At 39.3% G+C, this 115,343-nt stretch carries 107 protein-coding genes and 5 tRNA genes (2 of these 112 cut by a window edge); 54 read left to right on the top strand and 58 right to left on the bottom strand.

Going from position 1 to position 115,343, the window contains the following annotated elements; translation table 11 throughout:
- The 4 genes from yjiR to abeS all read left to right on the top strand — a co-directional run.
- Window positions 1-285, top strand: the 3' end of a protein-coding gene (gene yjiR / locus SOI76_RS05800; RefSeq protein WP_104079027.1) for a PLP-dependent aminotransferase family protein. It extends 1,182 nt beyond the left edge of the window; 285 of the gene's 1,467 nt are visible here — the last part of the coding sequence; the start codon falls outside the window, past its left edge; its stop codon occupies window positions 283-285.
- Window positions 286-341: 56 nt separating this feature from the next.
- Window positions 342-1,712 (top strand): tRNA 5-hydroxyuridine modification protein YegQ, encoded by a 1,371-nt coding sequence (gene yegQ / locus SOI76_RS05795; protein WP_104079028.1) that lies wholly within the window; start codon window positions 342-344, stop codon window positions 1,710-1,712.
- Between the two features lie 2 nt (window positions 1,713-1,714).
- Window positions 1,715-1,978, top strand: a complete 264-nt coding sequence (locus tag SOI76_RS05790) for a YfhL family 4Fe-4S dicluster ferredoxin (RefSeq protein WP_104079029.1) — start codon at window positions 1,715-1,717, stop codon at window positions 1,976-1,978.
- Window positions 1,979-2,215: 237 nt separating this feature from the next.
- Window positions 2,216-2,545 carry a multidrug efflux SMR transporter AbeS gene (abeS, locus tag SOI76_RS05785; RefSeq protein WP_104079030.1) on the top strand — a complete coding sequence of 110 codons (330 nt, stop codon included), beginning with the start codon at window positions 2,216-2,218 and terminating at the stop codon, window positions 2,543-2,545.
- A 73-nt stretch (window positions 2,546-2,618) separates the two neighbouring features.
- Here the strand turns inward: abeS and hisP are convergent, their stop codons facing one another.
- The 5 genes from hisP to SOI76_RS05760 all read right to left on the bottom strand — a co-directional run bounded on the left by hisP (window position 2,619) and on the right by SOI76_RS05760 (window position 6,886).
- A complete protein-coding gene (gene hisP, locus SOI76_RS05780; protein WP_016145905.1) occupies window positions 2,619-3,395 on the bottom strand; it encodes an ABC transporter ATP-binding protein in 777 nt (258 codons plus the stop codon).
- 9 nt (window positions 3,396-3,404) lie between these two features.
- Complete coding sequence (gene hisM, locus SOI76_RS05775; protein ID WP_032053378.1) at window positions 3,405-4,118, bottom strand: ABC transporter permease; 714 nt, start codon at window positions 4,116-4,118, stop codon at window positions 3,405-3,407.
- Window positions 4,115-4,804 carry an ABC transporter permease gene (gene hisQ, locus SOI76_RS05770; RefSeq protein WP_032053377.1) on the bottom strand — a complete coding sequence of 230 codons (690 nt, stop codon included), beginning with the start codon at window positions 4,802-4,804 and terminating at the stop codon, window positions 4,115-4,117. The genes hisM and hisQ overlap by 4 nt, the downstream gene beginning before the upstream one ends.
- 91 nt (window positions 4,805-4,895) lie before the next feature.
- Window positions 4,896-5,681, bottom strand: a complete 786-nt coding sequence (gene argT / locus SOI76_RS05765) for an ABC transporter substrate-binding protein (RefSeq protein WP_032053376.1) — start codon at window positions 5,679-5,681, stop codon at window positions 4,896-4,898.
- A gap of 176 nt (window positions 5,682-5,857) precedes the next feature.
- Window positions 5,858-6,886, bottom strand: coding sequence for a LysR family transcriptional regulator (locus tag SOI76_RS05760; RefSeq protein WP_104079031.1), 1,029 nt, complete (start codon window positions 6,884-6,886; stop codon window positions 5,858-5,860).
- 199 nt (window positions 6,887-7,085) lie between these two features.
- Here SOI76_RS05760 and adeF point away from each other — a divergent pair, with 199 nt between their 5' ends.
- The 3 genes from adeF to oprM are packed head-to-tail and all read left to right on the top strand — an operon-like array spanning window position 7,086 to window position 12,980.
- Window positions 7,086-8,306 (top strand): multidrug efflux RND transporter periplasmic adaptor subunit AdeF, encoded by a 1,221-nt coding sequence (gene adeF, locus SOI76_RS05755; protein WP_104079032.1) that lies wholly within the window; start codon window positions 7,086-7,088, stop codon window positions 8,304-8,306.
- Window positions 8,307-8,312: 6 nt separating this feature from the next.
- The gene (gene adeG / locus SOI76_RS05750; protein ID WP_057074421.1) at window positions 8,313-11,492 is read left to right on the top strand and encodes a multidrug efflux RND transporter permease subunit AdeG; all 3,180 of its coding nucleotides are present in this window, start codon (window positions 8,313-8,315) and stop codon (window positions 11,490-11,492) included.
- Window positions 11,493-11,504: 12 nt separating this feature from the next.
- Window positions 11,505-12,980: an efflux transporter outer membrane subunit gene (gene oprM, locus SOI76_RS05745; protein WP_104079033.1), complete on the top strand. Its 1,476-nt coding sequence runs from the start codon at window positions 11,505-11,507 to the stop codon at window positions 12,978-12,980.
- Between the two features lie 62 nt (window positions 12,981-13,042).
- Here the strand turns inward: oprM and glyA are convergent, their stop codons facing one another.
- Window positions 13,043-14,296 carry a serine hydroxymethyltransferase gene (glyA, locus tag SOI76_RS05740; protein WP_104079034.1) on the bottom strand — a complete coding sequence of 418 codons (1,254 nt, stop codon included), beginning with the start codon at window positions 14,294-14,296 and terminating at the stop codon, window positions 13,043-13,045.
- Between the two features lie 60 nt (window positions 14,297-14,356).
- Between glyA and SOI76_RS05735 the strand changes: the two genes are divergently transcribed.
- Entirely contained in the window at window positions 14,357-14,518 is a 162-nt protein-coding gene (locus tag SOI76_RS05735; protein WP_104079035.1) for a hypothetical protein, read from the top strand.
- A gap of 23 nt (window positions 14,519-14,541) precedes the next feature.
- Here SOI76_RS05735 and SOI76_RS05730 read toward each other — a convergent pair whose 3' ends face one another.
- A complete protein-coding gene (locus tag SOI76_RS05730) occupies window positions 14,542-15,771 on the bottom strand; it encodes an alpha/beta hydrolase (RefSeq protein WP_104079036.1) in 1,230 nt (409 codons plus the stop codon).
- Window positions 15,772-16,020: 249 nt separating this feature from the next.
- Here SOI76_RS05730 and exoX point away from each other — a divergent pair, with 249 nt between their 5' ends.
- From exoX to SOI76_RS05675, 11 genes are all read left to right on the top strand, one after another.
- On the top strand, window positions 16,021-16,707 hold the full coding sequence (exoX, locus tag SOI76_RS05725; protein WP_104079037.1) for a putative quorum-sensing-regulated virulence factor: 687 nt from the start codon (window positions 16,021-16,023) through the stop codon (window positions 16,705-16,707).
- A 144-nt stretch (window positions 16,708-16,851) separates the two neighbouring features.
- A complete protein-coding gene (locus SOI76_RS05720) occupies window positions 16,852-17,481 on the top strand; it encodes a hypothetical protein (protein ID WP_104079038.1) in 630 nt (209 codons plus the stop codon).
- Window positions 17,482-17,583: 102 nt separating this feature from the next.
- Window positions 17,584-17,660, top strand: a tRNA-Arg gene (locus SOI76_RS05715).
- Window positions 17,661-17,777: 117 nt separating this feature from the next.
- Window positions 17,778-18,713 carry an ABC transporter ATP-binding protein gene (gene yadG, locus SOI76_RS05710; protein ID WP_002118101.1) on the top strand — a complete coding sequence of 312 codons (936 nt, stop codon included), beginning with the start codon at window positions 17,778-17,780 and terminating at the stop codon, window positions 18,711-18,713.
- Complete coding sequence (gene yadH / locus SOI76_RS05705; RefSeq protein ID WP_016145917.1) at window positions 18,710-19,483, top strand: ABC transporter permease; 774 nt, start codon at window positions 18,710-18,712, stop codon at window positions 19,481-19,483. The genes yadG and yadH overlap by 4 nt, the downstream gene beginning before the upstream one ends.
- Window positions 19,480-20,292: an NADPH-dependent 7-cyano-7-deazaguanine reductase QueF gene (gene queF, locus SOI76_RS05700; RefSeq protein WP_104079039.1), complete on the top strand. Its 813-nt coding sequence runs from the start codon at window positions 19,480-19,482 to the stop codon at window positions 20,290-20,292. Before yadH ends, queF begins: the two co-directional genes overlap by 4 nt.
- Before the next feature lie 23 nt (window positions 20,293-20,315).
- The gene (locus SOI76_RS05695; protein WP_016140464.1) at window positions 20,316-20,966 is read left to right on the top strand and encodes a hypothetical protein; all 651 of its coding nucleotides are present in this window, start codon (window positions 20,316-20,318) and stop codon (window positions 20,964-20,966) included.
- Window positions 20,967-21,092: 126 nt separating this feature from the next.
- Complete coding sequence (gene rodA / locus SOI76_RS05690) at window positions 21,093-22,235, top strand: rod shape-determining protein RodA (protein ID WP_057074415.1); 1,143 nt, start codon at window positions 21,093-21,095, stop codon at window positions 22,233-22,235.
- Window positions 22,236-22,254: 19 nt separating this feature from the next.
- Window positions 22,255-23,256, top strand: coding sequence for a lytic murein transglycosylase B (gene mltB / locus SOI76_RS05685; protein ID WP_016140462.1), 1,002 nt, complete (start codon window positions 22,255-22,257; stop codon window positions 23,254-23,256).
- A gap of 289 nt (window positions 23,257-23,545) precedes the next feature.
- Window positions 23,546-24,157 (top strand): septal ring lytic transglycosylase RlpA family protein, encoded by a 612-nt coding sequence (locus SOI76_RS05680; RefSeq protein ID WP_002118141.1) that lies wholly within the window; start codon window positions 23,546-23,548, stop codon window positions 24,155-24,157.
- A gap of 574 nt (window positions 24,158-24,731) precedes the next feature.
- Window positions 24,732-25,181, top strand: a complete 450-nt coding sequence (locus SOI76_RS05675) for a DUF962 domain-containing protein (protein ID WP_032053355.1) — start codon at window positions 24,732-24,734, stop codon at window positions 25,179-25,181.
- Between the two features lie 43 nt (window positions 25,182-25,224).
- Here the strand turns inward: SOI76_RS05675 and SOI76_RS05670 are convergent, their stop codons facing one another.
- The 6 genes from SOI76_RS05670 to rpsB all read right to left on the bottom strand — a co-directional run bounded on the left by SOI76_RS05670 (window position 25,225) and on the right by rpsB (window position 29,600).
- Entirely contained in the window at window positions 25,225-25,542 is a 318-nt protein-coding gene (locus SOI76_RS05670) for an AzlD domain-containing protein (RefSeq protein WP_104079040.1), read from the bottom strand.
- Between the two features lies 1 nt (window position 25,543).
- Window positions 25,544-26,260, bottom strand: coding sequence for an AzlC family ABC transporter permease (locus SOI76_RS05665; RefSeq protein WP_104079041.1), 717 nt, complete (start codon window positions 26,258-26,260; stop codon window positions 25,544-25,546).
- Window positions 26,261-26,354: 94 nt separating this feature from the next.
- Complete coding sequence (locus SOI76_RS05660; RefSeq protein ID WP_049837122.1) at window positions 26,355-27,179, bottom strand: AraC family transcriptional regulator; 825 nt, start codon at window positions 27,177-27,179, stop codon at window positions 26,355-26,357.
- 104 nt (window positions 27,180-27,283) lie between these two features.
- Window positions 27,284-27,769 (bottom strand): DUF3465 domain-containing protein, encoded by a 486-nt coding sequence (locus tag SOI76_RS05655; RefSeq protein ID WP_104079042.1) that lies wholly within the window; start codon window positions 27,767-27,769, stop codon window positions 27,284-27,286.
- Window positions 27,770-27,834: 65 nt separating this feature from the next.
- Window positions 27,835-28,710 carry a translation elongation factor Ts gene (gene tsf, locus SOI76_RS05650; RefSeq protein ID WP_004791001.1) on the bottom strand — a complete coding sequence of 292 codons (876 nt, stop codon included), beginning with the start codon at window positions 28,708-28,710 and terminating at the stop codon, window positions 27,835-27,837.
- A gap of 137 nt (window positions 28,711-28,847) precedes the next feature.
- On the bottom strand, window positions 28,848-29,600 hold the full coding sequence (gene rpsB, locus SOI76_RS05645; RefSeq protein ID WP_002118204.1) for a 30S ribosomal protein S2: 753 nt from the start codon (window positions 29,598-29,600) through the stop codon (window positions 28,848-28,850).
- 210 nt (window positions 29,601-29,810) lie between these two features.
- Here rpsB and map point away from each other — a divergent pair, with 210 nt between their 5' ends.
- From map to SOI76_RS05625, 4 genes are all read left to right on the top strand, one after another.
- Complete coding sequence (map, locus tag SOI76_RS05640) at window positions 29,811-30,638, top strand: type I methionyl aminopeptidase (RefSeq protein WP_002118165.1); 828 nt, start codon at window positions 29,811-29,813, stop codon at window positions 30,636-30,638.
- A 204-nt stretch (window positions 30,639-30,842) separates the two neighbouring features.
- Window positions 30,843-31,961 (top strand): OmpW/AlkL family protein, encoded by a 1,119-nt coding sequence (locus SOI76_RS05635; protein WP_104079043.1) that lies wholly within the window; start codon window positions 30,843-30,845, stop codon window positions 31,959-31,961.
- A 404-nt stretch (window positions 31,962-32,365) separates the two neighbouring features.
- The gene (gene crnA, locus SOI76_RS05630) at window positions 32,366-33,712 is read left to right on the top strand and encodes an MFS transporter (protein ID WP_104079044.1); all 1,347 of its coding nucleotides are present in this window, start codon (window positions 32,366-32,368) and stop codon (window positions 33,710-33,712) included.
- A gap of 169 nt (window positions 33,713-33,881) precedes the next feature.
- The gene (locus SOI76_RS05625) at window positions 33,882-35,096 is read left to right on the top strand and encodes an MFS transporter (RefSeq protein WP_104079045.1); all 1,215 of its coding nucleotides are present in this window, start codon (window positions 33,882-33,884) and stop codon (window positions 35,094-35,096) included.
- Between the two features lie 243 nt (window positions 35,097-35,339).
- Here SOI76_RS05625 and sthA read toward each other — a convergent pair whose 3' ends face one another.
- Window positions 35,340-36,752 carry a Si-specific NAD(P)(+) transhydrogenase gene (gene sthA / locus SOI76_RS05620; RefSeq protein WP_002118117.1) on the bottom strand — a complete coding sequence of 471 codons (1,413 nt, stop codon included), beginning with the start codon at window positions 36,750-36,752 and terminating at the stop codon, window positions 35,340-35,342.
- A 196-nt stretch (window positions 36,753-36,948) separates the two neighbouring features.
- On the opposite strand from sthA, the gene lipA reads away from it, so the two are divergent.
- The 3 genes from lipA to SOI76_RS05605 all read left to right on the top strand — a co-directional run bounded on the left by lipA (window position 36,949) and on the right by SOI76_RS05605 (window position 41,193).
- Window positions 36,949-37,962, top strand: a complete 1,014-nt coding sequence (gene lipA, locus SOI76_RS05615) for a lipoyl synthase (protein ID WP_002118167.1) — start codon at window positions 36,949-36,951, stop codon at window positions 37,960-37,962.
- A gap of 278 nt (window positions 37,963-38,240) precedes the next feature.
- Window positions 38,241-40,703, top strand: coding sequence for an acyl-CoA dehydrogenase (locus SOI76_RS05610; RefSeq protein WP_104079046.1), 2,463 nt, complete (start codon window positions 38,241-38,243; stop codon window positions 40,701-40,703).
- A 106-nt stretch (window positions 40,704-40,809) separates the two neighbouring features.
- Window positions 40,810-41,193: a carboxymuconolactone decarboxylase family protein gene (locus tag SOI76_RS05605; protein WP_000043120.1), complete on the top strand. Its 384-nt coding sequence runs from the start codon at window positions 40,810-40,812 to the stop codon at window positions 41,191-41,193.
- A 37-nt stretch (window positions 41,194-41,230) separates the two neighbouring features.
- Here the strand turns inward: SOI76_RS05605 and SOI76_RS05600 are convergent, their stop codons facing one another.
- Entirely contained in the window at window positions 41,231-41,767 is a 537-nt protein-coding gene (locus SOI76_RS05600; RefSeq protein ID WP_104079047.1) for a cysteine peptidase family C39 domain-containing protein, read from the bottom strand.
- Window positions 41,768-41,988: 221 nt separating this feature from the next.
- Between SOI76_RS05600 and ahcY the strand changes: the two genes are divergently transcribed.
- From ahcY to cca, 6 genes are all read left to right on the top strand, one after another.
- Window positions 41,989-43,371 carry an adenosylhomocysteinase gene (gene ahcY / locus SOI76_RS05595; protein WP_057074401.1) on the top strand — a complete coding sequence of 461 codons (1,383 nt, stop codon included), beginning with the start codon at window positions 41,989-41,991 and terminating at the stop codon, window positions 43,369-43,371.
- Window positions 43,372-43,441: 70 nt separating this feature from the next.
- The gene (gene metF, locus SOI76_RS05590) at window positions 43,442-44,278 is read left to right on the top strand and encodes a methylenetetrahydrofolate reductase [NAD(P)H] (RefSeq protein WP_104079048.1); all 837 of its coding nucleotides are present in this window, start codon (window positions 43,442-43,444) and stop codon (window positions 44,276-44,278) included.
- An 18-nt stretch (window positions 44,279-44,296) separates the two neighbouring features.
- Window positions 44,297-45,019, top strand: coding sequence for a 16S rRNA (uracil(1498)-N(3))-methyltransferase (locus SOI76_RS05585; protein ID WP_057074399.1), 723 nt, complete (start codon window positions 44,297-44,299; stop codon window positions 45,017-45,019).
- A 134-nt stretch (window positions 45,020-45,153) separates the two neighbouring features.
- The gene (locus SOI76_RS05580) at window positions 45,154-48,006 is read left to right on the top strand and encodes an EAL domain-containing protein (RefSeq protein ID WP_104079049.1); all 2,853 of its coding nucleotides are present in this window, start codon (window positions 45,154-45,156) and stop codon (window positions 48,004-48,006) included.
- Window positions 48,007-48,242: 236 nt separating this feature from the next.
- Window positions 48,243-50,513, top strand: coding sequence for an NADP-dependent malic enzyme (gene maeB, locus SOI76_RS05575; RefSeq protein WP_104079050.1), 2,271 nt, complete (start codon window positions 48,243-48,245; stop codon window positions 50,511-50,513).
- A gap of 91 nt (window positions 50,514-50,604) precedes the next feature.
- On the top strand, window positions 50,605-51,843 hold the full coding sequence (gene cca / locus SOI76_RS05570; RefSeq protein WP_104079051.1) for a multifunctional CCA addition/repair protein: 1,239 nt from the start codon (window positions 50,605-50,607) through the stop codon (window positions 51,841-51,843).
- A 42-nt stretch (window positions 51,844-51,885) separates the two neighbouring features.
- Here the strand turns inward: cca and algW are convergent, their stop codons facing one another.
- Complete coding sequence (gene algW / locus SOI76_RS05565) at window positions 51,886-53,061, bottom strand: S1C family serine protease (RefSeq protein ID WP_104079052.1); 1,176 nt, start codon at window positions 53,059-53,061, stop codon at window positions 51,886-51,888.
- Window positions 53,062-53,255: 194 nt separating this feature from the next.
- Between algW and SOI76_RS05560 the strand changes: the two genes are divergently transcribed.
- From SOI76_RS05560 to SOI76_RS05535, 6 genes are all read left to right on the top strand, one after another.
- On the top strand, window positions 53,256-54,014 hold the full coding sequence (locus SOI76_RS05560) for a Nif3-like dinuclear metal center hexameric protein (RefSeq protein ID WP_104079053.1): 759 nt from the start codon (window positions 53,256-53,258) through the stop codon (window positions 54,012-54,014).
- Between the two features lie 145 nt (window positions 54,015-54,159).
- Window positions 54,160-54,786 (top strand): superoxide dismutase, encoded by a 627-nt coding sequence (gene sodB, locus SOI76_RS05555; protein ID WP_000208083.1) that lies wholly within the window; start codon window positions 54,160-54,162, stop codon window positions 54,784-54,786.
- 145 nt (window positions 54,787-54,931) lie between these two features.
- Window positions 54,932-55,007: transfer RNA gene (locus tag SOI76_RS05550), tRNA-Asn, on the top strand.
- Between the two features lie 8 nt (window positions 55,008-55,015).
- Window positions 55,016-55,091: transfer RNA gene (locus SOI76_RS05545), tRNA-Asn, on the top strand.
- A 181-nt stretch (window positions 55,092-55,272) separates the two neighbouring features.
- A tRNA-Asn gene (locus SOI76_RS05540) sits at window positions 55,273-55,348 on the top strand.
- Window positions 55,349-55,404: 56 nt separating this feature from the next.
- Complete coding sequence (locus SOI76_RS05535; protein ID WP_104079054.1) at window positions 55,405-55,848, top strand: DUF2726 domain-containing protein; 444 nt, start codon at window positions 55,405-55,407, stop codon at window positions 55,846-55,848.
- Window positions 55,849-55,852: 4 nt separating this feature from the next.
- Here the strand turns inward: SOI76_RS05535 and SOI76_RS05530 are convergent, their stop codons facing one another.
- From SOI76_RS05530 to glnA, 5 genes are all read right to left on the bottom strand, one after another.
- On the bottom strand, window positions 55,853-56,053 hold the full coding sequence (locus SOI76_RS05530) for a hypothetical protein (protein ID WP_057074394.1): 201 nt from the start codon (window positions 56,051-56,053) through the stop codon (window positions 55,853-55,855).
- Window positions 56,054-56,165: 112 nt separating this feature from the next.
- Window positions 56,166-57,623: a lipase family protein gene (locus tag SOI76_RS05525; protein WP_104079055.1), complete on the bottom strand. Its 1,458-nt coding sequence runs from the start codon at window positions 57,621-57,623 to the stop codon at window positions 56,166-56,168.
- A 110-nt stretch (window positions 57,624-57,733) separates the two neighbouring features.
- Entirely contained in the window at window positions 57,734-58,612 is an 879-nt protein-coding gene (gene ubiA / locus SOI76_RS05520) for a 4-hydroxybenzoate octaprenyltransferase (protein WP_032053326.1), read from the bottom strand.
- Entirely contained in the window at window positions 58,609-59,118 is a 510-nt protein-coding gene (ubiC, locus tag SOI76_RS05515; protein WP_032053324.1) for a chorismate--pyruvate lyase family protein, read from the bottom strand. Before ubiC ends, ubiA begins: the two co-directional genes overlap by 4 nt.
- A gap of 126 nt (window positions 59,119-59,244) precedes the next feature.
- Window positions 59,245-60,660 (bottom strand): type I glutamate--ammonia ligase, encoded by a 1,416-nt coding sequence (gene glnA, locus SOI76_RS05510; protein ID WP_002052696.1) that lies wholly within the window; start codon window positions 60,658-60,660, stop codon window positions 59,245-59,247.
- Window positions 60,661-61,434: 774 nt separating this feature from the next.
- Here glnA and SOI76_RS05505 point away from each other — a divergent pair.
- The 8 genes from SOI76_RS05505 (at window position 61,435) to blaADC (ending at window position 70,167) form a co-directional block, all read left to right on the top strand.
- Window positions 61,435-62,976, top strand: coding sequence for a peptide MFS transporter (locus SOI76_RS05505; RefSeq protein ID WP_104079056.1), 1,542 nt, complete (start codon window positions 61,435-61,437; stop codon window positions 62,974-62,976).
- Window positions 62,973-64,775 carry an aminopeptidase P family protein gene (locus tag SOI76_RS05500; RefSeq protein ID WP_104079057.1) on the top strand — a complete coding sequence of 601 codons (1,803 nt, stop codon included), beginning with the start codon at window positions 62,973-62,975 and terminating at the stop codon, window positions 64,773-64,775. Before SOI76_RS05505 ends, SOI76_RS05500 begins: the two co-directional genes overlap by 4 nt.
- Before the next feature lie 292 nt (window positions 64,776-65,067).
- Window positions 65,068-65,652, top strand: a complete 585-nt coding sequence (gene trpG / locus SOI76_RS05495) for an anthranilate synthase component II (RefSeq protein ID WP_039250772.1) — start codon at window positions 65,068-65,070, stop codon at window positions 65,650-65,652.
- A gap of 9 nt (window positions 65,653-65,661) precedes the next feature.
- Window positions 65,662-66,711 carry an anthranilate phosphoribosyltransferase gene (gene trpD / locus SOI76_RS05490; RefSeq protein WP_032053318.1) on the top strand — a complete coding sequence of 350 codons (1,050 nt, stop codon included), beginning with the start codon at window positions 65,662-65,664 and terminating at the stop codon, window positions 66,709-66,711.
- 9 nt (window positions 66,712-66,720) lie between these two features.
- Window positions 66,721-67,527 (top strand): indole-3-glycerol phosphate synthase TrpC, encoded by an 807-nt coding sequence (gene trpC, locus SOI76_RS05485; protein WP_104079058.1) that lies wholly within the window; start codon window positions 66,721-66,723, stop codon window positions 67,525-67,527.
- Between the two features lie 10 nt (window positions 67,528-67,537).
- Window positions 67,538-68,227 (top strand): Smr/MutS family protein, encoded by a 690-nt coding sequence (locus SOI76_RS05480; RefSeq protein ID WP_032053316.1) that lies wholly within the window; start codon window positions 67,538-67,540, stop codon window positions 68,225-68,227.
- An 89-nt stretch (window positions 68,228-68,316) separates the two neighbouring features.
- Window positions 68,317-68,865 carry a GTP cyclohydrolase I FolE gene (folE, locus tag SOI76_RS05475; protein WP_171067934.1) on the top strand — a complete coding sequence of 183 codons (549 nt, stop codon included), beginning with the start codon at window positions 68,317-68,319 and terminating at the stop codon, window positions 68,863-68,865.
- 150 nt (window positions 68,866-69,015) lie between these two features.
- Window positions 69,016-70,167 carry an ADC family extended-spectrum class C beta-lactamase gene (blaADC, locus tag SOI76_RS05470; RefSeq protein ID WP_104079059.1) on the top strand — a complete coding sequence of 384 codons (1,152 nt, stop codon included), beginning with the start codon at window positions 69,016-69,018 and terminating at the stop codon, window positions 70,165-70,167.
- 66 nt (window positions 70,168-70,233) lie between these two features.
- Here blaADC and SOI76_RS05465 read toward each other — a convergent pair whose 3' ends face one another.
- The 4 genes from SOI76_RS05465 to hemE form a co-directional block, all read right to left on the bottom strand.
- Entirely contained in the window at window positions 70,234-72,126 is a 1,893-nt protein-coding gene (locus tag SOI76_RS05465; protein WP_104079060.1) for a DUF4105 domain-containing protein, read from the bottom strand.
- 61 nt (window positions 72,127-72,187) lie between these two features.
- A complete protein-coding gene (locus tag SOI76_RS05460) occupies window positions 72,188-72,658 on the bottom strand; it encodes a DUF3015 family protein (RefSeq protein WP_003650547.1) in 471 nt (156 codons plus the stop codon).
- 149 nt (window positions 72,659-72,807) lie between these two features.
- Window positions 72,808-73,602, bottom strand: coding sequence for a DUF817 domain-containing protein (locus SOI76_RS05455; RefSeq protein WP_104079061.1), 795 nt, complete (start codon window positions 73,600-73,602; stop codon window positions 72,808-72,810).
- Window positions 73,603-73,608: 6 nt separating this feature from the next.
- Window positions 73,609-74,682: a uroporphyrinogen decarboxylase gene (gene hemE, locus SOI76_RS05450; protein ID WP_104079062.1), complete on the bottom strand. Its 1,074-nt coding sequence runs from the start codon at window positions 74,680-74,682 to the stop codon at window positions 73,609-73,611.
- 302 nt (window positions 74,683-74,984) lie between these two features.
- Between hemE and SOI76_RS05445 the strand changes: the two genes are divergently transcribed.
- The gene (locus SOI76_RS05445; protein WP_057074386.1) at window positions 74,985-76,223 is read left to right on the top strand and encodes a L,D-transpeptidase family protein; all 1,239 of its coding nucleotides are present in this window, start codon (window positions 74,985-74,987) and stop codon (window positions 76,221-76,223) included.
- 187 nt (window positions 76,224-76,410) lie between these two features.
- Complete coding sequence (locus SOI76_RS05440; RefSeq protein ID WP_005068005.1) at window positions 76,411-77,097, top strand: pirin family protein; 687 nt, start codon at window positions 76,411-76,413, stop codon at window positions 77,095-77,097.
- 35 nt (window positions 77,098-77,132) lie between these two features.
- Here SOI76_RS05440 and SOI76_RS05435 read toward each other — a convergent pair whose 3' ends face one another.
- The 6 genes from SOI76_RS05435 to efp all read right to left on the bottom strand — a co-directional run bounded on the left by SOI76_RS05435 (window position 77,133) and on the right by efp (window position 82,185).
- Complete coding sequence (locus tag SOI76_RS05435) at window positions 77,133-77,378, bottom strand: hypothetical protein (RefSeq protein ID WP_104079249.1); 246 nt, start codon at window positions 77,376-77,378, stop codon at window positions 77,133-77,135.
- 105 nt (window positions 77,379-77,483) lie between these two features.
- On the bottom strand, window positions 77,484-78,038 hold the full coding sequence (locus tag SOI76_RS05430) for a TetR/AcrR family transcriptional regulator (RefSeq protein ID WP_104079064.1): 555 nt from the start codon (window positions 78,036-78,038) through the stop codon (window positions 77,484-77,486).
- A 765-nt stretch (window positions 78,039-78,803) separates the two neighbouring features.
- A tRNA-Val gene (locus SOI76_RS05425) sits at window positions 78,804-78,880 on the bottom strand.
- A gap of 167 nt (window positions 78,881-79,047) precedes the next feature.
- A complete protein-coding gene (locus tag SOI76_RS05420; protein WP_000980869.1) occupies window positions 79,048-79,353 on the bottom strand; it encodes a YbdD/YjiX family protein in 306 nt (101 codons plus the stop codon).
- The gene (gene cstA, locus SOI76_RS05415; RefSeq protein ID WP_016140378.1) at window positions 79,353-81,449 is read right to left on the bottom strand and encodes a carbon starvation CstA family protein; all 2,097 of its coding nucleotides are present in this window, start codon (window positions 81,447-81,449) and stop codon (window positions 79,353-79,355) included. The genes SOI76_RS05420 and cstA overlap by 1 nt, the downstream gene beginning before the upstream one ends.
- Before the next feature lie 166 nt (window positions 81,450-81,615).
- A complete protein-coding gene (gene efp / locus SOI76_RS05410) occupies window positions 81,616-82,185 on the bottom strand; it encodes an elongation factor P (protein WP_002118666.1) in 570 nt (189 codons plus the stop codon).
- Between the two features lie 73 nt (window positions 82,186-82,258).
- Between efp and epmB the strand changes: the two genes are divergently transcribed.
- From epmB to SOI76_RS05395, 3 genes are read left to right on the top strand one after another with little or no spacing between them, the layout of a single operon-like run.
- Window positions 82,259-83,275: an EF-P beta-lysylation protein EpmB gene (gene epmB / locus SOI76_RS05405; protein WP_017387258.1), complete on the top strand. Its 1,017-nt coding sequence runs from the start codon at window positions 82,259-82,261 to the stop codon at window positions 83,273-83,275.
- Window positions 83,276-83,290: 15 nt separating this feature from the next.
- Window positions 83,291-85,036 (top strand): hypothetical protein, encoded by a 1,746-nt coding sequence (locus SOI76_RS05400; protein WP_032053291.1) that lies wholly within the window; start codon window positions 83,291-83,293, stop codon window positions 85,034-85,036.
- On the top strand, window positions 85,033-87,144 hold the full coding sequence (locus SOI76_RS05395; RefSeq protein WP_104079250.1) for an EAL domain-containing protein: 2,112 nt from the start codon (window positions 85,033-85,035) through the stop codon (window positions 87,142-87,144). The genes SOI76_RS05400 and SOI76_RS05395 overlap by 4 nt, the downstream gene beginning before the upstream one ends.
- A gap of 62 nt (window positions 87,145-87,206) precedes the next feature.
- On the opposite strand, the gene rpmE is transcribed toward SOI76_RS05395, so the two are convergent.
- The 4 genes from rpmE to SOI76_RS05375 form a co-directional block, all read right to left on the bottom strand.
- Entirely contained in the window at window positions 87,207-87,431 is a 225-nt protein-coding gene (gene rpmE / locus SOI76_RS05390) for a 50S ribosomal protein L31 (protein ID WP_001200845.1), read from the bottom strand.
- A gap of 197 nt (window positions 87,432-87,628) precedes the next feature.
- The gene (locus SOI76_RS05385; RefSeq protein ID WP_080612819.1) at window positions 87,629-88,600 is read right to left on the bottom strand and encodes a bile acid:sodium symporter family protein; all 972 of its coding nucleotides are present in this window, start codon (window positions 88,598-88,600) and stop codon (window positions 87,629-87,631) included.
- A 133-nt stretch (window positions 88,601-88,733) separates the two neighbouring features.
- Window positions 88,734-89,135: a lactoylglutathione lyase gene (gene gloA / locus SOI76_RS05380; protein WP_005067992.1), complete on the bottom strand. Its 402-nt coding sequence runs from the start codon at window positions 89,133-89,135 to the stop codon at window positions 88,734-88,736.
- Between the two features lie 2 nt (window positions 89,136-89,137).
- Complete coding sequence (locus SOI76_RS05375) at window positions 89,138-91,321, bottom strand: AmpG family muropeptide MFS transporter (RefSeq protein WP_104079065.1); 2,184 nt, start codon at window positions 91,319-91,321, stop codon at window positions 89,138-89,140.
- Window positions 91,322-91,486: 165 nt separating this feature from the next.
- Here SOI76_RS05375 and ycbZ point away from each other — a divergent pair, with 165 nt between their 5' ends.
- Window positions 91,487-94,105 carry a Lon protease family protein gene (gene ycbZ / locus SOI76_RS05370; RefSeq protein WP_104079066.1) on the top strand — a complete coding sequence of 873 codons (2,619 nt, stop codon included), beginning with the start codon at window positions 91,487-91,489 and terminating at the stop codon, window positions 94,103-94,105.
- 50 nt (window positions 94,106-94,155) lie between these two features.
- Here ycbZ and aaeR read toward each other — a convergent pair whose 3' ends face one another.
- The 3 genes from aaeR to surE form a co-directional block, all read right to left on the bottom strand.
- Complete coding sequence (aaeR, locus tag SOI76_RS05365; protein WP_016140370.1) at window positions 94,156-95,085, bottom strand: LysR family transcriptional regulator; 930 nt, start codon at window positions 95,083-95,085, stop codon at window positions 94,156-94,158.
- A gap of 101 nt (window positions 95,086-95,186) precedes the next feature.
- Complete coding sequence (gene nlpD, locus SOI76_RS05360) at window positions 95,187-96,014, bottom strand: peptidoglycan DD-metalloendopeptidase family protein (RefSeq protein WP_016140369.1); 828 nt, start codon at window positions 96,012-96,014, stop codon at window positions 95,187-95,189.
- Between the two features lie 111 nt (window positions 96,015-96,125).
- Window positions 96,126-96,896, bottom strand: a complete 771-nt coding sequence (gene surE, locus SOI76_RS05355) for a 5'/3'-nucleotidase SurE (protein ID WP_057074376.1) — start codon at window positions 96,894-96,896, stop codon at window positions 96,126-96,128.
- Window positions 96,897-97,051: 155 nt separating this feature from the next.
- Here surE and SOI76_RS05350 point away from each other — a divergent pair, with 155 nt between their 5' ends.
- Entirely contained in the window at window positions 97,052-98,269 is a 1,218-nt protein-coding gene (locus tag SOI76_RS05350; RefSeq protein ID WP_104079067.1) for a tyrosine-type recombinase/integrase, read from the top strand.
- Here the strand turns inward: SOI76_RS05350 and SOI76_RS05345 are convergent.
- The 3 genes from SOI76_RS05345 to SOI76_RS05335 form a co-directional block, all read right to left on the bottom strand.
- A complete protein-coding gene (locus SOI76_RS05345; protein ID WP_104079068.1) occupies window positions 98,266-98,460 on the bottom strand; it encodes a hypothetical protein in 195 nt (64 codons plus the stop codon). The genes SOI76_RS05350 and SOI76_RS05345 overlap by 4 nt on opposite strands.
- 124 nt (window positions 98,461-98,584) lie before the next feature.
- Window positions 98,585-99,139, bottom strand: a complete 555-nt coding sequence (locus SOI76_RS05340) for a lysozyme (protein ID WP_104079069.1) — start codon at window positions 99,137-99,139, stop codon at window positions 98,585-98,587.
- Window positions 99,139-99,417: a holin gene (locus SOI76_RS05335; protein WP_057690141.1), complete on the bottom strand. Its 279-nt coding sequence runs from the start codon at window positions 99,415-99,417 to the stop codon at window positions 99,139-99,141. The genes SOI76_RS05340 and SOI76_RS05335 overlap by 1 nt, the downstream gene beginning before the upstream one ends.
- 162 nt (window positions 99,418-99,579) lie before the next feature.
- Here SOI76_RS05335 and SOI76_RS05330 point away from each other — a divergent pair, with 162 nt between their 5' ends.
- Entirely contained in the window at window positions 99,580-99,990 is a 411-nt protein-coding gene (locus SOI76_RS05330) for a hypothetical protein (RefSeq protein ID WP_104079070.1), read from the top strand.
- A gap of 25 nt (window positions 99,991-100,015) precedes the next feature.
- On the opposite strand, the gene SOI76_RS05325 is transcribed toward SOI76_RS05330, so the two are convergent.
- The 17 genes in view from SOI76_RS05325 to SOI76_RS05245 are tightly spaced (at most 60 nt apart) and all read right to left on the bottom strand, a layout consistent with a single transcriptional unit that may run on beyond the window.
- The gene (locus SOI76_RS05325) at window positions 100,016-100,765 is read right to left on the bottom strand and encodes a hypothetical protein (RefSeq protein ID WP_104079071.1); all 750 of its coding nucleotides are present in this window, start codon (window positions 100,763-100,765) and stop codon (window positions 100,016-100,018) included.
- A gap of 1 nt (window position 100,766) precedes the next feature.
- Window positions 100,767-102,884 carry an SGNH/GDSL hydrolase family protein gene (locus SOI76_RS05320; protein WP_104079072.1) on the bottom strand — a complete coding sequence of 706 codons (2,118 nt, stop codon included), beginning with the start codon at window positions 102,882-102,884 and terminating at the stop codon, window positions 100,767-100,769.
- 38 nt (window positions 102,885-102,922) lie between these two features.
- Window positions 102,923-103,876 (bottom strand): hypothetical protein, encoded by a 954-nt coding sequence (locus tag SOI76_RS05315; RefSeq protein ID WP_250621794.1) that lies wholly within the window; start codon window positions 103,874-103,876, stop codon window positions 102,923-102,925.
- Entirely contained in the window at window positions 103,851-106,100 is a 2,250-nt protein-coding gene (locus SOI76_RS05310; protein ID WP_104079074.1) for a hypothetical protein, read from the bottom strand. Before SOI76_RS05310 ends, SOI76_RS05315 begins: the two co-directional genes overlap by 26 nt.
- 1 nt (window position 106,101) lies before the next feature.
- Window positions 106,102-106,719: a glycoside hydrolase family 104 protein gene (locus tag SOI76_RS05305; protein ID WP_017725048.1), complete on the bottom strand. Its 618-nt coding sequence runs from the start codon at window positions 106,717-106,719 to the stop codon at window positions 106,102-106,104.
- A 60-nt stretch (window positions 106,720-106,779) separates the two neighbouring features.
- Complete coding sequence (locus SOI76_RS05300) at window positions 106,780-107,133, bottom strand: hypothetical protein (RefSeq protein ID WP_017725047.1); 354 nt, start codon at window positions 107,131-107,133, stop codon at window positions 106,780-106,782.
- Window positions 107,133-107,393: a hypothetical protein gene (locus SOI76_RS05295; protein WP_017725046.1), complete on the bottom strand. Its 261-nt coding sequence runs from the start codon at window positions 107,391-107,393 to the stop codon at window positions 107,133-107,135. Before SOI76_RS05295 ends, SOI76_RS05300 begins: the two co-directional genes overlap by 1 nt.
- 37 nt (window positions 107,394-107,430) lie before the next feature.
- Window positions 107,431-108,756 carry a hypothetical protein gene (locus tag SOI76_RS05290; RefSeq protein ID WP_104079075.1) on the bottom strand — a complete coding sequence of 442 codons (1,326 nt, stop codon included), beginning with the start codon at window positions 108,754-108,756 and terminating at the stop codon, window positions 107,431-107,433.
- On the bottom strand, window positions 108,757-109,425 hold the full coding sequence (locus SOI76_RS05285) for a DNA transfer protein p32 (protein ID WP_104079076.1): 669 nt from the start codon (window positions 109,423-109,425) through the stop codon (window positions 108,757-108,759).
- A complete protein-coding gene (locus SOI76_RS05280) occupies window positions 109,407-109,928 on the bottom strand; it encodes a hypothetical protein (protein WP_104079077.1) in 522 nt (173 codons plus the stop codon). Before SOI76_RS05280 ends, SOI76_RS05285 begins: the two co-directional genes overlap by 19 nt.
- Window positions 109,918-110,046: a TetR family transcriptional regulator gene (locus SOI76_RS05275; protein ID WP_104079078.1), complete on the bottom strand. Its 129-nt coding sequence runs from the start codon at window positions 110,044-110,046 to the stop codon at window positions 109,918-109,920. The genes SOI76_RS05280 and SOI76_RS05275 overlap by 11 nt, the downstream gene beginning before the upstream one ends.
- Complete coding sequence (locus SOI76_RS05270) at window positions 110,043-111,449, bottom strand: packaged DNA stabilization protein (protein ID WP_104079079.1); 1,407 nt, start codon at window positions 111,447-111,449, stop codon at window positions 110,043-110,045. The genes SOI76_RS05275 and SOI76_RS05270 overlap by 4 nt, the downstream gene beginning before the upstream one ends.
- Window positions 111,430-112,185: a hypothetical protein gene (locus tag SOI76_RS05265; RefSeq protein ID WP_104079080.1), complete on the bottom strand. Its 756-nt coding sequence runs from the start codon at window positions 112,183-112,185 to the stop codon at window positions 111,430-111,432. Before SOI76_RS05265 ends, SOI76_RS05270 begins: the two co-directional genes overlap by 20 nt.
- 19 nt (window positions 112,186-112,204) lie before the next feature.
- Window positions 112,205-112,747: a hypothetical protein gene (locus SOI76_RS05260; RefSeq protein WP_104079081.1), complete on the bottom strand. Its 543-nt coding sequence runs from the start codon at window positions 112,745-112,747 to the stop codon at window positions 112,205-112,207.
- 58 nt (window positions 112,748-112,805) lie between these two features.
- Window positions 112,806-114,035 carry a P22 phage major capsid protein family protein gene (locus SOI76_RS05255; RefSeq protein WP_104079082.1) on the bottom strand — a complete coding sequence of 410 codons (1,230 nt, stop codon included), beginning with the start codon at window positions 114,033-114,035 and terminating at the stop codon, window positions 112,806-112,808.
- Window positions 114,036-114,046: 11 nt separating this feature from the next.
- Window positions 114,047-114,886, bottom strand: coding sequence for a hypothetical protein (locus SOI76_RS05250; protein ID WP_104079083.1), 840 nt, complete (start codon window positions 114,884-114,886; stop codon window positions 114,047-114,049).
- Window positions 114,870-115,343 carry the 3' end of a portal protein gene (locus tag SOI76_RS05245; RefSeq protein WP_104079084.1) on the bottom strand. It continues 1,794 nt past the right edge of the window, so the window shows 474 of its 2,268 coding nt (coding positions 1,795-2,268); its start codon lies beyond the right edge, outside the window; the stop codon is at window positions 114,870-114,872. Before SOI76_RS05245 ends, SOI76_RS05250 begins: the two co-directional genes overlap by 17 nt.

The raw sequence follows: 115,343 nt of genomic DNA, 5'->3' as shown, positions 1-115,343 counted from the left end.
ACTCGAGTCAGTCGTCCACAAGCGGGATTTATCCTATGGTTAGAGTTACCCGAATCAATTGATACTCTAGAACTGTTTCATCAGGCCATGGATGAAAAAATCTTATGTATGCCGGGAATTTTATGTTCGGCTGATAAACGTTTTAGTCATTGTTTACGTATTGCAGCTTGTTTTGAGTTAAATCCCAAAATGTTAAATGCTTTGATGCGTTTAGGAGAGCTAGCAAAAAATACGCTCCCCGTACAAAAAGATAGTGGTCAAATCCCTACTAATTCAGTAGGTTGAATCGAAAATGTAGAGTCAATAAAATAAACCCATATATTTTTTATGCCTTTTATTTTATGAAAACTGAGCTTCTCTCTCCCGCAGGTTCACTTAAAAACATGCGCTATGCTTTTGCCTATGGTGCAGATGCCGTATATGCAGGACAACCACGTTATAGCTTACGTGTTCGTAATAATGCTTTTGATCATGACAACTTAAAAATCGGAATTGATGAAGCCCATGCTTTGGGTAAAAAGTTTTATGTTGTGGTGAATATTCAGCCACATAACAGCAAATTAAAAAACTTTATTCGTGATCTTGAACCAATTATAGCGATGCAACCAGATGCACTGATTATGTCTGATCCAGGCTTAATCATGATGGTGAGAGAGCATTTTCCAGAAGTGCAAATTCATCTATCGGTTCAAGCCAACGCTATTAACTGGGCCACTGTTAAATTTTGGAAAGACTACGGCCTAAGCCGTGTGATTTTATCTCGTGAATTATCTTTAGAAGAAATAGAAGAAATCCAGCGACATGTGCCAGATATTGAACTCGAAGTTTTTGTACATGGCGCACTATGCATGGCCTACTCAGGCCGCTGTTTACTTTCTGGATATATGAACAAGCGTGATGCCAACCAAGGTGCTTGTACCAATGCTTGCCGTTGGGACTATAAGTTGCATCAAGCCCAAGAAGATGCAAACGGCGATGTAATTCCAGTTACTCAGCTCAATGAGTCAGAAAAGTCTTGCTGCTCATCAGGACAATCAGAAACAACCTCGGTTCAAACTTTACTCGTACAACGTAATGATGAAGAAATGTTTGCGGCTGAAGAAGATGAACACGGCACCTATTTTATGAACTCTAAAGATTTACGTGCGGTACAACATGTAGATCGTTTAACCAAAATGGGGATTGCCTCACTGAAAATTGAAGGCCGTACTAAATCCTATTTTTACTGTGCCCGTACAGCACAAATTTATCGAAAAGCTATTGACGATGCTTTAGCAGGTAAACCATTTGACTCAAGTTTAATGACCCAACTTGAAGGGCTGGCAAACCGTGGTTATACCGAAGGCTTTTTAAGACGTCATGTACATAGTGAATATCAAAACTATGCTGATGGTTCATCACATTTTGACTACCAACAATTTTGTGGAGAGGTTTTAGAGCGTCACGGTGATTATATTCGCATTGAAGTTAAAAACCGTTTTGTGGTGGGCGACTCACTTGAGCTGATGACCCCTCAAGGCAATATTACCTTTACCTTAACCGAAATGCGCGATTTAAAAGGTAACATAATTACAGATGCTAAAGGTTCGGGGCATTTCGTTGAAATTCCACTCTCACAAGATGTTGATATCAGTTATGCCTTACTCATACGCAATTTGCCTCATGCCAAGGAAAATATTACTGCTTCTACATTAGCTTATTCAGCGAGTTAAATATGGCACTTTTGATTACGAGTGACTGCATCAATTGTGATATGTGCTTACCAGAATGCCCCAATACAGCTATTTTTGAAGGCAACAAAGTTTATGAAATTGATCCACACCGTTGTACCGAATGTGTAGGCTTTTACGATGCACCAACATGTAAGGCGGTTTGCCCTATTGATTGCATAAAACCAGACCCTGCGCATATTGAGAATGAAGAGCAACTATTAGAGAAATTTAAAGGGTTAAATTTACTCGGCGAATCTATTTTTTAAAATAGTCTATAGAGGGTCAAGCTAAAGTCGCTGATCCTCTTTTTATGACTATGCAGATCAATGATTAAATAAATGAATAAATAGCTGAGAACACTTTGCTAGTGATAAAATCAATTTATCAGTTCAGTTTGATTTACTGGTAATTTTGTACCAAAAAAATTAAACAATCGTTAAAACTGCCAATCCATTTCAACATTTCATGTAGATTGATTAAAACTCATTCTGGCGCAGCTCCCCATGTCTTATCTTTATTTAGCAATTGCGATTGCTTGTGAAGTCATTGCAACTTCAGCTTTAAAAGCATCTCAAGGTTTTACTGTTCCTATTCCATCCATCATTACGGTGGTGGGCTATGCAATTGCTTTTTATTTATTGTCCCTGACTTTAAAAACAATTCCGATGGGGATTGCATATGCCATTTGGTCAGGTGCAGGTATTATTTTAATTTCCGCAATCGGCTGGATATTTTACAAACAGCATTTAGACTTAGCTGCCTGCATTGGTCTTACTTTAATGATCGCGGGTATTATCATTATTAATGTGTTTTCTAAAAATACTCATCTTTAAACTATAACTAAAACAACCGAGTAAGATGTAAACCCTTGTTTTAAAAAATTTCACCTTAGTCGGTATGAACAACTTATTTTAAACTGCCTGTTAAAAATTGCTTTAAACGCTCACTTTTCGGGTTATTGAGTACTTCATCAGGATGGCCCTGTTCCTCAATTTTCCCTTGATGCAAAAAAATCACTTGATTAGATACATGACGTGCAAAGCCCATTTCATGTGTGACCACAATCATGGTACGCCCTTCTTCAGCCAAGCCCTGCATTACTTTTAGTACTTCACCCACCAGCTCTGGATCAAGCGCGCTGGTTGGTTCGTCAAACAACATAACTTCTGGTTCCATAGCCAAAGCACGAGCAATCGCTACACGTTGCTGCTGACCACCAGATAAAAATGCCGGATATTTACTTTCAACACTTTCAGGTAATCCAACTTTACGTAGATATTTGCGTGCACGCTCCTCAGCTTCAGCACGCTTTACTCCAAGTACATGGATTGGCCCTTCAATGACATTTTCCAGTACTGTCATGTGAGACCATAAATTAAAGTGCTGAAACACCATCATCAGTTGGGTACGCATTTTTTGTAGTTGCTTTGGTTCAACCACTTTCAAATTGCCTTTTTTATCAAAGACCGTGCGTAATTTTTCACCATTGAGCTTAATCGTGCCATTGCTCGGTTGTTCTAAAAAGTTGATACAACGCAGCAAGGTACTTTTACCTGAACCAGATGAACCAATAATACTAATTACATCACCGGCATTTGCATCAAGTGATATTCCTTTAAGTACCTCATGATCGCCGAATGTCTTATGTAAATCGCGAATCACTAGTTTTGCAACGTGTTCCATTTATGTCTCCTAATGATTCGATGGCTTTAAAAATGCCAACCAACGTTTTTCCAACTTACGAAATATCCAAATCAAAATAAATGCCAGCATTGCATACAACACCGCGGCAATTCCAAAAGCATTGAAAGTGTCATAGGTTGCCGCATTCACATCACGCGCAATTTTTAAAATGTCAGGAACTGTTGCTGTAAATGCAATGGTTGTCGCGTGCAACATCAAAATGACTTCGTTACCGTAAAATGGCAAAGCACGGCGTAACATAGATGGGATGATAATACGTGTGTAGAGTTTCCATTTTGACATACCGAAAGCTTGAGCAGCTTCAATCTCACCATGTGGAATAGAACGAATCGCTCCTGCAAAGATTTCAGTCGTATATGCACTAGTATTGAGCGCGAATGCCAAAATGGTGCAATTTATGCCTTCTCTAAAAAATGCATCAAGCGTCTGATGTTCATGAATGTAATCAAAGCTGTAAATACCTGAATAAATAATCAGCAATTGGATGTATAACGGAGTCCCACGAAAAACATAAGTAAACAACCAAACTGGGCTACGCAACCAAAGATTTTCTGATACTCGTGCAAGTGATAAAGGCACAGCAAGCACAAACCCAATACCAATCGATAGCACCAATAACCAAGCAGTCATCGCGACACCGGTCATTTGTAGGCCATCGGTCCAAAGGTATGCCTGCCAATATTGTTGAAGGATTTCAATCATAATTGTCCCTTCCTCACACCAGCAGAATAACGACGTTCAAGCCACATTAAGATCAGGTTCGACACGGTGGTAATTGCCAAATAAATCGCAGCAGCCACGACACTAAAAAAGAACAATTGCATGGTATTTCTACCCGCATCTTGCGTAATTTTTACAATATCAGTTAGGCCAATAATTGAAACTAGTGCGGTTGCCTTAATTAAAACTTGCCAGTTGTTACCAATACCCGGTAACGCAAAACGCATCATTTGAGGGAATAATACACGGTGAAAAACCTGCCAAGGGGTCATACCATAGGCCATTGCTGCTTCAATTTGTCCTCTTGGAACCGATTGGAATGCGCCACGAAAGGTCTCGGTAAAATATGCACCATAAATGAACGCTAAAGTAATCACACCAGCCACAAATGGGTTGATATCAATTTGGTCCATTTGCAATGCTTCAGTAATTTGGTTGAGACCCAACTGCAAGCTATAAAATAACAACAGCATAATAACCAAATCAGGCACACTACGGATGAGTGTGGTATAGGCTGTCGCGATATAACGTAAAATTTTAATACTAGAGAGTTTTGAGCTCGCACCAATTAAGCCAATAATCACAGAAAGTAAAAGTGACAACAACGCAAGCTGTATGGTCATCCATGTACCGCTGAGAAGGAGTGGCCCATAGCCAGAAAAAAACATGACTCCTCTTCTCCTTAAAAACAATATCTAATATTGATAAGATGAGAATAGATCTAAAAATGTCGGCTTAAAGCCGACATTTTTCACATCCTTAGTAAATGCTAAAGGAGAAATATTTTTTCTCGAGTTTCTTGTATGTGCCATCTGCAATGATTGCAGCTATTGCTTTATTAATGTTAGCTTTCAAGTCTGCATCTTCTTTGCGTAAGCCAATCGCCGCGCCCACCCCAAGTGTTTTTGCATCAACCACGTTCCCACCAACAAAACCAAAGTTTTTGCCTTTTGGTTGTTTTAAGAAAGCACCATCAACCATAATTGCATCTTGTAAGGTTGCATCCAAACGTCCTGACATCATGTCTTGGTAAATCAAATCTTGGACTGGATAAGGTACAACAGTTACGCCTTTTGGTGCCCAATAGGTTTTAGCATAAGTTTCTTGAATTGTGCCCTGTTGTACGCCCACACGTTTACCCTTCAATGATGCAGCAGTCGGTAATAACGGTGAACCTTTTTTTGCAACCATACGTGTTGGCGTGTTGTAGATTTTGCTAGTAAATGCAATTTGTTTTGCACGTTCATCAGTGACTGTCATTGATGAAAGAATACCATCAAACTTTTTCGCTTTAAGTGCCGGAATCATCCCGTCAAAAGAGTTCTCAACCCAAACACATTTGGCTTTAAGTTTTGCACAAATAGCATTCCCTAAATCAACATCAAAACCAGTTAACTTGCCATCTGGTGTTTTATATTCAAATGGTGCATAAGACGACTCAGTACCAAAACGAATCACCTTCCAATCCTTTGCTTGAACATTCGTTGCAACAGCAGCCAAAACTAAGGTTGTTGAAACGAACATTTTTTTCATAAAGCTTGCCATCTTGAAGCTTCTCCTTAAAATCCTAATAAGGTGATAAAAACTTGAGCAATTGCTAAATTACTCTTCTGCCGAAATAATTGCAATTTCTATACCAGTAAATTAAGGATTTATGAAGATGACTAAACAGTGGATTGTATTAACTGATTAAATGTTGAAAAATCACTCAAAATATGAAGCTAATTTTTGAGTGCATAGGCTTCTGCCATATTTTCATTTTCGACCAAGGTTCGAATGGTATATTCATGGTTATGTTCTTTGGCAGTGGCAAATTCACATTTCTGATCCCATAACATTGAGCAACCACTCAGCAATGGACAACCTGCAAATAATTCGGCTACCCAATCAACAAACACTCGAACTTTAGGCGATAAATGACGGTTTTGTAGATACACAACTGATATTGGCATAGGTGCGGGCAACCATTCCGTCAGTACCTCCTTGAGCGTACCTTCTTCTAGATGTTTGGCTACCATGTAATATGGGCATTGAATTAAGCCAAAACCTTGTACTGCCAAATCAACATATGAATCGCCATCGTTGACAGAAACACGCCCTTTCACACCAACGCTATGAATCTCACCATCGACCATAAAATCCCAGTCGATATTGCGTCCGGTACGACTATTAAAGTAATGCACGACTTGATGTTTTTTTAAGTCATCAATAGTTTTTGGTTCGCCATGCTCTGCCAAGTAACGTGGTGCAGCAACCGTCACACACTGAATTGTTCCGATACGACGTGCAACCAAACTTGAATCTTTCAACTGACCAATACGGATGACACAGTCCACCGCATCTTGTACCAAATCGACCGGACGATCACTCATTCCAATCACCAAATCAATATCAGGATAACGTTTATGAAAATCACACAGCATCGGAATTAAGATCATTCTCCCAATCGAAGCTTTAACATCAATACGCAGTCGGCCCCTTGGTCCACGTTCCGAATCATGAAAAGTTGACTCTACGTCTTCGACATCAGCTAAAATTCGTGAAGTACGTTCATAATAAACTGCGCCATCTGGTGTCAAACTAAGTTTACGAGTCGTTCGGTTAAGCAACCTAACTTGTAAATGTTTCTCTAAACCCTGAATGGTTGTCGTCACAGAAGCACGCGGTAAACCCAAACTATCAGCTGCTAAACTGAAACTATTTGTTTCGACAACTTTATTGAATACTCTCATGGCATGAAATAGATCCACACGCACACTCCTATTAATGCGTTTTATTTAACTCAAACACATCAATTATTATAAAAATACGAATAGTGTTATCAAATTTAATATATTTATTCATGATTGACAAACTTTTATGCTCCGTTCATCCCATAAACCCTGTTTCTCCCATACGGACCAAAACTAAAAGTCTGAAAACAGGTATCCAAATAACTAGGAGCACCTCATGTCATTTTCCCGCAAACAGTTCACACTGTCTGCCATCTTTGTTGCCATTTTAGCAACAGGAGGCAGTTTTATGTTTTTACATGAAAATGCCGATGCAAAAGCTGCACCGACCGCTGCCCAACAAGCTGCTACTGTTGATGTCGCCCCTGTAGTGAGTAAAACCATTACCGACTGGCAAGAATACTCCGGTCGTTTAGAAGCAATTGATCAAGTCGATATTCGACCCCAAGTTTCCGGCAAACTCATTGCCGTACATTTCAAAGATGGCAGTCTCGTAAAAAAAGGCGACTTACTTTTTACCATTGATCCACGGCCTTTCGAGGCAGAACTGAATCGTGCCCAAGCTCAACTCGCTTCAGCTGAAGCACAAGTCACTTATACAGGTTCTAATCTTTCCCGTATTCAACGTTTAATTCAAAGTAATGCTGTCTCACGTCAAGAGCTAGATTTAGCTCAAAATGATGCACGCTCAGCCAGTGCCAACCTACAAGCCGCTAGAGCAGCAGTTCAATCTGCCCGCTTAAATCTTGAGTACACCCGTATTACTGCGCCTGTTAGCGGTCGAATTTCCCGTGCTGAAGTCACCGTCGGCAATGTAGTTTCTGCAGGTAACGGAGCACAGGTTTTAACAAGTTTAGTATCTGTATCTCGCCTTTATGCATCTTTCGATGTTGATGAACAAACCTACCTGAAATACATCAGTAACCAGCGTAATTCTGCACAAGTTCCTGTTTATATGGGACTTGCCAATGAAACAGGCTTTACTCGTGAAGGTATGATCAATTCAATCGACAATAACCTAGATGCAACCTCCGGAACAATCCGTGTTCGCGCGACCTTTGACAATCCAAATGGAGTTTTATTACCAGGCTTATATGCGCGAATCCGTTTAGGCGGAGGTCAACCTCGTTCAGCAATTTTAATTAGCCCAACTGCGATCGGAGTCGATCAAGATAAACGCTTTGTCGTAGTAGTTGATGCTAAAAATCAGACCGCTTACCGTGAAATAAAAATCGGTGCGCAACAGGATGGTTTGCAAATCGTGAATAGCGGATTAAAAGCGGGTGACCGTATTGTTGTGAATGGTTTACAGCGGATTCGTCCGGGTGACCCTGTTACACCACATCTCGTTCCTATGCCTAACGCACAAATCACAGTTAACAGTACTACTCCTCAACCTCAGCCAACAGATAAAACATCAACTCCGGCAAAAGGTTAAGCCCATATGAATATCTCTAAATTTTTTATTGATCGGCCGATCTTTGCTGGTGTCTTATCAGTATTGATTTTACTCGCCGGTCTGCTTTCGGTGTTTAAACTACCGATTTCTGAATATCCGGAAGTTGTTCCCCCATCTGTGGTGGTACGTGCTCAATATCCGGGTGCAAACCCGAAAGTAATTGCTGAAACTGTTGCTTCTCCGCTTGAAGAATCAATCAACGGCGTTGAAGACATGCTGTATATGCAATCTCAAGCAAACAGCGACGGTAACCTAACCATTACGGTGAACTTTAAGCTCGGTATTGATCCAGACAAAGCGCAACAACTGGTTCAAAACCGTGTGTCTCAGGCTATGCCTCGTTTACCTGAAGACGTACAGCGTTTAGGTGTCACGACTTTAAAAAGCTCACCGACTTTAACCATGGTGGTGCATCTGACCTCACCAGATAGTCGCTATGACATGACCTACTTACGTAACTATGCGGTACTCAACGTAAAAGACCGTTTAGCACGTTTACAAGGGGTTGGTGAAGTCGGATTATTTGGTTCTGGGGACTACGCGATGCGCGTATGGCTCGACCCGCAAAAAGTAGCGCAGCGTAACCTCACCGCGACCGAAATTGTGAATGCAATTCGTGAACAAAATATTCAAGTTGCAGCTGGTACAATCGGTGCATCACCAAGTAATTCACCCTTACAGCTCTCAGTCAATGCTCAAGGTCGTTTAACGACTGAGCAAGAATTTGCCGATATTATTTTAAAAACTGCTCCAGATGGTGCGGTTACCCGATTGGGTGATGTGGCTCGTGTTGAACTTGCAGCTTCACAATACGGCTTGCGTTCATTACTCGATAATAAACAAGCAGTCGCGATTCCAATTTTCCAAGCTCCGGGTGCTAATGCTTTACAAGTTTCCGATCAAGTGCGTAGCACGATGAAGGAGCTTTCAAAAGATTTCCCATCTTCAATTAAATACGACATTGTTTATGACCCGACTCAATTCGTACGTGCCAGTATTAAAGCAGTAGTTCACACCTTACTTGAAGCAATTGCACTGGTTGTTATTGTTGTAATTTTATTCTTGCAAACATGGCGTGCCTCAATCATTCCATTGCTTGCTGTACCGGTTTCGATTATTGGTACATTCGCGCTCATGCTCGCTTTTGGTTACTCGATCAATGCGCTTTCACTGTTCGGGATGGTACTTGCCATCGGCATTGTGGTCGATGACGCGATTGTCGTCGTTGAAAATGTCGAGAGGAATATTGAAGCAGGTTTAAGCCCAAGAGATGCAACTTATCGCGCCATGCGAGAAGTGAGCGGACCGATTATTGCGATTGCTTTAACCCTGGTTGCCGTGTTCGTTCCTCTTGCTTTTATGACGGGCTTAACAGGGCAATTTTATAAACAATTTGCCATGACCATCGCCATTTCAACAGTCATTTCGGCATTTAACTCGCTTACTCTATCTCCTGCTTTGGCTGCCATGTTACTAAAAGGACATGATGCTAAACCTGATGCATTAACACGCCTTATGAACCGTGTATTTGGGCGTTTCTTTGCATTGTTTAACCGCGTATTTACACGTGCGTCAGACAACTATGGTAAAGGCGTAAGTCGTGTTATCTCCCATAAAGCATCAGCAATGGGTGTCTATGCAGCACTGTTAGGCTTAACCGTTGGGATTTCTTATATTGTTCCAGGTGGCTTCGTTCCTGCTCAAGACAAACAATATTTAATTAGCTTTGCTCAATTACCAAACGGCGCTTCATTAGATCGTACCGAAGCAGTCATCCGTAAAATGAGTGACACCGCACTTAAACAGCCTGGTGTAGAAAGTGCTGTTGCCTTCCCTGGCCTCTCAATTAATGGTTTCACCAACAGCTCTAGCGCTGGTATTGTCTTTGTAACCTTAAAGCCATTCGATGAACGTAAGGCTAAAGACTTATCTGCCAATGCAATTGCTGGTGCTCTCAACCAAAAATATTCAGCTATTCAAGATGCCTATATTGCGGTTTTCCCACCACCACCAGTGATGGGCTTAGGTACCATGGGCGGCTTTAAACTCCAACTTGAAGACCGAGGTGCCTTAGGCTATTCAGCTTTGAATGATGCTGCACAAAACTTTATGAAAGCAGCACAATCAGCCCCTGAACTTGGTCCAATGTTCTCAAGTTATCAAATTAACGTACCTCAACTAAATGTAGATCTGGACCGTGTGAAAGCCAAGCAACAAGGTGTTGCCGTGACAGATGTTTTCAACACCATGCAGATTTATTTAGGTTCTCAGTACGTTAATGACTTTAACCGCTTTGGACGTGTTTATCAGGTTCGAGCACAAGCCGATGCCCCTTTCCGTGCTAACCCTGAAGATATTTTGCAGCTTAAAACCCGAAACAGTGCCGGACAAATGGTGCCATTGTCATCACTGGTCAATGTGACACAAACTTACGGTCCAGAAATGGTCGTTCGTTATAACGGCTATACCTCAGCGGACATTAACGGCGGCCCTGCACCGGGTTATTCATCTAGTCAAGCAGAAGCTGCAGTTGAACGTATTGCCGCACAAACTCTGCCGCGTGGTATCAAGTTTGAATGGACAGATTTAACTTACCAAAAAATCTTGGCTGGTAATGCAGGACTTTGGGTATTCCCAATTAGTGTATTACTCGTGTTCTTGGTATTAGCTGCTCAATATGAAAGTCTAACTTTGCCTTTAGCTGTAATTTTAATTGTACCAATGGGAATCTTGGCGGCTCTAACAGGTGTTTGGCTGACAGGTGGAGATAACAACATCTTTACCCAAATTGGTCTGATGGTGCTGGTCGGGCTGGCCTGTAAAAATGCCATCTTAATTGTCGAGTTTGCACGAGAACTCGAAATGCAAGGTGCAACTGCTTTTAAAGCGGCGGTTGAAGCAAGCCGTCTACGTTTACGCCCAATTTTAATGACTTCTATTGCATTCATTATGGGTGTCGTACCACTGGTTACCTCAACAGGTGCAGGTTCTGAAATGCGTCATGCGATGGGTATTGCAGTGTTCTTCGGCATGATCGGTGTAACGCTGTTTGGTTTGTTCCTGACCCCTGCCTTTTATGTGCTGATTCGCACACTGAACAGCAAACATAAATTGCATTCGGCGGCAGTTCATGAAGCACCTTTATCTACCCCACACGATCATTAAGGAGGACATTTGATGACATCATCAAAACAAAAATGGTTAGTGTCCTCACTCATGGGAAGCCTGCTCCTTGCAGGCTGCTCTTTGGCTCCTGAATATCAACCTGCAAAGGTCATAGTTCCCGTCAAATTTAAAGAGTCTGACCCTAAACTTGAGGATAATAACTGGAAAATTGCCCAACCTGCTGATCAGCAGATTCGAGGTGAATGGTGGCGTGTTTTTAATGATGCTCAATTGAATGAGCTCGAACGACAAGCCATTTCTGGCAACCAGAGTCTTAAAGCGGCAGCGGCTAATATTCAAGCTTCCCGCGCATTACGTTCAGCAGCACAAGCTGAACGCTTGCCAAGTATTGGTGCTGGCTTTGGCCCAACTCGTCAAAAGCCATCTCCAGCTTCACTCGGTTTAGATGATAACGCTCATACATCTGCACAAACCTTATGGCGTGCTCAAGCGAATGTCTCATATGAGCTCGATTTATTTGGCCGTATTGCCAGTAGTGTCAATGCAGCAACAGCTGATGTACAGCAACAAGAAGCTTTATATCAGTCAGCACTTTTAGCTTTGCAAGCAGATGTTGCCCAAGGTTACTTTCTCATTCGTCAGCTTGACGCTGAACAAGCAATTTATAATCGCACTATTAAACTGCTTGGCGAGACAAGAGACTTAGTTCAAACACGTTTTAGAAATGGTTTGGTCAGTGAATTAGATGTTTCTCGCGCACAGACCGAACTTGCTACAGCACAAACCAATGCACTGAACATTGCGCGCAACAGAGCTAATGCAGAGCATGCACTTGCAGTATTGTTAGGCAAAACACCTGCTGAGTTTAACTTGGCAATTGAACCTTTAACTGCAAACAGCCTCCGTCTGCCAGCAGGTTTACCTTCAGCTTTACTGGAAAGACGACCGGACATTGCTGCGGCTGAACGTGCTATGGCAGCAGATAATGCGCGTATTGGAATTGCGCGTGCTGCCTTCTTCCCAAAACTGGACCTGACAGGTGCACTCGGTTATGAATCATCAAGTTTAGGTGAGTTGGGTAAATGGTCGAGCCGTACATTCTTGCTTGGTCCTGTGGCAGGTACTATTTTGTCTTTGCCATTATTTGACGGCGGGCAACGTAAAGCTGGAGTCGCTCAAGCGCGAGCTGCCTATGAAGAAAGCGTTGCAAACTATCGCCAAACTGTATTGAATGCATTTCGCGAAGTTGAAAATGGTTTATCAGATCAAAGAATTCTTGATCAGCAAATTCAGGCTCAAAACCAAGCACTTTCTTCTTCTCGTCATGCAAATCAATTGTCTCATTTACGTTATCGAGAAGGTGCGATTAGCTATCTTGATGTGATTGACTCAGATCGGACTATTTTGCAACAAGAGCAACTTTCTGCACAGCTAAACGGCAATAGAATGATGGCTAGTGTAGATTTAATCCGCGCATTAGGTGGTGGCTGGCATAATGCCGAGTCATCGGTAAAATCTAAAAGTTAATTCTTATCTAATTAACTTGACATAAAAAAAGCGCCATATGGCGCTTTTTTTATGTTTACAACTTATTGTGCGTATACAGGGAATTTTGCACAAAGAGCTTCAACTTTTGCTTTTACTTCAGCAATAACTTTTTCGTCACCTTTGCTGTCAATCACGTCAGCGATCCAACCTGCAAGTTCACGAACTTCAGCTTCACCGAAACCACGAGTTGTTACCGCTGGAGTACCGATACGGATACCAGAAGTCACGAATGGAGAACGTGGGTCATTTGGAACTGAGTTTTTGTTCACAGTAATGTGAGCAGCACCTAACCAAGCATCTGCATCTTTACCAGTTACATCTTGCTTGATTAAAGATAACAAGAACAAGTGGTTGTCTGTACCGCCAGAAACAACATCATAACCACGAGCGATGAATACTTCAGCCATAGCTTGAGCATTTTTCACAACTTGTTGTTGGTAAGCTTTGAAGTCATCAGACATAGCTTCTTTGAAGCAGATTGCTTTAGCAGCAATCGCATGCATTAATGGACCACCTTGGTTACCAGGGAATACAGCTGATTGAAGTTTTTTCTCAATTTCTTCATTCGCTTTCGCAAGGATTAAACCAGAACGTGGACCACGAAGTGTTTTGTGAGTCGTCGTTGTCGTTACGTCAGCAATTTGAACTGGGTTTGGATATACACCAGCAGCAACAAGACCTGCAACGTGAGCCATATCAACAAAAAGGTAAGCGCCAACTTTGTCCGCGATTTCACGGAAACGTTGCCAATCTACAACACGGCTGTAAGCAGAGAAACCAGCAACGATCATACGTGGCTTGTGCTCTAATGCTAAACGTTCAACTTCTTCGTAATCGATCTCGCCAGTTTCAGCGTTTAGACCGTATTGAACTGCATTATAAGTTTTACCAGAGAAGCTTACTTTTGCACCGTGAGTCAAATGACCACCGTGAGCCAAGCTCATACCTAAAACTGTATCGCCCGGGTTAAGAAGCGCTAGATAAACAGCAGAGTTAGCTTGTGAGCCAGCGTGTGGTTGAACGTTTGCGTAATCTGCACCAAAAAGTTCTTTAGCACGATCAATCGCCATTTGCTCGATGATATCCACATACTCGCAACCGCCATAATAGCGTTTGCCTGGATAACCTTCTGCATATTTGTTCGTAAGTTTTGATCCTTGCGCTTCCATCACAGCAGGAGAGCAATAGTTTTCAGATGCAATTAACTCGATATGTGCTTCTTGACGCTCACCTTCAGAAGCAATTGCTTGAGCTAATTCTGGATCAAATTCAGAAATGGAAATATTGGCAAACATTAGCGGGGGTCCTATAAATTAGGGCTTTTAAGCCGTGCTAAGATTGCGGCATATTGTAGCATGAACTTTATAATTAAACAGAATGAAGTTAGCTCAGTTTTAAATAAAAATGGCTCAAGTTTTATAAAAAATGAGCCATTGTTTATAAATCAAATAAAAAGCTGCTTTAAAGCTTATATTTTAAATTTTTCTATTGCTTATTCCAGCTTAGAAAAACATTAAAAATCCTTTAAATATCAATAACTCTATTGAGCCATCAGTAAAGTCTGAACATTTCCAACAATATTATCTACGTTACTGCTCATCACCGTGCCATGGTCCCAGTTACCAGTCACATAACTATTAATTTTAGTGCCTACAGCAGTGGCATTAAATATCAATAGATCAGTTGCTAATTTAGGTACTGTAGGATCAGCTATCCCTTGATAAATGATGATTGGTGTAGCGACTTTTACTTGTAACGGCTGTGAATCTTTTTCCAAAAATGTCTTAACTAGCGGCACTGCCATAAAATTAGGTTGTGTACGTGTAAAGCTATCTAGTGTGCCATTATGGTCTTTAGCATAATTACTCATACCCTCATAAAAGGCTCCATACAATGGTCCTGAACAAAGGTTTTCTGCTTGTGCGGCTATACTTGAAATTTGTGAAGTAAATACTTGTGAATAATTAAAGGCAGGTTGTGTGTTGCGAATGCCAGCTGTAACCAAAGCTGTATATGTATCAAGCTGTGCATAGGTTGCAATTTTAATATCTATCGGTGCATTCGCAACTTGCGCCTCTCCATCTACTAAAATACCCCCTAGATTAGAAGCAGGTGCTACCGCTACTGTACCTTTATAGTCTAGTTGTGCACGACTCGCATATTGCGCAGCACCTAATGCAGCATGCCCCCCTTGCGAATGTCCTATTGTTAACCATTTTTTTGAAGTTAATAAGTTACGCTGTAATAAATAATTGCGTGTTGCAACCACCGCATCTGTAATTGAAAAAGCCTCACTTTTAACATTTAAAAAAGGATGTATGCCTGGTGTACCTAAACCCTCATAGTCAGGTGCGACCACAACATAACCAGCTGCTAATAATTTACTAATTAAATCTTTTGTACTATCTGCTAAAGCTGCTTTACTTGGTGCACAAGCATCTGCCACACCCGTAGTACCATGCGCCCAGACTACAATTGGCCAACCGCCTACTGGTGGTGGAGTGTTTGGTGTAAATACCAAACTGGTTGCCTGCACTTCTTGACCACTTTGACCCAGCATTTTATAAGTCAAAATACTACTTTCTGCGGCAACTGATCCTAAGTTGGTGCTTGTGTAAGCCTCGACCTTAACCACTGGATTTTGAATATTATTGGTTGGAGTCCCAGATGGATTCGTAGGAGCTGAGTCATCATCACTACTCCCTCCTCCACAAGCGACTAAAAATAAACTCGTGCTAAGAACGCTCGTCATTAATAGGTTCATTTTCATTGATATATCTTCCCTTAAATTCCATTTTTGTTTTGCTTTAGTTTTTTAATCAACATTTCCTAATGTCTTAAAAATATTTACGCCTAATCTTTATTTTCCGCAAGTTCTATTGGATGAAATTAATCTCAGAAAACTCTATTTTTAATATAAATTAACGTTCTCGCTGCTCTCAGGCCTCACTTCATGTTTTAAAGTGGGTAGCCAACTGTTAACATTCTTGATTACTCGTGATTGATTAAAGGGCCAGTTATGCAAACCATTATTTTAGATACAGAAACACATACACTAAATGGTTTGCCTATTGAAATTGCGTATGCCCCAATTGAAATTAATGAAGGCAAATTGACTTTAGATAAGAGCAAATTGTTTGATCAACTTTATCAGGTTGGTGCACCTATCTCATACGCGGCTATGGCAGTACACCATATATTAGAGTCAGATTTAGAAAACCAGCCCCACTATAAAACTTTTAAATTGCCAGAGACTACAACTTATATTATTGGTCACAATATTGATTACGATATTGCCGCGATTGCTCGTTGTGGCGTGGATGTCTCTCATATCAAACCGATTTGTACTCTAGCTTTAGCGCGTAAAACTTGGCCTGATGCAGAAGCGCATAATATTTCTGCACTCATCTATATGATTTCTCAAGGCAGCGGTAAAGCGCGAGAATTGCTCAAAGGCGCGCACCGAGCCGATGCGGATATTATTTTGACTGCTAATATTTTGATGCATATTGTCTATCATTTAAATATTCAAGACATTGAAGAGCTTTACCGAGTTTCTGAAGAAGCACGTATCCCTACGACTATTAATTTTGGTAAGCATAAAGGCACAGCAATTGCTGAACTTCCTAAAGACTATATTCAATGGTTATTACGTCAAGATGAACTTGACATCTATTTACGTAAAGCATTAGAAGGCGCATTTTAAAGTCTTAAATAGATGATATTCATCAATTCTTCATCATATTGTCATTTTTGAGTTTTATCGTTAACCCCATTTATATTTTATTAAAAACAGTACTGTTCAACCGAGAAAATTGGACAGTCTGATTTATTTTTTATTTGGGGAAAAATGATGGCTGGTTTTTATCGAACCAATTTAGGAAGAGTCGCGCTTCAACAACGCAACATTACTTTAAATGCAAAACAAAGACGTTTACTACTATTAATAGATCACGAAGATTTTCAAAATTTAAATAGCGAATTTAAAAAACGTATTGCATCACCAGAGCTTATTCAACAGCTTATTGACTTAAAACTTATTGCTCCTTCTGGTGAAAGTTATTCAGAATTAAATGAACAAATATATTTCCCACCCTCATCCGTAACTACAATAGAAGCTCATCAAAAAAATATTATAGATGAGAATAAAAGTGACAATATAGTTAGTGAAATTCAGGTTACTCAATTACCATCTTTGCAATCTACAAATACTGAAAATAGCCAGCCACCAATTCGAGTTCAACAGCTCTCTTTTGAAGAAATACAACAGTTGATGAAGCAAAGCTTGAGTCAATATTGTGGGCTTATGGCGAAACCACTTATTCACAAAATAGAGCAAATAAAAACACTTCAAGAGCTTAAAATATGCCAAATGCAATGGATTACCAGCTTACAGGAGTCACGTATCCCGCCTCATGAGCTAGCACATACGCTTCATTCTATTAATTATTCAATTCAACTTATTCAACAACGCATCTAAAAAAACAACAAGCTGCTGTTTAATTAAGCATTAAACTCACTTGTTACCTATTTCGTGCTTTACCTATGGGTGTTTTTTTCCTATGATGTGGCCCACACATGTGCGCTCGTAGCTCAGTTGGATAGAGTACAGGTTTCCGAAGCCTGGGGTCGTGGGTTCGATCCCCGCCGGGCGCACCAGTTTATATATAATAACTTCATAAATTTATCTCAATTTTATAAAATTCCGACTATTTTACTTGGTTTATTAATCATTATCGCTCAAAATATACCCCTCTTTCATAATGTGAGAATTTCATGACTGATGCTTTGGTTTTAAGAGATTTGTCCAAAACATATCGTAATGGTTTTCAGGCGTTAAAAGGTATTAACCTCACTGTGCCTGAAGGTGAATTTTATGCGTTGTTAGGCCCAAATGGTGCCGGCAAATCAACAACCATTGGTATTATCAGTTCCCTCACGAAAAAAACCGAAGGAACAGTTGAGATTTTTGGACACAATCTCGACACTCATCCATCCTTGGCAAAACAACAACTTGGCGTTGTCCCTCAAGAATTTAACTTTGGACAGTTTGAAAAAGCGTTCGATATTTTAGTCACCCAAGCGGGCTATTACGGCATTCATAAAAAGATTGCAGAAAAACGTGCCGAACATTATTTAGAAAAACTAGGTTTATGGGAAAAGCGTAATATACAAGCACGCATGTTATCTGGTGGTATGAAGCGCCGCCTCATGATTGCCCGTGCCATGATGCATGAGCCTAAACTTCTTATTTTAGATGAGCCTACCGCAGGTGTAGATATTGAGTTACGCCGTTCTATGTGGGATTTTCTGACCGAAATGAACGAAAGCGGTACTTCTATTATTTTGACTACACATTATCTCGAAGAAGCAGAAATGTTATGTCGTCAAATTGCTATCATTGACCGCGGTGTCATTAAAGAAGACACCAGCATGAAAAGTTTCTTAAACCAGCTCAGTGAAGAATCTTTTATTTTCGATTTGGCAGAACCTATTGCCCCACTCCAGTTAAATATTATTGGTGTGAAGTTCAACTTAATTGATAGCAGCACTTTAGAAGTGACAATGGATAAGGCCCATACATTAAATGACTTATTCCAGCTTTTAGAATCACAAGGTATTCGTGTTCGTAGTATGCGAAACAAATCGAACCGTCTAGAAGAGCTATTCGTCAAAATGGTCGAGAAAAATCTTGAAGGAGAGGCAAAATGAATTTTAGCCAACTGCAAATTGCCCTCTGGACTCTAGTTCGTAAAGAAGTACGCCGATTTCTACGTATTTGGCCACAAACCTTGTTACCCCCTGCGATTACGATGAGTTTGTACTTTGTCATTTTTGGTAATTTGGTTGGTTCGCGCATTGGACAAATGGGTGGCGTGAGCTATATGCAATTTATCGTACCCGGCCTCATCATGATGGCGGTTATTACCAACAGTTATGCTAACGTATCTTCAAGTTTCTTTAGTGTGAAATTCCAAAAAAGCATTGAAGAACTGATTATGAGTCCCGTACCACTACATATTATTTTGTGGGGCTATGTCATTGGTGGGATTTGCCGTGGTGTATTGGTCGGGGCAATTGTGACGACAATGAGTATGTTCTTTACAGACCTTTTTATACATAACTGGTTTGTGACTATATATACAGTCTTAATTACCTCGGTTCTTTTCTCATTAGGTGGTTTTATTAATGCAGTTTATGCAAAATCATTTGATGATATTTCTATTATTCCAACATTTGTCCTTACACCTTTAACCTATTTAGGTGGTGTGTTCTATGCCATTAGTGCACTTGGCCCTTTTTGGCAAAAACTTTCTTTAATTAATCCTATTGTGTATATGGTTAACGCTTTCCGTTTCGGCATTTTAGGTCATAGTGACGTGAATGTTACGTTCTCTTTAATCATTGTGACATTATGCTGTGTTGTACTTTACGGAATTGCTTACTATTTACTAGCTCGTGGTTCAGGAATGCGTGAATGAGTGTCGAACAGTCTTTATTGGGTAAAGAAACTCAATATCCAACTAACTATCAACCTGATATTTTATTTCCAATTGCTCGTGCTCAGTCTCGTGAAGCCTACTCGCACATTGAAGGTATTACGCAAGGTAAAGATTGGTGGCATGTTTTTGAAATTTCATGGTTAAACGCTCATGCTATCCCGCAAGTTGCCATTGGCAGAATTACGCTACCAGCTTCTTCACCAAATTTGATTGAATCAAAGTCACTAAAGCTTTACTTCAATAGCCTTAACTTCACTCAGTTTGACTCTAAACAGTCATTTATTGAAACAGTTGAAAAAGACTTATCGGCTGCGGCAGGCGCAAAAGTTGAGTTAACCCTATTTCAGGTAGATGATTTAGAGATTTCTAAGCCTCAAGGCATTTGTATTGATGACTTAGATCCAGAGCGTTTAGAGCAACATCCAGATGCGACTCTTTTAAAACAAGATGAGTCTGATGAAGAAGTAGAAATTGAACTGTATTCTCACCTTTTGAGAAGTAACTGCCCAGTCACGGGACAACCGGATTGGGGTACAGTTTTTATCCGTTTTAAGGGCAAAAAACCTTGTTATCGTAGTATTTTAGCTTATATTATCTCGTACCGTCAGCATAACGGTTTTCACGAACAATGTGTTGAGCAAATCTTTGCTGATATTTGGCAAAATTTGCAGCCTGAAAAGCTGATGGTTTATGCAACTTATACTCGTCGCGGCGGACTTGATATTAACCCTTGCCGAGTATCGGATCTTTCATGGATGCCAAAACCGATTCGATTGGCACGACAATAAAACGAATAATTTGAGGATATACCATGCCGTTTTTTGGTTTTACCCCTTCTGAAGGCTTATTGAACGATATACAAACTGGAATTGCGAACAAAAATTCTAGTGAACCTTTATATCCACTTCGCGATAAGATTGCTTTACAACTCAATGAAGAGATTATTGATAATGTCTTAATTCAGTTAGTTCAGCACTTCCCTGCAAGTGAAAAACGCGATACTGCCGAAAAACTAGCAGGCTATGTCAAATCAACAGTTGCTGTTCTTTTAAAACAATTGTTAAGCAAAGCACCAAACGATGTTGTAAAACAGTCTGTAGAGTTTTCTGAAAAAAGCTTATTTAAAGATCCACAAGGTCAATATAAAGTAGGTGTAACTTTAGATCCTAGTTTAGTCACTAACCTTAAGCATAACTTCACTGAGCTTGAAGCTGGCAACGATATTAATAAAGCTGCATTAGCTGAACTATATAAACAATTCGGCGATGCTATGATCAAGCATTTTATGTCTGATTTTAACAAGACATTAGACCTCGGCATGATCAAACGTAAAGCTGCTGATATTGGCGCTGCGGCTGTAACAAAAGCAGTTCATATTGCAATCGATAAGCTCATCCCTAGCTTAAATCGTACTGAACTAAAAGCGATGGCTGAATATCATGATGGTCTATTCTTTAACTAATAAAAAATAGCCTATCGGAAACCTAGCGAGAGCTAGGTTTTTTTATTGCAAAATATTGATATACATTGCCATTAATCAGGTTTATGTTAGCATGCGCCAAGCACTGATTGACCTAGTTAACGCCGCATGTCTCCTAGTCCACAATATAAATTTTTACGCCAAGCTCCTCGAGATGGTCTTAGCACCGCTATGCAACCATCAAAGTGGCAACAACTCCATATTGATCCGTGGTTATGCCTATTTTTGCTCTTAAATGCTCTGTTAGGTTTAACTGTACTATATAGTGCTTCAGCACAAGATGTAGGGTTAGTCAGTAAACAAGCCATGAGTTTTGGTATTGGTTTTCTAGTGATGGTTGGCCTAGCCCAAATTCCACCCAAGGTCTATCAAGCCTTTTCACCCTACTTTTATTTGTTTGGTCTATTTTCACTTGTGGCAGTCATGGTGTTCGGTGAAGTCCGAATGGGTGCTCAGCGCTGGATTGATATTCCCGGTTTCGGAAGTGTCCAGCCCAGTGAATTCATGAAAATCGGTATGCCGATGATGATTGCATGGTTCTTAGCAAGAAAACCTCTTCCCCCTAGCTTTTCACAAGTTGTTTTATCATTAATGTTAATTGGTATTCCTTTTTTACTGATTGCAGAACAACCAGATTTAGGGACATCGCTTTTAGTCTTGGCAAGCGGCATATTTGTCTTATTTTTAAGTGGATTATCATGGCGGATGATTGGTGCAGCTGCCGCTTGTGCAGCAGTCATTATTCCTATTGCATGGGAATTTCTTTTACACGACTATCAGCGTCAAAGGGTTTTAACTTTACTTAATCCAGAAGCAGATGCACTCGGTACAGGTTGGAATATTATTCAATCTAAAACTGCAATTGGCTCTGGCGGTTTTTCAGGTAAAGGTTTTCTTGAAGGTACTCAATCACATTTACACTTTTTACCCGAAGGGCATACTGACTTTATTATTGCTGCGTATTCCGAAGAATTTGGTCTCATCGGTGTACTTATCTTAGTAACTCTTTATTTTGCTATTATTTTTAGAACATTCCAGATTGGTTTACAAAGCTTCCATAACTATGGACGTTTAGTTGCCGGCGCTTTTGGTTTGTCTTTTTTTGTTTATGTATTTGTAAATGCGGGAATGGTCAGTGGTATTTTACCTGTAGTAGGTGTTCCTTTACCTTTTATGAGTTATGGCGGAACAGCTATTATTACTTTAATGGCCACCTTTGGTTTAGTCATGTCCATTCATACACATCGATAATCTGGAATTTTAAAACGATATGTTGTCTCAACACTTAAATAAAACTTTAAAAATGCTTGCTTTGTGTACTGGCTTAATCAGTACCAGTCATTTTGCTCAGGCTAACGATTTTGCCACACATCCTGATTATTTAAACTTTAAACAAAAAACGATGAATGCTTATGGCTTAAGTAGCGATCAAGTGGATGCAGCCATGAGCGGCGCAAAAAATTTACCAAACATTCTAAATATTATGACTCGCCCAGGGGAAAGTAAGCCTTGGTATGACTATCGTTCCATGTTCTTGGTGGAAGGCACAATTCAGCGCGGTGTGCGTTTTAAAAACCAATATGCAGATGCCTTAAATCGCGCTGAACAGCAATATGGCGTATCTCAAGCTGTGATTTTAGGTATTTTGGGCGTTGAAACAGGTTATGGCGCAAATAAAGGTTCGTTTATTACACGTGATGCTTTAGCTACTCTTGCTTTTGGCTACCCTCGCCGCGCTGAATATTTTGGTGATGAGTTAGCTGCTCTGATTGCATGGACGTATAAAGAAGGTTATCCAACTAGAAGTATTGTTGGCTCATATGCAGGTGCGATAGGTTATCCGCAATTTATGCCAAGTAATATTAGTAAATATGGTGTGGATTATGACGGTAATGGACATATCGACTTAAGAAACTCAGCAGAAGATGCTATTGGATCAATTGCAAACTACTTAGCAAAACAAGGTTGGCAACGCGATCAGCCTATCGGGTTTATGGCACGTTATACAGGATCAAATCCGGAAAGTATTATTGCGAAAGATTTAACGCAACCTTTCCCCTATGGCGCACTAAAGACACTAGGTATCGCACCATTAAATCCTTTAGTTAAAATTGATGATCTGGACATGGTGAATGTAATTCAATTACAAGACTATAACGGTCCAATTTACTATTTAACTTACCCGAATTTTCAAGTGATTACGACTTATAATAAGAGCCGCATGTACGCTACCGCTGTGTGGTTATTAGGCACTGAAGTGGCTAGCCGATAGGCTAGCTTTTTCACACCCACACCAAAAGTCAATAAATATTTTTGTTAAATAGCTCACAATACATACATTTTAAATAAATTGTTACACCATTGGTTGTTTTTTAATCTAAAACTGTAAGTTTTTGCCCTTTTTGTAACGATTTCTCGTTAAAGACTAGACACTCTCCGTAAGCGATGAATATTATCCACCCCAATATAGCAATTGCAAAAGTGAATAATAAGGCATGTTCACTTTAAATTTCAGTCAATGGCTGAAAGAAAAAAGTACATGTTCTCAGGAGTTTATACAAATGCAGTTATCGCTGAAATACGTTCTTGCACTGACGGCTAGTTTAAGCATGGCCCCACTGCACGCTGAAATGGTGCAGTCATCATCATTAAACAGTGATGTAGATGGTCCTAATCTAGCAGCACGTGTGTTGAGTAAAGATACTCAAAACTTTAATTCTCGTTTTTCTAATATTAACAGTCTTTCAATCACTGAACGTTCTGGCGATCAAATCCGTCGTCAAGCGATCGCAGCAAAAATTGAAATCCCTGAAGATGAGCCTTCAGTGATTGAAAAACTTAACACAGTAGCTTCAAACACTGTTCGTAAGTTTAGCCAAACTGGTATGGCATCTTGGTATGGCCGCCAATTCCATGGTCGTAAAACTGCAAGTGGTGAAACATTCGACATGAATGCTCTAACTGCTGCTCACCGTAGCCTACCATTGAACTGTTATATTCGAGTAACGAATAAAGACAATGGTAAAAGTGTGGTTGTAAAAGTAAATGACCGCGGTCCTTTCCATGGCAACCGTGTACTTGATCTATCTTACGGTGCAGCTAAACGTCTTGGCATTACCAATGCCGGAACTGCAAAAGTAAATATTGAGCGTGTTGATGGCCCAACTTCATAAGTTATAGCCTCTCGAGTTCATGTAAAAAGTCGCAATTTTTCTGCGGCTTTTTTATATTTTGAGTTATCAAAATAATTCCTCACTTAAAGTTTAAAAAATCCTCTTTTTTTAACCCTTATCTAGCTCTGGATTTGAATATTTTTTAAACAAAAAACCATGTTTATTTAATACTAGTTAATTTTACGTCTAATTTGCGTTTAGAGCGACTTTTTCAAATTTGCGCTACCCTAGTACCATTTTTCCAAAATAAAGGCTATTTATGGCGTTTTTAGAGTAGATGAGTAGAGCTTTTTCACACAATTTTCCCACCCATCTCAAAATTACACTTTTTTTGCTGTTTTCATCATCTAGCAATAGAGAAAAAATATTATGAAAAATTACCCCATTCTTGAGGTCGTATTGCCCCCTATTTCAATCACAGTCACATTATTTTTTCGTTTGCCCTTTCTTAGGTCTTTTTAATACAACGCTCCCTATAGTTGAATAGTGTTAGTTTCTTGTTGAGATCCCCAAGAACAGGCTAAAATATACTCACAAAAAATAAATCAAAGTTAAAACAAGGAGTGTGCTACTCATGAAATCCATTACTGAATGGTTTGATGAATATAGCGAAAGTCATCAAAATCCAACCAATAAACAAATTCACTGGCTTTGCGTTCCCGCCATTTTATTTTCTATTATTGGAATCATTGCGCATTTCAGCACATTGCTTACTACTTTATTACTTGTGTTGACCTTAGTATTTTATGCACGTTTAGATCTTGTACTTGCTGTTGCAATGGCTGCTTTACTTGTTGTTATGGCATGGCTCATTTATACCCTACCTGTAGGAGTCGGATTTTATATCGCTATTTTTGTGATTGCTTGGGTTGGACAATTTTACGGTCATAAAGTCGAAGGCAAAAAACCATCTTTCTTTAAAGATTTACAATTCCTACTAATTGGACCAGTTTGGTGTATGGATGCTTATCTCTCAAAAATCCTACCTAAATGGAAAAGCAGACAAAAACAAGCTCTTGCTTAAAGATGGATTTAAAGCTGAATCCTTTCGATTCAGCTTTTGCATGTTAGTAATTTATTAGAAAATTTATAAAATAAAAAAATCCTAAACTTGCTATCACACTTAAAAGAACTTTTTTTAGGTACATAGCGATCACAATACAAAAGATTGCTGCATAAATATAAGGATTATTTATCACGCCTCTTAAATGATCACCATCGAAAAAAATAACTGGAATACAAATTGCAGTTAATAAACAAGGTGCAGAATAGTTAAGCATCTTATTCAGAATAAGCGGTAATTTAATTTTAACAGTAGGTTCTAAAAAATAATAGCGATTAAAAAAGACGATTGCTGCCAAGCCTAAAATCATAAACCAAGACATATTATTGCTCCTTACCTATTTTTTCAGTTAAAACAGCAATTAACATCCCCATTAATCCTGAAAGTAAAATCGCACCCTCAATTTGATAAAATTTAAATAAAAACCCACTTAAACAAGTTGTTAGCACACCAGCTATGACTGGAAATCCTTTACATAACGGCACAATCATAGCAATAAAAATAGCCACAATGGAAAAATCTAAATGATAATTTAGTAAATCAGGAATCACTGTTGCCAAAAGTATTCCAACCAAGCTAAAAACTACCCAGAATAAATAAAAAGACAGACCTGCACCCAACAGATATTCTGGCTGTCTTTTTTCACCGGATGCACATACCGCAAATAATTCATCCGTTAATAAAAAACCCAAACTTAACCGTTTCGAAAGAGACAAAGCAGAAATGTCATTTCTTAAAGTTAATGCATAAATAAAATGCTGAGCCGTTAAAAAGAAAATCGTCACATAAATTGTAAAAGTAGATGCCCCTTCCATTACCATGCTTAAACTAACTAATTGAGCTGCTCCAGCAAAAACAATTCCCGACATCGCAAGGGCTTTATAAAAAGATAAACCTGCATGAATTGCCATAGAGCCTGCCAAAATTGCCCACGGAATAACAGAAATTGACAAGGGCAAAATATCCATTGCACCACGTAAAAAAAGATAGGGTGGCTTATTTTTTGGAAACCTCACCAACTGATGAAGCTGAATATTCATATATAAAAATCCAAGATAAAAGATCTCTCTATAAAATGCGTAATGAGAGTTGATTTATATTGAATAAAATTGCTGTAAATAAATTTTTAATAATCTAGTTATTTAGGCTAGCTACATATTGAGTAGGCGTCACTCCCATTGCTTTTTTAAAGTGACGATTAAAATGGCTTTGATCAGAAAAACCACATTGCTGTGCCACCATCGCAATTTGGTCACCCTGTTTTAATAATTGCCTTGCTTTTTGTAAGCGTGCTTGAACAAGCCAAGCATGAGGTGGCAAGCCCACATATTTTTTAAATTGTCTTAAGAAATGCCATGCACTTAGCCCCACCATATCAGCCAGATCTTGCAAAGAAAAATTTGTTTCAGGCATTTCTACCAGTAATTCTTTAACTCTTAATATTTTTGAATATGCTTCAGGCAACTCACAAAAAGTATGATTTGATTTACCATGTCGCTTCATTAAACAAGCTAAAGTCGATAAATACATCGTTTCTTTAAGTAAAAAATTATCTTTTTGTTCTAATAAATCAAAGAGTAAACATAGTTGTTGAGCCAAACCCAAGTCACGAATGACAGCTTGAGGAAACCAGGGCGCCCCACGTGAATTTTCAAAAAAATCTTGGCTGACTTCTGCCAACATTTCAGGTGTAGGATAAATTGCTCGATATCGCCAACCTGACTCTACCGCAGATGAACCCGTATGAATTTCGTCAGCGTTTACTAAAATAATGTCGCCTTTAGGAGCTACATGCAGCTGGCCTGTCCTAAAAAAAGACTGTGCTCCCTCTTCAATCACACCAATACAGTACCCTTCATGAGTATGCTTCGAAAATTGTGTTTGGTGATAATGTGCTTTTAGTAACTCTAAACCGCCCAGCTCTCGCACATGCAGATAATCGGCTTGCTCCCGCTGCATAAATACGTCTCATCTATTCAATAAAAAAACCATAGCATGTTTTAAGAAACTGAATAGAATAAAATTGCTCTATAAAAACAATCTCTTTATTTGTTTATTCGGCTTTATTGGTAGATTTGCCCATCATGTTTGAGCCAACCACTTTCATGACGATTTTGTGGATCACGATGAGTCCAGTGCAATACACCACCTTTTGGGTTATATTCATATTCACCGTAAAAATCTACGACATCACCTTTTTTCAAATTAGGAATTTTAGGTGCTAAATCAATATTATGTGCGACTAAAATTGAAAGGCCATTTTTTAGTACAAGAATAAATTTCTGGTGTCTCGACCCATCATTATCATCTCTTAAGATTGCTTTTACTCGGCCACTTCCCTGCACTTGAACATTACTGTGTCTCTGCTCATAAGCAGCTTTTATTGTATCCACCCCATTATTTGCAAGAGTAGTTTCAGTATGCTGAGCTTCGGGTATGACTGATGATGGCGATTGATTTTGCTTATGCCCAGATAAATCCAGACCAAAATATGCAGCAATCAATAAAATTATGACACCACCAATACTGAGATTTTTTTTATTTGTCATTGTCTACCCTTAATTTAACTGAGATAAAAAAAGCCCCAATGGGGCTTTTTTTATTGTGATACGAATTACTTCGCAGCAGCTTGAGCAGCAGCAACTTCTTCAGCGAAGCTCATTTCTGCTTTTTTCTCAATACCTTCACCAACTTCGAAACGTACGAAGTTAGCAACAGTAGTACCAGTTGCTTTTAATACATCAGCAACTTTTTTGTCGTTGTCGATTACGTACATTTGACGATCAAGAGCAACTTCGTTCAAGTATTTATCAACTGAACCAGTTACCATTTTCTCAACGATGTTAGCTGGCTTACCAGATTCTAACGCTTTCGCTTCAGCAATTTCTTTTTCTTTAGCGATAAGGTCAGCAGGAACAGCTTCAGCATTTACAGCTACTGGGTTGAATGCAGCAACGTGCATTGCAATACCTTTACCAGTGTCAGCATCACCAGTATAAGAAACTACAACACCGATTTTTAAACCGTGTTTGTAGATAGCCAAGTTTTCGCCTTCAACGATTTTCGCACGACGAACTTGGATGTTTTCACCGATTTTTTGAACAAGCGCAATACGAGCTTCTTCAACTGTTTGACCGTCTGCTAATTTTAATTCAGCGATTTTAGCAGCATCAGTTTCACCAGCAGCTAAAGCAGCAGTAGCAACCGCTTTAGAGAAGTTAGAGAAGTTTTCGTCTTTAGCAACGAAGTCAGTTTGACAGTTAACTTCAACTAGAATTGCTTTGTTGCCTTCTTGAACGATTGTGATTGCACCGTCAGCAGCAATGTTACCAGCTTTTTTAGCAGCTTTAGCTTGACCAGATTTACGAAGGTTATCAATAGCAAGCTCGATGTCACCGTTCGCTTCTGTTAATGCTTTTTTGCATTCCATCATTGCAAGACCAGTACGGTCACGTAATTCTTTTACCATGCTTGCAGTAATTGCAGTCATGTTGATCTCCTAAAATCGGTAGAAAATAAATCTTTTCAACAAAAACGGCCCAAAGAAACTCTGGGCCGTTTGCACTCTCGACGCTTAATTTGCCACCATTACATGTCGCAAAAATGACAAGCCTGCGTCAAAACGCATTAAGCCTCAGAAGCGTCTTTCGCAGCGTCATCGCCTTTTGCTTGAGCGTTCGCTTGAGATTGAGCGTATTCTTTACCAGCAAGAATTGCGTCAGCCATAGCTGAAGCATATAGAGTTACTGCACGGATCGCATCGTCGTTACCCGGAATAACGTAATCAACGTTGTCTGGGTTAGAGTTTGTATCAACGATACCGATAACAGGAATACCTAAGTTCTTCGCTTCTTTGATTGCAATCGCTTCGTGATCAACGTCGATTACAAATAATGCGTCAGGTAAACCACCCATGTTTTTAACGCCGCCTAAAGAACGCTCAAGTTTTTCCATCTCACGAGCACGTTCTAAAGCTTCACGTTTAGTAAGCTTAGCAAAAGTACCATCTTGAGATTGAGTTTGAAGATCTTTTAAACGGTTGATAGATTGGCGAAGTGTTTTCCAGTTCGTCAACATACCACCTAACCAACGGTGATCTACATATGGTTGACCAGCGCGTTGAGCTTGTTCACGGATGATGTTAGAAGCAGCACGTTTTGTACCAACGAACAAAACTTTGTTCTTTTTGCTTGCTAATTGGTTAGCGAAGTTCAAAGCATCATTTAACGCAGGAACAGTGTGCTCAAGGTTGATGATGTGAATTTTGTTGCGCGCGCCAAAAATGTATTGACGCATTTTTGGGTTCCAGAAACGAGTTTGGTGACCAAAGTGCGCACCTGCTTGAAGAAGGTCGCGCATGCTTACGTTGTAATCTGCCATTTTCTTTACCTTAAAAGTTGGGTTAGGCCTCCATATATCCGCATTCTCCACCCTTTTACAGGCACCCAGAGTAATGTGACGATATATGTGCGGATTTTTTACTCCATCTATCAAAATTGTTCGTAAAAGATATTCACGAAAAGCATTTGATAAAATGGGCGGCTATTTATACCATAGACACTTGTAAATTACCAAAAGTTTTTAGAGATCATGAACAGTACTTATACAGCTCCACGTCGATTAATCAAAACTCCAGATGAAATTGAAAAAATGCGCATTGCAGGACGACTGGCGGCTGAAGTTCTAGAGATGATCAAGCCCCATATTAAGGCAGGTGTGAGTACACTTGAACTTGATACCATTTGTCGTAATCACATTGAGAATGTGCAGCATGCTATTCCTGCATGTGTAGGCTATGGTGGAGCTCCTGGGCGCCCTGCTTTTCAGCACTCTATTTGTACTTCGGTTAACCATGTTGTCTGTCATGGTATTCCCTCTGAAAATAAAATCTTAAAAAATGGTGACATTCTTAATATTGATGTCACTGTCATCAAAGACGGTTATCACGGTGATACCAACATGATGTATGTCGTTGGTGGTGAAACTTCTATTTTAGCTAACCGTCTATGTAAAGTTGCTCAAGAAGCGATGTATCGTGGAATGGCAACTGTTAGAGATGGTTCATATTTAGGTGATATCGGCCATGCAATCCAAAAGTATGTCGAATCAGAACGTTTTAGTGTAGTACGCGAATATTGTGGTCACGGTATTGGAACTGTTTTCCATGATGAACCTCAAGTACTCCATTATGGTCAAGCTGGTACAGGTATGCGTCTGGAAGCAGGTATGACTTTTACAATTGAACCTATGGTAAATGCTGGCGTATGGCAAACTAAATTGTTAGGGGACAAATGGACTGTCGTAACCAAAGACCATAAACTTTCAGCTCAGTATGAACATACTATTTTAGTTACCCAAACAGGCATTGAAGTCTTAACTGCTCGTCCTGAAGAAGACTTATCTCGCTTCAACCAATAATTTAAAAAACTTAAATAAAAGGCTACTTTGTGTAGCCTTTTATTATTTATTATGTACTTTTCATTAATAAATCTTTCTAAATATAAACAAATATTTCAAAAAAATTACAATTATTAATTTTTAATACACAATCTATTCAATAAAACAAGGTATGGTGGGCTCAATAAAAATCAGTAAACAAATGCTCGGACATGGAGTCCTTTTATGATGAAAAAGTCATTATTTTGTATGACAGCTGCCTTTTTTGCTCTGCCAACAGTCACCTATGCCGCTTCACCATATTTTAGTTTTAAAGATGGCGATGGCTTCAAACGTTTTTCTGTCTCTGCTGGTTGGCTCCATGCCATGCCTCAAGGCTCTGGAAACCCTATCAATATCAATACTAGCGTTGCAGAAGGTACAACATCTAAAGTTGGAGATGTATCTACAAAAGCCGTTTTAGATGCAATCGACCAAAGTAAAACTTCAGGAAAATTCTGGTATAGCACTATTAGCCTTCTTGATAAGTTTACAGACACTCTTCCCTCATCACTTGCAGGTACAGCAGAAGTTAATGGTCTCTCTCAATGGCAACAACAAGGTTCTGGTTTAGAAGCTGCTGATGTTGACACTGTTGGTCTTATGTTTAATTACAACTTTACGGACAATTTATCTTTAGAAATTAAAGGTGGTATTCCTCCTAAAGTAGATATTAATGGAAAAGGTAATATTTACGCTCCCCTTTCTGGAAAAGCGACTCCCCTAAAAGATGGATCTTCGATTGGAGGAATCATAGGAGATGGAATTTCCAAGGCGGGTGGAGATATTCCTTTAAAACAAGACCTGCATATTACTGATCTTTCTCAGGGGGGTAAGGCTGCGACTGCTCGTGCATGGCTACCCGCCGTTGAGCTCCAGTATCAATTTGGTAAATCAGGGGTAAATAAGTTCCGTCCTTATGTCGGAGCTGGGGTGATGTATGCATACTTCAATGATTTAAAAATGAACCCTGGTATTGAAGCCGATTTAATTCAAGCGGGTCATATGATTCAGAATATCCATGATAATAAGGCAGGTGCAGCATTAGATCGTAAAACATCTTCTGCGGATCCAATTGTAAAACTTGAAGCGACCGATACTTTTGCGCCGATTGTTACATTAGGTGCAACCTATGACTTTAAACCAAACTGGTTTGCTGTAGGTTCAGTTTCATATTCAAAAATGAGTAGTGATGCTAAGATTAATGTAATTGATCGCAATACAGGGAAAGAATTAATTAATGCAAAAACATCCATTGATATTGATCCAATTATTACTTATGTAGGTGTCGGCTATCGTTTCTAATCATTATTAATCTCAAAGCTATAAAAACTTAGTCGCGTTTTTATAGCTTTCTTCCTTTCTACACACTGCCTCTTTTTAAAACAAAGTGCTAAAAAAATGAGCACTTTCCAAAAATAAGTCCATCAAATCCCTCTTTATTCACTTTTATCATCTTCTTTCTTTAAAATTCCCTACACTAATAATTTTTATGTTTAATAACTAAATTAATAAAATTAAAAACTAAGCTTTTCCTTTTAGTAAAAATAATTTTTTGGCACAAGCTTTGCTTTATTCATAGCAAGATGAATCAACGATGATTCAGTGAATAAACCAAGACGGCCAATGATGTCCGCTCTGATCGGTATGCAGGTAGGCAATAAATTGCCATGCAAATTAACATTTCGTTCAGTTCAGGGGGACGGCGTATGTCTTCAAATATCAATCTAGATGCAAAAAAAGCAACTGAGATTAAATTATTCAGTTTTTCTACTCCAGCGATGCGTGCCTTCCATATGACATGGCTCGCATTCTTTGTGTGCTTCTTCGCATGGTTTGCATGTGCTCCATTAATGCCAGTGATTAAAGGTGAGTTCGGCTTAACCAAAGATCAAATTGCCAATATTAATATTGCTGCCGTTGCGATTACGATTTTAGTAAGACTCGCTGTCGGTCCACTCTGTGATAAATATGGACCCCGCATCACTTACACCACCCTATTACTATTAGGAAGTATTCCGGTATTTGGAGTAGCTGCGGCCAACAGTTATGAATCCTTTTTATTCTTCCGCTTGCTGATTGGTGCAATTGGTGCAAGCTTTGTCATTACGCAATATCACACCAGTGTCATGTTTGCCCCTAACATAGTAGGGACAGCAAATGCAGCAGCGGCAGGTTGGGGAAATGCTGGTGGCGGTGCAACCCAAGCGCTTATGCCTTTATTACTCGGTGCAATTATCATGTTCGGCGTCGAACAAACTATGGGTTGGCGGGTTGCGTTAGTCGTACCTGGCATAATGATGGTCATTGTTGGTATTCTTTACTGGAAACTCACCCAAGATTGCCCGCAAGGAAATTTTAAAGAAGTTCGTGCACAAGGCATTGAAGTTGGCAGTGGTAAAAAAGGTGGGATGGCGATTTTAATGCAAGCTGCTCGCAACTACCGCGTCTGGATTTTATTTGTGGCTTACGGAGCGTGCTTCGGAATCGAAATTTTCATCCATAATGTTGCAGCAATGTACTATGTTGATCAGTTCAAAATGGATTTAAAAACTGCTGGTTTAACTGCCGGAATATTTGGTCTTCTTGCACTCTTTGCTCGTGCACTTGGCGGTATTATTTCCGATAAAGTCGCTCTGAAAAAAGGTTTAGATGGCCGCACTAAAGTACTGGTGCTCATGATTTTGGGCGAAGGTTTATTCTTAATTCTTTTCTCTCAAATGAATGTGGTTGCTCTTGCAATTATTTCTATGACGATTTTTGCCCTTTTTACTCACATGGCTTGTGGTGCAACATATGCTCTCGTACCATTCATTGACCGTAATGCCTTAGGTGGTGTTGCTGGCATTATTGGGGCTGGTGGCAATGTAGGTGCTGTAGCTGCTGGCTTCCTACTTAAAGGCTTGCTTGATGTTCAAACTTGCCTATTTATTTTAGGTGGCCTGGTTATAGTCGCAGGCTGTAGCGTAATTTTGATTCGCTTTACCACTGAACATAAAGAAAAAGAACAAGTCCTTTTTGAACAAGCATTACTTGAACGTAATTCCGCCGCTTAATTTTTATAAGAAGCAGAAATCAAAATGATGTCTGCTTCTTTAATTGTCTTCTCATAAAATACGACTCTTAAAAACTTTTTAATTCTTCTTAAATATTCCCCCAACTATATCGATATTGTTCGATATATCTTCTACAATAAATCATCATTATTATAATTTTCCATTAATCATGACTAAAACTGGCAACCAATTTTCTCAGTCCCTCATCTATATGTTAATTGGCAGTGCAATTATTCTGGCACTTTCATTAGGTGTTCGTCATGGTTTCGGTCTCTACCTCGTACCGATGAGTCATGAATTCGGTTGGGGGCAGCATGTTTTTAGTCTTGCAATCGCCATGCAGAACCTGATCTGGGGTGCAGTTCAACCTTTTACTGGCGCAATCGCAGATAAATATGGCAGTAAAATTGTGGTTGCTGTTGGCGGATTACTTTACACCCTCGGCTTACTATTAATGGCTTTTAGTTCAAGTGTACTCATTTTGAATTTAAGCCTAGGTCTTATTATTGGTTTAGCTTTATCAGCAACCTCCTTTACAGTTTTACTTAGTGCAGTAGGTCGAGCCGCCCCTCCAGAAAAAAGAAGTATGGCAATGGGGATTGCAAGCGCAGCAGGTTCTTTCGGTCAGTTTATTATGTTGCCATCTACTCTTCTCTTACTCAAAAATGTTGGATGGTCAGCAGCCCTAATGGTCAGTGCGCTGTTAATTGCTCTTATTATTCCCCTTGCATGGATGTTAAAAGGACCAAGTAATCAAATACCTAAAGCAATTGCTGAGCCTCAGCTTACATTTAAACAAGTACTGAATATTGCCAGAAAACATAAACCCTTTTGGTGGTTAGCTTTAGGTTTCTTAGTATGTGGATTCCAAGTTGTTTTCTTAGGTGTACATTTACCCGGCTATTTAATCGATCACGGCTTTGATGCAGCTACCGGTACCGTGTTTCTGGCACTAGTTGGACTATTTAATATTGTGGGAACTTATGGTGCGGGTTGGCTGGGAGATCGATTCTCAAAACCTAAATTATTAATGGCACTTTACGGTAGCCGTGGCATCGCAATCATCGCCTTTTTGTTATTACCTTTAAGCATTTATACGGTATATACTTTTGGAATTATTATGGGCCTTTTATGGCTCTCCACTGTTCCGCTCACCAACGGTATTGTGGCAAATATGTTTGGTGTTAAATATCTTTCAATGCTGAGCGGCATTGTGTTTTTCACCCATCAAGTCGGTTCTTTCTTTGGCGGTTGGCTTGGCGGTGTTAATCATGACTTAACAGGTAATTACAATGCGATTTGGCTATGTTCAATAGCTTTGAGTATATTAGGGGTAATCGTACATTTCTTTGTAAATGAGGAGGCTGTTATTCATGACGCATAATGCCTTACTTTTGAAAACAATTATGACATTACTCATAATTACTCTGCTGGCCTGTTCAATCATTTTATGGAAACAAACTCCTGATTTATTTATATATTTTAATCAAGCATTTTGTGCTCACTAGAGATATCGATAATCGGACTAAAGCTTTGCATTGTCATAAAAATATAAGAAACCTATGGTCTAATGAAAATAAAAAAGCCCGCAAATTTGCGGGCTTTTTTATTAAACACTTATTTAAAATCAAAACAAACGATTCATACCATTAAGCGCAGCTACACGATATGCTTCTGCCATTGTTGGATAGTTAAACGTTGTTTCAACAAAATATTTCAAGGTATTATTTGGGCTGTGCATAACTGCTTGTCCAATGTGGATAATTTCGGCAGCGTTATTACCAAAACAGTGAATACCTAAAATTTCCATAGTGTCACGGTGGAAAAGAATTTTTAACTCACCCACTGTATCACCAGTAATTTGTGCACGAGCTAAATGACGGAAAGAAGCTTGACCTACTTCATACGGAATTTTCTCTTCCGTCAATTCCTGTTCATTTTTACCAATTGATGAGATTTCCGGAATGGTATAAATACCCGTTGGGATATCACGTACTGGCTTCGCATCTTCACCACTCATATTTGCGCCCGCACAGCGCCCTTGGTCATAAGCCGCAGAAGCAAGTGATGGCCAACCAATCACGTCACCAGCAGCATAGATGTTTTCAACTTCAGTTTGATATTGATCATTTACTGAAAGTTGACCACGGTTATTTGGTACTAAACCAACATTCTCAAGGCCTAAACCTTCAGTGTTTCCTGAACGGCCGTTACACCAAAGAATCGCATCGGCTTTAATCTTTTTACCACTTTGTAAATGTAGTACAACATGGTCATCAAACGTTTCAAGATGATCCATTTGCTCATTGTGACGAATTAACACACCTTGTTCACGTAAGTGATAAGACAATGCATCAGCAATTTCATCATCTAGATAACTTAAGAGTTTTTGCTGAGTATTAATCAAGTCAACTTTATGATCTAGACCAATAAAGATTGAGGCATATTCACAGCCAATAACACCCGCGCCGTAAATAATAATTTTTTGAATTGAGTAATCAAGATCAAGGATTTTGTCCGAATCAAATACGCGAGGATGATCAAAATCTAGACCTTGCGGATGATAAGGACGACTACCTGTCGCAATCACGATTTGCTTACAAATAATTGTTTCTTTAATGCCTTCATGGCTAAAAACTAAAACTGTATTTTTATCTTGAATATATGCACGGCCGTGGAATACGCCGATTTTGTTTCGGTCGTAAAAACGTGTATGCGTATCAACTTGTTGTTGAATCACTTTATGTGCATTACGCAATACCTGTTTCATGGTGAACTGTTTCCATTCACCTACTTTTTGAAACATTGGATCGCGCTGATAGCGAATAATACTAGAAACTGTTTGACGTAATGCTTTACTTGGAATGGTACCTACATGCGCACAGTTACCGCCCAGTTGATCACGCACATCTACAATTGCAACACGCTTACCCGCTTTTGCAAGCTTCATTGCCGCGCCTTCACCTGCAGGTCCAGAACCGAGAACTACCGCATCGTATTTAACGAAATTCCCACTAACGACCTCTTTTTTACGTGGCATTGAAAGCTCCTTCCTCACTTGAATGACCATATTTTATAATAAATTATGGGTAATATGCGGTGAATTTATGTATTTCTCAACCCTATATTTCTGAATAACCACATTTATTATATGAATAGTTATTTTCCGCTATTAACTGCAGAAGTTCGCTATAATACAATGTCAATGTCTCTATAAACGAGTGGAAAAGTTAAATATGTCAGAACACCGTAAACCTGAACAGGGTGTAAAACTTCGTGGCGCAGAAAAAGTCGCAAGAATTCCTGTAAAAGTTGTACCTACGGTTGAAGTGCCGCGTAAACCTGACTGGATTCGTGTCAAGATGACGGCACCAGAAGAAGTTCAGCGTATTAAAACCACTTTACGTGCTCAAAAACTCCATACCGTTTGTGAAGAAGCTGCTTGTCCAAACCTACCAGAATGTTTTGGTGGTGGTACAGCAACATTCATGATCATGGGTGATATTTGTACACGTCGTTGCCCTTTCTGTGATGTAGCACATGGTCGTCCAAATGCACTCGATGCAGATGAACCTCGTCACATGGCAGAGACAATTGCTAATCTTAAGCTTAAGTATGCAGTAATTACTTCGGTTGACCGTGATGACTTGCTTGACGGCGGTGCACAACACTTTGTGGACTGTATCAAAGAAGCTCGCGCACTTAGTCCAAATACATTACTTGAGATTTTAGTACCAGATTTCCGCGGACGTATGGACATCGCCTTACGCATTATGACTGAATGTCCGCCAGACGTATTTAACCACAACATCGAGACTGTACCACGTCTATATAAAGCGATGCGTCCAGGTTCAGACTATCAACATTCTTTAAACTTATTAAAAATGTTTAAAGAATATTGCCCTGATATCCCAACAAAATGTGGTTTGATGGTGGGTATCGGTGAAACTGAAGAAGAAGTTATTGCATTGCTTGATGACTTACGTGCTCACGATGTTGACTATGTGACTATTGGTCAATATTTACAGCCATCTAAACAACACGCGCCAATTGATCGCTTTGTAACGCCAGAAGAGTTTGAACGTTATGCAGAGCATGGTCGCAAACTTGGCTTTAGAAATATTTGGTCTGCACCAATGGTTCGTTCAAGTTACTTTGCTGATCGTCAATACCACGGTGAACCAGTACCAGAAGTTCGTCGTAAAGTAGATCCAGCTAAAAAAATTGCTGTTCAAGTTGTCGAAGCTTAAAAATTAAAATCAATGAAAGCCCTCTAGTTCAGAGGGTTTTTTATTTGTATAAGAAAATCAATAACATTTCTTGACAAATCGATAAAACAAGCCATTACACTTTCACTTAAAAATATCTTATACCTAAAAGTACGATATATCCCTGCTCTAGCATATACATCAATTGCGACATAAAAAATTAAATTTAAACAGCATTAAAAATTAGCTAGTTAAGCCTTAAATATCTCCTCGCTTTTGTAACGTCATCCACCTGAGGGCTTAGCTAGTAAGGAGCAAGTATGATTTTCCTACTCTTTGTTTTAAGCATTGTCATTCAGCTTTTTGCAATATGGGCAATTTTCTTTTTTAATCTAAACAGAACTATTGGTAGTGTAATTACGATTGCTGTCGCTATATTTACAGCACTCATATTAACGCCATGGGCTCTCATTTTAGGTATCCCCCTCATTGTCCTTAGTATCATTATTTTATTTGCACCATTACGCTTTAATCTGATTACTCAACCTGCATATAAAACTTTAGCAAACTCAATGCCGAGCATCAGTACGACTGAACAAGAGGCCTTAGAGGCAGGTACCAGTTGGTGGGAAAAAGAATTATTTATGGGGGCACCCGATTGGTCTCAATTTGAAAAGTACCCCTACCCAACGTTGTCAGAAGAAGAACAAAGCTTTATCGACAATGAAGTTGAGCTACTTTGTAGCATGCTCAATGAGTGGGAAATTCATCATCACTTAAAAGATCTCCCACCAGAGGTTTGGCAATTTATTAAAGACAAAGGTTTTTTAGGCCTCATTATTCCAAAGTCATTTGGTGGCAAAGAATTTAGTTCGTTTGCTCAAAGCCGTATTATGAGCAAAATTGCTTCCCGCTCACTCACCACAGCTGTGAGTTGTATGGTTCCAAATTCATTAGGACCAGGTGAGCTACTCATGCACTACGGTACAGATGCACAAAAACAGCAGTATTTACCGGGCCTTGCTAAAGGTGAAGAGATCCCATGCTTTGGTTTAACCAGCCCAGAAGCAGGTTCAGATGCAGGCGCCATTCCAGATTCAGGTGTTGTTTGCTACGGTGAATATGAAGGTGCTCAAGTTCTTGGGCTAAGAATGAATTTCTCTAAACGTTGGATTACGCTTGCACCAATTGCCACCGTTGTTGGTCTAGCATTTAAACTTTATGACCCAGAAGGCCTACTCGGAGATAAAAACAAAACAGAATACGGTATTACTTGTGCCTTAATTCCTGCAAGTCATGCAGGTGTAAAAATAGGAGCACGACATTATCCTGGTTCTCCATTTATGAATGGAACAGTAGAAGGAGAAGATGTTTTTATTCCTATTGACTGGATTATTGGTGGTCAAGAAAATGCCGGTAAAGGCTGGCGAATGCTAATGGAGTGCTTAGGTGTTGGCCGTGGTATTTCCCTTCCAGCTTTAGCAACAGCAGCAGGTGAAATGAGCTATTTAACCGTTGGTGCTTTTGCAAAAATTCGTCAACAGTTCAATATTTCAGTAGGTAAATTTGAAGGCGTACAAGAAGCGACCAGTGAAATTGCCAGCGATGCCTACATGCTTGAAGCATTCCGCTATTTAGTGACATGTGGCCTAAACCAAGGTGGAACACCTGCCGTGATGACTGCCATGGCAAAATATTATGCAACTGAAACGATGCGTAAAGTTGTCAATCACGGAATGGATATTGCTGGCGGACGTGCAATCCAACTTGGGCCACGTAATTTCCTTGCCCTTACCTATCAAGCGATTCCGATTGCTATTACAGTAGAAGGCGCAAATATTTTGACCCGTTCATTGATGATTTTTGGCCAAGGCTCAATGCGTTGTCATCCTTATCTATTTGAAGAGTTACAACTCCTTCAATCTGAAGATAAAAATAACTCAATCAAAAAGTTCGATGATTTGTTATTTAAACATTTAGCCTATACGTTTAACCGTGGTGCAAGATCATTTGCTTACGGTTGGACAGGTGGCTCAAGTGATGCGCCTCAGTCAGCAGATCAATTCACTGCAAGTTACTATAAAACGATTAATCGTTTTAGTGCCAACTTCGCACTTGTTTCAGATATGTCACTTGGCTTACTTGCAGGAGATCTAAAACGCAAAGAAATGTTATCAGGCCGCTTGGCAGATATTCACGCGCACCTCTTTATTTCTACTGCGATTTTAAAATTTTATGAAGCTGGACAAAAAACTGAAGCTGAACAACTTCACGCTAAATTAGCGCTACAAAAAGCTTTCTTGAATATTCAGGAAGCATTTTGGGGATTATTTGCAAACTTCCCAGCTAAACTTCCAGCAGCATTTGTAAAATGGATCTGTTTCCCTCTTGGCCGTGTCATTTCAAAACCAGAGGATGAGTTAAAACAACAAGTCGCTGAACTTATGATGCAAGAGCATCCTTTCAGAGAACAGCTTAAGCATCACGTATTTTATTCAACCAAAGCCGATGATGTAACTGGTCGTTTAGAGCATACTTTCCAAATTCTGCGAACTCTTGAACCGCTTTGGGATAAGTTTAAAAAAGCTGAATCTAAAGGTAAATTTACAGGACTCACTTTCGAAGAGAATATTGCACAAGCGATAAAAGAAGGTTTTATTACTGAAAGCGAAGCTCAACAACTATTGCAATACAACGCAATCCGATTCGATAGCATGCTTACAGATGTCTTTGATGAAGATTTAAATAAAGATCTTCCTTTGTCGAATCCTCATCAAATTTAGTGACTGATGCCTCCACTAATTCACTATTGCAATCATTTTTGATTCGCATTAATTAATAAACAGCCATAAAAGCGTCAATCGACGCTTTTATTTTTAGGAGAAATTAATGTCTAAGCAAGATTACGAAAATGGATTAAAAGTTCGCACAGAAGTGATGGGAGAAGCTTTTGTAAAACGCGCCCAAGAAAACACCGTACCCTTTACCCAGCCTTTACAAGACTGGATTAATGAACATGCATGGGGATCGACTTGGCAACGTGAAGGTGTGCTACCACGTAAATATCGTTCATTAATTACTTTGGCAATGCTCACGGCGCTCAAATCACCTACTGAACTCAAAGGTCATGTTCGTGGTGCGCTCAACAATGGCTGTACAGTTGAGGAGATTCAAGAAACTTTATTGCACAGTCTGCCATATTGCGGCGCCCCTGCTACTCAGGAAGCTTTCCGTGCTGCGTTAGAAGTAATTCAAGAATATCAACAAAAATAACTTCAATATGAGCCAGCACTCTACTGGCTCTTTTTATCTAATTCAATTTGGTCGAATATACCTGAAAATTACGGTCATCAATCACGATAGCCTGACGACAAATTCCTTCTACTTGACGCTGCATTTCAAAAACTGCTGCTGACATCGGCTCAAAACTATCAAAAAAGCAGATTTCATTTGAGTCAATAGAATAAATGAGTGACTGATTTCCGACACCTGCTAAAGTATCGTAATAGACAATCACCATTTTTCCATTTTCAATTGCAGTTTGAATATCTTGATAGCTTAGTGCTGGTCCAGTTGGAATTTTTAATACCTTTGCTTCTTTATAGCTCATTCGTTCGCTAGAGCTAATATTAGGGTCTTCATCTGAATGAAATAAAACTTCAAATCCGAGTTTTTTTAAAGCGACGGCTAAAGCAATCGTATAGGTTCCTCCTTCATCGTGTCGGCAAACTTTGATCAACTCAGCCACATCAATTTGCACTGCATGATGCTGAAGTACCATCCACACCGCAAATACGCCACAGTTGGCTTCAAGGTTCACTAATACTTCGGGAATATTTACTGCCATAATTGAAATCTAAAGTAATAATTACGCAGATAATAAACAAAACTAGATTGGCACTAAAAGCTTTTCCAAGTACAATGTCCCGCTAGTCGAGGGATGCTGCGACAAATGATCGGCACTAAAGATCAATTTGCCAGGCTCGACGATCGGTTAAACACTCGTTTTAACCAACAACGGCATCCGCGAACAGAATGATCAATACTATTTTTTCCTAGGAGATCCTGATGAACGCGGTTAATGCTTCATTTACAGATTACAAAGTTGCTGACATCTCACTTGCTGACTACGGTCGTAAAGAAATCAAACTTGCTGAAGCAGAAATGCCAGCTTTGATTGGCTTACGCAAACGCTATGCAGCGACTAAACCACTTGCTGGCGCAAAAATTCTTGGTTGTATTCACATGACCATCCAAACAGCGGTTCTTATTGAAACGCTTGTTGAGTTAGGTGCTGAAGTACGCTGGACATCATGTAACATTTTCTCGACTCAAGACCACGCTGCTGCTGCAATTGCTGCTCGCGGTATTCCAGTTTTTGCTTGGAAAGGTGAAACTGAAGAAGAATATGTATGGTGCCTTGAACAACAGATCAATGTAAATGGTCAACCATGGGATGCCAATATGATCTTGGACGATGGCGGTGACTTAACTGCTCTTGTTCATGAAAAATACCCTGCTCTTTTAGAACGTATTCACGGTATTACCGAAGAAACAACAACAGGTGTTCAACGTCTTATCGAAATGTGGAAAGACGGTTCTTTGAAAGTTCCTGCAATCAACGTAAATGACTCAGTTACTAAATCTAAAAACGACAACAAATACGGTTGCCGTCACTCATTAAATGACGCGATCAAACGTGCAACTGACATGCTTTTGTCTGGTCGCCGTGCACTAGTAGTGGGTTATGGTGACGTGGGTAAAGGTTCTGCTCAATCTTTACGTCAAGAAGGCATGATCGTTCGTGTAACTGAAGTTGACCCAATTTGTGCAATGCAAGCATGTATGGATGGTTATGAAGTTGTATCTCCATACAAAAACGGCGTACAAACAGGTAAAAAAGAAGATATTAACCACGATCTTCTTGGCAATACTGACCTTGTTGTGACAACAACTGGTAACTACCACGTGTGTGATGCAGCGATGTTAGATAGCTTAAAAGCTGGCGCAGTTGTATGTAACATCGGTCACTTTGACACAGAAATCGACACGGCCTATTTACGTGGTTACAAGTGGGTTGAAGTTAAGCCCCAAGTTCACCAAGTTTATCGTTCAGAAGACGAAAACAACTACCTTATCCTTCTTTCTGAAGGTCGCCTTGTAAACCTAGGTAATGCAACTGGTCACCCATCACGCGTGATGGATGGTTCTTTTGCTAACCAAGTTTTAGGTCAAATTCACTTATTCCAAGAGAAATTTGCTGACCTTCCTGCAAGTGAAAAAGCTGCAAAAATTCGTGTAGAAGTTCTTCCTAAGAAACTTGACGAAGAAGTTGCTGCTGCAATGGTTGCAGGTTTTGGCGGTGTACTCACTCAGTTAACTCAAGAGCAAGCCGATTATTTAGGCGTTGCTGTTGAGGGGCCATTCAAGTCTGACGCTTACAAATACTAAGAACTTAAGGGCAGACGGTGAACCGACTGCCCTTTTTTCTAAAATGTTTCGCTGTTTACAAGGATTTGACATGACTAAACGTACACCTATTTCTTTTGAGTTTTTCCCACCAAAAACTGATGCTGGCGCTGAAAAACTTCGTATTGTTCACCAAGAATTACAACTATTAAACCCTGAGTTTTTCTCAATTACTTATGGGGCTGGTGGTTCTACTCGCGAACGTACTCTTGCTGCTATTGAAGATTTCAACGGTAAAGGTACACCAGTTGCACCCCACCTTTCTTGTATTGGTGATGATAAAGTTCGTATCGCTGAGTTACTGGATTTATATAAAGCTCAAGGCATTAACCGTATTGTTGCTTTACGCGGTGATTTACCTTCTGGGCAGGTTGGACTTGGGGAACTTCCTTACGCACAGGATTTAGTACGTTTTATTCGTGAGCACTCAGGTGATCATTTTCATATTGAAGTTGCAGCTTATCCAGAAATGCATCCTCAAGCTGAAAGCCTTGACTCAGATATCCAACGTTTTATTGAAAAGGTACAAGCTGGTGCCAATGCGGGAATTACTCAATTCTTCTTTAATCCAGATTCATACTTTTATTTTATAGAGCGTTTGGAGAAAGCTGGAATTCATATTCCGGTCGCTCCTGGTATCATGCCAATTACCAATGCAAGCAACTTAATTCGCTTTGCAGATGGCACTGGTGCTGAAATTCCTCGCTGGATTCGTAAGCAATTACAAGCCTATGGCGATGACAGCGAAAGTATTAAAGCTTTTGGTCATGAAGTTGTTGTTAACCTATGCGAACGCCTCATTGCAGGTGGCGCACCAAGTTTACACTTCTACTCAATGAACCAAGTCGAACCAACTCGTCAGCTTGTTGTTGACCTTGGTTTAAATTAATTTTGTAAGGCGTACCCAATGAATCGTTTTTTTATCGAAACTGAACTTACAGTTGGCTCAACAATTCAACTAACTGAATCAGTATTCCATCATTGGGTACGTGTTTTACGCGCACAATTACAAGAACAAGCTACTCTATTTAATGGCCAAGGTGGTGAGTATCTCGCGACATTGACCGAAATTAATAAAAAAAATGCGTTTGTCACTATTGAGAATTTTAACCCGGCAAACCGTGATGCCCCTTTTAAAGCTGTTTTAGGTCAAGTCATGAGTAAAGGCGATCGAATGGATTATGCCATTCAAAAAGCCACTGAATTAGGTGTAAGCCGGATTCAATTGCTAACAAGTGAGCGTTGTGAAATGCGCTTAAAATATGATCGAGATCAAAAAAAATTAGATCACTGGCAAGCTGTTGCAATTGCAGCATGTGAACAATGTGGCTTAAACTTAGTTCCAGAAGTATTAGCGCCTATTTCTCTTCATGAATGGTTAAGTTCGTCTGAACTTCCCCACTCTAAATTTGTTTTAGCGCCAGAAAAAGAACAAAAAGATGTATTAGCAGGCATACAACCTGAACTTGCCTTATTGATTGGTCCAGAAGGTGGACTAAGTGAAAATGAAATTATGCAAGCCAATCAAGCTGGTTTTATGAACTGGTGTATTGGTGACCGTGTTTTACGTACAGAAACTGCCCCAGTTGTTGCCTTATCTATTTTAAATTATCGATTTTTATCCACCTAAGTTCTCTGAACATTGATTAAATCGTGATTTAAAGTTAATTTACTTTTATTGTATGAATAAAATTTCAAATTCTTTTTCACTGATAAATCAGATTCTTTCTGTATATATGTAAAAAAATAGGATAGAAAAATCTTATGTCTGGGCTTCAGGAAGAATATCTACAGCATCAAACAAAAATTGAACAGCTGAAACTTTCAACTCAATATATACGTTGGTATTTGATTAGCCTGATATTACTATGCCTTATTTCATATGGTATTTTTTCTTATTATTTTTCCTCTGTAATAACAATATTTAGCTGGTCTATTGGACTGACTATCATTTCTTTTATCTGCTTATTATTTATTCCAAATATTTTAACTCACTACCGCACTATCGACTTCACAAAAAAAGCTGATCGTGTCTTACAAAGTATTTGTTTATTATCTGGCATTTTAATGGGAATAAATGTCACGATTATTCATTTTTATCTTCCTCCTGAGCTAGTTGCACTACCAGATGCTCATATTTTAATTGCTTTATTTATTACCTCAGCTCATATCATTGGTCTTACGTTTTTAACGCCACAACCTCGATACTTTTATCTCCTATTTATTCCTAGTACTTTGCCATTATTATTCGCGCAATTCACACACAACCCTATTACTGAATTGCCATTTTATTTTGCTTATAACCTTACTTTTGTAGCAACTGTACTTTGTGCATACGCAACTCAACGTAATTACCAAAAGATTTCTCAACTATTACTCAAAAACAAACAGCTTGTTCAAATTGCAGACCAACATACTCAGTGGGCTGAAGAATTATGTGTACAGCTCCAACAAGAAGTAAATAAATCTAAAGATATTGAAGCTCAGCTTCAGTTCAATAATCATTTACTTGAGCAAAAAGTACGTGAACGTACTTATGATCTCACCAAAATGAATGAGCAACTCGAAAGCCATCACTACAATTTAGCTTTTGCGCATGAAACTGCAGGTATTCGGCCTTGGGATTGGGATATTGAAAATCAAAAGTTAGAAATTACGTTTTTTGATCAGCAAAAGCAAAGTCAAACTGCTGTTATTCATCTTCATACAATATTAGATCGGATCCATCCAAGTGATAAAAAGCTTTTTGAAGAACGTTTAAAACAACATTTGGAAGGTACTACAGATCATTTTAATATCAATTTTCGAATTTTACGTCGAGATGGTTCTTGGCGATGGATTCATGATGTAGGTCGAGTCATCACGAGAGATCCTAAAACACAAAAAGCGCTTCGTATGGTTGGAATGACCCGAGATATACATCAAGAGAAAAAAGATCAAGAACATCTCAGGCTATCTGCTATTGTGCTTGAGCAAGCAGCAGAAGGAATATTCATTTTAGATGAACACCTAAATTATATTAATATTAATCCTTACTACGAAAAATTAACCGGATTTACTAAAGCAGAACTTCTGAATAAAGAGTTATTTAGCATTACAAGTAATCAAAAAGAATTACAACAACAATTTCATACATCAATAAAACAGCAACTCCTCGAGACAGGAGAATACATGGGCCAGTTTGATGAAAAATTTAATTCTGGCAAAAGCGTTTATTTATGGTTGCATATTAATGTTGTCAAAGATGAGTTCAATCAAATCACCAATTACATTGGATTTGCCCGCGATCTCACTGAGCAGAAACGTCAAGAGCAACATCTATCCTATTTAAAAAATTATGATAGCCTCACTCACCTCCCTAATCGTCTTTACTATTACAATCAATTACATCAATATCTTGTAAACCCTTCATATAACATTAAAAATTTAGCTTTAATACGAGTCAATATTGACCGATTCCGAGCTTTTAATGAATTTTTAAATAATGATAGTGGTGACGAACTACTTAAGCAGTTCGCCCAAAGATTACGCTTAATCAATATCAATGCAATTTTAGTTGCCTACTTAAATAGCGATGATTTCGCAATTATTTATGAAATTTCGCCAATTCATCCCAATATTGAGCAATATTGCCAAAATATTTTGCAAGCGCTAAACGCACCATTTTATATTGATAATCACGAATATTTTATTACTGCCTCTATTGGTGTGGCATGTTTCCCTGAACATGGCAGACAAATTGACCATCTCAACCATCATGCAGAGCAAGCACTTTCAGAGGCAAAACGTTTAGGAGGCAATACCATTTCTTACTACTGCAATAAAACAGATCACCCATATAAAACTGCCGATTTAGAACAAGAATTACGTAAAGCTATTCAAAATAATGAATTTGTAGTTTATTACCAACCCAAAATTAGTCTACAAGATCAATCCATTATCGGTTTTGAGGCACTCATTCGTTGGCAACATCCTGAAAAAGGATTAGTCATGCCGAATATGTTCATCCCTTTTGCTGAGCGTAGTAGCCTAATTTCAGACATTGGTAAAGTTGTTTTAGATAAAGTTGGAAAACAACTACAAGAGTGGAAAAATGCAGGCTATATCAACATTCAAGTCTCTGTAAATATTGTAGCGCAACAGATACATCGAGGCTTATTACTCAGTGATTTAGATGAGGTTTTGCAAAAATATAATATAGAAGGTTCCGATCTCGAACTTGAAATTACTGAGTCGGCCCTTTTAGACAATACTGACAACGTAAAAACACTATTACACGCGATAAAACAACGCGATATTTCAATTGCCCTAGATGACTTTGGTACGGGTTATTCTTCTTTGGCGTACCTGACAGAGTACCCAATTGATGTATTAAAAATTGATCGCGCTTTTATTTCTAAAATCGGTGATCACAAACAAGAAGCAATTGTGAATGCAATGATTGCAATGGGTAAAAGTATGGGGCTTAAACTGGTTGCTGAAGGGGTAGAAACAAAAGAACAATTAACCTATCTGCAAAAACAACAATGTGATTTTTTACAAGGCTATTTCTTTAGTCGTCCAATCCCTGCCGAGCAGATCATTCCTTATCTACAAACAAATCCACATATTTCTTAACTGTTTTGGTCATCTATTTTAACTATGCTGGTTTTTCCAAAAATGAGCGTTTTTGACTGTGAGAAATAAAGAAGTAGTGTTATATTCTTTAGCATTTAGCTCACCACGGGGCTATTGGCAATTCGTCTACTATTCTCTTAATTGGTAAAAATTAAAGCATAGTCAAAGAGCCGCGTTGCCTCTCCCTAAATGAGCAATTTGACTAGTTTGCTTTTTTGTATCAAATAGAGACTCAGATGGACGATCAATCTTTAAAACAGGCCGCTTTAAATTACCATGAATATCCAAACCCAGGGAAAATCAGCGTCACCCCAAGTAAGCAACTTGTCAACCAACGAGATTTGGCTTTAGCCTACTCACCAGGAGTTGCTGCGCCATGTTTAGAGATTGAACGTGATCCATCAACTGCTGCTAAATATACAGCTCGCGGAAATCTGGTTGCCGTAGTCAGTAACGGTACAGCTGTTCTTGGTTTAGGTAATATTGGACCATTAGCTTCTAAACCTGTAATGGAAGGTAAAGGGGTTCTCTTCAAGAAGTTTGCTGGTGTTGACGTATTTGACATTGAAATTGCAGAAAACGATCCAGATAAAATTGTAGATATTGTTGCCTCTCTTGAGCCAACTTTCGGTGGTATCAACCTCGAAGATATTAAAGCGCCAGAATGTTTCTATATTGAGAAGAAACTTCGTGAACGTATGAAAATTCCTGTATTCCATGACGATCAACATGGTACAAGTATCATTGTAGGTTCAGCTTTGCTCAATGCATTGCAACTTGTAAATAAAAAAATTGATGAAATCAAAATTGTAGCTTCAGGTGCAGGTGCAGCAGCACTTTCATGCTTAGACTTGCTTTGTGCACTTGGTGCTAAAAAAGAAAATATTATTGTTGCCGATTCTCGTGGTCTATTAACGACTTCTCGTGACGGACTTGATGAATCGAAAAAACGTTATGTTCAAGACATTACTGCATCTCAGCTTCATGAAGTAATGGCTGGTGCAGATATGTTCTTGGGTCTTTCTGCTGCTGGTATTCTCACCAAAGAAATGGTGAAGCAGATGGCTGAGAACCCTATTATTTTTGCTTTGGCAAACCCAGATCCAGAAATTTTACCTGAACATGCACATGAAGTACGTCCTGATGTAATCATGGCAACTGGTCGTTCTGACTATCCAAACCAAGTAAACAACGCATTATGTTTCCCTTACATTTTCCGTGGTGCACTTGACGTTGGCGCAACGACGATTAATGAAGAAATGAAAATTGCATGTGTACATGCAATTGCACGTATGGCACATGTAGAAGCTGATGCAGCTACTTATGGTGAGAAATCTGCTTCATTTGGTCGTGACTATTTAATTCCACGTCCACTTGATCAACGTTTAATTTTAGAAATTGCCCCTGCTGTTGCTAAAGCTGCAATGGATTCAGGTGTTGCAACTCGTCCGATCGAAGATTTCTCTGCATACCGTCAAAAATTATCTGAGTTTGTTTATAACTCTGCATTCTTGATGAAACCGATTTTTGCTCAAGCAAAAACAGATCCTAAACGCATTGCATATGCGGAAGGTGAAGATGAACGCGTATTACGTGCAGTGCAAATCGCAGTTGATGAAGATTTAGCTAAACCAATTTTAGTAGGTCGTACTGCTGTTATTGAAGCTAATATCAAAAAATTAGGCTTGCGTTTACAACACGGCGTAAACATTGAGATTGTAGATCAAGAACAAAACCCGATGTATGAAGAGTTTTGGAAAGATTACTATCAAACAATGCAACGCAAAGGCATTACTGTTGAATATGCTCAACGTGAAGCTCGTCGCCGTTCAACTTTAATTGCATCTTTACTGGTTAAATTTGGTAAAGCAGACGGTATGTTATGTGGCACTTACAGTAGCTATAACATTCACCTTGACTTTGTACGCAATGTCATCGGTCTAAAAGAAGGTATGAATAACTTCTTCACCTTAAATGCATTGATGCTTGAAGATCGTAACTTGTTTATTGCTGATACATACGTAAATACAAACCCGACTGCTGAACAACTTGCTGAAATGACTATTTTAGCAGCTGAAGAAGTACGTCGTTTTGGTATTACTCCACGTGTAGCCCTACTTTCTCATTCAAGTTTTGGTAGTGACCAGACTGACTCAAGTGCTCAAAAAATGCGTGAAGTTTATCGTATTTTATCTGAGCAAGCTCCTGAGCTTGAAGTTGAAGGTGAAATGCACGGTGATGCAGCATTAGACGAAAACATTCGTCAATTTGCATTCCCTGGCTCATGTTTCAAAGGTTCGGCAAACTTGCTCATTATGCCAAACCTAGATGCAGCAAATATTTCATTTAACTTGTTGAAAGCAACTTCTGGTAACAACGTTACTATTGGTCCAATTTTACTTGGTGCAGCAAAACCTGTTCATATTTTGACACCTACAGCAACAACTCGTCGTCTTATCAATATGACTGCTTTAACTGTTGCTGAAATCCAACAACAAGAAAAGTAATTTAGAAACTGCTTTTTACGAAAAGCATCTCTAATGACTTGAGAAAACCTCTATTCTGTAGCATGATTGCTTGAAGAATAGAGGTTTTTTCATGCAAGTGTATTTAGTAGGCGGTGCTGTCCGTGATTTTTTACTTGGGCATCCCTATCAAGAAAAAGACTATGTTGTGGTCGGTGCAACGCCGGAACACATGCTCGCCCAAGGTTTTCAACCTGTAGGCAAAGATTTTCCTGTGTTTCTTCATCCCGAAACCAAAGAAGAATATGCACTTGCACGTACTGAACGAAAATCTGGTAAAGGCTACCACGGCTTTCAATTTTTTACCGATACCACAGTAAGTTTAGAAGAAGATTTAATTCGCCGTGATTTAACCATCAATGCCATAGCAATGGATCAAGATGGCAAACTATATGACCCATATGGCGGTCAAACCGATTTAGAAAATAAAACTTTACGTCATGTTTCAGAAGCTTTTGCTGAAGATCCTTTACGTGTTTTACGTGTTGCACGCTTTGCAGCGCGTTATTCTTCATATGGTTTTCATATTGCGCCTGAAACCTTAGAACTCATGCAAACTATGGCAGAATCAGGTGAACTAGATGCATTAACGCCAGAGCGTGTATGGAAAGAGACTTCACGTGCACTTTTAGAAGATCACGCTGATGTTTATTTTCAAACATTGCGTAATTGTGGCGCCTTAAAACATCTTTTTCCTGAAATTGATGCATTGTTTGGTGTACCGCAGCGTCCTGAATATCATCCAGAAGTAGATTGTGGCATACATACCTTAATGTCCTTACAGCAAGCTTGTAAAGCTAATTATTCGCTCGATGTTCGATTTGCTGTGCTAGTACATGATTTAGGTAAAGCATTAACTCCAGTTAATGAACTCCCTCGCCACATCATGCATGAAGAACGTGGAGTAAAACCAGTTACAGAATTATGTGAACGTTTAAAAGTTCCAACTCAAACTCGACAGTTAGCACTCTCAGTGTGTAAAGAACATCTAAAATGTCATCAGATTATGTCGTTAAAACCAGGAACTGTATGGCGTTTATTACAGCGTCTAGATGTCTTACGTCGTCCTGAGAGAGTAGAAGCTTTTGTACAAGCATGTGAATGTGATGCTAAAGGAAGATTAGGTTTAGAAGACCGACCTTATCCACAAGCTCAGTACATGTTAGATGCGATGCAAATCGTTCGCTCTATTAAAGTTCAGGATTTACCTGAAAACATTAAAGGTGCGGAGATTGGTGAAATGCTAATTCAATATCGCATTGATGCTTTAACTGAGTTTAAACATCAACATCAAGCACCCTCTCATTCTTAATTCAAGCCAATAAAAAAGCCTCACTAAGAGGCTTTTTTACTTTTACTGTTTAGGCAGTGGTATAAATTGTGATTGAGTATTTTGATTTTTCCTTTCTCCTACTGTCACCACAAAGTTTTGTTGCTTCCCATCTCGTTCAACCATTACATTAATTTCGCTATTAGGCGCTTGTAATGCAACGTAATTAATCAAATGAGATGCTGAGGTGATTGGCTCATTATTAACTTGAATAATTTTATCACCAATTTTAATACCTGCTGACGCAGCTGGACCACTTTTCAAGACATCGGCAACCACTACCCCAATTTGCTGTTTCGGCGCTAATACATCTTCTTGTGTAGGCGGTACTAAACTAATCCCTAACCATCCACGGACTACACGGCCATCTTTCAAAATTGAGTTTAAAACTTGTTGGCAAACTTTAGCGGGAATTGCAAAGCCAATTCCTAAAGAACCGCCTGACTGAGAGAAAATAGCAGTATTTACACCAATTAAATTCCCAGCCACATCAATTAATGCTCCACCAGAGTTACCTGGGTTAATTGCTGCATCCGTTTGAATAAAGTCTTCATAGGTATTGATGCCTAAATCAGACCGTTCAGTCGCAGAAATAATGCCCTGAGTTACCGTTTGGCCTACGCCAAATGGATTACCAATAGCCAAGACAACATCACCTACTTCATTACCACTTAGTTTAAATGGCAATACAGGTAATTTATCTAAATCGATTTTAATTACGGCTAAATCAGTATCAGGGTCTGTACCAACAATTGTTGCTTCTGCACGACGCCCGTCATGCAATGCCACTACAATTTGATCAGCTTGAGCAATAACATGATTATTCGTAAGAATATAACCGTCAGCTCGTACAATAACCCCAGAGCCTAAGCTATTTTCATTTTGCTGTTGTTGTTCAGGAATTTGGTTTCCAAAAAACTCACGGAAGACCGGATCACTTAATAATGGATGATTTTGTTTAACTTTCTGGGTCGTAAAAATATTAACAACGGCTGGCGCTGCAACTTTTACCGCAGCGCTATAAGATACCACCCCGCCCGTTCGTGAAGTATCAACCAATGGTTCAACTTTCTCAGCAGGCATTTGCACCCCATCAACTGCAACAGTTGGTTTCGGCTGATGGTATTTTTGCCATGTAATAAAACTGGCAATTACAATAATAAGTAACACCCAAGGTAACCATGTAAAGGTGCGGCGCACGTTCATATCCTCTACGCAAAGAAGTTTTTAATTAAATTAATATATTGAACAAAAAGAGTTTTCAGTTAAGCATTTTAAATTAAATATGTCGATATACATAAAAAAGTCAAAAAAGATTTGTCTAGCTTTAGTTACACAACAAAATATGTTTCTATAGCTTTAGCAATTATTTACTACTCAATTCAGGAAATATCATGGCGAATTTGCATGAAATTATTCAGTGGTGCGACCAAACATTAAAAGCAGCAGAATTTAAAGATTACGCACCGAATGGCCTGCAAATTGAAGGTTCAACTGAAGTTAAGCGTATCCTTTGTGCGGTTACTGCTTCCGAAGATGCAATTGATGCCGCAATTGCTCAGAATGCAGATCTATTACTCGTACATCATGGTTATTTTTGGAAAGGCGAACCGTATCCAATTACAGGAATGCGCGGTAACCGCATTAAGAAACTCATCCAAAATAATATTTCATTAGTTGCTTATCATTTACCTTTAGATGCTCACCCAACTTTAGGCAACAATGTGGCTATTGCAGAAAAACTGAGCTTGCAGAATTTAGAGCCACTCGATTTAGCCGAGAAACATCCAATTGGCAATATTGGTTATTTAGAACAAGCGCTTTCTGTTGATGAATTTAAAGCAAAACTACAAAATAGTTTTGATTTTAAGGTGATTCATTTGCCAGCAGAAAAACAAAGTATTCAAAAAGTGGGCTTCTGCACAGGTGGGGCTCAGGATTTTATTGCTAAAGCGGCTTTGCAAAATTGTGATGCTTATATCTCAGGTGAAGTCAGTGAGCGAACTTTTTATGAAGCAAAAGAGTTAGGTGTTCATTATTTTGCTTGTGGTCACCATGCAACTGAGCGTTATGGTGTTCAACGTTTGGCAGAAGCGATCTCAAAACAGTTTTCAGTTGAAAGTGAATATTTTGAATTGAATAATCCGATTTAATTAAGTCTTTTTTTCAATCTGTGTTATGCGTATTAATTAGATCTTTATTGTGTATAGTTCTTTAAAACGATGCCCTATTGTGACCAGAATCATTTACAATAGAGCCACTTAATTGTATAACCCAGCAAATGCAAGGAATAGGAACATGACAACCATTACTTTACCTGCACTTCCATATGGCTATGATGATTTAGCGCCACATATTAGTAAAGAAACTTTAGAATACCATCACGACAAACACCACAATACCTATGTTGTTAACTTAAACAACTTAATCAAAGGAACTGACCTTGAAGGTAAAACTTTAGAAGAAATCATCAAAGCAACTGCTGGTGATGCATCTAAAGCTGGTATTTTCAACAATGCTGCTCAAGTTTGGAACCATACATTCTACTGGAATTCTATGAAGCCAAATGGTGGTGGTAAGCCTACTGGCGCAATCGCTGCTAAAATTGACGAAGCTTTTGGTAGCTACGAAAAATTTGCAGAAGAATTTACTGCTGCTGCAACAACTCAATTCGGTTCAGGTTGGGCTTGGTTAGTTGCTGATGAAGTAAACGGTAAACTTTCTATTACTAAAACTTCTAATGCAGACACTCCACTTGCACATGGTCAAATTGCTGTATTAACAATTGACGTATGGGAACACGCTTACTACATCGATTTCCGTAACTTACGTCCTAAATACATCGCAACTTTCTTAGAAAGCCTTGTGAACTGGGACTATGCAAATGCAAAACTTGCAGGTCAACCAGCAGGTGTAGAGAAATAATTTTATTTCTTTATAAAAACCACCCTATTTTGGGTGGTTTTTTTATTTTTAATACAACAAAAGCATATTAATCAAGCAAACGATTCATTTTCTTTAATATTCTTATTGACGCTTTTAAATTTCATCCATAAAATGCGCATCAGATTCTCCAATAGCTCAGTCGGTAGAGCGACGGACTGTTAATCCGCAGGTCCCTGGTTCGAGCCCAGGTTGGAGAGCCATCTACTAATCTCCCATAGCTCAGTCGGTAGAGCGACGGACTGTTAATCCGCAGGTCCCTGGTTCGAGCCCAGGTGGGAGAGCCAATATTCTAAAAGCCCGCATTTATTGCGGGTTTTTTCTTTTCTAATCATTTAATAATTTTTCATTATTTTGAATAAAATCAATGTTTCGAGTATTTTTAAACCAAACGATTAGATATTCACTCTAATTCTGTTATTAAGGCTTGACCCAGCCCTCTTTCCTGCCTAAAATCCTTTTCCAGATTCTCCCATAGCTCAGTCGGTAGAGCGACGGACTGTTAATCCGCAGGTCCCTGGTTCGAGCCCAGGTGGGAGAGCCAAGATTCTTAAAAACCCACTCATCATGAGTGGGTTTTTATTTGTATGATGCTTTCCCATGTTCGAATCGAGTCACTTATTTTTTATTGTTTTAGGTTGCATAAGCACCTGTATTTTTCTTCTTGTTTGTTTACGCCCTTATTTATTTCCAAAACAAAAATTCTTTGCTCGTCCTGTCATTACAAACTTTGAAACTCAAATGTTTATACGTTTGAAACAAAGTTTCCCAAATTATCATGTATTAGCACAAGTGGCTTTTAGTGCTTTAATTACCAGTAATGACTATAAAATTCGTAGTCAGTTCAATCGTAAAGTTACTGACTTTGTCGTGCTAAATGACAAGATGGAAGTGATTGCTATTATTGAGCTAGATGACCCTACCCATCTTGAAAAAGTAGAAGAAGACCGTATTCGTGATCAAATGCTCACTGAAGCAGGCTACCTTGTAAAGCGCTACACCAATATTCCTACCGTACGCCAGTTACAAAAGGATCTTCATTAACAAGTTATTTCGTTTCAGAATTTGCAGCTTCTTTCTCAGCTATTCTTTTTGCCATCTCTAAACGCTGCTGTTCATATTGTTTTTTATTCTTAGCATCACTTTTTGCAGCCAAGAAAAGTATTCCAATAATCAGAAAAGGAATAAGTAAACCTAATCCCATTAATAACCAAGGAACAGATTTTTTTTCAACAGGTTGCTTGCTCATAAGTTCTTCAAACTCAAATAGTATCGATTTCAGAATGCGTAACAATATAACAAAAAGAGCCACTATAAAGTGGCTCTTTTTTTAAGCTAATTTCCAATTAAACAAATAAATCTTAGAATTTACCTGTGCAGTGTGGGCTTTGGCTGGCATCTTTTTGAGCATCAGTCAGCACAATACCCGTACCCGCTGACATATTAGTTTGAATGAAATCTACAGCATTGGCATTTTGACATACGATTGCTTGTGTATGAGTTGCATTCGGTACAATAGTTAGCTTATAGCCTTTATCATAGCCTGCTTGTGGGAAGAGTTTCACAGCATTCGCTTTCATATTGGCAAATAAGCCTTGTGTAACTACTGGCAATACAGCTTGATCTTTTTCACCTTGAATAATAAATACCGGTGTCTTAATAACTTTCTCAGCAGTAGCATTTGTTGCAGGTTGAGTTGCTGTCAAAAATTTTTGAACGACTTGGTCTGCTTTAAATTTATTTAGATCAATACCGTACTGGGTAATTTGATGTGTAGGGTCAGCCAAGAAAGCTAAGATTCCTGCTTTAAATTTCTCTTGCAAGCCATTCGCACTATCAGGTGTAGGATAACTTAGACATGCACCATCATCTCCTGTACGACCATAAGCCAATTCTGCAATGTCAGCCGCTCCTGACGTAAAAATTGCCTTCAAATCATAGTCTGGTTGCTGTGCTTTAATCCCTGCACTAGCAAAAGCAGCATATGCTAACAATTCAGCATATCCTTCTGCAGTTTTATCAATTGTTGGTACAGCAAGCGCCAGTGGATCATTTGGAGACATTTGCCCTGCAGCAATCGCTGCATCAATCTGTCTACGTGCTGTAATCGCCTGATCTAATTTACTAAGCTTATAACCACTGTCTTGATTCATTTCAGGATCAATATAAATTTGAATAATTGTTCCTAAGCTTGATGCAGGTGCTCCAGCTACCGCACCTTTGTAACTTGCATCCGTATTAGCAAACTCAGCAGTTCCCAATGAGGCATGACCTCCTTGAGACTGACCGATTGACATCCATTCACCTTTTAACTGAGCTCCATAATGTTCTTTTACCGCTTTAACTGCAGCTAATGCTGATTTTGCTTCACTTGATAAGTTTAAGTACGGATGCACCCCTTGTGTACCTAATCCCTCATAATCTGGTGCCACAATCACATAACCTGCTGCTAATAAAGACTCAGCAAGGATTTTAAATCGTGGATTAATTGCATTTTTACTTGGTGCACAACCATCACCCACCCCAACAGTTCCATGTTCCCATACCACTACCCGATAACCATCTTTCGGTTGTATTGCTTTTGGAAACAGTACCATGGCTGTAGCAGTTGCGGTTTTTCCTTGAACATTTGTCATGTTATAAGTCATGACTTTAATTGATGAAGCATTATCAACTTTATCAATAGCATAATTACTTTCAGAGACATAAGTTTTATTGGTATCTATCCCTGTGTAGTCATCATCATCGTCATTACACGCTGTAAGAAATAATGCTGAAATTGATAATGTTATAGCTAAAGCAATTTTTGACCGTTTCATAGAATATCCTTTTTATGTGTTATTTATTCCGCATATTTTTTATGCACAAATATTAAGACATAAAAAAAGTGCTCTGCATAGAACACTTTTCAACCTCATGGTCATTTTTACTATATGAAATTTAAAAATATTCCTAAAAAAATGATTAATCCAACCCAACGATTGTGACGAAATGCCCAAAAGCAGACTTGAGGGTTGCGGTCTTTGGTCTTAATTGTTTGATATATAAAATCGAATGCTACAATCACTAAAGCGATGATCGCCCATGGGAATAAAATATTTTCTAAATATAGTGCAGTACCAATCAAAACAAGACTCGTTGCCTGTAAAAGCGCAATAATCTGGATATCATACCGACCAAAAAGAATAGCTGTAGATTTCACGCCAATCTTTAAATCATATTCACGGTCAGTAATGGCATATTGAGTGTCATAAGCCACTGTCCAAGCCAAATTACCAAAATAGAGCAACCAGCAAGTCAAATCTGGAGTTTTACCTACCGCGGTAAAAGCCATAGGAATTGACCATGAAAATGCTGCGCCTAAAAATACTTGAGGTAAGTTAGTATAGCGCTTCATAAATGGATAAATGAATGCTAAAAATAATGCCCCAAATGACCAATAAAAGGTTTCAATCGGTAAAAAGAACAACAAACATGCACTTGCTAACACTAGCCCCAAGAACACATACACCGCTTCTCTTGCACGAATAATTCCGGTTGCTAGCGGACGCGTTTTAGTACGCTCAACATGAGCATCTACTTTACGGTCTGCAAAATCATTAATAGCGCATCCAGCGGCACGCATAAAAATGACACCTAAAATCATGACAAATAAAATACCTAAATCAGGTATTCCTTTTGATGCAACCCAAAGCGCCCACATGGTTGGCCAGAAAACCAGTTCAGTACCAATTGGCTTATCGAATCGGCAGAGATAATAGTAAGCTTCTAAACGCTGACGCCATGTTGTGCCTGTTGCAGTCGTCATAGTGATTCCTTGTCGTGCTGCTGATTTAAAAAAGCTTCAAAAGCCGGTAAGAATGTTTCTTGGACGATAAATTTACATCCATGCCAAGTATAGCAACTTTGTCGTGTCCAGCCTTCTGGCAAACGAATGACACGACGGTCACAAAGCGGAGTTGTTCTTTGAAATAGGAAAAAGCCAATCGGTTTAGATCCAATATGCTGAAATATACGGGCCTTTTTTTGTAAACTTTGAATTGGAAAAATACTTTTTGCCTTCACCCACGGCTCTGCCTCACAGCCATATAAATAAGTTTCCCTTACCCACGAGGTGTGAGCATGAGACATATTCATCCATTGGCTATCTGCAAAAGTTAAACGCTGAAAGTGTTCTTTAAAGGGCTTTACACTGAACTGGCCACCACCAAGCTCAGTTAATTGTTGAGTCAGAGAACCAGACGCATACAACCATGTTTTCAACTCAGGATTTAAAGTCTTTTCCTGTTTATGTACTGGTTGCCGTTTACGCATAATCTGCTCACATGATAACTCGCAGCTAGTTTACCCCAATTTTTTGATAAAAAACGTAGAGAATTCAATCAACATTTTGAACAATAAAAAAGCCTGCATAAGCAGGCTTTTTTACGAAAATATGTATTACAAGCTGTAGTACATATCGAATTCAACTGGGTGAGTAGTCGTGTTAAGACGACGTACATCTTCAGTTTTAAGTTCGATGTATGCATCAAGCATTTCTTTAGTGAACACGCCACCTTTCAACAAGAATTCGTGATCTGCTTGAAGTGCTTCAAGAGCCATATCTAAGCTATGAGCAACTGTTGGGATTTTTGCTTCTTCTTCTGGAGGAAGATCATACAAGTTCTTATCAGCAGCTTCGCCCGGATGGATCTTGTTTTGGATACCGTCGATACCAGCCATTAATAATGCAGCGAAACCTAAGTACGGGTTCATCATTGGGTCTGGGAAACGAGCTTCGATACGCTTACCTTTAGGGCTAGAAACGTATGGAATACGGATAGAAGCAGAACGGTTACGTGCTGAGTAAGCAAGCATAATTGGTGCTTCAAAGTGAGGAACCAAACGCTTGTATGAGTTTGTAGACGGGTTTGTGATTGCATTCAATGCACGAGCGTGCTTGATGATACCACCGATGAAGTACAATGCCATTTCTGAAAGGCCTGCATATTCATCACCAGCAAACAAGTTCTTGCCATCTTTAGAGATAGACATGTGAACGTGCATACCAGAACCGTTATCACCTACCATTGGTTTAGGCATAAAGGTTGCAGTTTTTGCATATTGGTGAGCAACGTTCCAAACAGCATATTTGAACTGTTGAACTTCGTCAGCTTTACGTACAAGTGTATTGAAGCTCACACCAATTTCTAACTGGCAAGAAGCAACTTCGTGGTGATGTACTTCTACACGGCCTGGGCCCATGATGTCTTCGATTTTTGCACACATTTCTGCACGCATATCTTGTGAAGAATCAACTGGAGGAACTGGGAAGTAACCGCCTTTAACACGTGGACGGTGACCAGAGTTACCAGACTCGTAATCTTTACCAGTAGACCAAGCTGCTTCTTCAGCGATTAATGTATGACGAGCGCCAGACATATCGATGTCCCATTTCACTTCGTCAAATACAAAGAATTCTGGTTCTGGACCAAAGAATGCAGTATCACCGATACCTGTAGATTTTAAATATTCTTCTGCACGGCGAGCAATCGAACGTGGGTCACGCTCATAACCTTGACCTGTTGAAGGTTCAATAACGTCACAAGTCACAACTACAGTTGGTTCAGCAAAGAACGGGTCGATGAAACCAGTTTCTGCATCTGGACGTAAAATCATGTCAGATGCTTCAATGCCTTTCCAACCAGCGATTGAAGAACCATCAAACATTTTACCGTCTTCAAAAGTATCTTCATCAATAGAATCAGCTGGGTAAGTTACGTGCTGTTCTTTACCCTTAGTATCAGTAAAGCGAAAATCGACCCATTTTGCGCCACTTTCTTGTATGAGTTGAAGGACCTTGTTCGCCATGCTCATTTTGCTCCAATGAAATTTTGTTGCACTTGTTAAGTGCGTGTTAGTTGCTGGTATTTATATAGCAATTCTCATACCAACTTTATAAGACTTACCTAAAACATTGAATTGCTTATAACTATCCATGATTTAGGCCCCTTGTCTCGAACCCATTATACTGTTTGCATAGTTAAATGCACCATATTCAGACATTTTCAAATTATGGCATACAAGAATAGCTCGCAATCGCCCTAATTTAGTGCAAAATTGTTGCGCCAATATGAATCATCGCATCAATATCTAGCAGTCATTCATGATCATAATACTTTCTTATATAGAAAGCCGACCTTCTTACTGCAATGCATGAAAATAATAATCTATTTTATATGAAATTTTTAAGTTAGAGCTGAGACGATAGTATATACATCACGATTTGCTAATAAAGGCTTTAAAAAGACTTCTTCTGAATAGATATTTTTAAAATGGAGTACTTTATGAGTTCATACTCATCCATTGAAATTCTAAAGCCTTAAAATATTAATCTAACTTTGTTTTTATAGTTCTTTGTACTAAAGCAAGAGTTGATCAGCTTTGGTGCAGTAAAAACTTTATAGAACCCACCTCACCTTATAATTTTCTGATCTAATTTTTACCGTTTGTTATATACCTTTTTTATACATGACAAACTTGCTTTTCAAGTTAAAAAAATCTAAAAAATGAAACATAACTTTTTTTTATAATTGAACAAACTAAAAGTTTGGTTTTCTATAAACTACCAATCAGTTCAAAGGATTTGAAATGAAGCATGAACTCGAACAATATGACAGAGCTTTTTTCGGCCATCCAAAACCCCTAAAAACTTTATTTTTTACAGAGCTTTGGGAAAGATTTTCTTATTATGGTATACGGCCTTTACTCGTTCTTTATATGATTGCAATGGTCAACGAAGGTGGTTTAGGCCTTGACCGTCCAACCGCTGCAGCAATTGTTGGGTTATTTGCAGGCTCTATGTATTTAATGACTGTTTTTGGTGGTTGGATTGCCGACAACTGGTTAGGTCAGGCACGATCGGTCTGGTATGGTTCCATTATTATTGCACTAGGTCATTTATCAATTGCCCTCACTACCATTTTTGATCAATTCTTTTTTTATTTCGGTTTAGTTCTTATTGTGCTTGGATCAGGTTTATTTAAAACCTGTATTTCAGTGATTGTTGGAACATTATATAAAGCTCAGGATAGTAGACGAGATGCCGGTTTCTCCATTTTTTACATGGGGATAAATATGGGATCATTTATTGCTCCCCTTCTTACGGGTCTATTAGCACGTGATCATAACTGGCACTTAGGTTTTGGAATTGGTGGCCTTGGGATGTTAGTTGCATTACTTATTTTTCGTATTTTCGCTATTCCACAGCTACAAACTTTTAATCAGTTGCGTCAAAAAAATGACAATTGCAATAAACCCATTGTTGAAAATAAAAATGCGCCCAAAATTGCTTTCTCCTTTTTACTATCTGTCGCAGTTATTAGTGCTCTTACCTTCTTTGGCGTCATACATATCAATCCAGTCGCAGTAGCAACTTATTTAACAGTTGCAATTGGGATTGGGATTATTGCTTATTTTGCGTATTTGCTACTTTTCCTAAATTTAGAACAGCATGATAAATTCAAAATTATTGTTTGTTTCGTTTTATTAGCAACCTCAGCATTATTCTGGTCTGCTTTTGAGCAGAAACCAACATCTTTTAATTTATTTGCGCAAGATTATACAGACCGTATTGTTTTCGGATTTGAAATACCAACGGTATGGTTCCAATCCATCAATGCCCTATTTATTATTGTTTTTGCTCCAGTTGCAGCTTGGCTATGGACGAAGCTAGGTAAGTCAAATAAAGACCCAAGCTATATCAGCAAATTTATCATTGCACTATTACTCGCAGCAGGCGGCTTTTTGCTCATGTCTTTTGCGAGTCGTTTCGCAATTGCGGGCGGTTTAGTCTCACCATTTTGGTTAGTCGGTACTATATTTTTGCTTACCATAGGTGAACTTTGTTTAAGCCCAATTGGCTTATCAACCATGACCAAACTTGCACCTGATGTTATACGCGGTCAAATTATGGGTCTGTGGTTTACTGGCTCAGCTTTAGGTAATCTCATTGCGGGTCTTATTGGCGGACATGTATCAGCAGATAATATTGATCATTTACCCACCCTGTTTATGCGATGTGTTTTGGCATTAGTGATTGGCGCAATCGTGTTATTTTTATTAAAGAAACCTATTAATAGATTAATGAACAAAACTACCAGTAAAGTTCAACCTGACTTGGAAACTATATGAGCGTTTTAACTGTTCCAGAAAAACTTGAAAAACTTCGCGAACTCATGCGTATTCAGCAAATTGATGCATTTGTTGTAATGAGTGCCGATCCCCATATGTCAGAATATTTACCAGACTATTGGAAGGCGAGACAATGGCTCAGTGGTTTTAGTGGTTCGGTTGGTACGCTTGTGGTGACCCAAAACTTTGCAGGCCTATGGGCAGATGGTCGCTATTGGGTACAAGCCGAGCAACAACTTGCTGGAACTGGCTTTCAATTACAAAAACTGACCAGTGATGAAACTTCTACACATCTCGCATGGATTGAGAAAAATCTACCAACTAGTTCGGTCATTTCAGTAAATGGCCAAACATTATCCATTCAACAATTTAAAGCACTCGAACATACTGCACGAGTTCATAGCTATAAACTCGAGACTCAAAAAGATTTAGTTGGAGAGATTTGGTTAGACCGCCCAGAACTACCCTCTGAAAAAATCCATTTAATGCCTGAAGGGCTAAATGCCCTCTCTCGTAAAGAAAAAATTCAGGCTATTCGTGAGACTTTACATAGCAAGAATATTGCGGGTCATTTTATTTCATCTTTAGATGATATTGCATGGGTCTTAAATGCACGTGGACAAGACGTAGAATACAACCCTGTTTTTCTTTCTCATTTTTATATTAATGCAGAGCAAGCTGTTCTGTTTATTGATAGCAGTAAACTGGATTCAACCATTCAACAAGCTTTCGCAGCCGATGGCATTCAAATTCGTAATTATGAAGATACGTCTAAGTTTTTAGCTAATATTTCTGATCCATCTGTGCTTTTAGATCCAGCAAAAGTATCGCTTTTTCATGAACAAGCCATCGCAAAAGATATTCAGGTTGTATACGACATTAACCCGAGTACACTTTTTAAATCACGTAAGCATGAAAGTGAAATTGCTCATATCCGCCATGCAATGCTTAAAGATGGAGTCGCGCTTTGTCACTTTTTCTATTGGCTAGAAAAAGCACTTCATCAGGGTGAACGTATTTCAGAATTGACTATCGATGAGAAAATTACTGCCTACCGCGCTCAGCAAGACGGATTTATAGGACCAAGTTTTTCAACGATTGCAGGCTTTAACGCCAACGGTGCTCTACCCCACTACCGTGCAACTCCAGAGCAATACTCTTTTATTGAGGGCGATGGTTTATTGCTCATTGATTCTGGCGGCCAATATGTAGATGGAACAACTGATATTACTCGTGTTGTTCCTGTGGGAACACCAACGGAGCAACAAAAACGTGACTATACGCTGGTCTTAAAATGTCACATTGCTTTGGCAAAAGCTATTTATCCAGAAGGTTTAGCTGCACCGCTACTCGATTCAATCTGTCGACATACTTTATGGCAATATGGTTTAGATTATCGACACGGAACAGGTCACGGCGTAGGCTTTGCACTTAACGTACATGAAGGGCCACAAGTTCTTTCTTACTATGCGCCTGTACATGCTTACAGTAAATTGCGCGAAGGAATGATTCTCTCTAATGAACCGGGTCTATACCATGAAGGACAATACGGCATTCGTATTGAGAATTTGGTTGCAAACAAACTTCACTCTGGCTTTGAAAAAACTTACGGTGAATTTTTAGAGTTTGAAACGCTCACACTTTGCCCGATTCATGTAGATTGTATCGTTGTTGATCTGCTAACGAATGAAGAGAAAGACTGGTTAAATGGTTACCATCGAACCGTCCAAGAAAGACTAGCTGAACATTTGTCGGGAGAGGTCTTAGACTGGCTGATTTATAGCACGCGTAAGATTTAATCTTCTCTTTTTATGGGGGCAGAATAATTTTTTATTTCTAATGAAAAGCTTATTCTGTCTTTATCTTTATTTTTAAATAAACTTTATATCCATAAAAGCTCAATTTTGTTTGCAAATGTCTAACGAATGAAATAGTTAAACTGGTCACTTCTTTTTTTGTTATATTAGCCGCTTAGAAAGCGGCTTTTTATTTGATCAAATAAAGGTACTTTTTAAAAAGTAAGTAACATTGTGAGTAAAACTCTAGTCACTTAATTAAATATATATTAATTATCATGAGGTTAAGTTCATCATGCTTCTAATGATCGACAATTACGACTCTTTTACCTACAACATCGTCCAATATTTTGGCGAGTTGAATCAGGAAGTAAAAGTAGTTCGCAATGATCAAGTCACATTAGAGGATATTGAACGATGGCAACCTAAATATTTGGTTATTGGTCCTGGCCCTTGCTCTCCAAGTGAAGCGGGTATTTCTATTCCTGCAATTAATCACTTTGCCGGAAAAATTCCTCTGCTTGGCGTGTGTTTAGGGCATCAAAGTATTGGGCAAGCTTTTGGCGGAAACATTGTAAGAGCCAAAACGGTTATGCATGGACGTTTATCTGATATGTACCACAGCAATAAAGGTATTTTCAGTAATCTCCCTAGCCCATTCTCGGCAACTCGTTACCACTCTTTGGTGATTGATCAGCAAACCCTGCCTGATTGCCTGGAAGTCACGTGTTGGACCAACGAAGCAGATGGCTCAATGGAAGAAATTATGGGTGTTAAACATAAGACATTGCCTGTCGAAGGTGTGCAGTTCCATCCAGAATCTATTTTGAGTCAACATGGCCATCAAATCTTTAAAAACTTTTTAGATATTTATGCATAAGTGATCACTATGAATATTCAACAAGCACTTAACCATATAACAAAAAATATTCACCTGACTCAGCCGCAAATGGAAGACATTATGCGCAGCATCATGCAAGGTGAGGCAACCGAGGCACAAATCGGTGCTTTGATGATGGGCCTTCGCATGAAAGGTGAAAGTATTGACGAAATTACTGCTGCCGCACGTGTTATGCGTGAATTCGCCATCAAAATTGATGTGAGCGATATCAAATATTTAGTTGATATTGTGGGTACTGGCGGCGACGGACAAAACTTGTTTAATGTTTCTACTGCTTCAAGCTTTGTGATTGCAGCAGCAGGCGCAACCATTGCAAAGCATGGTAACCGAGGCGTTTCGAGTAAATCAGGTTCATCAGACTTACTTGAGCAAGCCGGTATTAATCTTGATTTAGACATGCAACAAACTGAACGCTGCATTCGTGAGATGGGTGTAGGGTTTTTATTTGCTCCAAATCATCACAAAGCAATGAAATATGCTGTCGGCCCACGTCGTGAGCTTGGTGTTCGTAGTATTTTCAATTTACTTGGCCCGCTTACGAATCCGGCTGGTGTAAAACGCTTTGTAATTGGTGTGTTCTCAGATGAGCTTTGTCGTCCGATTGCAGAGGTTATGAAGCAACTTGGTGCTGAACATGTCATGGTGGTTCATTCAAGAGATGGACTCGATGAAATCAGCCTTGCTGCTCCTACTGCTGTTGCAGAACTCAAAGACGGCGAAATTACTGAATGGACGCTTAACCCAGAAGATGTCGGAATTGAATCACAAACTTTAAATGGTTTAGTTGTTGCGGATGCCGCTGCCAGCTTAAAGCTAATTAAAGATGCGTTAGGTAAAAATAAAACTGCTATTGGTGAAAAAGCAGCAAACATGATTGCACTTAATGCGGGTGCTGGTATTTATGTGGCTGGTATTACCAAAACCTATGCTCAAGCTGTTTCATTCGCTCAAGATATTATCTACGGCGGACAAGCTTTAGAAAAAATGAGTGTTTTGGCTGAATTTACCAAAACATTAAAACAATGTCAGGCAGATTAAGGATTTCTCATGATTAATATTCAAAATACCATTTTAGGTAAAATTGTTGACCGTAAACATGAGGAACTTGCTGCGCGTTTAAAACAACGTAATTTACAGGATGTTGAAGAGCTTGCAAAAGCTGCAACTCCGGTAAGAGGATTTGCAAAAGCGTTACAACACAAACGCCCTGCCGTGATTGCTGAAATTAAAAAAGCGTCTCCATCAAAAGGCATTATTCGTGCAGATTTTAATCCTGCTGAAATTGCCGAACAATATGAACAAGCTGGAGCAGCATGTTTATCTGTTTTAACTGATGTTGATTTTTTTCAGGGGGCAGATGAAAATATCGCAATCGCAAGAAACCACTGTGCTTTACCCGCTTTACGTAAAGACTTTCTGATTGATCCATATAATGTGGTTGAAGCACGTGCTTTACATGCTGACTGTATTTTATTGATTGTTGCCTCTTTGTCAGACCAGCAGCTCGAAGAAATGTCTAAAACTGCTTTTGAACATCAACTCGATGTATTGGTTGAGGTTCATGACGAGGAAGAACTTGAACGTGCTTTAAAGTTGTCTGAGCAATGTATATTAGGTGTGAATAACCGTAATTTAAAAACCTTTGATGTTGATTTAAACACATCAATTCGTTTGAAAAATTTACTTCCTGCCTCTCGTTTACTCGTGACCGAAAGCGGTATTGCCACTCCAGATGATGTTCGCATGATGCAAGAACATGATATTCACACCTTCTTGGTTGGTGAAAGTTTTATGAAACAACCAAGACCAGATCAAGCCTTTAGTGCCCTTTTTGGACAACCCCAAACGGTTTAATAGAAGATATATGAGTAATAAAGATTCATCGCTTTCTAAAGAGCAACAAAAGTTATTGAAGCAATTTAAAAAGCAAATCTCCAATCCTCATTCAAGCAAAATCGCAAGTCAGCCTGAGGTCAAACAACCTCAGGCTGAGTCTGAAGAATTGGAAAATGCAAATCTGTTTCAAAGTGCTGTAGCAGGTGTTAAACCCATCAATAATAGTAATATTGCTGATGTGAGAACCCCTCGCGTAAAAAAAGTTGATGCTCAAACATTAGCGAAACGTGCAGCTGCCGAAGGTGGGCGTGACACTGAACATGCCGAGTTATCTGATACTCAAGCGGCTTTAAACCCTGTCGCAAGCCAAGCAACCTTAAGCTATCGTATTGCTACCCTTCAGCATAAAGTTTTTGAAGACTTAAAAGCTGGCAAGATGCGTTGGTTTGAAGCTGTCGATTTACACGGCTGTACCATTGAACAAGCACGTGATGCGGTTCTACAAATTATCCAGATCGCAAAAGATGAAAATCAAAATGTGATCAAGATCGTACATGGTAAGGGCCCAGAAGCTGTCTTAAAAACCTATGTCAACGGATGGTTACGCCAACATCGCGATGTTTTAGCCTTTGTAAGTGCTCCAGAAAATCAAGGTGGCACAGGCGCCGTTCTCGTACTGCTTAAACGTGCAGAAAAAAATCCCAAGTACCAACAATAATCGGCATTTTCTACAGAATTCAGACTTTTTATAGTTTTCTGATAGAATGCCGTTTTGTTCAACCAGTGTAAGTGAACATTCTTATGTCTATGCAGCAATCGTACGCAAATATTCTGACTGCCGTCGGTGAAGATCTTGATCGTCCCGGCCTTAAAGATACGCCTGTGCGTGCGGCTAAAGCTTTTTCATATTTAACTTCTGGCTATAGTAAAACTTTAGAAGAAGTCACCAATAATGCTGTTTTCCCATCAGATAACCATGAAATGGTATTGGTGAAGAATATTGAATTTTATTCGCTTTGCGAACATCATCTCCTTCCATTCTATGGCCGTGTTCATGTTGCCTATCTACCGGAAGGCAAAGTTCTTGGCTTGTCGAAATTTGCACGTATTACTGAAATGTTTGCACGTCGTTTGCAAATTCAGGAAAACTTGACGCAGCAAATTGCAGAAGCTGTGGCTGAAGTGACTGGTGCTCGTGGTGTAGCCGTAGTTATCGATTCAGCACATATGTGTATGATGATGCGTGGTGTAGGTAAGCAAGAATCAACTACCCGTACTGTTTCATTTATTGGTGATTTTAAAACTGATAAAGAAGCACGTCGTGAGTTCTTGAGTGCTGTACCTGAAAGTTACTAATTTTTATTTAGTAAACTAATTAAAGCCCGACTCAGTTGGGCTTTTTTACATCTAAATACTTCCCGAACTCCATAAAACATAACAATTAAATTAGGTGATTTTTGTTATAAAAGTATCCATCTTTATTTTTAAATAATTTATGAGTTAATCATGCAATTTAAAAAAATTTCTTGCTTACTTTTACCTCCTCTTTTTATTTTTAGTAGCTCGATTTATGCGGGTAATACACCAAAAGAGCAAGAGATCAAAAAACTGGTTGATCAAAACTTTAAACCTTTATTAGAAAAATATGATGTACCCGGTATGGCTGTAGGCGTTATTCAAAATAATAAAAAATATGAAATGTATTATGGTTTACAATCCGTTCAAGATAAAAAAGCCGTTAATAGCAATACCATTTTTGAGCTAGGCTCGGTCAGTAAATTATTTACCGCGACAGCAGGCGGATATGCCAAAACAAAAGGAACACTCTCTTTTGATGACACACCCGGAAAATATTGGAAAGAACTAAAAAATACATCGATTGATCAAGTGAATTTACTTCAACTTGCGACATATACCAGTGGCAACCTTGCCTTGCAATTTCCAGATGAAGTAAAAACAGATCAGCAAGTTTTAACATTTTTCAAAGACTGGAAACCTAAAAACCCAATCGGTGAATATCGACAATATTCAAACCCAAGTATTGGTCTATTTGGAAAAGTTGTAGCTTTGTCTATCAATAAACCTTTCGACCAAGTCTTGGAAAACACAATTTTTCCAGAGCTTGGCTTAAAACATAGTTATGTAAATGTGCCTAAAACTCAGTTACAAAACTATGCATTTGGCTATAACCAAGAAAATCAGCCGATTCGCGTTAATCCCGGTCCACTCGATGCACCAGCATACGGCGTTAAATCTACCTTACCTGATATGCTTAAGTTTATTAATGCCAACCTAAATCCACAAAAATATCCAGCAAATATTCAACGTGCAATTAATGAAACACATCAAGGTTTCTATCAAGTCGGCACCATGTATCAGGCACTTGGTTGGGAAGAGTTCTCTTATCCAGCACCTTTACAAACTTTATTAGACAGTAATTCAGAACAAATCGTGATGAAGCCTAATAAAGTGACTGCTATTTCAAAAGAACCTTCCGTTAAGATGTTCCACAAAACTGGTTCGACTAACGGTTTTGGAACATATGTCGTGTTCATTCCTAAAGAAAATATTGGTTTAGTCATGTTGACCAATAAACGTATTCCGAATGAAGAACGCATTAAAGCAGCTTATGCTGTGTTAAATGCCATAAAGAAATAATCGTCTTTTCTTAAAACAAAAAGAGAAATGAATAATCTCATTTCTCTTTTTTTATGGGTTTATTCTTTAAAAGAACCAAACATATCCTAGACTTGATTTCATCCAGTCTTGATGATTTTGTTGTTCATAATCCCAGTTTAAACGAACAGCATTATTGCGATTAATTACATATTGCCACTGCGTATTGACTCTCAAATTCCATTGATTTTGGTCTTCCCAATAGGGTAACTCAATTTGCACGACAGAGTTGAAGCGCTCAAACCATTGGTTCATACAACCTAAAGTTGGACCCACGCCTACACGCCATCCTTTATCTAGATTTGAACCTGTTTGTACGTAGGTCTGTAGTTGCCCATAGCAAATATGCTTACGCTCATAGTCTGCAAGACTGTAACCGACCTGTGCATTAAAGCTTGCTACACCGTGTTGTTTGTCTTCATTAAAGCTTCCTTCATGAATAGCTTCCTGACGCCAACCTAAATTAAATCCCCAGCTCAGTGGTGTTTTAAATGGTTGAATCGGGTTATAAGAGTTCACTTCTAACAGATCAAGACGTTCTAGTTTTAAATGGTCATTACGCCACTGCGCATTACCATTTAAAAAGAGTAATTGAGTACCTGCACGATATCCGCCTTGAGGATCTATTAAGTCATGGTAGGCTTGCCGATGACCAAGTTCGATAAACTTATCACCTTGCACCTCACCAGCTTTCAAGGAAAAGTTACGAGCGTTATGACCTTGAGTTGGTTCCTTTGCTGGTCTTTTAGGTTCTTGACGCTGCTTATCTAAATCAATCTGACTTCTGAGTGCTAAAAGCTGGCGTAACTGCGGCTGAGCAACACTTTCTTCTATTTTTCGGCTAATAAATTGAAGGTATAAATCATCGTAAGCCATCTCTAGGATTTTAGCCTGATCCTGTTCACTAAATGATTTTAAAATCTGAGAAGACTGCTGTGTCGGCATCATCGTAATTTGATGAGCCATCTTCGCCAGTGAAGCACCATGCTGATGAGCTTGTGCCAATAACTGAGTTTCTAATGCAGGTCGATATACAGGAGCTTTGGTAAGTCCCTGCTGCTGCATTGATTTAATAGTTTCCATTGGAATGGAGGCATAAGTGAATTTTTCTTGTAAATTAGATTCAGGTTTTACTAAATCGACCAATCCCAACAATCGATAGGCACAGTTATCACTCACAAAGTAATAAGGGAAACTCACATGTTGCATTTCCCAAATATGACTTACTAAAAACCGAGTTTCTTCAGGTGATAGATTTAACTCATATTCCCATAAATCACGGCTTTCAAAATCGCCGTACTCTTTTACTTTACGGTAATAAGGCATTAGTGAATATTCACCTGGATACTGCCCTGTTAAACCTTTCCATGCATATGACCAGTTGTCGTTCCCTGCCACAGTTGCTGCATAATTTACAGCATAAGAAACTAAATTTAATTGTTGCTGATCTTTTGGGTCTAAACGCAATAACGTATGGCCAAACATGGAGCTAGGATTGCCCATAAAATCGGTCGCATAAATTAATGTCGCTTTGTAGGGCTTGATCTGCCCAATCCAGTTTTCAAATTCTGAACACTTTACTTGAGGCAGTTCATTTTCTTGAATACCTACTTTTTGTATGAGCCATTGGCTCCGTGCAGGGAACTTACAACGAATCGACTGATTATCTTGAGCAGGCATAAATAGTGCCGAGATGTCAGCTTTCAGCTCTTCTTTTAGATTATTTTTTCCATTTTTTGATAGGAAATAGCCACCGTAAGTGACCTCACTTTTCTGGTTTTTATTGGCATACATGAGCCTTTGCCATGTAATGTCTTGATCTAGATTTTGTTGTTCTGCGATTGACCAATATTTTTGAATAGATGGATTTATATCTGCTGAATACGCAATATTCACTGCCAAAGAGGCAAAAACTAAAACAACTGACTTCATTAAGCTCATCAATTTTTATCATTAAATATAAGAAAAACCCTGCCATACGACAGGGTTTTCAGTTTCAAACTTATACGTAAGCTTTTAAAACGTCGTCCTTAGCCATTACAGTTTGTAATGATGCTAATACTTGAAGCGTATTTTGGTTGTTTGCTGAATAGATTTCACCAAAGTTTGCTTTTGAAACTTTGAAGAAACGATCTTTATCTTGAGGTTTAATTTGCATTAACTCAGCAAGTACGTTCAGGCTTTCACCTTGGCCTACTGCCATATCACGAGCTAAAGCTTCAGCATTTTCATTTGTGAATGTAACCACTTGAGCAGTTACTGTTCCGCCTTGACGGCAGCCTAAAGTACCGAAAGTGATCCCTAATAATTGGTTAGTAAAAATACCGTTTGTTGTCGCAGCAAGAATTTTAGGCGCTACTCCTTTTTTGCCAGCCCAGACTTGTGTACCCACACCACAACCTACATCGTTGTCAGCCATTGCAACACTTGAACCAGCTGCTAATAACGCAGCTAAAGCTAATTTTTTTAACATAGATGTATAACTCCAAAATCATTATTGATTGTTTCTTATGTGTTGTATTGTTATGTGTAATTTTTATTACACGCTATTAAAGATAACGAGAAGGCTGTGAATTAGCAATTAAAAAATAAACAATATGATAAAAAGTGCAAAAGAAAAATTTATCTTAAATTCCAGTCACCTTGATTATCTCGATGACCTAATATTTTAAGCACTAATACTAAACTTAAGAGTAATAATAAATACCATGAACCAAGTTTACCCCAGCCTACCATATGCCAAGCATCTACCTGACTTGGATAGAGCCAGATTTTATAAAAAGTACTAATATTTTCAGCAATCCAGATGAGAAAAGCGAGTGTAAACAATACAGGTAACATCGGGATTTTAAATTTATGTTCATTGAGCTGAAAATAAAGCTTAGTCTTCCAAAAAATAAAAATACTGATCGCAAATAAAATATAGCGAATATCAGGTACAAAAAATTTACTCATAAAGTTTATATATGAGAAAAATGCCAATAAAAGCATACTTCTAAAACTAGGAAGCTTTTCAAAAGAAACTTGAAACAGTCGGATTGACCGTGCAAAAAAACTACCCACAGCCGAATACATAAAGCCTGCAAATAAAGGCACAGTTAAGATTTTAAATACGGCGGGCTGAGGATATTGCCATGATGCAATTGCAGGGTGTGTTAAGAATATTTCCATGACCATCGCCATAACATGAAATAAAGCAATAACTTTGGCTTCTGCCCATGATTCAAGCTTTAAATAAAGTAAGCAGATCTGGATTAACAATGCATAGATAAGTAAATAATCATAGCGATAAAAACCCATATATTCATGGCTTCCCATCGGCGCTGTTAAAGCAAAAGCAATTAAAAGCAGAATACCAAACAAGGCTGCCGAAACAGCCTTGCCGATAAAATGAATGGGTAAAATCAGATGGCGCACAAAAAACTATCCTAGATATTTAGCACTATACTCATGTACTGTATCTACAAAGATTTTTGGCTGTGCAGGGTCTACCCACTGGGTAATACCGTGGCCTAAGTTAGCAACGTAACCTGTTTTTTCACCATTTGCGTAGGCATCGTCTAACATCGCTTTCACTGCTTTTTCAATTGAAGCAGCCGAGCCATATAAAACAGCAGGATCAAGATTGCCTTGTAACGCTACGCGTCCAGAGACAACATTTCGAGCTGTATTGAGCGGAGTAGTCCAGTCCAAACCTAATGCATCCGCACCAGTGGTAATCATTGGTTCTAACCATTGACCACCACCTTTGGTGAACACAATAACAGGAATACGTCGGCCGTCTTTCTCACGCTGTAAACCTGCAATGATTTTATTCATGTAGTTTAAAGAGAATTCCACATATTCACGGTATGCTAATGCCCCGCCCCAGCTATCAAAGATCTGGATGGCTTGAGCACCTGCATCAATTTGAGCATTTAAATAATCAATGACTGAATCTGCTAAATGATCAAGTAAGGCATGCAAAACTTCTGGCTGCGCATACATCATCTGCTTGGTGAAACGGAACTCTTTACTTGAACCACCTTCAACCATATAAGTTGCAAGCGTCCAAGGACTACCAGAGAAACCAATCAGTGGAACTTGGCCACCTAAAGCAGAACGAATTGTACTTACCGCATTCATCACATAATCAAGGTCTGATTTTGCATTTAACTTGGGTAAATTCGCGACATCTTGTTCAGTGCGAACCGTCTTTTGAAACTTAGGGCCTTCACCCGTTTCAAAATAAAGCCCTAAACCTAATGCATCAGGAATTGTTAAAATATCTGAAAATAAAATCGCTGCGTCTAAGTCGTAACGGCGTAAAGGCTGCAAAGTTACTTCACAAGCAAATTCTGTATTTTTACATAGAGATAGAAAGTCGCCTGCTTTTGAACGTGTTTCACGATATTCAGGCAAATAACGTCCCGCTTGACGCATCATCCATACCGGTGTGGTATCTACAGGTTCGCGTAACAAAGCTCGTAGGAAACGATCATTTTTCAAAGTCGTCATTACCAATCTCTATATTCTTTATGTGGCAGCATCATATCAAAAACATAGAGAATTTTATAATTTCAATTTCACACAAAAAACGCGTCAATCTACTAAAAAATGCATATTTACACAAAAGTCTACTGCAAGTAGTGGGCTTTTCTGCAATACTTGCAACATGTTACATTGGGTTTATTGATATTCTTTTAATCACTAAATTGCCAATCTTGGACTCATAGAGATGAGTTATTGGTAGTTTTATGCACTTTGAGATCAAATCAATCTTCCTATTGCTTATATGAAAATTCTTAAGGTTGAATTACATGTTTGTTCGCTCATTACTCGCTATGAGTTTAAGTTGTATTATTGCTAATGTTGCTTTTGCTGCTTCAACAACTGAGCAACCCCTGAACCCTAAAAAGGTATCAGCTCCTGTAGAAGATCCGATTGATCCTTTAGCAGTAGAAGCAGCTTCAACTGTACAAGCTCAAGCTCCGACACAAATTACCGCTCAAGAACAAAATGACCTAAATCGAGCGTCAACAACATTACAAAATTTACAGAAAACTGAAGACCCAAATGCTGAATCAGGCATCGCGGCGTCGACTCCAGCTGTTGCTAAAACCACTGCTGCGTCTACGGCTACTGCGACAACCGCTGCATCATGGACTTTAGATAGCTTAAACTCGGCGGAATGGTCTGAAAATATTGGTAAAGGCCAGCTTCCAGTTTATGCACGTGCTCACGTTATGCTAAATAATGCACATGCATCACCAGGTGCAATTGACGGCATGAGCGGTAAAAACACTTTAAAAGCAATTTCTTCATTCCAACAAATGAATGGTTTGTCACCTACTGGTGAACTCACTAAAGAAACTTGGGATGCGTTAGTTGCTAAACAAACCAAGCCAGCATTTATTGAATACACGATTTCTGATGCTGACTTAAAAGGTCCATATGCTGAGTCGATTCCTTCTGACTACGCATTACAAGCCAAAATGAAAGGTTTGTACTACACACGTGTTAGCGAAATGTTGGGTGAGAAGTTTCACATTGATGAAGCTTTCTTAAAGAAAATTAACCCAACTGCGACATTCAAAAAAGCGGGTGAAAAAATCATTGTTCCAAACGTACGCAATGATTTACCAGAAGACATTCATTTGATTATTGCGCATAAGGGTGCAAAACAACTGTACCTCTTCAACAGCCGTAACCAAATGATTGCATCATTTCCTGCAACAATTGGCAGTACTGATACGCCTTCTCCGACCGGTACTTACAAGGTAGTTGGTGTAGCTCGTAACCCATGGTATAGCTACTCACCTTCTAACTTCGTACAAGGTAAAAACTTAAAACCGCTTTCTTTACCACCAGGTCCAAATGCTCCTGTAGGTAATATCTGGATTGGTTTAAGTAAAAAATCTTTTGGTATTCACGGAACACCAAACCCGTCTTTAATTTCTAAAACAGCTTCACACGGTTGTATCCGTTTAACGAACTGGGATGCAAACGATTTAGGAAATAAAGTACGTTCTGGCGTAACTGTTAAATTCCTTGAGTAATTAATAGTTCTATTAAAAACCTGCCTGCATGGCAGGTTTTTTTATTCTAGAAAATTCATTGATCCATAAAAAACTTTACAACCATATCAATTATGCAACGACATGTTGCAGTTAGCCTATTTTTCTAGCCTCTATAGAACATTAAGATATTTCTCAAGAGATAAATAAAAATTTGGGAGATTAGATCATGAATGCTTATCTACATCGTAGTGAAGATCGAGGTCATGTAAAAGCAGGCTGGTTAGAGTCTTATCATAGCTTTTCATTTGGTAGTTGGTATGACCCTAAATATATGGGTGTAAGCGCTCTACGTGTAATTAATGACGACCAGATTGATGCGCATAATGGTTTTGGTACGCACTCCCATGACAACATGGAAATCTTAACCTGTGTGCTAGATGGTGCAATTTCACATCGTGACACCATGGGAAATGAAGGCCAGATTAAAGCGGGTGAATGGCAACTCATGAGTGCCGGCACAGGTGTGGCCCACAGTGAAATCAACAACACTGATACGCCTGTACATTTACTACAAATCTGGATTATTCCTGATGAAAGAGATGCAGAGCCAAATTACCAGCAAATTAATCTTGACCCGCGTAAAGATCCAAACAAATGGCATTTAATTGCAGGTCCTGATGCAAATGCACCAATGCATATTCGCCAAAATGCAGAAGTAAAATCTGCTGTATTGGAAAAAGGACATGAGTTAACTGTTGATACGGTTAAAAAAGTGAACTATGTGCACGTGATTTCAGGTGTAGTCCGCATTGGCGATCAAGAAGTTAAAGCAGGCGATGCTTTAGTTTTTGAAGATAAAGCGACAATCCATGCAACTGAAGACAGTCAATTTATCTGGTTCGATTTACCTTAAATCATAAAAAAGCCCTTTGCATAAAAGGGCTTTTTTTAATCTCCTCCGCCACCGCCGCCATCACATCCTCCTGAATCTGAAGATGATGATGAACAGTCATTTGAATAACTAGAGCTATGATGATGACTCGGACTATTATCGTGAAAATGATGTGTTGAAGCAGATGAATGATCATGCTCACCAGATGGTGAATAATTTTTTAAATTTCTGAGTAGCGCAATTAAACAAATGAGTCCAATACTAGAAAAAATTGCAATAAATATAACAATAAATAACTTCAAATAATGACCTCCTAGATCAAGCGGTAGAGATGCTTGTTGTGTTCCCATTTATTATATGAGTCATGTTTAATAAACAAGTTTTTTTTTTGATAAATAAAATTTGCATTAAACCAACCCCACCAAAAAACAATCCAACACCTTTTCCCGCTCAATTGCCACATCCGAACTTAAAAGCTGAATAATTGCGCCTTCAATCATATATAAAAATAATTTGGCATCCTGAAAGGTTGCATCATTTCTGAGTGTTCTAAGCTGACTATAAATTTCATTGATGAGCCACGTTCTATATCTCACTGCGGTGATATAGGCTTTTGGATAGGTCAGTTTGGTTTCAAAAATTGCTTTAAATAATAAATAGTATGGCCCTTCTACATCGCTATGTAAGAAATAAAGTTTCTTAAGTTTATCTTTCACGTTTGTACTTTGATCGTACTCAACAATTGAGACTACTTTTTCTTTTAAGCGTTCTTTTTGCACGATCAAACAGATTTCTATAAATCGCTCTTTAGAATGAAAGTAGTTATAAAAAGTTGCTTTTGGAGTGTGAGACTCTTTCACGATTCGGTCGATGCCCACTGTGTGAAATCCGTGATGGTGAAACAAATGAATTGATGTATTAATGATTTGAATAGCACGTGTTGAGAGAACTAAATTTGGCATATTTTTACCGTTATAAATTTTTGTTGTTTCTAAACGAGATACTTTTTTGGGAGAAAAAAAGGCATAGCAAAGCCGTAAAGACTGTGCTTGGCACATCTCAAGTTTTATAGTTAATGCAAGTTTTTTGAGCCGTAATGACTTAAAGCCTGAAAACCCTAAAGGTCATCAAGCTGCTTTAAATTTTAAGTTGTGTCGTTATAGGTTTTGGCAAAGGCTGCCAAGAAATAATGAATATGCAAAGCCAACTCCTTTTTATTGGGAGTTCTGCCAGACATTTATAGAATTATGGTGGCAGAACGAAAGGGGGTTAGCAGACTGGCCGAAAAAACCCAGCACACCCGAAGGTGTCCCCCTCCCGTTCCACCGTAGAGGGGGCACGAGGGTTCGTCACTAAAAGAATTAACTTTTAATGCTTTTCGGAACGGTCTGCTAAAACCGACTGGCAATGTCGGCCAGCAGGCAAAGGATAGTGCTCTGCCCTTTAGCAGTCAAGCACACAAAATGACATTTGTTTTAAATTAGATCATTAAAAAGTAAGGATAAATAATAAGATAGTTATTGTTTAAGTGGGGTTTATAAAGGGGGGATTTTTAGAGGTATATGATTTTTTGAAGTAGGAATGTTTTAGTAAATTTATAGGATTCTATTTATCGCTCCTATATTCCGAACCGTTTTATGGAAGCCAATAAAAAAGCCCTAATCCATTATAGTTTAGGGCTTTTCAAGTCATGTAAAGCTATTCGAGTTTATATGACTTTAATGTCTTGGTAGGTATATCCAGACTCGAACTGGAGACCTCTACGATGTCAACGTAGCGCTCTAACCAACTGAGCTATACACCTAGAATGGAAAGCATAATATTCATTTTTCAAAAGCAAAACAAGTGATTTGCCATCTAAAAAAATACAAGTGAGCAGACTTTAAGCAAACTCTTTTTCATTTTCCAAAAAAGAAAAACGGTACATGGTTTAACCACATACCGTTTCTTTAGCTGACTATTAATCTCAACTTAACAAGGGCATTTCTTTAAATTCCCACCTGCCGATGGATATCTCGAATCAACACAATGACGATAGAAAGTCGTCGCATCCATTGGTGTTAAATCAGGATGATGCGCTTTCATATGTTCCAGATAAGTTTGATAGTCTGGAACCCCCACCATCAGTCGAAAGCTTTGCTGCAAACGCTGCCACAAAGTTGCAATACGCGACCAGTTCTTTGGCGAAAGTAGTAGCTCTTTTTGCGAGAGCACCGTCATTTTGATGATTTTCGCAATAATGACAGTTCCATTTTTTGCAAATTTAAAATTCATCATTACTCTCCTCGTGGGGTGACCACTTCCGGATCGGCATATACAGCTGGCGCTTCGTTTACAGTCGGTTTAGGACTTGCTAAAGCACGGCGCACAATACCAATTGAAGCAATAATCATGACAATCGAAACAATCATAAAGAAGCCACAAAGCGCAGCATTAATTTGATTTGACATCACAATGTTTTGCATCTCAGCAATAGTTTTGGCTGGTTTAAGAATTTCACCACGAGCAATCGCATCTGAAAATTTATTCGCTTGAGCCAAGAAACCAATCTTTGGATTTTCGTGGAAAATCTTTTGCCATCCCGCAGTCATACAAGTCACGAATAAGAAAATTGTTGGGATGATGGTCACCCATACATATTTTTCTTTTTTCATTTTAAACAAAATGACTGTACCCAAAATGAGCGCCATCGAAGCCAACATTTGGTTACCCACACCAAATAAAGGCCATAAGGAGTTAACACCACCGAGAGGATCAATCACACCTTGATAGACGAAGAAGCCCCATCCACCTACCGCAACAGCTGTACCGACTAAGTTACCGAAGAATGAACCTGATGCTTTAACCGCAGGAATAACAATACCAACCGTGTCTTGCACCATGAAACGACAAGCACGAGTACCCGCATCTACAGCAGTTAAAATGAATAATGCTTCAAATAAAATCGCAAAGTGGTACCAGAACGCCATCATTTCACGGCTATTAAAAATTTCCGAAATGATATGTGCCATACCAATCGCAAATGTAGGTGCACCACCCGTACGTGAAAGAATTGAGCTTTCACCCACTTCTTGAGCCAATAAAGTCAGCATTTCAGGCGTAACAACAAAGCCTAAATTGCGCACAGCTTCTGCCGCAGATTCTACAGTTGTACCAAGCACAGCCGCAGGAGCATTAATCGCAAAGTACACCCCCGGGTCTAAGACAGTTGCACAGATCATCGCCATAATACCGACGAAAGATTCCATGAGCATGCCGCCATAACCAATCACACGAATATCAGCTTCATTATTCACGAGTTTTGGTGTTGTACCACTTGATACAAGTGCGTGGAAACCAGAAATAGCACCACAGGCAATGGTAATAAATAGAAATGGAAATAAGCTACCTGAGAATACAGGGCCAGTACCGTCAATAAAATGAGTCACTGCTGGCATTTTCAATTCAGGTAATGCAATCACAATACCGATTGCTAAACCTAAAATGACACCAATTTTAAGGAACGTTGATAGATAATCACGTGGTGCTAACAATAACCAGACAGGTAAAACTGAGGCAATAAATCCATAGATGATTAAGCACCATGTAAGCTGTGTACCTGTTAAAGTGAAAAATTCACCCCAATAAGGATCTGCTGCAACATGTCCGCCATACACAATGGCAAGCATCATTAAGACGAAGCCAATAATAGAAACTTCGGCAATACGTCCCGGGCGAATAAAACGCATGTAAACGCCCATAAATAATGCAATTGGAATCGTCGCTGCAATACTAAAAACACCCCATGGACTATGGGCAAGTGCTTTCACCACAACTAAAGCCAGTACTGCAAGGATAATAATCATTACCCCAAGCGCACCGAGCATGACCACAATACCGGCAAAAGAACCGAGTTCTTGTTTTGCCATTTCACCAAGCGATCGACCGTCTCGACGCGTTGAAATAAATAAAACTAAAAAGTCTTGTACCGCACCCGCCAAAACCACACCGACCAATAACCAGATCGTTCCTGGTAAAAAGCCCATTTGTGCAGCCAAAATTGGTCCGACTAATGGCCCCGCTCCTGCAATTGCAGCAAAGTGGTGACCGAAAAGCACATATTTATTGGTGGGTACATAATCCAGACCATCGGCTAAACGATGTGCTGGGGTTAAACGTCTTGGGTTTAATTCAAATACTTTAGTTGCAATAAATAGACTATAAAATCGATATGCGATGCTATATACACATGCTGCAGCGAGTACAAGCCAAACCGCATTGACATGTTCACCACGGCTGAGTGCCAGCATCCCAAAAGAAATTGCACCTATTATTGCCACTAGGCTCCAGACCAGCTTGGAGGGAAGCGTAGATTTCGCTTGCATTGTGTCCATTCTTAACCTCTCAATAAATAACTACAGCATTTTTATATTGTTATGTACTGTTCTCTAGCAAATCCTTGTGACTGTACTCCTCCTTTAATTTTTTTCCTCTTATACTTTCGCATAAAAAAAGGGATGATTTACATCATCCCTTCGATAATAGTGTATTTTTTAACTATTATGCACGCTCTAAATAATCGCCAGTACGAGTATCTACACGAACGCTTTCTTCTTGCTGAACAAATAACGGAACACGAACAACCGCACCTGTTTCAAGCTTAGCTGGTTTACCGCCGCCGCCAGAAGTATCACCACGTACGCCCGGATCAGTTTCAACGATTTTCAATACAACGAAGTTCGGTGGGCTTACTGTTAAAGGTACGCCGTTGAACAACATAATTGTACATTTTTCATTTGAATCGTCTTTTAACCATTTAGCAGCATCGCCCATAGCAATTTTGTCTGCAGCGATTTGCTCAAAAGATACAGGATCCATGAAGTTCCACATTTCACCATCGTTGTATAGGTATTCCATTTCAACTTCAACGATGTCAGCTGCTTCTAAAGAGTCACCTGATTTGAAAGTTTTTTCTAATACTTTACCGGTTTTAAGGTTACGTAATTTTACACGGTTGAACGCTTGACCTTTACCTGGTTTTACATATTCGTTTTCCATGATTGAACATGGGTTACCATCAAGCATAACCTTAAGGCCTGCTTTGAAATCATTTGTAGAATAATAGGCCATGAAAGGCACACTCCAAACTTAACAAGTCAACTATGCGATATAATGCGTTGTTGCATTATCTTAATCGTGTCAAATGATAAACTATTTATACCAAGAGCAAAACTGGCAATCTCAACTGAGTGACCTTATTACTGATCCTTCGGAATTGCTAAGCCTACTCGAGTTATCCTCAGAACAGCTATTATCGGGTGCGATTCTGGCTTCTGAAAAGTTTAAATTGCGTGTTCCTCGTGCGTTCGTCGGAAAAATGAACGCTAAAAACCCGCTTGACCCGCTTTTGCTACAAGTATTACCTCATCATCTAGAGCTTGAAGAACATCCTGAGTTCGTTACTGACCCATTAGGTGAAGAAGCAGCAAATCAATTACCGGGCGTATTACATAAATATAAGTCACGTTTTTTACTGACTTTGACTGGTGCTTGCGCCGTACATTGCCGTTATTGCTTCCGTCGTCATTTCCCTTATCAAGAAAATTTGCCAAAAAATGAAGATTGGCTAAATATTAAAAACTATATTGAAGCAAACCCGAACATTAACGAGATCATTTTAAGTGGTGGTGACCCGCTTACTCTTTCTAACCGTAAATTAGCACTTTGGTTAGAACGCCTATCATCTCTCAAACAAATCCAGATTCTGAGAATTCACTCACGAGTCCCAATTGTCATTCCTAACCGGATCGACGAACAGCTAATTTCTTTATTAAAAAACAGTAGGCTGCGTATAGTTCTGGTGGTACACTCAAACCATGCTTCTGAACTCGATGACTTTACTTGTTCAAAATTGTTGCAGTTATCTGACCATCACATTACTGTACTAAATCAGGCAGTATTGCTTAAGGGTGTCAATGACTCTGCACAGACGTTAATTGATTTAAGTTATCGTTTATTTGAAGCTCGCGTTATGCCTTATTACTTACATGTTTTAGATAAAGTAAAAGGTGCACAACATTTTGATTTAGAATCATCCGAGATAGATGATATCTATCGTGACGTGTTAGCGAACCTACCGGGGTATTTGGTTCCTAAACTCGTCAGGGAAATTGCGGGCGAAAAGAATAAAACACCGCTTTTTGGGGCTACAACTTTTTGAGTTATATAATAAGTGATGATGAATAATGCGCTGTCGGACATTTTTCACAATCAAACCGAACTCACTCGTGAACGGTTAAGCTTTTGTGAAGCCAATATTAAAGATCTTAATGAATGGGTCACTACCCTTTCTATTATGCAACTCGGCGATACGTCAAAAGCATTATTCACAGCCATTTTAGAACTTAATGAATTAAAATGTAGTGAAACCTTACGTTTCGATCTCATACAAACGCTTCATCCGACCATTAACAATGTACTCGCCAGCCTAGAGAAAAACTTCTTTAACCAAGGTGTGATTAGTACAGATCGTAATGAGCACATTATTGAATTAGCGATGTTGCTCCGCTGCTATTTCGCCAGTATTTATTTAAATATTGCACAAAATAGTCATGAGCAGCTACAGCATCAAAAGTTTTCAATCTTTGCCTACAAGCAAAAAAAGAATTTGCAAACGGCGCGTACTCTATCGACTTTTCATGCTTTAAAGCAGTTAACGAGTCTCCTTTATCAGCAGCACATGCTTTATAGCGAGCCTCTTAAAGGACAATGGTTAATTGCACATCAGCTCTATGAAACCGCTGTTCAACACAAATACCATCTGACAAATATCAATCATATTCAGGGTATCCACCACCCGTTAGCAAATATCACTCAGGCCTATGCTCAACTGATTTTGCTCGATATTTTAAATACCAACCAGATTCGTCAGTCAGAGATTCAGGCATTATTTCAATGTAGTTTTGACTGGGCAAGAATGATTCATATTTTGCCAAAAGATACCGCATTGACGAAATATGTGGTCGACCCAAATAAAGATCATCCACCTGTTTATAATACCAAGCGTAGCTCTAACTTTAACCCAAGCATCTTTATAGGTACGCAAGCTTTACTTGAGCATGTCACTGCAACCATGCATAAAAATGCTCAATATATTTCTAAAAATGAAAAGTTTTATTTAAGCCCTGCTTTAAAGTTTCATGTTCAAACGATTTTAGGAACCACGGCTCAACGTCGCCATGAACGTTATGAGTACAATGCAGAGCTCCAAATTTGTTTTGGTTTAAGCACTGCACATTTCTATCTATCAAAAGCAAAAAACTTTGAAGAAACGCTACAGCTTAACCATAACTATAATTTACAAAGCGAATCTAAAGTTTTATCCAACTTAGAGAAAAAAGAACAACAAACCAGTTCTTATCAACGCTTGAGTCGTGAAAGCAAAACCATTTATCAAACTACCGTTCTCGATATTAGTGTTAATGGATATCGTATTAAATGGTCTGGCGAAGCACCAAAGAACTTAAGAACTGGTGAATACATTTTAGTTAAAGAAACTTTGCATGGACAATGGCGTGGCGGTGTAATTCGCTGGATTAAACAATCGACCGAAAAATCCCTAGAGTTAGGTTTAGAGATTTTGTCGCAAGCCATGTTCCCTTGTTCAGTGCATATTCAAGCTGAGCGTCATACTCGCAATTATCATCCCGCACTATTACTACAAACACAAAATCTAGAAGAAATACAAAATACGCTTATTTTACCGGGCTCTCAAATTTTTAGAGAGCAACAAACAATTCATTTACGATTGGGGACAGAAGAAATCAAAGTGTATCTACTCAAAGCACAACTCATTACGCAAAGTTTTATTCAATTTCATTTCGAGCTTTTGAATGAGCAGCAACAAGGTCTGCTTGATCAGTTCATGATGAAAAAGGGTAATAACTCTAGCACTCAAGATTTATGGGAAGCACTAAAGTGAGAAACTCTTTATTATCTAAAAAGTTAAAACGTACTGAAACACGTTTACTCATTATTGATGACAACCAGCTACATTATAACCAGATTTTAAATTTATTATTGGGGAATGATTATCAAGTTCAGGCATTATTACTTGATGATTTAAAAAGTTTTGAAAAACAGTTAAATACGCCATGGGATGTTATTATTTTTGGTCGTGCTTATGACCTAAAAATTGAACAAACTCTCTCCCTCATTCAAGCATCTGAGCAGCCAAATTTACCTGTTTTATTATTACAACCTGAAGATTATCAACCTCAGCAATATCAAGCTTATATTCAAAAAGGCATTTATGATGTAGTTCCCTTAGAACCATTAGATTATTTTTATATCACCCTTCTTCGGACCTTGTCATATAGCCACTTATTACAAACCGAACAACGCCTGACCAATGAGTTAGAAACAATTCACTCTCATACACAAACATTGGTCAATAACAGCCATAAAGCAGTTGCCCTTTTTCAAGAAGGGATGCATGTTAAGGCAAACACAGAATACCTCAACCTTTTTGGTTTTAAGCAAGAAGACGAGATTATTGGTCTGCCTATCTTAGATGTTTTACAACCTAATGATTTAAATGTTTTTAAACAAAGATTTAAGAAAATTTCATTAGGCCAATTTGATCAGGCCCGTTTTGAAATTCAGAGTCAACATGCGGCAATTTCAGGTAATAATGCGCTAAAACTAGAGTTTATTCCTAGTCAGGAAGAAGATGCCGTACAGTTAACCATTGACTATCAACTGGATTTAACAACACCAGCAAATACAGTTTTTGCCGAAAAGAGTTATGGGGTACAAACAGCTTGGCAACAAATTAATCGACATCTATCGACCTACCCTGCTCAAGCCAACGCATTAATTTTATTTAAATTAAATCAGTGCCCCGAACGAGTATTTCAACAAGATTGGCAAACTCCTGCACAATATTTTAATCAGCTGCAAAGTTTCTTAAAAGAACACGCGCAAATGCCGATTTTTAATATTGAACTTGGTGCATATGTTGGAGTTTTACAAGCTGAAAACAGCAACGTTCTTAACTCTCAACTAGTTAGTCTGCAAAGTTTGCAAAAAGAGCATTTATTAAAGATTAATGAGCTTAACTACTCGATCCAGTTTAAGCTGAGTTATGCCCCAATAACCGAACCTTTAAATGAAGATAGCTTTACAAAGCTACTTGATCGAACAAGTCTGCAAGAGCTGCCTAAAGCGAAGTCAGAAATTGAGTTAGCTCCAACCATCGAGACTATCGCTCCTGAGCCTGCCAACTCGCCTATATCGCTTGATCTAAGCCTTCAACATGTTGATGATCCTCTGCAATCATCCGTATTACAGCAATTAAAGCAACAACTAGCTCGAAGTGAAATTCATTTAAAATATCAGCAGATCTACGATAAACACGATCAAGAAACCCATAACTATGAGGTGACTAGCGGTTTTATTAGTAATGAACAATGGTATGACATAAATGACTTGGCTGAATTAAGAGAAGACAGTGAGCTTTCTATTCAATTAGATCGCTGGATTTTGGTTGAGGCATGTAAGCAACTACATAACTTTATTACTCAATACCCGAAAGCTAAACTGATTATTAACCTGAATATTGATATCTTGCTCAAAGATAAATCTTTCCCTGAACTCATTTCGAAATTACTCACCATTATTGGTAGTAAGCTTGAAAGCCCACTGGTTTTACAATTTTCAGAACAAGCAATTCAGCCTCATCTTGCAATTGCTCAGCAACACATAGCTCGCCTGCGTCAACACGGCGCAGAAATTTCGATTCGGGGTTTCTCTTCTTCTATGTATAGCGAATCAATATTGCAACAACTTGATGTTCAATATTTAAAACTGCAATCGAAGAAAACAGAGCTGTTAAACTCAGATGATGGTCTAGCACGCTTACAAGAAAAGGTTCTGAACTATTTAACTGTAAAACCAGTCGGGATTTTACTGAGTGAACTTAATGACATGAACTCATTTGCAAATGCTTGGAATGTAGAAGCTCGTTTCTTGCAAGGTCAATATTTTCAGAAAAAACTTGATCGATTAACAGACGTACAAGACCAATAATGGTGTTGTACTGAAAAACAAAAAACGGGCATAAAGCCCGTTTTTTGTTTCGTGTTGCAGTATTAACGCTTGATAGAGCGAGACATACCAGCAAAACGTTGTTTGAATTTGTCGATACGACCACCAGTGTCTACATTCTTTTGCTTACCAGTATAGAATGGGTGGCAAGCTGAACATACGTCAAGGTAGATAGTTTCTTTACCTAAAGCAGAACGAGTTTCGATTACGTTACCGCAAGAACAAGTTGCAACTAATTTTTCATATTTTGGGTGAATATCGGCGCGCATCGTCGATTACTCCTAATTGGAAGAAAGGCTTAAGCTGTCATCGCAATTGATCACTCTCAACTTCAGTTGAGGACAGGCTCAAAATGAGCAGATCAACACCACAACAGACCATTCTTTTGGCCCACCGAAACCTCTAGGGTTAGAGCTAAGCACAACAAGTGGGCAACATTATACGTCAAATAATTTTCTTTTGCGAATTAATCTTTCGATTTAGCCCAGTAATTTGCTATCACCCCACACACCATTAATTGGATTTGATGAAAGATCATAATAGGTAACACAATCATACCTAAAGGCTGGCCAATAAATAGAATTTGCGCCATCGGAACACCACTTGCCAAGGTCTTTTTAGAGCTACAAAAGAAAACCGTGACTTGATCTGCTCGGTTAAAACCTAAAGCACGCGGTAGGTAAAGTGCTAACAGCATAATGACCGTTAAAAGCACTGAACATGCAATTGTGAGAATGAGTAAAGTTTTCCAACTTACTTGATGCCAAAGCCCTGCAACTACTGCTCCACTAAATGCGCCATACACCACCATCAAAATCGAGCCTTGATCGAATGCTTTAACAATACTTGGAACTTTTGCCATATAAGGGAAAATATACGGACGTAATAATTGACCTAAAATAAATGGTACTAACAGTAATAATGTAATTTGTATAATTGAAGCCGTTGGATCGAACCCATGTTGGCTTTGGCCTAAAATAAAAAAGCTCACCAATACTGGTGTAATAAACATACCAATCAAGTTCGAAAAAGATGCACTACACACTGCTCCAGCCACATTCCCTTTTGCCACTGATGTAAATGCAATAGAAGATTGAACTGTAGAGGGTAAAAAGCACATAAACAAAAAACCCCAGTACAGCTGTTGACCTAATAGAGGTAACAGAATTGGCTTAGCCAATAAACCAATTACTGGAAAAATAAAGAAAGTAAATGCGAAGACCAGTAAATGCATTTTCCAATGCAAAATACCTTCAATTACAGCCTCACGTGATAGTTTCGCACCATGCAAAAAGAATAAAATTGCAATTGCGACTGTGGTCAGTGTATTGAAATATTGCGCTGCTTGACCACTGACTGGGAAGAATGTTGCAAGTAATACCATTCCAACCAATAAAATTGTAAATCGATCAAGCGCCAATAACTTCAGCATAGCCATATCCTATGATTATTTTAGATAAATAAAAAACCCAGTTGATAAATTGACCATTTGGTCAAGCCTTCATCATACTGGGCTAAAAAAATAAAGCTAGACTTTTAAGAACTAAATCTTAAAGCATCACAGTCAATTTTTAGTTATTTGTCGCATTAGCATCTTGTTGAATCAATTCGACTTTATAGCCGTCTGGATCTTCAACAAATGCAATCACGGTAACACCACCTTTCATTGGCCCCGCTTCACGCACAACTTTGCCACCACGTGCTTTAATTTCTTCACACGCTTTGTAAGCATCGTCAACACCAATAGCAATGTGACCATAGGCATTGCCTAAATCATAACTTGATGTATCCCAGTTATGGGTAAGCTCAAGCACGGTATTGGTTTCTTCATCGCCGTAACCAACAAATGCTAGTGTAAAGCGCCCTTCTTCATAATCACGCTTACGAAGTAACTTCATCCCTAATACTTCGGTATAGAACTTTAAAGATTGTTCTAAATTGCCTACTCGCAACATTGTATGAAGCATTCGCATGTTTATTCACCTGCCTTTTCTGATTCATGTGTTTGATGATCTCTTAGCAATTTTCCAACCCAAACCACTAAGATCAAGATTGGAATACCAATAAGAGTTGTCATCAAAAAGAACTTTGGGTATCCAATATTACTGACTATGGTACCTGAATATCCACCCAAAAGTTTTGGAGTAAGTGTCATGAGTGAACTAAAGATTGCATATTGAACAGCTGTAAATGAGACACTCGTTAAACTTGAAAGAAATGCAATAAATGCCGCACCAGCCAAACCAGAAGCTAAATTATCGACAATAATGGCAAAATAAAGCCATAAAGAACTATATGGTTTAATGACCTTACCGCTGACTTCCACTGGTTGACCAGAAAGCGGATCAATATACGATACTGGATCAATATTCACATCAAGTTCACTTGGTGCTTTTAGATTTGAGTTAACAGCATATGGATGAGATGCAGAAAGTATTTTTTGGTCACCCTCTATTACAGCTACATTAAGCTCTTTACTGGTCGATGTGACTAATTTTTTCGCATCAATGGCTGCACTAAAAACACCTTTTTGATCAGTCATTTTTGCATCAAAATTTTGCCCATCAAGGCTAATAATAATTTTTTGGGTAGGAGTTAATGTTTGTCCAAAGTATTGCCCTCGAACCACAACACTTCCCTCACCATCTTTAAGTGAAACCTGATCATTACCCATTACAGGTAAAATTTGTAGAGGTAATTTAGCTGACTCAGCCGTAAGTAATGGCTGAGTACGTGTAACAGGCGCTACATCATTTGAAGCATAAGCAGCTTTTACTTCAATTTGTTTTGTTCCGCTAAAAGCAGAACTTGGTACTTCTAATTTCCATAACCCGACTTCGTCTGGCTTGACTTGATAGCTGTGTTCACCAACTTTTACATCTACCATATCTAATGGCTGACCAGATTTTACTAGTCCAATAAAAATTAAATTGGTAGAGCTAGCCAAAACTGCACCGACAAACATCAGTTTCATAATGTTGATGCGCTGTGCTAAAAGACCACCTAAGAAACCGCCGACTAAACTAAATAGTACCCCATAAATTTTAACTGCTTCTGCAATTTGCTCTTTACTGAAGTTAAGATCTTGGTAGAACACATTAGAAATAACACCAGCAATAATGTCTGAAATACGAAAGAAACCAATAAGTAGCAACAACACTAATGCAAGTTTGACACCATAGCGTTTAAAGAAATCTAGAATTGGTGCAATCCATGTTTCTTTAGCCATTTGCTGGTTAACCACACCAATTTTAACAAGTAGGTAACCTACAAAAATCGCAGCAGCAGTTGCAGTTAAAAATCTTAAAGCCTCTAAACCAAATAACGCAGCACTGTCTTTAATATTGCCAGCTTGTGAAATGGCCTCGGTAACCTGCCCAGAATAAATATAAGTGACTACGAATGAAATAACGGCAATAAAAAATACGAGAACCAAACGGTAGTAATCACTACTCTTATAATTTTTATAAACACGATTTACAACAGGCTCACGTACAAGTAGGGTCGTGACAATACCCACTAACATAACGCCTGCCATGGTTAAATAAGTCGTTTTCCAAGCTTCGTAAATGTAATTACCCTTAGCAGTTCCCAAGTGGGCAGCTAGAAATAATGCGCCCGCTCCTGCCACAATCATTCCAATTCGGTAACCAGCATTATAGGTAGAGGCCAAAACCGTTTGCATTTCTGTTTCTGCTAATTCAATACGGTAAGCATCAATCACAATATCTTGGGTTGCTGCCGAGAAACCAAGTAATACTGCTCCTACCGCCATTTGAACAAGATAACTTTGACCTAAAGCAGGATCAGAGAAAGCCATAATACAAATAGCCAAAACGATCAAACACTGCGCAATCAACAACCAAGCTCGTCTTCGACCTAACATCTTGGTTAAGAGGGGCACAGGTAGCTCATCAATAAGGGGAGCCCAAACAAACTTAAAAGAGTAACCTAGGGCAGCCCAACTAAAAAAAGTGACTGCACTTTTATCAATGCCCGCCTCTCCAAGCCATAAAGAGAGACTAGAGAAAATTAATAAAATCGGAATTCCGGCAGAAAAACCTAGAAACAGCATAATTAATGCACGGCGATCTAAAAATGCTTTAAAAGCCGAGACCCAACCCGAAGCTTGTGTGGTCATTCGTTTTTTATTTTCCATAAATTATAAATGTGCCTATTCAAACCCTTCTTACAATTCCTTTCAAGATTCTTTATGCAATCAATTTTGTTTTGGCGATAAAAACGGCAAGTTTGCTTGATATTTTATGCTAAACCTGTATACCTTTAAGCTTCAACCTTCGTTTTCTTTTGCTGGATATCAACAGTGACACAAAAACTTGATCAAGTGACCATCTCAACTTTATCACTCGCTAAAACAAACACCACAAACGTCACAATAAATGCATTTCCTTCAGCTTTTGAGCAACCTGATATAAAAATGACTTTGGATAAAACAGCCTTAAAACCCGAACAACTTACACATATTCCAGATTTTGAAAAAATTCCAGCTTCTACAAAACGTATAAAACCGCTTAATAATTTTTTAGGGCAAGACCGTGCCAAAGCATCGGTAGAAGCAGGTATTTCTTTACCCTACTCTGGCTATAACATTTTTGCGGTAGGAACAGCAGGCTTGGGCAAACGCACCATGATTAAGCGTTTACTCCAACAACATGCGAAAACAATGCCTACTCCAGATGACTGGGTATATGTCTATAATTTTAAGCAGGCACGCCAACCACTTGCTCTACGCTTCCCCGCTGGACAAGGAACCAAGTTTCAACATGCCCTTCATCAAACTTGGCAAATTATTTTAAAACAGCTTGAACGCCGTTTTAGTGCCGAGACCTATCATAACCGTATTGAACGTATCCGTGAGGAAACTGGAGATGAGCAGCAACAAGCGCTTGTCGAGTTAACCAAAGAAGGTGAAGAGCTCGATTTAAAACTCATCTCCCGCAATGAAAAGCATGGCTTTGTACCTGTACAAGTAAAAGATGATCAGGTGCAAGAACTCACCCAAACAGAAATTGATGCTTTAAATACTAAGCAACGTGCTGAAATTGCGGCGAATGTTCGCTACATGGATAAAAAGCTTGAGCGTCTTGGTTTGCATTTAGGTGATTTAGAGGATGACGCACGTGACAAAGTCTCTGTGTTAAATCGAGACATCGCGACTCAAGTGGTTAAGCCACGCATGGATTTGATTTTAAATAAATATGGTCAAGTCAAAGGCCTTGAAGATTATTTAAAACAATATGCTCAAGATGTAATTGATAATGTTGAACTCATTTTAGAGCAAGAAGAAGATGACTTTGCTCCGGCAATGTTCAATCGTGTGCCTGCACGTTATCAAGCTAATGTAATTGTCTCAAACAAACCAAACAGTGGTGCACCGGTTATTTTTGAAGATTTCCCAACGCACTACAACTTGCTTGGTCATGTTGAACAACTTACTCACAACGGCACAATTACCACAGATTTCACTCTCATTCGTCCAGGTGCCCTACATCAAGCGAATGGTGGCTTTTTAATGCTTGAGGCTGAGCAATTACTCGAACAGCCTTATGCATGGCAGGGTTTAAAACGTGCCTTGAAATCAGGTCAGCTCAAGCTTTCTTCTCTTGAACATATGCTGACGTTAACAGGCTCTATCTCGATAGAACCTGCTGCTGTTCCGCTTGATATTAAAGTGGTTCTTATGGCAGAGCCTGAGATTTATTATGAAATTTTAGAAGTAGAACCAGAGCTTGGCAGTGTTTTTAAAATTCGTGCAGATTTTACCGATACTCTGCAACGTAATGACGAAAATGAGCAAGCCTACATGCAGCTAATTGCTGATTATGTACAAGCAGATAAATTACTTCCGTTTGATCGCAGTGCTTTAGCAGCTTTACTTACCGACTCAAGCCGTCAGGCAGAAGACCAAAGCTCACTGTCGTTACATGCTTCAACTTTGGGCGACCTCATTCGCGAAGCACATCACCATGCATTTAAAGCCAATGAAAAGCTTGTAACTGACCAGCACATTAACTTGGCACTACAACACAGACAGTATCGCTTAGGCTATTTAAGAGAGCTTTACTGGCAAGATCTGTCACGTGGAACTCAGTTAATCGAAACTTCTGGTCATCGTTTAGGTCAAATCAATGCCCTCTCTGTCATTCACTATGCAGATGTAGAGTTTGGTTTACCTTCACGTTTGACTGCATCAGTCTATCAAGGTGGCGGTGATATTCTTGATATTGAGCGTAGTGTAGAGCTTGGCGGTTCACTACATGCCAAAGGCGTGTTGCTCATGTCTAGCTTCTTGAAAGCTCACTTTGGTCGTGAACAGATTTTACATTTCTCTGCTGCGCTTGCATTTGAACAAAGTTATGGGCAAGTAGATGGCGACAGTGCAACAGTTGCCGAGCTTTCTGCATTAATTTCAGCAATTAGCCAAATACCAATTGATCAATCATGGGCAATTACGGGTTCTATGAACCAGTTAGGCCAAGTTCAACCAATTGGTGGTGTAAATGCAAAAATTGAGGGCTTCTATGATGCATGTAAATTACAAGGTTTAACTAGCAAACAAGGTGTCATTATTCCACGTCAAAACATGCAGCATTTGATGTTACGCCAAGATGTGATTGATGCGGTACAAAGTGGTCAATTCCATATTCATGCGATTGATACGATTGATCAAGCGCTTGAGATTTTAATGGCCCGCCCTGTCGGTACACTCGACAAAAAAGGTAAGTACAGTAAACACTCTATTTATGCTGCTGTAATGGAGCAACTCGAATATTGGCAAGCCATTGAAGATGGCGCAGAAATTGAAGAGGAGCCAAAGAAGAAAAAGAAAAATAAGAAAAAAATTAAGAAGCATGAAGAACTTACTGCGGAAGATCTGCCACAAGAAAGTGTAGAAGAAGTTGCAACCTTAAAACAGAAATAATAAAAAGGGCCTGTCAAATACAGGCCCTTTTTACTTTTAGAGTGGAAAAATTAGCGAACGATTTGGATCGCTCGTCCTCCTGCTAACTGACTAAAGTATTGTTTAAGTGCTTCAACACAGCGCTGAATTTTCATTGGTTGTTGATCATGCTTGGCAACTTCTGCATACAAAGTAAAAGTTGGCAATTTCCAATCAGGCATGAGTTCAATTAAAGAACCATTTTTTAACTCTTTTTGAGCATCTAAATATAAAATTCTGGCAATTCCATGGCCTTGCTGACATAACGCTTTTGCAACTTGTAAATTATTGCTCTGCAAACGGCTCTGCATTTCAACATTAAGTGTTTCACCCGTTTTTACATGTTGAAAATGGAAATTGTGTGATTCATTCATTACATTAATCGACAATAACTCATGATCTCTTAAATCATGAGGATGCACAATTGGACTAGATTGATTTAGATAACTTGGAGAAGCTACTAAAATTTGATCGACAAAAGCCATTGGAATAACAGAGCTACTTTCTTCTACTGGAGTAGAACTCATGCGCACTGCAATATCAATTCGCTCTTCAATTAAGTCGATATAACGATGCCCAACCTCAAAATGCACAGATAAACCGCGATGAGCTGACATCCAGTGAGATAATGCAGGAATGAGGTGTTGAACTGCTAAATCAGGAGTTGTTGCGATACGCAAATCCCCGATTAAGTCATCTCTCAATTCATTAATTCTGATTTTTCCCCTTTCAGCAGCTGCCAACATTTCTTGACAGCTTGAAAAAAAAGCCTGTCCGGCTTCTGTCAAACTAAGTTTACGAGTGGAGCGGTGTAATAGAATTACATCCATTTCATGCTCAAGGGAGCGAATCTGCTGGCTCACCGCACTTGTTGTAATTCCTAATTCACGTGCCGCACCACTGAATGAACTTTTTTCAACCACACAAGCAAAAACACCCATCGCACGAAGCTGATCTAACATAGGTTTCCTCAAATCTAATTCTAAATTTATAAAAAATGCTTATTGTTGTAATGAAAGCAACCAATTATATTATACGAGGAAACCTAAGTTTTATGCATTAGCTATTTTGGTAAAAGATTTATAGGATTAATTGGTTTTCCGTCCAAACGAATCTGGAACTCAAGCATGACCTGAGATGCCCCAGTAGAACCCATTTCGGCAATTTTTTGTCCAGCAGTTACATTATCACCGCTTTTCACCAACATCTTGCTATTGTGGGCATAGGCACTGATATAACCATCAATATGCTTAATTAAAACCAAATTGCCGTATTCTTTTAAGCCATCTGCTGCGTAGACAACTTGACCATCCGCTGCGGCATAAATAGGATCGCCCTGATTTCCACCATAACGGATTCCTTTGACATTATTTGCCAAATTAAAGCCTTGAATCACTGGCCCATTGGTCGGTTTTATCCAGCGTAAGCTAGAATTTGGTGCAACCGAAGTCACTGTCGTATTCGTTGACGGTGCGGTCGTTGTAGGCGGAGTTACTGGGGTAACAGGTTGTGTGGTTGGTAGAGCAATCGTTTGACGCTTAATTTGCTCAGGCTGCGCCATAACTTGCGTAGATACCGTTCTTGGTGAAGAACCTTTCTTCAAACGCAAAGACTGATTAACATAAATACGATATGGTGGAGCAATATCATTCATTTCGGCGATACTGATATAGTCCAGACCATAACGCATTGCGATACCACTTAAAGTATCACCTGAACGAACTGTGTAATAGTTAGGGGCCATTGCATAGCGAGAACTATTATTAATTTGTGGTTTAGAAGCACATCCAGCCATAACCGCAGTAAAGCCTACTGCTACAGACAACATCATAATTTTCATTATTTTGTCTTTTTGGATATGCACTCTGCTTTGTTGCCCAATTAAATGCATTGATCTCCCTCACTAAATGCTACAAATCATTTCGGCTAAGAGTACCAAAAAAGTAAGAGGAAACACGTTCCTCTTTTTCTTTATTCACAAAGTTATAACATTCGAGGCAAGTTATTGACTCAAACTGAGCTGCAAATCTTCCAAAACGGCGTAATTTGTTGCATCCATTTGAATCGGTGTAACGCTTACATAGCCATTTGCAACCGCAAAGAAATCAGATTGAATTTGGCTTGAAACACGCTGCGGATCTGTAACCGCCTCACCTGCTAGTCCAATCCAGTAAACCTGACGGCCTCGTGGATCGACATGACTGGTAATAGGCTTAGATTGAGCACGGCGACCTTGATATGTAATCTGCGCCCCTTTTAACTGCGGCACGTCAGGAATATTGATATTAAAGATATGTCGCGGAGGCAAAGCTGGTAATCCGCTTGCAATAAAATCATGTACCCATTGAGCAGCCTGAGCATAATCTTCTTTATTGTTATAGGCACGCACATCAGGACCCGCTAAAGACACAGCGATTGCAGGTTGTTTCATTAAACGACCTTCAAATGCAGCCCCTACTGTTCCCGAATATAAAACATCATCACCCAAGTTTGCGCCACTATTGATTCCGCTCACGACCAAATCGAACTCAAAATCAAACAAACCATTCATGGATAAATAAACACAATCTGCTGGTGTACCGTTTACTGCCCAGACATCCTCGGCAATTTGAATGGGGCGTAATGGTCGATCCAATGTTAATGCACTTGAGAAACCACTTCTTTCACTTTCTGGTGCAACCACAACCACGCGTCCAAGTGGTCTTAATGCTTCAGCTAAAGCCTGTATACCTGGCGCAAAAACACCGTCATCATTCGCAATTAAAATATTCACTTAACTCTGCTTTAATCTGTATTAATCGGTAAAGTCTTTTCTTTTCAGTTATTCCTACTTTCTTTTAGTCTGTTTTAGTCGGTATTAATCTGTATTAATCTGCACCTAAAACGGGTATGCTCACGGGTAACAGAAAACTTCAAACGGGTAATTTAATGCTTTCTGATGCCAAAATTAAAGCACTCAAACCAAAAGAAAAAATGTACAGGGTTCTGGATGCAGAAAGACTATACATCGAGGTAAGGCCAACTGGTAAGAAAATTTGGCGGCTTAAATATACACTACTAGGCAAAGAAGGAACAATCAGCCTAGGTGAGTATCCGCTTGTTTCTTTAGCTGAGGCTAGAAAGAAAAAAGATGAAAATAAGGCATTACTCAAAGATGAGATAAACCCCGTTGAGGAAAAGCTCAGAATAAAAAAGGGGAAAAGTAAAGATGCAAGCAACACGTTTAGAGCGGTTGCCGAAGAATACATAATCGAAAATATGAAATATAAGTCTGATGACTATGTAAAACAATTTAAGTCGTACATGGAAAAAGATGTTTACAAGGTGATTGGTGATAAGCCTGTCAAGGAAGTAAATTCGGCTGACGTTTTAACAATCATGAAAAACTCTGTTTCTAGGGTTAAAAAGCTAAGTCATTATGGTACTGGTGAAGCTGTAGCAAACTTAAATCGAAGATTCATTGGTCTTGTTATGCGTTATGCGGTCGTCACTCTTAGAGCCTCTGATGATCCAACGTATGCCGTAAAAGAAGCTATAGAAAAGCCTGAACCAGAACATGCTAGACCATTAGAAAAGGAAGAGCGTATTAGGCTTAGAACACGACTTGATGTTTATGGTGGAACTAGGACTGTAAGAAATGCCTGTCTAACATTAATGTATTCGATGTTACGCGCTTCCGAGGTGCGTAGGACAGAATGGGTTTTTGTAGACTTTGAAGATAGAATTATTAAATATCCAAAAGCTTCCAGAAGACGAAAACAGGAACGAAGTAACAAGAAAAATCACATTCATATCGTGCCTATGTCTGATCAACTCTATGAATTGTTGAAGGAGCAATACGAAATTACAGGTCATCAAAAATATGTCTTTGCAGCCCCTTATCGTGATGATGAGATGTTAGCAAGAACTACATTAAATAGAGCACTTGTATTTATTGGCTTGCCTGAAGTAACAACTCATGATTTCCGTGCCACAGCCTCAACTTTATTGAATGAAAAAGGATATGAGCCAGATTGGATTAATAAACAATTAGCTCATGTCGAAGAAAATAAAACTCGAGCTACATATAACCATGCCAAGTATTTATCAAGCAGACGCAAAATGATGCAAGACTGGGCAGATATTGTGGATAGCTGGGCGGTTTAGCCGCCTTGTTTCTTAGAGAACTTCCACCAAGTCTTTTTATAATAAACTTCGTCACGCAAGAAATTAATTTTTAATTCATTGCCATTGTAGTCGTAAATTTTGGTGACCTCTCCGCTTTTGTCTAGATCAGCTAATAGGTCTACATTTCGATCACTTGTTATATCTCGAATTTTAATTAGTTGAACTGACATTAGAGTGCACTCACACAAATTGAGACATTAACGTTACTATTAATTGTGTGAGCTGTGCAACCTGAGAAAAGGAAGCACAGCAATGTGATGATTGATGCAACTTTGGTACGCTTACACATATAAGTTACTTCTTTAAAAATAGTGCTCGCTCTGCTTCTCGACGACGAACTAAACCTTTCATAACTTTGCTGCCTGCTCTATTCCAAACTAGGAATTGATCAGCAGCACCTTGATAGTCACGTTTATTCAGTTTCTTTAATAAGGTTGAATTATTAAAAGCACCAGAGCCAATGTTGTAAGTCAGCGATACCAAAGCATCAAACTGATTTTGATTTATGGGCACAGTCACAGATTCATTAACTGTCTTTTCAAATTTCGCTAAGTCATGCTTAAAGTAAGTCTTAGCTTGCTCAGATGTGCAAGTGTCACCTTGTTTAACCTTCACACCGTTTGGATAAACTGTGGTGCCAGTGCCAATGGTCCAGACTCCTACCCCATCGTCATAAGCTGTGAATCGAGTGTCTTCAAACCCTGAAATTAGATTTACACCAACATCACTTGTATTTTTTCCACCTGGTGCAAGTTTATCGACCACTTTATTTAGATCGTCTACTTGTGCTTGTGTGAGTTTGCCGCCTGCAATAACTCGGGCAGCGTCGAAGAATGGTTTAGTGCTCATTACCCACCCCACTTAGGCGCATTTTTTTTGAGAAATTCTTCAATAAATGTCGAACCTAAAATACCTAAAGCAGATGCAATGGCAATTAATGGAATTGTTGAGATATCGGGAATTTGAAGTAATACCAATCCAGCAACTAATGAAGATGCTGAACCAAGGATAGTTCGCCCAATTAACAGTCGGAATGAAAGAGGTTCTTTTGAAACTAACAGCTTACTCATACCAATAAGCCCTCCAAGAATGACTAAGGTCAGAAATGTTTTTTCATGCTCTTGCATGTGCCTTCCCCCTAATGTTAGGCAATAAAAAACCCCGCGTGTGCGGGGCTTTGATTTTTTTGGATATTCACATATAATTAAGTTGGAAATAAAATATAACTAAATATTTATATTTACATCAAAAAAACTAGAATAGTACAAAACTTAATACTTTATACAAATATGAACTTGCATAAATCTTTGCTTTTGCTCACTACTATCGTTTTCGTTGGTTGCAGCAACCTAAATGGCCCAAAAAACCAAGAGTCAATCCAACTTAAACCATCTAATGATACCCTTGGACTATCTTTTGGAATTAAGTGTGATAAAGAAACACATGTTTCAACTTTTGGAATTAAAGGACCACTTAAACTTGATCGTAACTTTACCTTTACCACTGATCAGGCAGAGAAATCATATATAGCTAATGTTGCAGATGATTTAGTGAATTTTTCACCTGAGGATAGTCGATCCATTTTAAAAGATATGGAAGAGTCAAAGTTTCTAAAGGTGAAAACCTCAAGTATTACTGCTGATTTTGATTTGGTCGATGCAAATAAAAATATCCATTCTTACATTCGTGAATGTTTATAAATAAGGGAGTGTTAACTCCCTTTTTTTAAACTGTTATTCCACGCCCTGCCATATAGTTGCGAATCCAGGCAGTTACAGTATCAATCTCACTATCAGAAAGTGCACGTGGATAGTGAATTAGAAGCGCAATATCAACATCTCCTGCAAAATCAGTATAAGTCGAACCAATTCGCAACTTGTTTGCTGCTAAATACCGTGGCTTGGTGAGATCGGCATAAATGCTATAGTTCTTTGTTTTATCCCAATGCTGAACACGGGTGTTTGTTAGCCGCGCTGCTACTAAGTGATATTCATTAGCAGTCCAGTTTGTTATTCCTGAAGCTGCCGCAACTGCGGACGCATCTGTAGCATTATTCCCCTGTAAACTAATTGTCATTAGCTTTCCTGCTGAATTGACTCCTAGATAAAATGAGTTTAGAAGTGTTCCAGTCGAACCATCTAATGGTGGGGATTTATAATTGGATATAAAAGCAACTGCATTTGTCGTTGAGTTCGGGACAATTGCTGTTTTAGCAACAACGAATGTAGTCATCTCGTTTTGCTCTCTAATATCAGTCTGAATATAGTTGGACAAGGACTTGAACGATGTATAGTTCGGCTGAACAACTAAAGAACCAACTATCTGCGATCTTTTCTGTAAAGGAGCAAAGTTATTTTTTACTTTCGACAAAGAGGTATTACAAATTCCAATATATTCAGCTCCAGGAACTTCTAAAACCAACTTTGAGTTATCGTTTTCCCCAAGCTCCCCATGCACTACAACTACTTTAGTCATATTAGATTACTCCGTTTTTTGCAGCTGCCGCATATGCAGAAGCTTGATACCAAGTTTGAATACGCGAAGCGTAATAAGGGTGAATTTCATCAGAAAAAGATCCAGTAACTGCTCCGCTGATGGTGTCAGTGGCGCCACTATGTAAATATCCAATTTCTGGGCAGGTCATCGCATGAATTGGGGCAAAATAAATACGTTCCGCACTTCTGGTTTTTGCAATATTCATTGCTGAACGCTGTAGGCGGTAATATTTATTCCAAAGAGTGTTGCGTCCAGCTGTATTTGATGTATTTGGAACACATAAAATAACTGCTGAATTTGGAAAGGCTAACTTTAGACTATCAATCATGATTTTCATTTCAGATTCATAGATTGGAATTAATGTTGAATCGGTTCTGTCGCGCAGATCATTAGTGCCTGTTGCTATGTAGATACAATCAACATCATTAGAAAAACCAAATCTATCTCGATAAAAAACCGCGTCAAAGATATAACCATTTCGAACTAATGCTGGATCATCTGAGCCAGTTGCTACACGAATGAAAGGGTTAAAATCATTTTTTAATTGATATGGAGCCTGAGCTGCCAAATATTTAGCCTCATCTCCAACAGCTACTGGCTGAGACCGATCATTAATATAATTAGTAAAGTCTCCTGTTTCCCAGCCTGAATGCCCCTCATGCAGATAGTCATTAATTGAGATCGGCGGGACTGTTGAATATTTATCAAGTGTTCCAAAAAAAGTTGGGGTATAGCCGTGTTCAACAAGGGCATCATGAGCAATATTAGTTGCACCATTCCACGTTATTGAGTCACCTATCATAAGAATTTTTAGATTAGATGCCCCATTAGAAATAGACTTAATATTTAAGTCTATTAACGTTCGTTTTGTATACTCAGAATCATTCCGAAACATGATTTGGGCAGTTGGTCCAACTTTTGATAAGTCAATATCTAACAGCTCATTGCTCTGTTTTGAGTAAGGAAGAGTTTTAGAGATAAATGAAGACTTTACGCTCTTCTGATTTCCAATTAATACTCGATCATTAAAAAGTTGAGGAACATATAATTGGTATGACTTGTCTGCCCAACCTACAATAAGTGAATTTAGTGTGGGGTTTGATAAATCGATTAGAACATTAGAGCCAGTAGAGCTTTGAACCTCTGGAGGATCTTCTGGTAGTGGAACTAAAGTAAAACCATCTTCTCCAACAAAAAGTAAGGGTAAATTAGCAATAGTTGTTTTTAATATATCTATGTTGGCAAACGAGGCTTGCTCTGCTTCAAATGCTGCCAGCATTAGGTTGTTATTATCTTTTACGAACCATTGCGGCTTTACACCTATTGCACCTTCAATCTTTTCTGAAGTAAATTCTTCAGCCAGAGCCAACTGACTTTTACCTTCATCTTTCCATTCATATTCAGTAGTCGACCCTGATTTAAGCTTCCACAAATAGTTTTTCTTTGTATCAAAAGCATATGCTTGCTTTGGATCTGTTGTGGTTGGTACAAATGCCAATAACTCAGCTTCAGTTGAGAAGTATTTGATGCCAGCATTGCCTGTTGTAATCTGAACCTGAAGGTTTTGTTCAGCCGCTTGTGCGCGTGACGTTTCGCCATCAATTTTTAAGCTTAGATTTGCTTCTGCATCTGTGGCTCGAGTGCTTTCATTACCGATACTAGTCTGAAGAGTTGATTCAGCTAAAAGTGCTCTGTCTTGCTCAGATTTTACTGAACTTACAATTTCTTCAGATAGCTCTAGATTTTTCTCAGCTTGATCGATATTAATTTGATGTTGAGACTTATCACCATCCATCACTCGATCAGCTGTAAGCGTTCCGAGCCATTCACCAACATCGTCAACATCATAGATTTTTACGCCAGTGCATGAATACACAACAAATCTATAACGGCCCGATAATAGGAAAATATCTGCTTCACCACGATAATCAAGTTTGATCGGGTGTGTGTTTGGGATAGTTCCTTCGGCATCTGCATAAGTTGCTTTAGGGTTTGATGTGCCTGCTTCAAATGCAAATACATTGCCCCCAGCTAGAGGATGTCCACATTTGTCTTCAAAGCGGGGACGCAGCTGCATCATTGGAGCGAGTTGTGCCATTTTTACTTATCCATAAAAAAACACCCTTTCGGGTGTTATTAGAAAACGATGAAATCCACTAAATCAGGGTCGAATCGGCCGGTGGTGTTATCGCCACCAAATGTGCAAACCAGTCGAAATTTTGTAGTGGTCTTTGTGAAGGTGTAATCAAGATTGGCGTCTTGAGCTGAAAAAACGCCATTGTTGGAAGCTTTTGGGAGAACTTGATAATTTGTGTCAGGCAAAGCTGTTGTAAGTTCGATTTCATAAGAGCCAACCCCTAGACGAGTTACTGCTTTGAAATTCCCACCATCACCAACTTTGGTGCCATCCGTACCTTTGAATGACCCGCGTGCACGGGCAGCAAATATAGGTGCATCACCAGAGGCTAAGTCTTTCTTTTCGATCTTCTTGGTATTGAGCGTCTTAACGGCTTTTGAAGTCGCTAATGTCTTTGAATCATCGAGATCTAGAGCGTCACTAGTTTTAAGATAAAGCGGATCTATCTTGTCATTTTCATCCAATGGCGCTAAGCCACCAGCAACACCTTTTTGAGCTTCAATTCCTTGCTCAACATAAGTATTGAGAGATTCCTTGACCTGATTCAGCTCATCTAAACCATCTTGTACTTGCTGAATAAATTCATCTAGTTCGGTGCTTGTTACATATCGGGAAAGCTTGTTTGTATCTGCGATGAGGACGCCATCAGCTGATAAAACTCTTACTCGATAAGCCCCATCATCTAGATAGATATTGGCGCGCCCTGCTTCATCCAGAATAATTGGGTTGGTGTTCTTGGCTACCCCATCAGGATCAACATAAGTGGCTTTAGGCGTTGTTGTTCCAGATTCGTAGGTCCACACCTGCCCACCTGCTAGAGGCTTTCCGTTGTCATCAACAAATTGTGCTGTGACGTTGGTCATTAATGGATACATATTGACCTCAAATAAAAAAACCTCCCGAAGGAGGTTGTGAGATTGATTAATTTTACTGTCTTGTAGAGCCTGCGCCACCAAGTAAGCCTGCTTGGACCAACCGATCTATTAGGGTTTGTTCTTGTGGCGTTGGTTGTTTTGGTGGAATTGGTGAACCTGACACGTCTGGACGGAGTGAGTTGCTAACAGCTCGACTATTCCCATAGTTAGTAACAGGGTCAACCACATAGTCCTTAAGGTAGGGTAGATTTAAAACTGATTTTACCTTTGGACTTCCAAAGAAATTCATAAGGCTGTTGATTGCACCTGACGCAGAGTTTGAATTATTCACATATGCGTTGTTAGGCTGGGTGACAAGATATTCACCTGCTTTGCTAATATTTTTAATATTTTTCAGCTCAGATGGTTCAAATAGAATTGCTAAGCGTCGATCCCCTATCGAATCGAGAGCCCCTTTCATTGATGCTGGACTAAACTGACCATTCTGCTTAATGGCCTTATTCGCAATATACTCAAGGGTTTGCTGTTTCAAGTCTGCTACCGCTTGAGGATTAACGTTGTTGAGTAGCTTAATAGTTCGATCAAGCTCATTAACATTTCCATTTAAGATATGTTTATTGAACAACTTATCTGGCTCAACACCCTTTCTCACATCTTGTAGCAAAGGCATGCCTTCAATTTGATTTGCATTGAATTGGTTAGCCTGTCGTGCGAATTGATATGCTTGAGCAGCATCATTACCATTAGTCAACAACCCCTGCATTGCTTCAGCTTGGCGCTTATTCAAGGCATCACGGACTAAGCCAATTGAGTATGTCGAGCTTGTTGGCTGACCCATTAGTAATGATGATTTGTATTCACGATTCAGAATTTTGATCAGTTCTTCTGATTTGCCTAAAGTGAACTTATCAGGGTTGTCTGCCACATCTTTTATGATCTTTTGAACACTTGGTGGCAAGCTTGAGAGCGCATAATTTTGATCCAGAGCAGTGAAAGCATCGTTTGCAAATCCACGACCATCAATCACAACATCGTTACCTGCTGCTTTTTTTGCAGCATCATATGCGGCACCAATGAATTGCTTGTTTTGATCAAGTTGAGAATTTAATGAATTAACAACACTCTGCATAGCACCATATTGATCAACTGCCTTGCCACCTGTTCTTGTGGTAGCATCTTCTAACAAGTTGGCTAATTGTTTATTGTCTTCAATAAACTTTTCACGAAGTGGTGTTCCTACATTTTGAAGTTTTGCAAGTTCAGCTTCTCTTTGCCAAACTTCAGCATTTCCACTCACCTGACCTTTTGTACCCTTAATCCCAACTTGATCCAGAACTGCCTTTCGAGCAACTGCTTCGGGATTTAGGTTCTTTCCTGCTTTTAATGCATCGCGGGCTTCTTTGCGTAAACCATTAGCAACATCATCAGATAAATCACCAAGAGACATCCCCTGTTGACGTAAGGCATCATCAAGGTTTTTATCAATGGCTTGTGCTGTTTGTTGAGCTGCACGTGAACCTGTGTTTTTAACCGATCTAGCGACCTTAGAAACACCCTGCCCAACCTTTTCACCAATCGCTGCACCTGCTGCACCACCAATACCACCTAGTGCTGCATTTTCTAAACGCTGCTTGCCATTCTCAGCAAATCCTGCACCTCCAATCGCTGCGCCAACTGCTGCATTTTGTGCTGCCACACCTGCACCAGCTTTTGAAAGAATTGCTGCCCCTTCATAACCACGACCTAAAGCACCTAATGGTGCTGTAGCGGCTATTTGTCCGCCTAGACGTGCTACATCATATCCTTGTCCAGCTTGTTGGCGACGTGCTTGGTGGAAGTCTTGAATATCCTTCCGTTGATTAGTGAACCGGTCATAAGCACCAGTATCAAAGTTAGTGCCTAATGCAGCGTTCAACCCTTGTCCGAGCTTATCACCTGCATAAGCAAAACCTTGCACTACCCCTGCACCAAGATCAGAAGCACCAAGCAAGGCAGATTCCCATAACCGTGTAGGGCCTGCCGCTTTAGCTTGTTCTTGCATAGCCTTCTGTTGTGCTGCTTGCCAATCAAAAGGCTTGAAAGACGCAGACACCTTGATAGGCTTCTGCTGTCCTAGATCTTTTTGAAGGTTTAAACCTAGATTCTGCGCAATTTGGACATCAGAGAAGCCCTCTTTTTTCGCCATTGAAATGCGTTTCCCAAATCCAGCATTAGAAGCTAGGCTTGAGTAGATCTGTTCATCTGTGAAGCCTTCTTTTTTTGCAGTTGCGATACGGGCTGAAATATCATTTTGACTAGCCATTTTAAACACCTATTCCAACTGACCTTAAGTCCACAAATTCTGGCTGAAAATCGGATTTTGTCCCAATTCCAACGCTTGCAAGATCAACCATTTTTGGTTGGAAATTAGCTGAAATACCAACTTTCTTTAAATCAACAAACTCAGGCTCAAAAGTACTTACCTTGCTACCTAGTTGTTTGTTGATAAAGTCCCATGACCGCTTATTTTGGGCATAGTTTGATGAAGGCAATGATGCCCATGTCCCCCCAGACTTTTTAATAGCAGTACCGAAATCACCCTTTAACACATAGGGAAGGGCCCCAATCTGGTCAAGCAAAGCGATTGCTCCAATGTCTTGCGACTGTGGTGAGAAATCTCTAAGGCCATATTGTCTTGATAACCCATTCCATGTGTCATTCAGGAATTGATAACGTCCAGCTGCTGTCGTGTAGTTTTTCTTGCCATCTGTTTGGGTAAATGCTTTGCGAATATTGGGATGCCCTGATAAATCATCAAACCGCTGATTGCCAAATAGTGTGTTATAGCCATGCTTAACGCCTTCTGCACTTGCGATTAAATCAAGCATTCGGCGAGCATTTGGATTGTTAAGCAGTTGCATGTATTTTTGAGCTGATGCCATAACTTTTCCTTAGGCAATAAAAAAGCTGCCGAGAAGGCAGCTTTTTGATGAAGACATAATTTACTCAGTAATAATGTGGTTTTCAATTACAACTGATTTTGGCTTTAATGATGCACCACCAGCCTTAGAGTCATTCCTATCTAACAGTCTGAATTGATACTCGTAAGCAGGCATGCGGCCCGGATAAGCAGGATATTCAGTCTCTGCAATTGGCACTGCAACTTTCCCTTGTGAGGCTGCATATTCATTTGCACGCTTTATCACTCCTGTTTTAAGCGAACTCATGCTTTTAAACATGCCACCTGCGGATGTTTGCGAAATCATATATGTATCTGCGCCTATAGGAACAATATCTGCTGTAGCACAGCCAAGCAAAGCAACTATTGGCATAATTAGAATTATTAATTTTTTCATTATTCGCACCAAACGTTACATGTTTTTTCAGTTCTTAAGTTATAAAGCTTAGCTGAAGAACACGCTCCATGTGGGCTGCCTTCTATAAAAATTACCCTATCACCTTCTTCCATATTCATACAGTAACTTTTTGCTTTAAAAATCTCTCCATTAATTACAAAAGTCTCATCATTAATAGATTTCTCAATTTCATAAGATGTTGCTGTATTAGCCAAGAACGGTATAAATAATATAGTTGCAAATACTGCTATTTTTTTCATAAAGACCCCCACCTTGATGAGGGAATTTATAGCACATTTATTTACCAAACAGAATATTGTTCAACTTTGCTTGGTTTTGAGGCTGTGTATTAGTAGGTGCATTATTTCGATAAGGCACTGATGTAGGCCTTTGCGAGTTCATTTCGGCATACTTGTTATTCAAACTACGAATAGTTTGCAGTGCTGCCTGACGGACTTGCAATGGAACTGTTGGATCATCCAATTGACCTGCCATTTGCTTATACATTGCAACATCTTTATCAGATTGCGGCCCCGACATTTTTGGCATTAAAGCAACTAATTGCCCGCCTAATGTGCCCAACTTGCCTGTTGCAATATCACCAGAAGTAGCAATACCAACCCCACGAGCTAACAGGTCAATACCGCGACCAGCATAGCTTGCTGTTGCATCTGGCAAGATCCCTTGAATCTCATCAAGCACCGCATTAACTCTACTAATACGTTGACGCTCTTCATTCTGAGCTGCTGCTGTACTGTTGGCACCTGCACTTTTCGGCTGAGCTTGAATTGGCGTACCTCTCTCGTCTGAGATTCTTACACCTTTTCCGCCCGGATAAATGGCATACATATAGCCATCATTCCCCATTTCTGTACCAATGGGCTTATTTTTAGCCAACCATTCATTTAACTGCTGAGTTTGACTAAATTGCTGAGCATCTTGAGCGCGGTTTTTATCAGCTGTGGCTGCTGTTGTATCAGTTGCATAGCGTGATGCATCAGTAGTACGGATATTGTTTGCAGTTGAAGTTGCATTGTCAGCCGCATTATTCGCAGATTGGTATAAGAGTGGTGCTGTATTTTTATCTGTAAAGGCTATACCTCTGGCATAGTTTTTTACTTCTTCGGGTGTCATAGCTTGAATAAGTGAAAACTGATGAGCGTATTCGTCAGGCGTAATCCCCCCAGCTCGCTGAAAAGCATCCAAACCAAGTAAAACTTGACCTTTATCGCCAGTCATAGCAGCCTGTTGAAAAACACCCTGTATGGCTCCAAACTTCTTCTGTGAAGTATCAAAGGTAGTGTTGCCAGCATTTGCAGTACGTTCATTTGCCTGCGCATTTGTGTTTGCGATTTCAGCTAAGGTCTTTTGTTGGTCTAAAAGATTTTTTTGGCTAGCTGCTTGTTGGGCTTGCAATTGAGGGACAATGTGGCGAGCCATTTGTGATTGCTGACCAAGGCTCAGCATTTTATTCATATCACCTTGTGACTCATTATAAATACGGTCAAGCTCTTTGTTTAGGCGCTGTTGTTGCCAAAGTTGACCGATTTGTGAGCCTTCATCAAGCATCTTGGCAACATTAATCCCTTGCGCCTGTAAAGGGATAGAAGCATCAATAGCCATTTAAACCACCTTTGTTCCTGTGTTGCGATTATTCATGTAGGCAGAAGCCACAGAACCTAATTGCCCAATCGTGTTCGTCCAAGCATTATTAGCCCCGATTGTACCTGCTGCGGCTGCATTAGCACCTTGCATTAAGTTGGCTCCAGCTGCACCGACCGCACTTTGCCCCATTGATCCTGTTTGAACTGCTGAGTTCTGGCCCATGTTGGCTAGATCCATTAATCGTGCATAACGGTTTTGCTGGTCATTTGTATAGCGGGTATAAGCATTGTTGTATTCTTGGCTTGCTGCTTCTTGACCATAGTTATTTAAGGCTCGAAGCGTTGCACCACTTAATAACCCACCTTGTGAGGCTGCACCAGATTGAACAGAGTCTAAACCTTGATTCAAGCGGAACTTATAAGACGGGTCTTGATAGAGTTGTGAGCCATCATAACCTTTGAGCAAACTACCGTCTTTATAGCCTGCTAATAGTTGATCCAAACCATAACCGCCTGCTTCACGATATGGCGCAAGATCTTCACGAGTTTGGTTGTATTGCTCTAATTGGGCTTGTGCGGCTGCCTCTGCGGCTTGTGATTGTTGCTTGCCTGCTTTTTTGGATGCATTTGATGACATAGCGCCACCTACAATCGCTGCACCACCTGCGATTACGGCTCCCCATGACATAACTTAAACTCCTCTGGTTTGTGCCCAATTGAAGCTAAGAAGTTGTCTATTTCTTCTTCAGGGACAATTACTTCTTTTTCAATTTCATCTACATCAGTCAATTGTGTTGGGTGAATTGTTATCCATGAGCTGTCCTCATGAAAGTAACCAATTCGCTTTGTACCGGGCATTGACTTAATCACCATTGGTGCCTTAAGTAGCTCAATGCCGTTTTCAGTAACTACGGTTAAGCTGCCTTTCAGCAAGATATTTAAATGCTCAGTCCGATGCATTTTGCTTACAACTAGCGAGCCTGCTGGGGCATCCATTTGTCTCATGTAAACATTTGGGGCAAAGTGATGAGTAACAGGTGCTTCGCCTTCTGGAATGTCGCCTTCTGCAATACTTGCTTTTAGCTTCTGCTCTACATCTCGCACTAATTCAATATAGGAACGATTTTGAATGTCACCCAATATCTGCATGAGGAGCAAAGTGTTGTCATGATTTTCTATTTCATGGTTCATTTGATGCCTCATTTAGTCTCTGTACAACCTTAGCCAGCTCATCAAAGAAAACTCGCCAAGGTTGTGTCATTTGCCCATTCACAAACATTGGGTGTTGAAAAGGAGGTTCTAAATTCATTGGCTCACCTTTGCCTTTGCACCAAGCAATACAAGCCTTGAAGCATCTGTAAATCTCAAGCGGAATACACGGTTAAATGACTGTCCAAGCCTTTTGAAGATCAGACGCTTGTCATATTCCCCAATCCCACCTAAATCCATTTGTTGGGAATAAGACCAAGTTCGGCCTCGGTTATCTGACCAATCTAAAATGATTTGAGGTTTTGTATTTGTTTCTTGCCCAACTTGCGCTGAGACTTCTAAGTGATGGAAGATCCAACGGTCTGTCGTTGGGTTGACCACAGGAGTAATTCGCTCGCGAACAATTGTTTCATTATCATCTGTATTGCTGCTTTGCGTGAGCTGGTAAATCTTGCCGTTTTGGCGATCACCAACCAGTTGCATGCTGTTAAAGAAACAATGTACAAAAGCACGATGATGCTCATGCTGATAGGTTTTTGGATTGAAATAACTACGCTCATGCCACATCTTAGTAGAGTCGTCATAACACCAAGTCTTTTTAGCACTAGGAAATGTCATCAGAAGGAATGCATGCCCATTTTCTTGATAAGCAAATCCATAAGCATCTTGGATACTTTGATAAGTTGAAATATCACTTTCAATTGCATGGTTTGATATTCGTATTGTGGAATATCCTTCGGTCATTACGATTTGACCTTGTCCATGCTCAGTTCTAGTCACCCAAGCAAGACTCCCACCAAATCGACAAACAGAAGCAGGCGCAATACACCCTGTTGGAATAACTGCTCCACCCATGCGTTGGAATGGTTGATCTTTATTGGTAGTTGACCCCCATATTTCAGTTGTTCTCTCACCAATAAGCCAAAGCAAGCCGTTGTTTTCGATTGTACGAACAAGGTTGTCTGATTTAGCCTCAGCAGTGGCATAGCTAAGCGCTGTGGTTTTAGTTGAGAGCAAATCTGACCACTGGATACGCCCAGACTGAGGAACAGTCCAAATAAACCGTGAATCAAGAACAGTTACATCAGATGCACCAAAGAAATCGCCAAGTTCTAGCTTTGTTAGCTCATTGCTTTTCAGGTCAAAACTATATGTGTTATTGCTTACAATCATGACCTGAACAGAGTTGTCAGCAAAGTAAACACGTCCAATGCCCGTTACTTCTCCAAGTTCTTTAACTGAATTATCAGAGCGAATGGATAGTAACTTTTGCCCTGCCACAACCAAGAATTGGTCACTCATGGCATACATACCGCGAATGTAGCTATCAAATTCAAACTTTTTGATTAAGCCTGATGTAGGTAGTAATGCGGCAACTTGTGGCGCGTTACCACTTTCAACCACTTGTGGGAAAAGGTTAAGTGTGCGCTGGCAATCAACTGACCAGTCTTTTAGGTGGTAGGACTGCCCCACAATAGGAATATCAATGATGGTACTCGCCATAACATCTAACTCCTACTGGTAGATCATTGGTTGCATAAGCTGGAACTGAGTTGCTGGACTTAAGCATTTCAATAGCATTACTTTGATTTTGAACTACGCTTAAAGGCGGTTCAGTACCGAACATTGATGCGATTTCAATTGCTAATGTTAGCTTTAATGGGCGCTTGTACTGCGGAGGTAGGGGAAGTTCATCTTTAGCATTAAGGTTTTTCGGGAGGGTATAAACCTTAATTCTAAGTTGCTTATAGTTGCCCTCTTCAACCTTAAATACCCAAGCATCAGGCTCTTGCCAATACTCAACTGGCGCATAAACTGGCGGTGTTCGGTTTGTATTGCGTACAAGCTTAATCTTGCAGTCATCAAGCCAAGCATCATCAGATACCATAGAAATATCAGCAATCATGGTTGGTTTTGGTATCTCAGTAGTACAACCACACGTACATTCGCAAGGCTCTTCGACTGGTTCATCTGGTGTGCAAACTGGACAGTTTGTAATCTCGTATTCACAACAATCTTGGATGTTTGCTTTATTGCCGATGCGGTACTCACCTGCACCATTAAGCTGAATGATCAGAGTATTTGCTTTGTAAATATAAAGCTTATCTAAAGCCCATTGGTCCAAGAGATCTTGTAAGCATTCAATGCCATCCGCCATTTCATCGCCATTAGCACGTTCACCAGAAGCTAAGATGCCCAACTTTTTCATAGCAGACTCTACAATCTCACTGACGATCATGACTGCTCCTTAAGATTGGTTATTGGTTGTCAAGCACAAGCTTTACTAGAGCTGGCTTTTCATCACGTGAACCGTATTTAATACCTTTGCCATCAAGCACCGTTTTTAATTCCGCTGCACTCATAGCTGAATATTTATACTTTGCATTTTCTTTAAGAAGCTGTTCGCGGTCTTGATAGACTGCGTCATAAACTTCTTGTGGAACGCCAGTTGCTGCAGGTAGTGCCTTTAATTCTTCTTCGAGTTTTTGCTTTTCAAGCTGAAGATCATTAATTCGTGAATGGAACTCACTTTTTGCTTTTGCAAGTTGTTCTTCTGCTTCAACGACTTTTCCTGCAACTTCATCGAACTGCTTAACAGGAACATAAGCATCCAAATCAATTTCTTTTATGTCTTCTGCTGAATCATCAGTCTCACCAATACTTACTGGCTCTTCCAACTCATGATGTTCAACCCAACCACCTTCTTTTAAATCTTCTTCATGTTCTTCTGAATCGGCAGTGGCGTATTCAAAATTAACTAAGTCGCCCTTGTAGAGCATCTTTGGATATTCATTTGACATTTTAGTCCTCCAAAAATGACGACGCCCGCATATAGCGGGCACTTGTCGTCATGTGTAATTATTCAGTGATCCGGCAGGCAAAATCACGCACTCGGGTGAAGCCCCACATGATGTCAATACGTGTTTGAGTAGATAAATCGTTAAAGTTTCCAGCGGACTGAACTGTGTAGCGCAAACCATTCGCAGAATATGAATAACCAAACTCTTTTGGTGTCACTACTTTTGCTGGAACAAATGCTGCGGTAAATGCTGACTCTTGGAACAAAATGTTCTGAACATAACCTTGGCTTGCAGCACCAAAAAAATTAACTGCCGCGCCATTTGCGGGGCTAGCATTAACTGTCTTGTTTGGCATTACAGGAGTGATGCTTGGGAAAATACTTACTTGTGCAGTTGCGCCTGCAGCTGTTACATCACTTACAATCACAAATTGCTGTAAATCCTTCTGCAACTCACCTGTTAATGGATGGGTTTTATAAACACCAGTAATTGTGAATACTTGACCAGCATTAAAGGTATCTCCACTTGCTAGACCACCAAATACTAAAGTATCTCCAGTTTGGTTTGCGCCTGATATTGTAACCCCTGCAACCTTGTTACCATTGTAAATTGTAGGCAAATTAATAACTTCATCCCAATTGGCACCTGAAGCGCGACCTAGGTTACTTTCTCGGTACTGGTCACTAACTTGCTTGGATGGATTAAACAACGCCTTACTCGTGTCAATTAATTCCATATTTAAGTCGGTTGAGATCAGACCAGAGCGGTTACCTTCTGGTGCAAGTGCCTTTTGAAGTTTAGCGCGAGCCTGATTGAGGGTTTTGATTGTGCTAGGAACTGTACCCGGTGTTCCAACAAGATAAGGCGTTGCAAGTACTGCAGCCTTAATCATTCGTGCTTCAATACTTGAACCAAGAGTTTGGATCTGCGGTTTAAAAACACGCTCGACATAATCACGTCGACGTGGATCTGTGGCATCAAGTTTAAATACATTCTCGATGTGGCTTGCTTCGAATGCAGCATGAACATGGTTATCGATTTTTAAAGAAACTTTTCGTTCTTTCCATGCATCGATTGCACCACCACCTGCTAGAACATTGCCATCATAAATACGGCTTACACCAGGAATGCTGATTGATACTTCATCACCCACATTATAACCATTCACTTTTTTATCAAATTCTTCCTCGCGTGAACGATTAATTCCCATAACAAATGGGCAACTCTCTTTTAAAATTGGCGCAGCTTCTTGAGCAAACACCTTTGCAATATTGATTTCGTTAGCCATGCTAATTCACCTTATTTTCTACGTAATGATTCAAGATATGCTGTCGCTTCTGCATCGCTCATACTCGCAATTGATCTGGACGCAGGCGCATTTGCTTGGACAGGTTTTATTGGTGGTGGAGCTTTTGAAACAGGCGGAGGAGCTGCTTTGCTTCCCCAAGAATCAACACGTTCGCTTAGGATTCGTGCTGCCTTGAGTTTTGATGAATCTGATACAAGCTGATGTAACTCTTCATCTTTAGCTAACTCGTAGAGAAGTCGTGTTTGTGTAGCAGCGTCATAGTCAAATTCAGCTGCAAGCTCATCAAGAGAAATCGGCATAGGTAATTGACGGGCAATACCTTTCTGAACAACATCATCAAAATCAGGCGTTTGTTCTGCGAATGCAGCAATAGCACCTTCTAATTCAACTTTTTTTTCAGTCTGCGACTTTTCTGATTGGGCCTTACTTTGCTTTTCCAGAATTCGACGCTCAGCTTCACTAATTCGCCATTCATCTAGCTTTTCTTCATACTCATCATGGGCCTTAGTCCAATCTTCATATGATTCAAAGTCTTCAATTAATGGTTTGGTTGGCTTTGCCTCGCCTTTTGGTGCTTCCTTCTGAGCTTCATACTCTTTGAGTTTTCGTTCAGCTTCAAAAGCACGCTGTAGGGCTTGCTCTACACGTTCTTGTGCACGGCTTTTCTTTTGTTTTTCAGGTTCTGTTTTAGGCTCGCCATCTTGTTGTTGCTCACCTATCTCAGGTTCCTGAGTTTCTGTTTCTGGAGAATTTGTCTCTTGACTTTCTACACTTGTATTTTCCGTTGCAGTGGTTTCAACGACGTCTTGAGTATCAGAATTCGGGTCCATTTTGTTGCTCCAAATTAGGCAATAAATTACCTTCGATCAGTTGTGCGCCTTCCCCAGTCTGATCAGGACTAGGAGCGAAGTCTTCTTGTTGAACCGTTTGATTAGGCATTAAAAAACCCTGCTGTTCGGCAGGGTTCTGAATGCTTTGCGCTTGCTCAGGTGGTGGCTCGGACGCACCTTGCAGCGGATAATCTTGTTGTGGTGGATCAACTTCATAATTAGGAATTGATTCACCTTGTGTTAGCCATTGCGGAGGAACTTGATTAAGCCCAATTTGCTCTTTAAGTAAAGCAACAGTGCCTTTAAGTTCTTCGACATCTGCACGGCTAGAAGCATTGATTTGTGCAACCTTAAGGTCCTTTTCCGCATTAATCTGTGCTTTAAGTAATTCAAGATTGCGATCTTCAACCTTGTCTTGCACTTCTTTTTGGAGAGTTTCAATCTCACCAGTAAGCTG

This window comes from Acinetobacter pittii, from assembly GCF_034064985.1.
Lineage (GTDB): Bacteria > Pseudomonadota > Gammaproteobacteria > Pseudomonadales > Moraxellaceae > Acinetobacter > Acinetobacter pittii_H.
This window is presented reverse-complemented; position numbering and strand designations above follow the sequence as displayed.

Coding starts and splice junctions, on each gene's coding strand:
- SOI76_RS05560 (WP_104079053.1), top strand. CDS start 53,256: ATGGCGAATTTGCATGAAATTATTCAGTGGTGCGACCAAACATTAAAA.
- sthA (WP_002118117.1), bottom strand. CDS start 36,752: ATGCCACGTAAAAAAGAGGTCGTTAGTGGGAATTTCGTTAAATACGAT.
- glyA (WP_104079034.1), bottom strand. CDS start 14,296: ATGTTTGCCAATATTTCCATTTCTGAATTTGATCCAGAATTAGCTCAA.
- SOI76_RS05680 (WP_002118141.1), top strand. CDS start 23,546: ATGCAGTTATCGCTGAAATACGTTCTTGCACTGACGGCTAGTTTAAGC.
- SOI76_RS05285 (WP_104079076.1), bottom strand. CDS start 109,425: ATGTCATGGGGAGCCGTAATCGCAGGTGGTGCAGCGATTGTAGGTGGC.
- map (WP_002118165.1), top strand. CDS start 29,811: ATGAACAGTACTTATACAGCTCCACGTCGATTAATCAAAACTCCAGAT.
- sodB (WP_000208083.1), top strand. CDS start 54,160: ATGACAACCATTACTTTACCTGCACTTCCATATGGCTATGATGATTTA.
- yadG (WP_002118101.1), top strand. CDS start 17,778: ATGACTGATGCTTTGGTTTTAAGAGATTTGTCCAAAACATATCGTAAT.
- SOI76_RS05670 (WP_104079040.1), bottom strand. CDS start 25,542: ATGTCTTGGTTTATGATTTTAGGCTTGGCAGCAATCGTCTTTTTTAAT.
- argT (WP_032053376.1), bottom strand. CDS start 5,681: ATGGCAAGCTTTATGAAAAAAATGTTCGTTTCAACAACCTTAGTTTTG.
- maeB (WP_104079050.1), top strand. CDS start 48,243: ATGGACGATCAATCTTTAAAACAGGCCGCTTTAAATTACCATGAATAT.
- SOI76_RS05695 (WP_016140464.1), top strand. CDS start 20,316: ATGCCGTTTTTTGGTTTTACCCCTTCTGAAGGCTTATTGAACGATATA.
- queF (WP_104079039.1), top strand. CDS start 19,480: ATGAGTGTCGAACAGTCTTTATTGGGTAAAGAAACTCAATATCCAACT.
- glnA (WP_002052696.1), bottom strand. CDS start 60,660: ATGAGCATGGCGAACAAGGTCCTTCAACTCATACAAGAAAGTGGCGCA.
- folE (WP_171067934.1), top strand. CDS start 68,317: ATGCAGCAATCGTACGCAAATATTCTGACTGCCGTCGGTGAAGATCTT.
- ubiA (WP_032053326.1), bottom strand. CDS start 58,612: ATGACGACTGCAACAGGCACAACATGGCGTCAGCGTTTAGAAGCTTAC.
- SOI76_RS05400 (WP_032053291.1), top strand. CDS start 83,291: ATGATGAATAATGCGCTGTCGGACATTTTTCACAATCAAACCGAACTC.
- abeS (WP_104079030.1), top strand. CDS start 2,216: ATGTCTTATCTTTATTTAGCAATTGCGATTGCTTGTGAAGTCATTGCA.
- SOI76_RS05445 (WP_057074386.1), top strand. CDS start 74,985: ATGTTTGTTCGCTCATTACTCGCTATGAGTTTAAGTTGTATTATTGCT.
- SOI76_RS05375 (WP_104079065.1), bottom strand. CDS start 91,321: ATGGAAAATAAAAAACGAATGACCACACAAGCTTCGGGTTGGGTCTCG.
- SOI76_RS05305 (WP_017725048.1), bottom strand. CDS start 106,719: ATGGCATCAGCTCAAAAATACATGCAACTGCTTAACAATCCAAATGCT.
- SOI76_RS05280 (WP_104079077.1), bottom strand. CDS start 109,928: ATGAACCATGAAATAGAAAATCATGACAACACTTTGCTCCTCATGCAG.
- gloA (WP_005067992.1), bottom strand. CDS start 89,135: ATGCGAATGCTTCATACAATGTTGCGAGTAGGCAATTTAGAACAATCT.
- SOI76_RS05340 (WP_104079069.1), bottom strand. CDS start 99,139: ATGAGCACTAAACCATTCTTCGACGCTGCCCGAGTTATTGCAGGCGGC.
- SOI76_RS05625 (WP_104079045.1), top strand. CDS start 33,882: ATGACTAAAACTGGCAACCAATTTTCTCAGTCCCTCATCTATATGTTA.
- hisQ (WP_032053377.1), bottom strand. CDS start 4,804: ATGTTTTTTTCTGGCTATGGGCCACTCCTTCTCAGCGGTACATGGATG.
- cstA (WP_016140378.1), bottom strand. CDS start 81,449: ATGGACACAATGCAAGCGAAATCTACGCTTCCCTCCAAGCTGGTCTGG.
- hemE (WP_104079062.1), bottom strand. CDS start 74,682: ATGACGACTTTGAAAAATGATCGTTTCCTACGAGCTTTGTTACGCGAA.
- SOI76_RS05605 (WP_000043120.1), top strand. CDS start 40,810: ATGTCTAAGCAAGATTACGAAAATGGATTAAAAGTTCGCACAGAAGTG.
- SOI76_RS05635 (WP_104079043.1), top strand. CDS start 30,843: ATGATGAAAAAGTCATTATTTTGTATGACAGCTGCCTTTTTTGCTCTG.
- SOI76_RS05310 (WP_104079074.1), bottom strand. CDS start 106,100: ATGGCTAGTCAAAATGATATTTCAGCCCGTATCGCAACTGCAAAAAAA.
- oprM (WP_104079033.1), top strand. CDS start 11,505: ATGACATCATCAAAACAAAAATGGTTAGTGTCCTCACTCATGGGAAGC.
- metF (WP_104079048.1), top strand. CDS start 43,442: ATGACTAAACGTACACCTATTTCTTTTGAGTTTTTCCCACCAAAAACT.
- SOI76_RS05250 (WP_104079083.1), bottom strand. CDS start 114,886: ATGGACCCGAATTCTGATACTCAAGACGTCGTTGAAACCACTGCAACG.
- SOI76_RS05730 (WP_104079036.1), bottom strand. CDS start 15,771: ATGAAAATGAACCTATTAATGACGAGCGTTCTTAGCACGAGTTTATTT.
- hisP (WP_016145905.1), bottom strand. CDS start 3,395: ATGGAACACGTTGCAAAACTAGTGATTCGCGATTTACATAAGACATTC.
- SOI76_RS05255 (WP_104079082.1), bottom strand. CDS start 114,035: ATGGCTAACGAAATCAATATTGCAAAGGTGTTTGCTCAAGAAGCTGCG.
- SOI76_RS05335 (WP_057690141.1), bottom strand. CDS start 99,417: ATGCAAGAGCATGAAAAAACATTTCTGACCTTAGTCATTCTTGGAGGG.
- SOI76_RS05460 (WP_003650547.1), bottom strand. CDS start 72,658: ATGTTAAAAAAATTAGCTTTAGCTGCGTTATTAGCAGCTGGTTCAAGT.
- SOI76_RS05525 (WP_104079055.1), bottom strand. CDS start 57,623: ATGAAACGGTCAAAAATTGCTTTAGCTATAACATTATCAATTTCAGCA.
- SOI76_RS05790 (WP_104079029.1), top strand. CDS start 1,715: ATGGCACTTTTGATTACGAGTGACTGCATCAATTGTGATATGTGCTTA.
- SOI76_RS05610 (WP_104079046.1), top strand. CDS start 38,241: ATGATTTTCCTACTCTTTGTTTTAAGCATTGTCATTCAGCTTTTTGCA.
- SOI76_RS05385 (WP_080612819.1), bottom strand. CDS start 88,600: ATGGCTATGCTGAAGTTATTGGCGCTTGATCGATTTACAATTTTATTG.
- SOI76_RS05300 (WP_017725047.1), bottom strand. CDS start 107,133: ATGAAAAAATTAATAATTCTAATTATGCCAATAGTTGCTTTGCTTGGC.
- SOI76_RS05585 (WP_057074399.1), top strand. CDS start 44,297: ATGAATCGTTTTTTTATCGAAACTGAACTTACAGTTGGCTCAACAATT.
- SOI76_RS05265 (WP_104079080.1), bottom strand. CDS start 112,185: ATGATCGTCAGTGAGATTGTAGAGTCTGCTATGAAAAAGTTGGGCATC.
- SOI76_RS05465 (WP_104079060.1), bottom strand. CDS start 72,126: ATGAGCTTAATGAAGTCAGTTGTTTTAGTTTTTGCCTCTTTGGCAGTG.
- epmB (WP_017387258.1), top strand. CDS start 82,259: ATGATAAACTATTTATACCAAGAGCAAAACTGGCAATCTCAACTGAGT.
- lipA (WP_002118167.1), top strand. CDS start 36,949: ATGTCAGAACACCGTAAACCTGAACAGGGTGTAAAACTTCGTGGCGCA.
- SOI76_RS05320 (WP_104079072.1), bottom strand. CDS start 102,884: ATGGCACAACTCGCTCCAATGATGCAGCTGCGTCCCCGCTTTGAAGAC.
- rpmE (WP_001200845.1), bottom strand. CDS start 87,431: ATGCGCGCCGATATTCACCCAAAATATGAAAAATTAGTTGCAACTTGT.
- ubiC (WP_032053324.1), bottom strand. CDS start 59,118: ATGCGTAAACGGCAACCAGTACATAAACAGGAAAAGACTTTAAATCCT.
- aaeR (WP_016140370.1), bottom strand. CDS start 95,085: ATGTTAGATCAGCTTCGTGCGATGGGTGTTTTTGCTTGTGTGGTTGAA.
- exoX (WP_104079037.1), top strand. CDS start 16,021: ATGCAAACCATTATTTTAGATACAGAAACACATACACTAAATGGTTTG.
- mltB (WP_016140462.1), top strand. CDS start 22,255: ATGTTGTCTCAACACTTAAATAAAACTTTAAAAATGCTTGCTTTGTGT.
- SOI76_RS05735 (WP_104079035.1), top strand. CDS start 14,357: ATGAACTTTATAATTAAACAGAATGAAGTTAGCTCAGTTTTAAATAAA.
- SOI76_RS05535 (WP_104079054.1), top strand. CDS start 55,405: ATGTTCGAATCGAGTCACTTATTTTTTATTGTTTTAGGTTGCATAAGC.
- adeG (WP_057074421.1), top strand. CDS start 8,313: ATGAATATCTCTAAATTTTTTATTGATCGGCCGATCTTTGCTGGTGTC.
- tsf (WP_004791001.1), bottom strand. CDS start 28,710: ATGACTGCAATTACTGCAAGCATGGTAAAAGAATTACGTGACCGTACT.
- rodA (WP_057074415.1), top strand. CDS start 21,093: ATGTCTCCTAGTCCACAATATAAATTTTTACGCCAAGCTCCTCGAGAT.
- SOI76_RS05345 (WP_104079068.1), bottom strand. CDS start 98,460: ATGTCAGTTCAACTAATTAAAATTCGAGATATAACAAGTGATCGAAAT.
- efp (WP_002118666.1), bottom strand. CDS start 82,185: ATGGCCTATTATTCTACAAATGATTTCAAAGCAGGCCTTAAGGTTATG.
- SOI76_RS05430 (WP_104079064.1), bottom strand. CDS start 78,038: ATGCCAAATTTAGTTCTCTCAACACGTGCTATTCAAATCATTAATACA.
- yadH (WP_016145917.1), top strand. CDS start 18,710: ATGAATTTTAGCCAACTGCAAATTGCCCTCTGGACTCTAGTTCGTAAA.
- SOI76_RS05420 (WP_000980869.1), bottom strand. CDS start 79,353: ATGATGAATTTTAAATTTGCAAAAAATGGAACTGTCATTATTGCGAAA.
- cca (WP_104079051.1), top strand. CDS start 50,605: ATGCAAGTGTATTTAGTAGGCGGTGCTGTCCGTGATTTTTTACTTGGG.
- SOI76_RS05675 (WP_032053355.1), top strand. CDS start 24,732: ATGAAATCCATTACTGAATGGTTTGATGAATATAGCGAAAGTCATCAA.
- rpsB (WP_002118204.1), bottom strand. CDS start 29,600: ATGGCAGATTACAACGTAAGCATGCGCGACCTTCTTCAAGCAGGTGCG.
- SOI76_RS05325 (WP_104079071.1), bottom strand. CDS start 100,765: ATGACTAAAGTAGTTGTAGTGCATGGGGAGCTTGGGGAAAACGATAAC.
- trpC (WP_104079058.1), top strand. CDS start 66,721: ATGATTAATATTCAAAATACCATTTTAGGTAAAATTGTTGACCGTAAA.
- crnA (WP_104079044.1), top strand. CDS start 32,366: ATGTCTTCAAATATCAATCTAGATGCAAAAAAAGCAACTGAGATTAAA.
- SOI76_RS05500 (WP_104079057.1), top strand. CDS start 62,973: ATGAGCGTTTTAACTGTTCCAGAAAAACTTGAAAAACTTCGCGAACTC.
- SOI76_RS05600 (WP_104079047.1), bottom strand. CDS start 41,767: ATGGCAGTAAATATTCCCGAAGTATTAGTGAACCTTGAAGCCAACTGT.
- SOI76_RS05270 (WP_104079079.1), bottom strand. CDS start 111,449: ATGGCGAGTACCATCATTGATATTCCTATTGTGGGGCAGTCCTACCAC.
- nlpD (WP_016140369.1), bottom strand. CDS start 96,014: ATGCATTTAATTGGGCAACAAAGCAGAGTGCATATCCAAAAAGACAAA.
- SOI76_RS05480 (WP_032053316.1), top strand. CDS start 67,538: ATGAGTAATAAAGATTCATCGCTTTCTAAAGAGCAACAAAAGTTATTG.
- SOI76_RS05350 (WP_104079067.1), top strand. CDS start 97,052: ATGCTTTCTGATGCCAAAATTAAAGCACTCAAACCAAAAGAAAAAATG.
- yegQ (WP_104079028.1), top strand. CDS start 342: ATGAAAACTGAGCTTCTCTCTCCCGCAGGTTCACTTAAAAACATGCGC.
- adeF (WP_104079032.1), top strand. CDS start 7,086: ATGTCATTTTCCCGCAAACAGTTCACACTGTCTGCCATCTTTGTTGCC.
- SOI76_RS05295 (WP_017725046.1), bottom strand. CDS start 107,393: ATGAAAAAAATAGCAGTATTTGCAACTATATTATTTATACCGTTCTTG.
- SOI76_RS05260 (WP_104079081.1), bottom strand. CDS start 112,747: ATGTCAAATGAATATCCAAAGATGCTCTACAAGGGCGACTTAGTTAAT.
- SOI76_RS05530 (WP_057074394.1), bottom strand. CDS start 56,053: ATGAGCAAGCAACCTGTTGAAAAAAAATCTGTTCCTTGGTTATTAATG.
- SOI76_RS05660 (WP_049837122.1), bottom strand. CDS start 27,179: ATGCAGCGGGAGCAAGCCGATTATCTGCATGTGCGAGAGCTGGGCGGT.
- SOI76_RS05665 (WP_104079041.1), bottom strand. CDS start 26,260: ATGAATATTCAGCTTCATCAGTTGGTGAGGTTTCCAAAAAATAAGCCA.
- ahcY (WP_057074401.1), top strand. CDS start 41,989: ATGAACGCGGTTAATGCTTCATTTACAGATTACAAAGTTGCTGACATC.
- trpG (WP_039250772.1), top strand. CDS start 65,068: ATGCTTCTAATGATCGACAATTACGACTCTTTTACCTACAACATCGTC.
- SOI76_RS05275 (WP_104079078.1), bottom strand. CDS start 110,046: ATGAATTTAGAACCTCCTTTTCAACACCCAATGTTTGTGAATGGGCAA.
- SOI76_RS05580 (WP_104079049.1), top strand. CDS start 45,154: ATGTCTGGGCTTCAGGAAGAATATCTACAGCATCAAACAAAAATTGAA.
- SOI76_RS05290 (WP_104079075.1), bottom strand. CDS start 108,756: ATGGCTATTGATGCTTCTATCCCTTTACAGGCGCAAGGGATTAATGTT.
- SOI76_RS05330 (WP_104079070.1), top strand. CDS start 99,580: ATGAACTTGCATAAATCTTTGCTTTTGCTCACTACTATCGTTTTCGTT.
- SOI76_RS05505 (WP_104079056.1), top strand. CDS start 61,435: ATGAAGCATGAACTCGAACAATATGACAGAGCTTTTTTCGGCCATCCA.
- trpD (WP_032053318.1), top strand. CDS start 65,662: ATGAATATTCAACAAGCACTTAACCATATAACAAAAAATATTCACCTG.
- SOI76_RS05440 (WP_005068005.1), top strand. CDS start 76,411: ATGAATGCTTATCTACATCGTAGTGAAGATCGAGGTCATGTAAAAGCA.
- SOI76_RS05655 (WP_104079042.1), bottom strand. CDS start 27,769: ATGACAAATAAAAAAAATCTCAGTATTGGTGGTGTCATAATTTTATTG.
- hisM (WP_032053378.1), bottom strand. CDS start 4,118: ATGATTGAAATCCTTCAACAATATTGGCAGGCATACCTTTGGACCGAT.
- SOI76_RS05720 (WP_104079038.1), top strand. CDS start 16,852: ATGATGGCTGGTTTTTATCGAACCAATTTAGGAAGAGTCGCGCTTCAA.
- blaADC (WP_104079059.1), top strand. CDS start 69,016: ATGCAATTTAAAAAAATTTCTTGCTTACTTTTACCTCCTCTTTTTATT.